The sequence below is a fragment of the Streptomyces sp. Ncost-T10-10d genome, assembly GCF_900091955.1.
GTDB lineage: Bacteria > Actinomycetota > Actinomycetes > Streptomycetales > Streptomycetaceae > Streptomyces.
This window is the reverse complement of the sequence record NZ_FMDF01000207.1, coordinates 57,107-169,525: the sequence shown is the minus strand read 5'-3', so window position 1 is coordinate 169,525 and position 112,419 is coordinate 57,107. Positions and strand designations below refer to the sequence as shown.

Here is a 112,419-nt window from a genome sequence, read left to right as displayed (position 1 = left end):
GTGCCTCCTCGACGGGCCCGGGTGCATGCGTGCTGCACCCCTCACGTTATGCCCGTACGTGAGGGGCGACGGCACGGCCCTGACGCGCACGTGACGCGAGACCCCGCACCCGTGACGCGATGCTGATGCGTGCTGCGGGGAGCGGGGTCTCGGAAGGGAGTGGCCGGAGGTGTGCATCGGGGGAGTAGCACGCCCCCGGCCCGCCGGGCACGGGCCGGTGGTCGGTCGGCCCGCGGTTGATCCGGCGCCTTGGGGACGGGACCGGGCGGATCCGGTCCGTCGGGCAGGGGGAGGCTCAGAGGTCGAACTCGTGCGGCGGGAGGTCGAGCGCGAAGCACGCCTCCCGGACGACGGCCTGCTCCGACTTGTCGAAGTCGCCGTCGGCGCCGCCGATGACGATGCCGATCTGGATGACGGCACGAGCCTCGGCAGGCTTCTTCTTCGCCTTGCCGATCTCCTGGAGCACGCTGACCTTGCCGAAGGCGAAGTCGGCGGTGAGCTTGTTCACGTAGTCGTTGAAGCGGCGCTGCAGATCGTCCGCCGGGAAGTTCTGCAGAACTTCGTTGGAGGCGATCAGCGAGGCGACACGCTGGCGTTCCGATGGATCGATGGAACCGTCGGCCGCCGCGACCAGGGCACACATGGCCATGCTCGCGTCACGGAACGCGCCGCTCTTCAGGTCGTTCTTCTTCGCTTCCAGCTGCGACTGCATCGACGAAGCGGATTCCTTGATCCGATCCCACAGTGCCATGACGTCTCCATACGTTGCGTTGCGTTGTGTTGCCGGAATGAATTCCAACTCTACAGACGTGTAGAAGTTAGCAGGACGGGCGCCCGCTGTGTCCCGGAAACATCGGTAAGTAGGATGCTGCGACGCCGCGGCTGACGCGGTATCGCAGAAGGGCGGACCCCAGATGGACTCGGCCAGGCCCGGCCACCACCCGGACAACGAGCCGCCCCACGAGGAAGTGCCCGACGCCGTGAACCCCGGTCCCGCACGCCCCGACAGCCGGCGGCTCCGCAGGCGCGGGCAGGGCGAACTGGAGGCCCAGGTTCTCGCCGTACTGCACTCGGCGAACGGCCCGGCGACGGCCGGCTGGGTGCAGGAACACCTCGACGGCGACCTGGCGTACACCACCGTCATCACGATCCTCTCCCGCCTCTACGCGAAGAACGCCGTGACCAGGTCCCGCGAGGGCCGCTCCTACACCTGGACGTCCGCCTCCGACGAGGCCGGTCTCGCGGCCCTTCGGATGCGCCGCGTACTGGACGGCGAACGGGACCGGGACGCCGTGCTCGCCCGCTTCATCTCGGCCCTGTCCCCCGGTGACGAGGAACGGCTGCGCGCGCTCCTGGCCCGCGCGGCTGCCCCGGACGACCACCCTGACACGGAAGGCCGATAGCGGTCCGATGGGTGTCTTCGTCTGCCTGCCGCTCGTGCTGCCGCTGATCGCCCTGCCGATCGCACGCCTCGCCGAACAGCATCTGCACCCCCGCAGCGCGACCCGGCTGCTCGCCGTCGTCGGGACGCTGCTCGCCCTGTGCAGCACGCTGTGCCTGGGCCTGCTGGTGGTGGTCGGTACGGCCCAGCTCCCGGGCAATCCACTGCCGGACAGCTGGTCGGACCCCCAGGTGCGGGACGCGGTGCCGTACGAGGTGAACGCGGGCATCGCCGCGATCGGCGTGCTGGCCGCGGTGATCGGGGCGTGTGGGTGGACGGTGTACCGCCATGTGCGGCTGCGCATCCGTGCCGGCCGCGCCCTGTCCGCCGCCCCTTCCGTCATCTCGGGCGATGTCGCCGTGCTCCCGGACCCGGAGCCGTATGCCTATGCACTGCCCGGCAATCCGGGCCGGGTCGTCGTCTCGACCGCGATGACCCGGTGTCTGGACGCCCGTGAGCGCGTGGCCCTGATCGCCCATGAGCGGGCCCATCTGGCCGCACGGCACCACCGTTATCTGCTGGCCGCCCAACTCGCGTCGCGTGCCCACCCGTTCCTGCTGCCGTTGCGCACGGCGGTTGCGTTCAGCACCGAACGATGGGCGGACGAGGAGGCCGCACGTGCGGTCGGCGACCGGCGTGTGGTGGCGGTCGCGGTCGGCAAGGCGGCGCTCTTCTCGCACCGGGCCCCGGACGCCTCGGTCGGCTTCGCCGCCTTCGCGAGCTCCGCTGCGGCGGCGGGCCCCGTACCGCGCCGGGTGGCGGCGCTGCTCGCCCCGGTTCCGCAGGCCCGGCTGTGGCCCCCGTCGTCCGCCCATGCCGCCCTGGCGGCTCTTGTCGCGACCGCGGGCACCGCGGTCTCGGCGCTCTCGTCGCTCAACGCGACGGTGACGCTGGTGCGGATTCTGCACGCGGCGACCCCGCTATGAGCCGTACGAAGGAGACCGGATCGCCTGGCGGGCGGGCCGGCAGCCGTCCGCGCTCCTGTCGGCGCCGGATTCCATGGCGGGCGGTGCGGCTCGGAGGGACCGGAAGGCTGATATATCACTATGCAAACGTTGCATAGTCCAAATGTTTGTGCCAGTGCCCGGCGCGCGGGGCGCGTACCGATTCGGGTACCACCGGCGGGCACGGTACAAAGAGGCATGGCCGCGCACGAACAACCACGTGAGGACCGAGCCCCGGACCGGGGCGCGGACGATGACGTCGACGAGGTGACGCGCGCGGTACTGACGGCTTCCAGGCTGCTCGTCGCCGTCTCCGCACGGTCACTGACGGCGGTGCAGGACAGAGTGACGCTGCCCCAGTTCCGGCTCCTTGTCGTGCTGTCCACGAACAGGAATGCCAAGCTGGTGACGCTCGCCGAGCGGCTCGGGGTGAACCCGTCGACCGCGATGCGCATGCTGGACCGGTTGATCGCCGCCGGTCTCGCGGAGCGGGAGGTGAACCCCGCCAACCGCCGTGAGACGGTGCTGCGGGTGACCCCCGAGGGCCGCCGGCTGGTCGAGGACGTCACGGCGGGCCGCCGCCGGGAGATCACCGCGATCGTCGAACGCCTCGCACCGGAGCAGCGCACCGCCCTGGTCGACGCGCTGACCGCGTTCACCGTGGCGGGCGGCGAACCGCCCGTGCCGGGGGACGGCTCGGACGGGTACCCGCTGGGCTGGACGTCCGACATCCCCGCCCACCACGACGTCTGACCTCAGTCGGCGGAGGAGACGAACTCCTCCTGCGCGGCGGGCGCCGGACGGGCCACGGGAATTTCGCCGGCCCCTGTCCCGTCCTTGCCGTTCCGGTCCCGCCACGCCTGGATCCGGGTCGCGACCGGCTGGGTCCAGCGGGCGGTGAGCGGTCCGACGATGACGAGGATGAGGACGTACGCGGTGGCGATGGGCCCGATACGGGGCTCGGTCGCCACGGCCAGGCCGGCGATGACGATGGAGAACTCGCCACGTGCGACGAGCGTTCCGCCGGCCCGCCACCGCCCGCGCGAACCGATCCCGGCCCGCCGGGCCGCGTACCACCCGGTGCCGATCTTGGTGAGGACGGTGACGACGGCCAGCAGTGCCGCCGGAAGCAGTACCGGCGGAATCTCGGCCGGATCGGTGGAAAGTCCGAAGAACACGAAGAAGACGGCGGCGAACAGATCCCGCAGCGGCGTCAGCAGCTTGCGCGCCCCCTCGGCGACCTCGCCCGAGAGCGCGATACCGACCAGGAACGCCCCGACGGCCGCGGAGACCTGCAGCTCCTGTGCCACGCCGGCCACCAGGACGGTCAGCCCGAGCACGACCAGGAGCAGCATCTCCGGATTGTCGGAGGACACGGCCCGGCTGATGAGCCGCCCGTGCCGCAGTGCCAGATAGAGCACGAACCCGACGGTGCCGAGTGCGATGAGCAGCGCGATGCTGCCCCCGGCGAATCCCACGCCCGCGAGCATCGCGGTGAGCAGCGGCAGATAGACGGCCATCGACAGGTCCTCGATGACCAGAACACCGAGGATGACGGGCGTCTCCCGGTTCCCCAGCCGCCCCAGATCGGTGAGCACCTTCGCGATGACCCCGGACGACGAGATCCAGGTGACACCGGCCAGTGCGACGGCTCCCACGGGCCCCCACCCGAGCAGCAGCGCCGCCACCGCGCCCGGGGTCGCGTTGAGTACGAAGTCCACGGCGCCGGAAGGATATTGCGTCTTGAGGCTGGTCACCAGCTCCGAGGCGCTGTACTCGAGACCGAGCAGGAGCAGCAGCAGAATGACGCCGATCTCGGCGCCGACGGCGGTGAATTCCTCACTGGCTCCGAGCGGCAGCAGCCCGCCCTCGCCGAAGGCGAGCCCCGCCAGCAGATAGAGCGGGATCGGTGAGAGCCCTATTCGTCCGGCGAGCCGCCCGATGATTCCGAGGCCCAGAATGACGGAGCCGAGCTCCACCAGCAGCGCGGTCGTGTCGTGCACGGTCAGCCCTCCGCAATGATCTCGGAGAGCGCGTCGACGCCCTCACGCGTACCCACGACAACGAGCGTGTCCCCGATGGCCAGCCGGAAGTCCGGTCCGGGCGACGGATGCGCACTGTGCGTCCGCAGCACGGCCACGATCGAGGCTCCCGTCCGCGTCCGCGCCCGGGTGTCCCCGAGCAGCCGCCCGCCGTACGGAGAGCGCGTCCCGAGCGGTATGTGCTCGGTGACGAGGTCGATGCCCTCGGTCCGTACCGCGTCGATCGGCGCGGCGTCGATGAGGTGCGCGAGACCGGTGGCCTCCTGCGGTGTCAGGGGTACCGAGAGCCGGCACGAATCAGGATCGTCCTGGTCGTAGAAGCCGATGAACCGCCGCCCGTCGTGGTGGACGACGACGGAAATGTGCTGTCCCGACTCGGTCGTGTAGTCGTACTGCACACCGACTCCGGGCAGCGTGGTGCGGTGGGTTCCCATGGCTTCCTCCCGAGAGGTACGGCGGCATATTGACGTACTTGGTGATCTCTTTAGCTACGCATTACCTTATCCGGAGGCTCCCGCCGTCTCCGGCGTACGGGCGTGGGGCGGGCCCATGACTAAACTCACCCGGACCGGTGTGTCGCCGAGGCCGCCTCCGGGCGACGACCGCAGCAACCGGCGGAAGGACCGAGAATGTCGCGCAGCCGAGAGCTCAAGTTCCGGGCGGTCACGTCGTTCCAGCGGCATGTCGTCAACCCGCTCGCCAGACAGTCGCGGTCGCAGGCCCTCCTGGAGACGACGGGCCGCACCTCCGGCCTCCCGCGCCGCACCCCGGTCGGCGGCAGCCGCGTCGGCCAGGAGTTCTGGCTGGTCTCGGAGTACGGCGAGAAGTCGCAGTACGTACGCAATATCCAGGCCGACCCCCGGGTCCGGGTCCGCATCAAGGGCCAGTGGCACACCGGCACCGCCCACCTCCTTCCCGAGGACGACGCCCGCGCCCGGCTCAGGAGGCTGCCGCGCTACAACAGCGCCGTGGTGCGGGCCCTGGGCACGAACCTGCTGACGGTGCGGGTGGATCTGGCGGACTGACGCCGGGCTCCACCGGTCCGGACGTGCGCGTGCCCGGCCGGTGCGGTGCCGGCCGGGCACGGGCGTGGTGCGGGCCGGATCAGTCGGTGATCTCGATCTTCCCGTTGGCGGATGCGGCGGGGGACGCGTCCGGTGCCCGGTCGGGCAGATCGGCGGAAGTCGCGGCAGCCGTACCGCCCTTGAGGTTCTTCAGCAGCGCCGCCAGGTCGACTCCCGTGGTGGAGCTGAGGAGTTCCATGCCCTGGGCGACGTTGTCCGTGACCGTACGCGACAGTTGGCTCGCGCCATCCGTCGAGATCACGGTCATCTTGTCGATGGCGCTCAGCGGCTCGGACGCCTTGGCGACGACGTGCGGCAGCACCTCGACCAGCATCTGGAGCACGGCCGCGTCGCCGTACCGGGCGAAGGCGTCCGCCTTCTTCTGCATGGCCTCGGCCTCGGCCGCGCCCTTTGCCGCGATGGCCGCGGCTTCCGCCTCGCCCTCGATGCGCACGGCGTCGGCGAGGGCCGAGCGGTGCAGCTTCTCGCCCTGACCGGTCAGCCGGGACCGCTCGGCGTCCGCCTCGGCCTCCTTGACCTGGGCGATCCGGCGAGCCTCGGCTTCCTGCTCGGCCTGGTAGCGGGCGGCGTCGGCGGGCTTGCGGACCTTGGTGTCGAGTTCGCGGTCGGTCAGTGCGGCCTGGCGCTGGGCGACCTTCTCCTGCTCTGCGAGGACTTCCTGCTGGCGGGCCGCCTCGGCGAGCGGGCCCGCCGCGTTGGCCTTGGCCGCGGCGGCTTCCGTCTCGGCCTTGATCTCGGCCTGCTTGAGGTAGAAGGTCCGTTCGGCGATCGCGATCTCCTCGGCGGCCTTGAGCCGGGCCTGCTCGGAGGCGCGCTTGGCGATCGCCTCCGCGATGTCCGCCTCCTGCTTGGCGCGGGCGGCCTCGGGGCGGCCGAGGTCTTCGAGGTAGGAGCCCTCGGTGGTGATGTCCTGGATCTGGAAGGCATCAAGGATCAGGCCCTGCCCGGAGAGGCTGGCCTCGGCCTCCTCCGCGACCTGGCCGGCGAACGCGGCACGGTCGCGGATGATGTCCTCGACCGACATCCGGCCCACGATGGCGCGCAGTGCGCCGGAGAGCACTTCCTGGGTGAAGCCGACGATGCCGTCCTGTTGCTGCAGGAATCGCTGGGCCGCGGCCCGGATCGCTTCCTCGTTGCCGCCGACCTTGACGATCGCGACGCCTTCGAGGTGGGACTTCACACCGCGCAGGGTGACCGCTCCGCGCACGGCCACCGGGATGTGCCGGCTGGACAGGTCCAGGGTGAACTTCTGCTGGACGAACGGGACGACGAAGACTCCGCCGCCGACGACGACCTTCTGGCCGCTGTTGTCGATGCTGGTACGGCCGGTCACCGGGTCGGTCGACTTCTTGCCGCGGCGTCCCGTGATGATGAACGCCTCGCTGGGCCCGGCGACCTTGTAGCGGGTGATGACGACGAGGGCGAGCAGTACCAGGAGTACGACGACTCCTATGACTGCGGTCACGACTGGGCTCATAAGGGTGTCCCCCCTGCCTCCCTGCGGGGACGGCAGCTTGATTTCGGGCGGTGTATCGGCTCGGGCGGTGGTCAGCGCTCGACGGGGCGGACCGCGACCGAGGTGGCCGACAGTGCGGACTCCACCCAGATCTCGGTGCCGCGTGCGACCGGCACCGGGCTCTTGGCCGCCAACTTCACTGTCTGGCCAGCGAGTTGCAGCAGGACCTCGCCGTAACCGTCGGCCGGGATGGCTGTGACGACCGACCCGGACGAGCCGACGAGATCGTCGCCGCGCGGTGTGACGCTGGTCTGGTCCCGCATCAGGGCCCGGCTGAACTTCCAGGTCAGCCAGGCCGCGACGACCCCGGCCAGCACTCCGGCGGCGGTTGCGGCGACCGTGCCGGCGCCGGTGGTGCCGAGCACGATCGCGCCGCCGAAGCCGAGCATCGAGAGGAATCCGGCGATGACGGGGAGGGACAGGAGGCCGTCGAAGAGGCCGTCCAGTACACCTCCGAAGAGACCTTCGAGGATGCCGTCGAAGATCAGGGACAGGGCGAGCAGAACGATTCCCGCAATGCCGAGACCGAGAAACAAGGTCACGTGATCACCTCCCCGATCTCCGAAATCCCCCGAACATGACTCCCCCGAACATTTCCGTCGAACTGGCTGGATGATCCCATACATACCCGGCAACGGATACTGCCGGGTTCCGGCAATCTTTTACGCGTTTTTGATGCCGGACAGGTGTTCGGCCAGCGTGTCCAGTGACTGGAACGTGGCTCCGAGCAGGGCGACATGCTTCCAGCGCAGTACGCCGTCCGGCCCGATGAGGAAGACCGCGCGGCGCACCCCGATCCCGGGCGCCGCGACACCGTACGCCCGGGCGATCTCCCGTCCGGTGTCCGCGAGCAGCGGCATCCGCAGCCCGTGGGCGCGGGCGAACGACTCATGGCTGTCCACACCCTGTGGACTGATTCCCCAGACCTCCGCGTCGAGCTCGCCGAAGGTCTCCATGCCCGAGGAGTACGAGCAGAGCTGCTTGGTGCACACGGTCGTGTTGTCGCCCGGATAGAACGCGAGGACCACGGCACGGCCGCGTGCGGCGGAGAGGGTGTAGTCGCGGCGCTCGAACGTCTCGCCGGTGAGCGCACCACCCGGCAGCGTGAAGTCCTGGACGGTACTGCCGATGTGTGGTGACGATCCCATGTCGTTTCCTCCGTGGTCCGGTGCTGCGGAAGTGTTCCGTACAGCATGCTCGTTACGGGTCCGGCTCCCGCGCCAGGAGGCACGCATGACAGAACCGCCGTCCGCCGTCCGCCCGTCCGCGGCCGTGTTACTGCTGCACGGCGGCGCGGAAACGGGCCTGGGCCCGCCCCCGCCCGGCCCGCTGAACCTCCCCGCCCTGCGGATGCGCCCGTTCGCGCGGGCCATCGCCGCGGCGACGGGCGACGGCGCAACGGACGTTCTCGTACGCACTGCCCGCTACACGCACCGCGGCTGGAACGGCCCCCGCGAGGACCCCTTCCACGACGTCGTGGCCGCCCTCGACGCCCTGCGCCGCGAGGCCGGCGAGATCCCGGTGGTCCTGGTCGGCCACTCGATGGGCGCCCGCGCCGCCCTCCGCGCTGCCGGTCATCCGCTGGTACGCGGGGTGGTCGGCCTCGCCCCGTGGTGTCCGGCCGACGATCCGGTCGCCCAACTCGGCGGCCGCGATGTCGTCCTGCTGCACAGCACCCGCGACCGCATCACGAGCCCCCGGGCATCCCAGGCCTTCACCGGCCGCGCCCGCCGCGCCGGTGCCCACACCTGTCTGGTCGCGATCCGGCGCAGCGACCACGCGATGCTCCGACGCGCCCGTACCTGGCACGCGCTGACGACATGGATCGCCACCGGCCTGCTGGACCCGGCCGCGCTCCCCGAGGCCGTTGCGACCGCACTCCGGCTCCCGTCGGACGCTCCGGCGACGCACGGAACCCTCGACCTCGACCGGCTGGACCTCGACCGGCCGGACTACGCCCGGACCGGGCGCGGCTCCGGGCCGTCCATCGGGTATCGGTAGACCGTCGACTCCCGCGCCCGGAAGCCCAGACGCTCGTACAGCCGGTTCGCGGCGGCGCGGTCCGGCCGGGAGGTGAGGTCGACGGTCCGCGCACCCGCCTCCCGGGCCAGCGTCAGCGCCTCCTGCGTCAGCAGGGCCGCGATCCCCTGCCCGCGCGCTTCGGTGTCGACCACGACGTCTTCGATGCGGGCCCGCAGCCCGGTCGGCACGGGAAGCAGAAGCAGCGTCAGCGTTCCGACGATGCTGCCCGCGGCGCGAGCGACGAGCACTGTATTCGTCTCGCACCGCACCAGCCGGTCGACCGCCTCGTGATCCAGCGGACGGGCGGTCGAGGACAGTTGGGGCAGCAGCCGGGCGAAGGCGGCCACGATCTCCCCAGTCGCTTCGTTGACGATCTCTACGTCGACGCTCATGACGCGGAGCCTATAGCGGGCGGCGGGGGAGGTGTCGTGGTGCAGGGGCGGGGTTACGGGCGCACCCTGGTAGGGAGGTGATCGTCATGACGAAGACAACTGTCGGGTGGCACGTGGACATGGAATTCGAGGAGGACTCCCACCGCACCCGTGCGGCCGCCCTGGTGCGGCTTCCGGACGGGAACGAGGTGCGGGCCCATGGATATGCGAGCCGTCACCCCTCCGACAAGGATCAGCCGAGGGTCGGCGAGGAGATCGCTGGAGCCAGAGCACTCAATGAGCTGGCGATGAAGATGCTGACGAAGGCGCACGACGAGATCGACGAGGCGTCCGGGCGGACATCGCACCCGCTCACCTGAGTCCCCGGGGGCGTAGTGGCCCGGGAACATGTCGACGCCGCTTGTGATCGGACGGTCGGTGGTGGCGTCGTCGGTGGCTGTTCCGTACGAGCCGAAGACCATGTGAGGGAGGACCCGTAGCGCGTACAGCTGAATGATCGCTGCTTCGAGGTCGAGGATGTCCGGTCGGCCGCGTTCCGCGAGGCTGCGGAGTGCGTCGGCCGCGGCCGGGTGGTGCCCTGCCCCGGGTGGACGGCCTCGGGGCCGGCCTCGGGGGCTCCTGATGCCCCGCGGGAAGCCGCGGAGGGGACCGGCGGGCCGCACGCGCACCGAGGGGGAAGGCGGGCCCCGTCCGGCGAAAGAGGACATGACGGGACCCGGTGCGGATGCGCGGAGGGCACGGGCGGCCGACGATTGAATGCCGGGCAGCGGGACGTCCGTGTCCGTCCCAGGAGGTTGACGTGCAGGCCGATGCGTACGCCGACAGCGTGGTGCCGTTCGACCCCACGGCCCTGGCGGCTGCCCTGGTCGACGGCACCATGGCCGGTGTGGGCGTGCTCGACACGGGGCTGCGCTACCTGTACGTCAACCCGGCCCTCGAACGGCTCAACGGCATTCCGGCCGCCGAACACCTCGGTCGCACCGTCTCCGAGGTCCTCCCGGGAGTCGACGCGGGCGAGGACATGATGCGGGCCGTGCTCGCCGACGGGAAGCCCCGCGAGATCACGTCCAGCGGAGTCACCGCCTCTGCGGCGGGCTCGGTCCGGCGGTACTGGCACGGGGCGTACCACCGGCTGGAGGTCGGCGGGCGGATCGTGGGCGTGGCGGGGATCGTGATGGAGGTCATGGCCTCGGACAAGGGGCGGCGCGAGCTGGAACAGGCCCGGCGGCATCTGACCATGCTCGACACCGCGGCGGCCCGGATCGGCACCACGCTCGACATGGACACCACCTGTGCGGAGCTCGTCGACCTCGTCGTGCCGGGGCTGGCGGACCTCGCCACGGTCGAGGTGTTCCCGCCCGACGTCGCCGCACCGGTGCGCCCCGCGCCCGCCGGTGTGCTGCGACTGCGCAGGGCCGCGCTGACGGCGGTGGCCCGGCTGCGCGACGAGCTGCCGGGGTTCGGACTGACCGGTGAGTACGTCGACTACCAGGAGGGTGCGGCCGTACAGCGCTGTCTGGCGGCCAACCAGCCGGTCGTGGAGAACCACACGACCGACGAAGAGCTCGCCCGCTCCGCCCCCGCCCCCGAGCGGGTCGCCGCCTACCGTGCCCTGGGGATGCATTCGGTGGTCATCGTGCCCGTCGCCGTACGCGGCCGTCCGCTCGGCGTCCTCGGCCTGATCCGGGCGGGGGACTCACCGGTCTTCACGGACGAGGACGTGGTGGTCGCCCGGGAACTCGCGGGCCGGGCCGCCGTCGATCTCGACCACGCCCGCCGGTACGGCCACGAGCACACCATCGCCCTGGAGCTGCAACGCTCCCTGTTGTCCGAGCCGCGCCCGCCACACCCGCACATCGAGATCGCCACCCGCTATCTGCCGGCCGACCGGAGCGTGATGGTCGGCGGTGACTGGTTCGACGTCATCCCGCTGCGGGACGGGCGGCATCTGAAGGCGATGGGCGATGTGATGGGCCACGGGGTGGAGGCGGCGGTCGCCATGAGCCACTACCGCTCGCTGCTGCGGATGTTCGCCGACGACGATCTGCCGCCGCACCGCATCCTGGAACAGCTGGACCGGATGGTCGAACGGTCCGGACTGGACCGGGCGGCGACCTGTCTGCTGGTTGTCGTCGACCGGTTCTGCGGGGTGTGCGATGTGGCGAGCGCCGGGCATCTGCCGCCGGTGCTGATCGATCCGGGGGAGGCGGGAACCCGGTTGTGCGACGAGGTACCGGTGGGGCCGCCGCTCGGCACCGGGTTCGGCGGGTACCGGACGGTATCGGTGGAGTTCGGGCCGGGCACGGTGCTGTTCATGTACACCGACGGCCTGGTGGAGCGGCGCGGCGAGGACATAGACGTCTCGGTCGGCCGCCTCAGGGAACTGACCCTGCCCGCGGGCGGGAGCCTGGAGGACCTGCTGGACGAGGTCCTCGAACGGTTCGGACCGGGTGCGGAGGACGACATAGCGGTACTGGCCTCACGCACCCGCCCCCGCGCCGCTTCCGAGAGGGCGACCCGCCGGTGAAGGCACCCCGTCAGCCCAGCTCCAGGCTGGTGATGCCGAACAGTCCGGTGTGGTCGACGTCCGGTGTCGGGCCCGTGTACATCCGGGCGGTCTCGAACGACGGGGTGAGGCCCAGCTGTTCCGCGAGGCGCACGGCGCCCGGGTTGATGTCGGGTACGTCGATCGCCACCGGGGTGCCGGGGTCGGTGGCCGCGAGTGCGCCGACCAGGACGCCCGCCACCTCGGGCGACTCCGCGTACACGGGACCGATGCGGGACGACGTGCGGCAGGGGCGGATCACGGCGAGGCCCCGCAGCTCCCCGTCGCGGACGGCGGCCAGCGAGGTGCGTGCGGGCCCGGCGATCCACGGTGCGAGGAAGCTGTCGCGGTCGGCGGGGAAGAAGCGGCGGTCGTACGAGGCCAGTTGACCGAAGGGGAGGGTGCGGGCATCGACGAGAGCGGTGCCGGGCGGGGCGGTCGGCGCGGCGGTCGGCAGGCCCTCGTAACGCATGTTCGTCCATGCGGAACGGAACCCGGATCTGCGGTAGTTGGGCTGCTGGGCCACCACTCCGTCCAGCCCGACGTTGCGCCCGTCCAGCCGTGCCATGCCGGCTCGCCACAGCTGGATGCCGTAGCCCCGGCCGCGCAGTTCGGGGCGGGTGAGGTAGAAGCCCAGGAACCCGAAGCCGGAGCCGTAGCGGACCACGGAGACGCAGGAGACCGGTTCGCCGTCGAGCCGGCCGATCAGGAAGCCGCGCGGGTCGGCGGCGAAGAAGGCGTGACGGTCGGTCAGGCCGGGGTTCCAGCCCTCCGCGTGGGCCCATTCGGTCAGCGTCGTGAGGTCGTCGGCGCTTGCGGTGGTGATCTCGAAGTTCGGCACGGGGCAGCTGTACCCCGCGGGCGATCGGTTCAACGGTGGTTTCTCCGTCACCACCCGGTCCACAGGAGGTGGTTGACGAGCAGGGCGACGACGGCCTGCGCGGTCAGCCAGCCGCGCCGGGTGCCGGTGGGCAGAAGGGCGGCGGCGGGCAGCAGCCAGAGGATGAAGGGCTGCCAGATGCGTTCGGTCTCCGCCTTGCTCATCCCGGACAGGTCGGCGGCCAGGAGTGCCAGGAGCGCCATCAGGGTGAGCAGAATCAGCCGTTGGGACGCACAGGTGGTGCCGGTGCGCAGGGCGCGTACGGCACCGGGGGCACCGGCCGCGGCGCGGCGGAGTCCGGCGACCGTGGCGAGGCCCGCGGCGATCGTGGTGCAGGCGAGATTCGCCCAGACCCAGTACGAGTACGGGCGGAAGCCGCCGGCCCCTTGGTAGTAGCGCTCGACCAGCAGCCGGTAGCCCTCCCACCAGTTGTAGCCCGCCAAGGTGAAGAGGACCGGGACGACCAGCGCTCCGGCGAGGAAGAGGGGGAGGGGGCGGGCGGTACGGGCGAGGACGAGGACGGCCAGGAGCAGGACCGCGATCAGTGTCAGACCGTAACTGAGGTAGCAGGTCAGCCCGAACAGCAGACCGGAGGCGAACGCGGCGGCGCGGGGGAGGCGGACCGAACGGGTCGCGGCCAGGGCGAGGAGCGCCACGGACCAGGCGGCGACGGCGGCGAAGTAGGCGTCCGCCGAGGTGCCGGTCCACACCGCGACCGGTGCGAGGACCAGGAACGGGGCGGCGCGGCGGGCGAGGCGCTCGTCAGCCAGAGCACGGAGCGCGACCAGGGCGGCCGGTACGGCGGAGCTGCCCACCACGATGCACCAGACCCCGGCCCAGGCGCCGCCGCCGAGCCCGATGCGGTCGAGCAGGACGAAGGTGAGCGTGGCGCCCGGCGGATGCCCGGCGACATGGGTGGGCCAGTTGTCCGGGGAGCCGAGCAGGATGTGGTCGTCGAAGCCGCGCAGGGCCGCACCGATGTTCTGGAAACGGTCGATGGCCTGCAGATATTCATGCTTGGTCGTGAGCCGTTCGGCGATGCCCCGGCCCCAGCCGTCGATCAGCGCCAGCGAGAGGACCCAGGCGAGCGACGCCGCCCAGGCGGCCGGGAGCAGCGCCCGTCGGCGGATACGGTCGGCCAGCGGTGGCCCGTATGCGACGACGGCCGCTGCCACGACGACGGCGGCCGGGGTGCCGGGGCCGGTGTGCGGGTACCAGGACGCCAGCAGAGGTGGCCAGTGGACGTAGAGGCTTCCGTCGGCGTCCTGGATCGACCTGCCGACGAGCACGGCGGCGGTGACGAGCAGAACGCCCGCGGCGGCGGCGATCAGGTCGCTTCGGCGGCCGGTGCGGCGACCTGTTCCGTCCATGGTGGGGCGTTCTGTGCGGTCCTCGGTCTTCACGCAGGCACGCTATGCACAGCAGGACGGCTACGCGTGATGCCACAGGATCGTGTCACCGGACCGTCAGATCTTGCTCCGGCTGCCCGCTCCGGGGTGTGACGTCAGAGATTCGTCAGGAGTCGTACGCCCTGCGGTCGGGCGTTCCGGACATAGCTTCGGAACATGGGTGACAGACGTTTCGGAAAAGGCTCCCCCCGCCCGGCCTTGCTGGAGCGGCTTCCCTCCTCGCCCGGGTTCTGGCGCAGCCCGGTGCGGGGTGTCCGGTTCACGGCGGTGCTCGGGCTGGTCCTGCTCGCCGGGCTCACCCTGCTGTTCGTGACCGGTCTGCTGTCGTACGCCGCGTACAACCCGGACCTTGCGCCGGTCAACGACAAGACGCCGGGCAAGGGCCTGCTGGGGTTCTATCTCTTCGCCTGGCCGACCGGTCCGCACTGGCTGTACCGGCTGACGCAGGGGCTGCATGTCACGGTGGGCATCGCCCTCGTTCCGGTGCTGCTGGCGAAGCTCTGGTCGGTGATCCCGAAGCTCTTCGCGCTGCCGCCGGCCCGGTCGGTGGGGCATGCGCTGGAGCGGGTGTCGCTGCTGCTGCTCGTCGGCGGGGCATTGTTCGAGTTCATCACCGGGCTGCTCAACATCCAGCTGGAGTACCTGTTTCCGGGGTCGTTCTACCCGCTGCACTTCTACGGGGCGTGGGTGTTCTTCGCCGCGTTCCTCGCCCACACCGGGCTGAAGCTGCCGCGGGCCGTACGGGTGTTGCGGGGCGGCCGGCTGGAGGGCTCCGCGCCGGGCGAGGTGGATGAACTGGCCTCGCCCGCCCCCGCCGCGCCGACCGTCTCCCGGCGCGGCGCGCTCGCCATGGTGGGCGGTGGGTCGCTGTTGCTGCTGATCACGTCGGCGGGCCGGAGTTTCGACGGGCCGGCGCGGCAGATGGCCCTCCTCACTCCGCGCGGCGTGGCCGAACCCGGCCCGGGGCCGAACGGCTTCCAGATCAACAAGACGGCCGCGGCCGTCGGAGTGACGGCGGCCGATACGGGGAAGGGCTGGCGGCTCACCGTCGGCGGGCCCGCCGGGGAGATCCGGCTCAGCCGGGAACAGCTGCTGGCCATGGACCAGTACAGTGCGGCGCTGCCGATCGCGTGCGTGGAGGGCTGGGCGACGTCGGACCAGTGGTGGCGCGGAGTGCGGCTGAGCGATCTGGCGGTACTCGCGGGGTATCGGGACCGGCCGCCTGGGGTGCTGGTGGAGTCCGTCCAGCGCCGTGGGGCGTTCCGGAAGGTGGCGCTCCGTGACAACCAGGTGCGCGACCCGCGCTCGCTGCTGGCGTTGCAGGTCAACGGCGAGGAACTGTCGCTCGATCACGGATACCCGGCGCGGATCATCGTCCCGGCGGCCCCCGGTGTGCTCAACACCAAATGGGTGGCCCGGCTGACGTTCGGAGAGCTGTGAACAGGGTGAGTCCTCGGGACTTTCTGCGGCGTTGGTACGGGGAAGGGCCGCTGCATCTCCTCCTGCTGGCCGCGACGTTCGCCCTCGCGGGCTATGCGGGCGTGCGGCTGCTGGCGGGCGACACGTTCGCGATCGTGGTGTGGTTCATCGGCTCCGCGCTCCTGCACGATCTGGTGCTGCTGCCGTTGTACGCGTCGGCCGACCTGGTCGTACGGCGTTCGCTCGGACCCCGTACCGGGCTGGTCAACCACATCCGCGTACCGGCCTTCCTCTCCGGCCTGCTCCTGCTGATGTGGTGGCCACTGATCACCCGGCACGCGGTGCGGTACGAGCCCTACAGCGGGCTGTCCCCCGACGTGTTCCTCGGCAACTGGCTGCTGATCACGGCGGTGCTGTGCGCGGGCTCGGCGCTCCTGCTCGTGGTCAGGACCGTGCGGTCGCGGCGCGGGCAGGGCAGGGGTGGGCGGCCGACGGCGGTCCGGGGCGGCCGCCCACGGGGGTGAGGGTTCCGTCCTCAAGCGCCGGACGGGCCCGTCCGGCGGACCGGCGCGGGTCAGACGAACAGGAACGCGCCCGCCGTCGTGGCCCCCAGTGACGCCCCGGCGACGGTCTGCGCCACCGAGTGGTACCCGAGCGCGACACGCGACCAGCACACGGCGACCGTCATCGCGTACGCGAGCAGCCACCACGGCGAGTGGACCGGGGCGAGCAGTGCGACGACGGCCGAGGCGACCGCGGCGTCCACCGAGATCTTCCAGACCGTGTTGACGGCCAGGAGGATTACGGTCATCGCCCAGAGGGCGAGCATCGCCGCGAGGATGCCGGTGGGGGCGTGGCCGAGGACCATCACCACCGAACCGGTGCCTATGGAACCGAGGATGACGAAGAAGATCGGGGCCCGCTTGGTGCGGTCGACGACATGACGGTCGCCCCAGGTGCCGCGCCCGCGCTCCCATTCGATGTACCCGGCAGGAACGATCCCGGCACACAGGGCACCGAGGAGCCCCCAGAGCAGACCGGTCCAGTGACCGGCGGCGGCCAGGCCGATGCCGAGCATGCCGGCCAGCAGGATGTTGCGGGGCTGGAAGATGTCGGTGACGGTACGCGCGGCGCCGGTGCTCGGCGACGCAGGGGCGTCGGGGGTGTCGGTGGTGTCGGTGGCGGTCATGCTGTCTCCTCCAGGGAGGCTGTGCGGGCCGGCTCGGTGGCGTCGGCGGATGCTGCGGACATGGCGTGGTCCAGCACCCGCTGCGCCCGCTCCTCCGTGACCGTGCGGTACGCGGCGGCCACCCGGACCAGCCATGCCACCTCGCCGTCCTGGTCGGTGGCGTGCTGGGCCTCGACCGTCGCGGCGGTCGAGGCGGGTGCTCCGGTGCTCCTGGCCCGCAGTGCCGCCTTGATCCAGTACGCGTCGGCGAGCGGTCCGGCCTTCTCCCGGTCCGGGGTGCCGTCCGCGGCGGCGGCCTTGGCGGCCTGCAGCAGGGTGTCGGGGACGTAGTGGCGCAGCTTCTCGACGGCGTCCGCGATATCGGCGGCCCAGCGGTCGATGCGCAGGTCCGCGGGGGTGTCGAAGCGGGTCAGCTCGCGGGCCAGCGAGGCCGGGGGGTCGAAGGGCTGGTCGGGGAAGGCCGTCATCAACTCGCGCCAGAGGCCGTGCAGTCCGACCTGGGCCCGCCACAGTTTCGCGCGCCGCTGCCCCTTGCTGAGCGCGGGGATGGAGGCACCCACCGCGAAGAGGGCGAACAGCACCACCTGGGCGGCCTCGGTGACCTCGTCGAACCGCAGGGCGAAGGCCGCGCTCGGCCGGTCGACGACGCTGACCCACAGGAACAGGGTCCGGCTGACGGTGTATCCGACCCCGATGAACATGGCGGTGGTCATCATTCCGAGGCCCACGCGCAGATGGCGGAGCCCGGCACCGGCGGTGGCCAGCGCCCACTGGTAGGCGCAGACGGCGGACGCGGCACCCAGGTAGAGGTAGAACACGCTCATGTACAGCGTGGCGCCCCACTGTCCCGCGTGGTCGGCGACGAAGCGGTCCGAGGGCACGGAACGGTCGACGACGGTGAAGAACAGCACCGTCAGCAGGACCAGCGTGGCGATCGACGCCTTGGCCGCCACCTGCTGGATGGCGCGGGCGAACCGTACGTGGCGCGGGACGTCTCCGGCGTCGGGGTACTGGCCGTAGATCGCGACGATGTAGCTGAGGATCGCCAGGATCGCGATCGTCGCCGTGTAGTGCTTGATCAGGACGGCGAGGTCGGTGACGGCGCTGTCGTTGAGCGCGATGCGCACGGCCCGGGTCTTGGTCCACAGGGCGGCGGCGAAGCCCGCGTAGCAGCCCCACAGGGCCCGGCGACGCTTGTCTTCTTCGTCGCCCCACAGGGCGGCCGGCATGCGCCAGAGAGCGACGGCCGTCATCAGGGCGGCTATGAGATAACCGGCGAGGTCGAGCGGGGTCACGGCGGAATCCTCTGGAGGGGGGAGGGGGAGGGGAGGCGGGGGACGGTCCGGTGTCAGGTGCGGCGGAACAGGCCGCGACGGCGGGTGGCGACGGGGCGGGAGAGGGAGTTCGCCAGGCGCCCCACCATGTCGTCGCTCGTCACGTCCCGGGCCATGCGGGGAATGAGTGACGCGCCGAACTCGGCCATGCGTTCGTCGTGGGTGTCGTACTGCGCCCGGGCCTGCACGGTGCCGTCCCCCGAGCGGAGCGCGTCGGCGATCGTGGCGGCCACCGGTGGGGGAACGGCGGTGGCGGACGGTTGCGGCGGGGGTCCGGTTCCGAGGACCCGGGTGATCAGCGAGGTGTCGAAGACCGGCAGCAGCCGACCGAGCTGCTCCGGGTCGAGGGAGGTGCCGTGGTCGAACCACTCGTGGCACAGCTCGTGCAGGATGACGTGCTGGGTCTGGTACGCGGTCGGGCGGCGCCGGTAGAGCACAAAGCTGGTCCCGCCGGTCTTCAGCCGCAGACCGCAGGCGGCGTTGACGCGGGCCAGCCGGTCGGGCATCTCGTGCAGCACGAGGGTGCGTCCACGGGCCGCCTCCATGTTCGCCACCAGTGCGTCGATGGAGAAGGGGGCGGGGATGGGCAGGTCCGCCAGCCCGGCCTCGCACTCCTTCCGCAGTTCGCGCAGGGACACGGAGATCTACTTCTCCGGCTCGCCATGGGCGGTGGCGCCGTCGCCGCCGGCCGTGCTCCGCCGGCCCCTGGCGTCCTCCAGCAGGGAGAGCGCGAACTGCAGCAGCTCCGGCGGGAGACCGTCCTCGTCGAGGCCACGCCCGGCCAGTCCGCTTATCTCCCCCGTACGCCGCTTCGCGAGAAACTGCAGACCGGCGACGACGTCATCGACGACCTCGGACTCCTCCTTGAAGAACCGCCAGTCCACGCCGAAGCCCAGACCGAGCGCCTTGAGGATGTCCTCGGACGGCTGGGTGACCTTTCCGGCAAGGATGTTGGAGAAGTAGCTGTGCGAGAGGGATCCGCCGCGCTCCTTGACCAGGTCGGCGAAGACCCGCCCCGAGATCTTCTGACCGGGGAACGTCTTCTCGACCATGTACTCGACCTTCTGCTGCAACGTCCGCAGCTCCGGCGCGCGTTCCTCGCCGCTGTTCACCCGGCCCCCATGTATCCGCCCCCGTCCGACCGGTGCCGCACGGTCTTCGATTTCGGTCAACGGGCTCGTACTGTAACGAACCCTGACGCGGCGTCCTCAACGCGGGAGGCGGTTCGGGGCGCTGCACGGGAGCGGGCTTGCGCAAACACTCTACGTCACTGTTAACTCGAAAAAACACGGGTAGGGGACCACGAGGGGAGTCCCCTGCCCGTGAAGTCGTCGGCGGACAAAAGGGGTGTGGTCCGCATATGGGTGTAGCCCTTCACGACGGGGGATGCGCGAAGGGCTACCCGTACATTATGACTGCTGGTCAGGTCGTCATCAACTGACCGACCGGTCAGTGGGCGTTGGGGGTGCGGGGCAGTCGCGTCGGACCTGCTCCGCGCCGGAGCTGCGTCGTACCGATCAACCGGACGGTGCGGGGTGTGCCCGAGGGGTGAGTCTGCGGGGTGCCGCGGCGGGGAGCCGGCCGGTTGCGCGGCTTCGGGGCAGCTAATTTGCCCGCCCGGACCAGGGAAATCTGTCGCGGCTATGATAGAAGCGATGGCTCGCACAATGAGATTTTCTCTTTCGGTCAACGAAGTCAGCGATACGCGGCAGGTGCAAATGCCCACAGGAACCCCTCCGCACGCCACCGACCGGCTCGATGACGACGACTACCCCGCCTACACCATGGGCCGTGCCGCGGAGATGATCGGCGCAACGCCCGCTTTCCTCCGGGCGATCGGCGAGGCCCGTCTGATCACCCCTCTGCGGTCCGAGGGCGGCCACCGCCGCTACTCCCGCTACCAGCTGCGCATCGCGGCCAGGGCCCGTGAGCTCGTCGACGGCGGCACGTCGATCGAGGCGGCCTGCCGCATCGTGATCCTGGAGGACCAGCTCGAAGAGGCCCTGCGGCTCAACGCGGAACTGCGCCGGCCCGCGACGGAGTCCGGCGGGGCGGCGGGCACCTGAGGGGTCGGACCCGGGTGCGCCCCGGCTTCCGTGGCAGCGGGGACAAGCGGATGTGGCGCCGGGGAGGGGTGAACGCGGCGCCCGGGACGGGCGAATATCTATTGCCGTCGACGCAGAATTCCATGCAATGTGCGACAAGGGTTTATGGCGTATCCGGTGGAGTGTAATTACTCGCCGCGCCCGTACGCTTCCATCGTGCTACTGTGGATGCAGTTGCAGTTGTGGTTCCCAAAGACTCCAAGTGTTCTCCTCGGCTTAATGTGTCGATGGGCGTGCTTTTGTATTTTCCGGTGCTTTGTTTCCGGATGGGGTAATCATCGCGGCGACGTGGGATTCGCACAGTGCGAATCCCCGGGAACTGCCCCCAGAGGGAGATAAAAACATGGCTACTGGCACCGTCAAGTGGTTCAACGCGGAAAAGGGCTTCGGCTTCATCGAGCAGGACGGCGGCGGCCCTGACGTCTTCGCCCACTACTCGAACATCGCCTCCAGCGGCTTCCGCGAGCTGCAGGAAGGCCAGAGGGTGAACTTCGACGTCACGCAGGGCCAGAAGGGCCCGCAGGCGGAGAACATCACCCCCGCCTGATCCCGCTGCTCCGGCGCCTACGCGCTGTGACGCATCAGCTGGGGCCCGCACCTTCGGGTGCGGGCCCCAGCTCGTTGTTTTTCCCGCGTCCGGTGCGGCTCATTCTTCGCGGCCGGGCTCGGTACACGTATGTCAACGGCCCGTTCTTGCGATTCCTGCGCCGCTCGTCGCTCAGTGAATTCCTCGATACGCGCCATATCGAGGAAGGGTTCTGTATGAACCGCGATCGCACAGCTCGCCCGAACGACCGGTACTCCCGCACCCGCTCCGGTGGCTCCACCGCTTCCGGCGGCGGGTTCCGTTCGCAGTCCCCGGGCCGCCGGGGCGGACAGGGCGCCGGCCGTCACGGCGCGCCCGACCGGCGCTCCGGTGGCGCCGGACGCAGGCCCGCCGCCAAGCAGGGCGAGTTCGCGCTGCCGAAGACCATCACCCCGGCGCTGCCCGCCGCGGAGGCCTTCGCGGACCTGGACATGCCCGCGCCCCTCCTGGCGGCGCTCGCCGCCGAGGGCGTCACCACGCCGTTCCCGATCCAGGGGGCCACCCTGCCGAACTCCCTCGCGGGGCGCGATGTGCTGGGCCGCGGCCGGACCGGCTCCGGCAAGACGCTCGCCTTCGGCCTGGCCCTGCTGGCCCGCACCGCGGGCAACCGGGCCGACGCCCGTCGTCCGCTGGCCCTCGTGCTCGTCCCCACCCGGGAGCTGGCCCAGCAGGTCACCGACGCGCTCACCCCGTACGCCCGCTCGCTCAAGCTGCGCATGGCCACCGTCGTCGGCGGCATGTCGATCGGCCGGCAGGCCAGTGCACTGCGCGGCGGGGCCGAGGTCGTCGTCGCCACGCCCGGCCGGCTCAAGGACCTCATCGAGCGTGGCGACTGCCGGCTGGACCGGGTCGCCATCACCGTCCTCGACGAGGCCGACCAGATGGCCGACATGGGCTTCATGCCGCAGGTCACCGAACTGCTCGACCAGGTGCTGCCGGAGGGCCAGCGGATGCTGTTCTCGGCGACCCTGGACCGCAACGTCGATCTGCTGGTCCGCCGCTATCTGCACGACCCGGTGGTCCACTCGGTCGACCCGGCGGCCGGCGCGGTGACGACGATGGAGCACCACGTGCTCTATGTGCAGGGTGCCGACAAGTACGCCACCACGACCGAGATCGCGGCCCGCGACGGCCGGGTGATCATGTTCCTGGACACCAAGCACGCAGTGGACAAGCTCACCGACCATCTGCTCAACAGCGGGGTCCGGGCCGCCGCGTTGCACGGTGGCAAGTCCCAGCCGCAGCGCACCCGCACCCTGGCCCGGTTCAAGACCGGGCATGTCACGGTGCTGGTCGCCACGAACGTCGCGGCGCGCGGCATCCACATCGACAACCTCGACCTGGTCGTCAACGTCGACCCGCCGAGCGACCACAAGGACTACCTGCACCGCGGCGGACGTACTGCCCGCGCCGGTGAGTCCGGCAGCGTCGTCACGCTGGTGCTGCCGGGCCAGCGCCGTGAGATGACCCGTCTGATGGCCGACGCCGGGATCACCCCGAAGATCGCGCAGGTGCGCTCCGGCGAGGCCGAGTTGAGCCGCATCACCGGTGCGCAGACGCCCTCGGGGGTGCCCGTCACCGTCACCGCACCGCTGACCGAGCGGCCCAGGAGCGGTGGCGCGTCGTCCCGGGGCCGGCGCAGCCGTCCCGTCCGGTCCGGGCAGTCGCGTCGCTCGGACCTGCCCACGCCGGAGGCGCGCGCCGCCGCCAAGCAGCGCCGTACCAACCGGGCGGCGTGACCCCGGGGGGCCATGCCCCTCAGGCGATCATGAAGTCCCGAACGGGCAGGGCGCGTTCGACGATCCTGATGTCGCCGAGCCAGCCGTGCATCAACTGGTCGAGCCTGCCTCCGTACTCGTAGGCGCCGAGCAGCCAGGGCAGGCCCAGGGTGGCGAGACCGGTGGTGCGGGTGGCGGGGTTGCGGGCGACCATGCAGCCTTCGACGTACATCGTCGTGTGCTTCTCGTCGTTGACGACCGCCACGTGCCACCACCGCTCACGCAGCAGCTCATGGCTCCAGTTGGTGACGGCTCCCGGCTGGTTCAGCGGCGCCGCCGCCCACTGGAGCCCGGGACCGTCCGATACGGAGAGGGTGGCGACGGGCTCCTCCGGGTCGCCGGAGGTCTTGCCGGCGGCCCCGAGCGTGCCGCGGCGGCCGAGCACGGCACCCCAGGCGTTGCGTCCGGCGTCCCAGTCGGCGGGGAGGCGGAGGAAGGCCTCGATGGTGTAACCGGACCTGAACGTCGCGGTGTTGAGCGGTGCGTTGTTCTCCGTACGCAGATACGCGCCCCGCAGCGGCGGCTTCGAGCCGTCGAAGTAGAGGCTGCCGTGGCCGGGCTGGTCGGGGTGGTGGGCGGTGGACCAGCGCAGCGCGTCGGGCGCACTGCCGGGGACGGCTTCGCGCACCAGGTCGTTGCGGTGCCCGGACAGGTCGGGGACGCGCAGGCCGGCGTCGGCGGCGGAACCGTCCTGGTGCGAAGGGGAGTCGAAGCGCCAGTAGGCGACGGTGCCGGGTATCAGCAGCTGCTTCGCCGGGCGGGGGCCGCGCACGGGCACGGGCGCGAAGCCCGCGAAGCGCTTCTCGAAGTCGATGGGTACGGCGAAGCGGTCCTGCGGACCGGTCAGTTCGATCTCGCCCCGCTCCAGGTCGTTGAGCCTCTCGCCCGCGCGGCCGAGGATCCACGGGGAGATCGTCTCCACGTCGATGGTGTTCCTGGCCAGGTCGAAGCGGTAGAGGCGGATCATGGCGCTGCCGCCGTAGTACCGGTTCTGGTAGTTGGCGATGTGCAGATGGACGTCGTTGCCCGCGGTGTTCTTACGGGTGGTGCGCCCGGCGGGCCAGTAGTGACCGTTGAGGGTGAGGAAGATCTGGTCGTGCCCGGCTATCAGCTCGTCCCACAGATGCTTTCCGTGGTCGGAGAGTTCGGCCTCGTCGCCGTCCGCGTCCGCGTACACCAGCTCGTGGGTGGTGAGGATGACCGGCGTGTCCGGGTGCTGGGCGATGACGTCCTTCGCCCAGGCGAGCCCGGCCGCCGACGGCCGCCAGTCGAGCGCCAGCACCAGCCACTCGCGTCCTGCGGCACGGAACAGGTGGTACGTGTTGTAGCCGTCCGGGGTCGCTCCGCCGAACGTCGGCAGGCGCCGCATCCGCTGCGGGCCGAAGGTGTCCAGGTAAGGGGTGCGGCCCCGCCGGTCGTCGGTGGACGACTTGATGTCGTGGTTGCCCGCGACGACGCTGTAGCCGACCCGCCGCCGGTCGAGCAAGCCGAACGCCTCGCCGATCGCCGCGAATTCGCCTGCCTGGCCGCTCTCGGTGAGGTCGCCCAGATGGGACAGGAAGACGATGTTCTCGTCGCGCCCGTGATCGAGTACGTAACGCAACGACGCCTCGACCGGCGCCTTGTCGATGCTTGCCCCGTCGAAGAGGTACTGGGTGTCCGGCATGACGACGAGCGTGAACCTGGGACTCTCCGGATCGGGTCGCCAACCGGCCGTGACGGCACCGGTGTTCTGCCGGGCAAGAGCCGCGGCGGGCGTGGCGGACACGAGCCCCGTGGCTGCGGTGGCGGCACCGGTGAGCGCGGTTGCCCGCAGGAACGTACGACGGCTCGCGCCGGGCAGAAGCGGTCCGTCGGGCTGGTGGAGGGGGCTGCACATGGATGTCTCCGCGGAGGACGAACGTCGGGGTGATCGTCTGCAAGCTAGCCGCGGGATGGGGGAGGAACCGGCTCGCAAGGGCGACAGCCGGGCGAAGACTCCATGAATTGCGCAGCGCCGGGCGCGCGGGGTCGTGGTGGGGTGTGCGGACGCGGGATGGCGAGGGCCGGGTCATGGCCCCTGACCCGCCACGCCCCGCTACCGTCCGCCGGCGACCCGCAGCACCGCCCCGGTCACGTACGACGCCTCGCCCGACAGCAGCCACGCGATGGCGGACGCGATCTCCGGGGCCGCTCCCGGGCGGCCGAGCGGGATGCCGGATGCGGCCGCGGCCGCGCGGTCGGGGTCGCCTGCGGTGGCGTGCATCTCGGTGTCGATCATGCCGGGGGCGACCGCGTTGACCCGGATTCCGGCGGGCCCGAGTTCCTTGGACAGCCCGATCGTCAGGGCGTCCGTCGCCGCCTTCGTGGCGGCGTAGTGGACGAAGTCCCCGGGGCTGCCGAGGGTGGCAGCGGCCGAGGAGACATTGACGATCGTGCCGGCCCCGGTGGCCGCCATGTCCTTCGCGGCCCGGCGGCAGCAGAGCAGAAAGCCGAGGAGATTCACGTCCAGGACCCGGCGCAGCGTCTCGGTGGAGGTGTCGACGAGACGGCCGAGAGGACCTGTCACTCCCGCGTTGTTGACCAGTCCGGTGACGGGACCGAGCTGCGCGGCAGCCGTGTCGAAGAGCCGCTCCACATCGGCCTCCACGGCGGTGTCCACCCGCACCGTGACACAGCGCGCCCCCGCGGCCCGCACAGCCGCCGCGCTCCGCTCGGCGGCCTCGGCGTTGCTCACGAAGCCCAGGGCGAGGTCATGGCCTTCGGACGCCAGACGGACACAGGTCGCGGCACCGATCCCGCGACTGCCGCCGGTGACGACGGTGACGGGGCGCGACGACCGGGTGGTGCTGCTGACTGCCACTGGAGAAACCTCGCGCTCTCTGGTCATGCCGGTCACGTCGTGCTCGGATTGTACGGAGAACACCTCCCCCGGACTCCCTCTGGATCAAGGCCACGGGTGGATCAAGGCCCCGGCCGGGTGATGCCCAAGCCCCCGTGCGCATCCCGGGCGCCTGCTGTTGGAGTGGCGCCGGGCCGGCCGTTGGCGTGGTGTGCGGTCCGGGAGGGGCCGGGTGCCTAGGGTCGACGGCTGACGGGCCGCTGTCGGCGTGGAACGGGTTGAATCGCCCGTCGCCGGTGACGGCTCCTCCTCAACGGCGTTCCCCTGCCATCGCCTCGCATTGCGGTGGCAGGGGACGCCGACCGTCTCTACGACGATCTGCGCCGGAACGGCTGCCTCGCGACCTCCGCCGATACCTACGACCACAGCGCCTCGGCGGCCGAGACACCGGCGAACGCGGCGCCCAGTCCCGCCACCACGCTCGCCACCACGTTGGCCGCCGCGTAGAACTTCGCCCCGTCCTCGGCCAGTCGCAGCGTCTCGTAACTGAATGTCGAGTACGTGGTGAGCGCCCCGCACAGTCCCGTACCGAGCAGCAGTTGCAGGTGGGAGGAGGCGGCGCCGGCCGCGACCGCGCCGGTCAGCAGGCCCAGGACCAGCGATCCGGTCACGTTCACCGCGAAGGTGCCCCACGGGAAGACGGTGTCGTGCCGGGACTGCACCGCCCGGTCGGTCAGATACCGCAGGGGTGCCCCGACCGCCGCACCGACGATCACCAGCAGCCAGTTCACCGGTGCCGCTCCCGGTCGTCGCCGAAGCGGACGATCTCGCAGCTGTCCAGGACGACCAGACCGCCGTCCGCGACCAGCTCTTCGACGATCGGCAGGAACGCACGGATCCGCTCCTGCGCGTCCACGATCACGACCGCCACCGGCAGGTCCTCGCTCAGTGAGAGCAGCCGCTGGGTGTGGATCATCGACGAGGCGCCGAACCCCTCGATCCCGCGGAACACACTCGCTCCCGACAGCCCCGCCTTGTGCGCCCGGTGCACGATCTCCGTGTACACCGGTCTGTGGTGCCACCCGTCGGACTCACCGACGAAGACCGTCAGGCGCAGTGCCCGTTCCGTGTTCGGCGTCGTCATGACTGCCTCCACGCCAGCAGGCGGCGGGTTGCCCACACCGCACTCCACACCGCCGCGAGGGCCGCGCACAGTGTCAGTCCCAGATACGCCAGGCCGGTACGGGCCCGGCCGGCGTCGACGAGGCGCTCGATGTCCACCGCGTACGTGGAGAACGTGGTGAACCCGCCCAGCACCCCCGTACCGAAGAACGGCCGCACCAGCCGGTGCGCCGCCCACACCTCGCTGATCACCACCATGAACACGCCGATCACCGCGCAGCCGACGACATTCACGGTCAGTGTCGTCCAGGGGAAGCCGCCCGGGGCGGTGGGCCAGATCAGCGTGGCTCCGTAGCGGGCGCACGCTCCGAGTACACCGCCGAGCGCGACCACCGCGACGACGGAACCTTGGGGATTCCGGGCTCCCATGCGCACCTGTCTCCTGCCTGCTACACGCACCAGGCTATCGCCGCCACCCCCGGCGGGCCCACCGAACCCTCGGCGGGCCCGTCGGCCGCTTCAGCGGTGTGTGGCCTACCAGGTCTTGCCCGGGGGCTGCCTGGTGGTGACGTTGATGCGGTTGAAGAGGTTCGTCAGACCGATCGCGAGGACCAGCGCGGAGAGCTGCTTCTCGCTGAAGTGGCGGGCGGCCTCGTCCCAGATGGCGTCCGGCACCGGGTCGGAGCGGTCGCTGAGCCGGGTCGCGTGCTCCGCGAGCGCCAGTGCGGCACGCTCGGCGTCGGTGAAGTAGGGCGCGTCGCTCCAGGCCGACACGGCGAAGAGCCGCTCGTCGCTCTCACCGGCCTTCCGGGCGTTGCGTACGTGCCCGTCGACGCAGAAGGTGCAGCCGTTGATCTGGCTGACCCGCAGCCCGACCAGTTCCAGCGTGGTCTCCGGCAGTCCGCCCTTGCCGATGGCCTTGACCAGGCCCAGTACGGGCGGCAGGGCCTCGGGAAGGATCTCCGCCGGGTTCTCGATACGTGCCTGCATGATGTGGTCCCCTTCGATGTCCGTCGCGGTCGCGGCTGCGTTCTCGCCGCGCCCTCACTGCACTGACGGACGCCGGAGGGGAAGTGTGACGAGCGCGGTGGGCCGGCGCCCTCACCGCGTCCGCCGGAGGGAGCTGCGCAGCCCGTTCTCCTCGGTGACCCGGGCCCGGAGCTGCCGTATCCACGTGGAGTCCGCAGCTTCGTCGTCCCCGCCGGAGCGGCACCGCGCACATTCGCACGGGGGCCAGCGCAGCGGGTTGAACTCGGGGAACTCCGGCTCGGGAACAGGCTCTTGCTCCTTCATGCCGACCCCCGTTCCGTGCAGTCCGCCGTGCGCCGGTGGCGCTGGAGCAGCACCCGGCAGTCGGTCGCCCTGCTGTGGTCGCGCTGATCATTGGCGAGGGCCTCGGCCAGCCGGAGCTTCTGGCACTCGGGACAACAGCCTTCTGTTTCACGCCTGTTCTCGGCGAGCACGGAAAACTCCTCTCCGTAGTCATTCCACTACTAAGGGAGTTCAGGTTGGCCTAGAGTCGGGAGTGCTTCAACTTGTTCGGCGCGAACGAAAAGTCAGGTGACAGCCGTTGAATCGCAAGGAGCTGGACCCCGAGAGCAGCCCGGAAGCCGCCTTCGGCGCACGCATCCGCAGCTTGAGAGAGGAGCACGGATGGAAACAGGAGGAGTTAGCCGAGCGGCTGGGATACTCCGGCACGCATGTGTCCGCCGTCGAAACTGGTCGCAAGATGCCGACTCTTCGGTTCTCGCGCAACGCGGACCAGGTTTTCGGCACCGGGGAAACAGCAGACACCTTCGAACGCCAGTACCGCGAGATCCGGCACGGCTCGCTGCTGGAGGGGTTCCCGCAGTACGTGGGGCACGAGGGGCGTGCGGTGGAGATCCGGCTGTACAACGTCGGGATCATTCCCGGTCTGTTGCAGACGCCGGAGTACGCGCGGGTGCTGGCGGACAGCGCGTTGCGGCGAGGGGCGATCGTCCCGGAGCAGGCGGCCGAGCGGGTCTCGTTCCTGGCGGAACGGCAGGCCGCACTGGTGCGTCCGCGCCCTCCCACGATGCTGGTGGTGATGGACGAGAGCTGCATTCGCAGGCGGGTCGGTGGGGACGAGGTCATGAATGCCCAGCTCGACCGGCTCCTGGAGTTCGCCGAGCTGCCGAACACCGTGCTCCAGATCGCTCCGTACGAGATGGGGGAGCGTCGCCCGTTCGACCTTCCGATGAACCTGCTGACGCTGTCGGACCTGTCCGTGATGGCGTACGCGGAATCCCAGATGCGGGGACATCTGGAACGCGACACGACCTCTGTGCTCCCCCTGCTGGCGGCCTACCATCAACTACAGGCCGAAGCGCTGTCCCAGGCGGCATCGGTGGCCATGATCAACGAGGCACGAAAGGGCACCCCGTGACAACCACGACCGAGTCCCCCCGCTGGTTCAAGTCTTCGTACAGCAACAACGGCGGCGACTGCGTGGAGGTCGCCGTCAACCTCGTCGCCCCGCGCGGCGTGGTCCCCGTCCGCGACTCCAAGAACCCCGGCGGCCCGGTGCTGAACGTTCCCGCTGTCTCGTTCGCCTCCTTCGTGGCGGGCGTCAAGGGCGGGGAGTTCGGCGCCGTCTGAGCCACCGGTCCCCACGCACGTGATCTGCGACCGCCCCGCCGTGCAGCGTATGGCGGGGCGGTCGAGTTCCGGCCGCAGGCGGCTGCCTCCGGTTTGCCAAGGCAGCACGGAGGGCACCTGGCGCGCGTGACGAACTCACAAGGGAGCCGCGTGACGACCACGACCGAGTCCCCCCGCTGGTTCAAGTCTTCGTACAGCAACAACGGTGGCAACTGCATCGAGGTCGCCGCCAACCTCGTCGCCCCGCGCGGCGTGGTCCCCGTCCGCGACTCCAAGAACCCCGGCGGCCCGGTGCTGGACGTTCCCGCTGCCTCGTTCGCTTCATTCGTGGCGGGCGTCAAGGCCGGAGAGTTCGGCGCCGTCTGACCGCTCCAACCGGCACATGCGAGCGCGAAGTCCCCATCCCGCAAAGTGTGATGGGGCTTCTCGTCTCCCGCATTGCGCGGCCGGGGGCTAACCCCACCGCATTCCGTCATGCCTCCCGGATGGGTTGCGGACGCGCGCTCAACAAGGCTTGCGGCATGAGGACTTACGGAAAATCCGCCGCGTTCGTCGCCCTGTCCGTCACCGCCGTCGCCACCGCGCTCACCGGGGCCGCGCCCTCGCAGGCCGCCGCGTCGGCCAACCCCGCAACCGCGCTCTCCTGGCGGCCGTGTGCACAGGACGGCGGGCCCGCCGGGCAGGAGTGCGCCGAACTTCCCGTACCGCTCGACTACCGCGACCCGGACGGCCCGCAGATCTCCCTCGCGGTGACCCGGGTCCGCAGCAACCGCCCGGCCGCCCGGCGCGGGACGCTGATCGTGATTCCAGGTGGTCCGGGCTCCTCCGGGGTGCAGCGGGTGACGCAGAAGGGGGAGCGGTTGCAGCGGGAGACGGAGGGGCGGTACGACATCGTGAGCCTCGACCCGCGCGGGGTCGGCGGCAGCCCGAAGGCGAGCTGCGGGCTCGACCCGGAGGACCGGGAGATCGTGAACCTGCGGGCCTGGCCCGGCGCCGACGGCTCGATCACCGAGAACGTGACACGCTCCCGGCGTACCGCCGAGGCCTGCGCCCGCAACGGCGGAGCGATGCTGAAGAGCCTCACCACGGCCAATGAAGTGCGGGACATCGACCGCTTCCGGCAGGCCCTCGGCGAGGAGAAGCTGTCGGCCTGGGGGAGCTCGTACGGCACGTACGTGGGAGCCGTGTACGCGCAGAAGTACCCGCAGCACACCGACCGTTGGGTGCTGGACAGCAGCGGCGACCCGAACCCGTCGCGCGTCGCCAAGGGCTGGCTGGCGAACATGGCGGTGGGAGCGGCCGACCGCTTCCCCGACTTCGCGCGCTGGGCCTCGGACCCGGCCAGGGACGCGGAGGGGCTGCGACTCGCGCAGCGGGCCGAGGACGTGCAGCCGCTGGTGCTGGACCTGGCGGCGCGACTGGACCGTGAACCGAGGGAGTCCACCACGCCGGGCGTCCCGCTGACCGGCAACCGGCTGCGCCAGGCGGTCCAGCTGGCCCTGTATGAGGACGACGCCTTTGCCGGGCTGGCGGGGCTCGTCCGGGCGGCCGGGGACCCCTCGGTGAAGCCGGTCCTGCCCGATGCGCTGAGCGGGCCGATCCCGGACGCGGACGCGGCCGTCACGGTCGGCGTGGTCTGCAACGACGTGCGCTGGCAGGGCACGGTCTCCTCGTATGCGCGGGCCGTCGCCGCCGACCGCGTGAAGTACCCGCTGACCGCCGGGATGACGGCGAACATCACCCCGTGCACCTTCTGGAAGGACGCCCCCGCCGAGCAGCCGACCAGGATCACGGACCAGGGACCGTCCAACGTCCTGATGATCCAGGGCCTGCGCGACCCGGCGACCCCGTACTCCGGCGCCCTGAAGATGCGCGCGGCCTTCGGCGACCGGGCCCGCCTGGTGGCCGTCGACCACGGTGGGCACGGCATGTACCTGGGCCACGGGAACGCCTGCGGCGACCGCGCGGTCACCGCGTTCCTGAACACGGGGACACGGCCGGAGCAGGACGCGTACTGCGCGGACTGACCGCGACGTGGCGGCGACCGGGCGGGGCCGTCCCCGCTCAGTCGCTGCCGGGCGGCACCTGTCCGGTGTACCGGGCCTGTGCCAGCAGGGAGATGACCTCTTCGTCGGAGGTCTGCGAAAAGTCCCGGTACCACTCGCCGACGGCGTAGAACAGGTGCGGCGTGGACAGACACACCACCTCGTCCGCGCACTGTCGCAGCCGGGCGACCGCGTCCGGTGGCGCCACAGGTACCGCCGCCAGCAGACGTGCCGGGTTCTGCGCCCGTACCACCCGGCAGGCGGCCTCGGCCGTGGCGCCGGTCGCGACGCCGTCGTCCACGACGATGACGGTCCGGCCTTCGAGCGGCGTCCGCGGCCTGCCCGCGCGGTACGTCTGCGCCCGGCGTACGAGCTCCGCCGCCTCGACCCGCTCGACCGCCGCGAGATCCTGCTTCCCGGCCCAGAGGTGGCTGACGACGTCCTCGTTGATGACCCGCACCCCGCCCTCGCCGATGGCGCCGAACGCCACTTCCTCGTGGTGCGGCACGCCGAGTTTGCGGACCACGATCACATCGAGCTGCGCGCCGAGCATCCGCGCCACCTGGAAGGCCACCGGGACTCCGCCACGGGGCAGGCCCAGCACGACCGGGTTCTCCCGCTCCAGATGGCGGAGCGCCTCGGCCAGCTGCTGTCCCGCGTCCTCGCGATCGGCGAACAACACGGTTGTTCACCCCCAACCAGGGGAGAGTCAGGGACCACGTGGGTACGCACCCCACCTGGTTCCCTACTTCGAAACAACTCCATGTGCGGCGGCCGCGCAACTCGGGCAGGGTCGGCTGCATGGAACGAATCGGAGCGGTCCTGATCGACATCGACGGTGTGCTCACGGTGTCCTGGAAGCCGCTGCCCGGCACCGTGGCGGCCATGGAACGGCTGCGCGAGGCGGGCATCCCGCTGGCGCTGGTCACCAACACCACCTCCCGCACCCGCGCCTCGATCGCCGGGAAGCTGGTGGGCGAGGGCTTCCCCGTTTCCGCCGACGACATTCTCACCGCCCCCGCCGTCACCGCCGCTCACCTGCGGGAACACCATCCCGGGGCCCGCTGTCTACTGATCAACACCGGCGATGTCCGGGACGATCTGACGGGCGTGACACTCGTCGACCAGGACGAGGAGGAATCCGGTTCGGCCGATGGCGGGGCGCCGGATGTCGTCGTCCTCGGCGGGGCCGGGGACGACTTCACCTACGCGGCGCTCAACCGCGCCTTCCGTCATGTGCAGCGCGGTGCCCGGCTCGTCGCCATGCACCGGAACATGTACTGGCGCACGGCCGCCGGACTCGACCTCGACACCGGGGCCTTCCTCCTGGGACTGGAGCGGGCCGCCCGCGTCGAGGCGGTGATCACCGGCAAACCCGCCGGGTCGTTCTTCGCCACGGCCCTGGCACATCTCGGCGCCGCCGCGCCCCACGCCCTGATGGTCGGCGACGACATCGAGTCCGACGTCCTGGCGGCCCAGCGCGCCGGGCTCACCGGTGTACTCGTCAGGACCGGCAAGTACCTCCCCGAGACACACCGGGCGGCCGACGGCACCCCGGACCATGTGATCGACTCCTTCGCCGATCTCCCCGCCCTGCTGGAGCGGCTGGGGGCGTGAGGAAGCCGGGGCACCCGCCCCTCACGCGTCCCGCAGCCGGAACATCGCCGCCCCCGCCAGCAGCGCCGCTCCCGCCCAGGCAGCGAGGACGCCGAGGCCCGGCCAAGGGGCGATCGGCAGGCTGTCCAGGTTCTGGGTTGCCTGGACCGCCAGGCCCGCCGACGAGGGGGCGAGCTCCTGCAGCCGCTCCCGCCAGGTCTCGTCGGCGACCATCAGAGCCACCACGGGAAAGGCGTACAGCAGGCCGAGCACCGCCGTGATCGCGCCGGCCGTGTCCCGTACAACTGTCGCCGTCCCCAGGGAGAGCAGGGCGATCAGGGCCAGGTAGAGCACCGAGCCCGCCGCTGCGCGCAGGGTCGGGAGCCCGGTGAGGGAGAGTGCGGCCGTGCCGAAGCCGTTGGCGGGGAGGAGGAGACGGCCGGCCAGCAGTGAGCCGAGGACCGCGAGTGTGCCCGCCGCCATGACGGCCCCGGTGACGACCGTCGCCTTCGCGGCGAGGACCCGGGCGCGGCCGGGCAGCGCCGCCAGCGTGACGCGGATGGTGCCCGTGCCGTACTCACTGCTCATGGCCAGCACTGCGAGAACGGCGACTGCCGCCTGGCCGAGCCAGACACCGGTCAGGCAGAGCTTGACCGTGTCCTCGTGGCACTTGTCCGGGGACGGGCACTGGTCGGTCGAGACGGAGCCGGTGGCCGCCGCGCCGAGCGCCGTCGTGAGTGCGGCGACGGCGAGCAGCAGCCACCAGGTGCTGGGCAGAGTACGGAGCTTCGTCCACTCCGCGTGCAGGGCGCCCCTCATGCGTCCCGCCTGCGCAGCCGCCACATGGCAAGGCCCAGGGCGACAGCCGCGTACGCGCACAGCACCGCGAGTCCGGTCCACGGGCCCTGCGGGTAGCAGCTGTCCTCGGGCAGGCAGACGGTGCTCACGAAGTCGTATCGCGGTGTCGTCTGCTGCACGGCGAACCCGGCGATCGGAGTCACCTTCATCACCCAGTGCGCCGTGTCGACGGGCAGCCCGGCAAGCAGGACCATCGGCAGTACGAACACCACCACGATCAGCGTCACCGCGGCGGCCGTGTTCCGGAGCAGCGCGCCGACGGCCAGGGCCAGCACGGCGACGGCGGCCAGCAGCAGGGCGGTGCCGAGTACGGCACGCAGCACCGGGCCGTCGGTGAGCGCGGCTTCGGGGTACGACGCGGGGTTGGGTCTGTTGTTCCGTAGTGCCGGTTCGGCGAGCAGGAAGGAGAGCACGGCGGCGAACAGCCCGGTCAGGAAGGCGATTCCGGCGAGTACGAGGGCCTTGGCGGCGAGCATCCGGCCCCGGCGCGGGCCCGCCGTCAGCGTCGTGCGGATCATGCCCCGCCGGTATTCGGCGGTGATGAACAGCACCCCCAGCGCTGCCAGCGGGATCAGCCCGATCTGGGCCCCGCTGAGGGACCGTTGGGTAAGATCGGCGTCCGGGACCAGGGGGCCGATGTCGCCGGAGCCGGTCAGGGTCCAGGCGCCGGACGTCTGCGTCGAGCGGTCCGGGCTCCCGGCGGCCCTGGTGGGATCGGCACCGACCCGGTCCTGGCGCCAGGTGCCGTTGTCCTGGTCGCCGTCGGCCACCACGTCCTGGTTGCCGTCGTCGGCCGTGCCCCGGTTGCCTTCGACCGTGATCCGGTCGAAGGAGGCGGTGACCTCGGACGGACCGCCGCCGACGGATGTGGAGCCGAAGTGCCTCTGCACCGTGACGAGTTCGGGCGTGGCCGCGAACAGGCCCGCCCGGACGGTCCTCGGCAGTCCGGCCGGGGTGGCCCTGCCGACCTCGGTCCACTTCTTGCCGTCGGCCGACTCGGACGCGGTGAGTACGCTGCCGGAGCGGGTGAGCCGCAGCCAGCGCGGCTCGGTGCCGGAGGCACTGCTGCCTGCCGTGTCGTGGGTGAAGTCCGACTGGAGCCGGACCCCGTGCGCCGGCGTGAGCATGACGGCCGCGTACGGCGATCCCGCGTCGGTGCTCGCCTTGATGATGACCCCGGCCTTGGCCCAGGGCGCGATGTGCCCTTCGCGGCCGGTGAGCGGTGACACCCGGGCCGTGATGCTGCCGTCGCCGGTCAGCTGCTGGTGGACGAAGGGGAAGCTGTCGGTGACGGGGGCGCCGTCCGGGCCCTTCGTCGGTGGCGGCGGACTGCCGTCGACGTCGAAGCTGCCGCTGAGGGCGGAGAGCAGTGCGACGAAGACGGTGATCACGACGGCGGCGAGCAGGGTGACGCTCCACCGGCGCACGCTGCGGGCCTTGGTCCACTCGGAGTGCAGCAACTGCGGGAATCCGTCGCGGGCGGGTGGCAGTGGGGATCGGTAAGGGGTGACGGCGGGTGCGGTCATGAGGTCGACTCCTCGCCGTCGCGGGCGGTGCCGGCCACGAACCCCTCCACGGCCCGGGACTCATCCGTGGCGGGGAAGCCCTCCGTGGCCCGGAACTCCGCTGCGTCCCGGGTCAGTTCCATGTACGCCTCCTCCAGCGTCGCCCGGTCCGAGCCGACTTCGGAGAACGGCACCCCGGCCGCGCCGAGCAGCGCGGTGATCCGTTCCGCGGCCAGGCCGGTGACGGTCAGCGAGTCCGGCCCGTTGGCGGCGACGGTCCCGCCCTCCCGGGCCAGCAGCGACATGGCGTCCGTACGCGCGGAGGTGCGCAGCGCGACCCGGTCGCCGGAGGCGGCGGCCAGGAGTTCGGCCACGGAGGTGTCGGCGATGAGCCGGCCGCGGCCGATGACCACCAGGTGGTCGGCGGAGTCCTGGAGCTCGCTCATCAGATGACTGGAGACCAGCACCGCACGGCCCTCGCGGGCCAGAGCCCGCAGAAAGCCGCGGATCCACCGGATGCCTTCCGGGTCGAGCCCGTTGACCGGTTCGTCGAGCAGCAGCACCGGCGGATCGCCGAGCAGCGCCGCCGCGATCCCCAGCCGCTGCCGCATGCCCAGCGAGTAGGTGCCTGCCCGCCGCCGTGCGGCCGTCGCGAGACCGACCTGTTCCAGCACCTGATCCACCCGTCGGCCCGGCAGCCCGTGCGTGTGCGCCAGCCACAGCAGATGGTCGCGGCCGCGGCGGCTCGGGTGCACGGCCGCCGCGTCCAGCAGGGCCCCGACCTCGGTCAGCGGCCGGCGCAGCGACGCGTAGGGCCGCCCGCCGATCAGGGCGCTGCCCGCGTCGGGCGCGTCCAGACCGAGGAGCATGCGCATGGTGGTGGACTTGCCCGCGCCGTTGGGTCCGACGAAGCCGGTGACCTGGCCGGGGCGCACGGTGAAGGACAGGTCGTCGACGGCGACGGTCTGCCCGAACTGTTTGCGCAGTCCCCGGACTTGGATGGTTGCTGCCACGGTTGCTTCCATGGTGCAGAAGGCTAGGGAGACGGCAGGCCCGCGGTCGTCACGCGAGGGAGCGCTCTTCGACGCCCCTTGCGCGGGGGACGGCGGCTTGTCGCCATCCCCCGCGTGGGGGACGGCGAGGACGGCTGGGCAGGGGGACGCCAAAGGGCGCCGACGCCATGACAATGGCGTGCATGAGCGAAGGAATCGTGCGGAGGGCGCGGAGGATCGCCGCCTCGCCCGACGGCCCGGCGGTGGCCGCGGCGGCGCTCGGGCTGCTCGCGGCCGTGGAGAGCGCCGGCCGCGCCGCGGCCGGGCCGTCGGACCTTCCGCTCACGCTGCCGCTCGCCATACTGCTCGGCCTGTGCACCACGGTGCCGCTGGCGCTTCTGCGCGTCCACCCGGCCGCCGCGGCCACCGCCGTCACCGCGGCGAGTCTCCTGGCACTCGTGGGCTACCGGGACCTGACCGTCGCCGGGCTCGTCGCCCAGCTGCTCGTACTGCATCACCTCGGCAGCCGCGGCTCCCGCCGCCTGGCCGTGCTGCTCGTGCTGCCGTACGTCGCGGTGGCGCTCACCGACCCCGACGACACGGGACTGCGCGTGTACGCCGTGTCGGCCGCCGTGCTCGCGGCGGCGGCGGTCGCGGACGGCAACGGCCGTCGTACCCGGGCCGAGGCGGTGGCTCGCGATGCCACCGAACGGGCCATCGCGAACACGCTCCTCGAACACGCGGCACGCGGCGAACGGGCCCGCATCGCCCGCGAACTCCACGACGTCGTCGCCCATCACATCTCGATGATCTCCGTCCAGGCGGAGACCGCCCGCCTCACCACCCCGGACATGCCGGAGGCCGGGGCGAAACGGCTGCTGGACATCGGCGACACGGCACGCGCCGCGCTGACGGAGATGCGCCGACTGCTCGGCGTACTGCGCGAGGACGCGGGCGCACCACCGGTCACCCGCAAGCCCCAGCCAGGCCTGACCCAGCTCAACGAGCTGCTGGACGAGGCCCGCGCGGCCGGCGGCGCGAGCACCCGGCTGATCGTCAGCGGCCCCGTGGCCCCGCTCGACCCGGGTATCGAACTCACCTCGTACCGGATCGTCCAGGAAGCTCTCACCAACGCACGCAGACACGCTCCCGGCGCGGCCGTGGACGTCGAGCTGCGGTACGCCCCGCAGACCCTCGACCTGCGCATCAGGGACAACGGCCCGGGACCGGACCGGTCCGGCACCCGGGTCTCCGGCCACGGCCTGCTCGGCATGCGCGAGCGTGTCGCGGCGGTGGGCGGCGAACTGCGTGCGGGCCCGGCGCCGGGCGGCGGCTTCCTCGTCGAAGTACGGCTCCCCGCCGATGCGAAGGAGGCTCTGCGATGACCGCGACGGCCACACGGATCGTCGTCGTGGACGACCACGAGGTGGTACGGGCCGGTTTCGCCGGACTCCTGGACACCCAGCCGGACTTCACGGTGGTCGGTACCGCCTCCGACGGTGCGGAGGCGGTACGCGTCTGCGCCGAACAGCGCCCCGACGTCGTGCTGATGGACGTCCGGATGCCGGGTACGGACGGCATCGAGGCCACCGCGCAGATCCGGGCCGCCGCCCCGGACGGCGGCGGCCCGCGCATCCTCGTCCTCACCACGTTCGACCTCGACGAGCATGTCTACGACGCGCTGGCCGCCGGCGCGGGCGGCTTCCTGCTGAAGGATGTCACCGCGGAGCGCCTGTTCGACGCGGTACGCGTGGTCGCCGCGGGCGAGGCCCTGCTCGCGCCCACCGTCACCCGCCGCCTCATCGGCGAATTCGCCCGTCTGCGCCGCAGGCCCCCCGCCGTGCCCACCGCCCCGCTCACCGCGCTCACGCCGCGTGAGACGGAGGTACTGCGCCTGATCGCCGAGGGCCTGTCCAATCCGGAGATCGCCGCCCGGCTGAGCGTCGGCGAGGAGACGGTCAAGACCCATGTCAGCCGCATCCTGAACAAGCTCGGTCTGCGCGACCGCACCCAGGCGGTGGTCGCGGCGTACGAATCCGGTCTGGTGGTGCCGGGCACCGGGGGGTGAGCGGGTACGGGGACGCATGGTCCCGGACCGGTCAGGACACCGGGGACGTCTTGGGCACCTCGCCCTCGGTCGTGTTGACGTCGATCACGGAGAAGGCCGCGCCCTGCGGGTCCGTCAGCGCGGCGAAGCGGCCGAAGGGCATGGTCATCGGGCCGAACCGAAGGATCGCGCCGCGCTCGGTCGCCTTCGCCACGGCCGCGTCGCAGTCCGCGACGGTGAAGTACACATTCATGTGGGGCGGCACCTCGGGCGGGAATTCGTCGCCCATCTTCATTCGCCCCATGACCGTCTTGTCGCCGAGGTTGAACATCCTGAAGTCGACGGCGTCGTCCTCCATCTTCACCATGCGGTACGGGAAGACGGCGGAGAAGAAGGCGTCCGACTTCTCGGGCTCCCGGGTGAAGACCTCGGCCCAGCAGAACGCACCGGGCACGCCCTGGGACTCGAAGCCCTCATGGCTGCCCGCCTGCCACACGCCGAAGACCACACCGCTGGGGTCGCGGGCCAGCAGCATCGTGCCGAACTCGCCCACCTCCATGGGGTCCATCAGCGTCTCGCCGCCGTTCTCGCGGATCTTCGTGGCGGTGGCGGCGGCGTCCGGTGAGGCGAGGTACAGACACCAGGCCGAGTGTCCCTCCTGGCCGGGCATCGGGGGCACGACGGCGGCGACCGCCTTGCCGTCGGCGTACGCCTGCGTGTAGTCGCCGAACTCGGACGAGGACTCGCCGAACGTCCAGCCCAGCACATCACCGTAGAAGCTCTTCGCTCCGTCGAGGTCGGGGAACATCGCGTCGGCCCAGCACGGCGTGCCCTCCGGGTGTACAGCCATGACTTCGACTCCTTCGTGCTCGGTGGGGTTGTCCGGCTGTTCACGCTAGCCAGCCGACCGCCTGCCCGCGCGCTGGAAACGGGCCCGCCGACCCTGGTGGCGTACACCGTACGTACACGTGCGTCTGCCGGTCGGGGCCATGACCGTGATGTCAGCGGTCCAGGACCGGACCCGCGGTGTCGAGCGCCGCACCGGCGTGATCGGCGAGGGTCACCGCCACGAGACGCGCCTGCAACGACGGGACGGTTCCGGGAAGGGGCCGGAGCATGAACCGGCCGGAGTAGTGGCCGCTCGCCGAGGCGCGGAGCTCGGTCTCGCCCTCCGGCCAGCCGTCGCGGTCGACGTCCCAGCGGCGGTGCCCCACGACGACACTGCCGTCCTGCTCCAGTCGCGGCGGCTGCCCCAGCAGGCTTCCGTACTCGAAGCGGCATCCCTGCAATCGCAGTACGTCCACGAGCTGCCGACGGACCTGCTCCACCACCAGGTCGGGGGAGGTCGCGGACTGGACGAGCAGGGCGGTGTCGTGGATCCGGGCGAGATGGTCGGCGTCGGTCACGGTGATCACCCGCAGGCGACGGGCCCGGGCGGCCAGCTGCGACACCACGAGGCCCACGGCCAGGAGCAGGACCGCCGTCTCCACGTTGTCGGTGCTCGCGATGCTGAACCGCTGGTACGGCGGGGTGAGGAAGAAGTCGAACCACGCGGCGGACGACAGCGCCGCGACGGCTCCGGCCCAGCGGTTCCCGATGGCCGAGACCGCCACCACGACGACGACCAGGACCAGGGCCGGATCGGTGCCCGACACACTCGTACGGAAGAGCGACAGCATCAGTGCGGCCAGGAAGGGCCCGATCAGGGCGGCGGCCGGCGCGATGCGGTCACGAAGCGGGAATCCCATGATCCACCTCGCTGTGGTTCACAGCTTCTCCGGTACGCCGACCACTGCGGCCGGCCACTCCAGCGTGCGTCCGGCCCGCCCCGCCCGGCTGTCCGGACCGGATGCCTTGACGCGTTCCTGGCGCGGACCGGACGGGTATTGACGCGGGCTTGACGGAGGGCGGGGGCCAGGACGTCCAGGGACTCCGGCGTGGTGGCACGGGCCCGCGCCACCGCCTCCCGGCCGTCCGCCGCGACGCCGACGACCTCCATGTCGTCATGGGAGCCGATCAGCAGCCGGAAGGTTCCGGCCGACAGCGCCTGGTCATCGGCCGGCAATACCCGGATGGTCACCGCGCGCCGGCGTCGGACTCCGGCGTTCGCGGGAAACCACGCGTCGGCTCGGCTGCGACCGAGAGGGGTGTCTGCTGAGCGGGGCGCCTACCCGGCCGATTGCCTGTCGGGCTGTCCGAAGTCCTGGGTCCAGTAGTTGCCGGGCTGTGCGAGGCCCACGCCGATCTCCTTGAACGAGCAGTCGAGGATGTTGCGCCGGTGGCCGGGGCTGTTCATCCAGCCCGCCATGACGCTCTCGGGGGTGGTGTAGCCGTAGGCGACGTTCTCGCCGTACGCGCTCCGGTCGTATCCGGCGTGCGTGATCCGGTCGCCCGGGTCCGAGCCGTCGGAGCCGGTGTGGGACATGTTCCGGTGGGAAGCCATGTCCGCGCTGTGCTTCCGGGCGGCCTTCGTCAGCTTCGGGTTCAACGTCAGCGGTGAGCAACCGACCGCGCTGCGCGCACTGTTGACGAGCTTCAGCAGGCGGGCCGCTTCCTTCGCATGAGCGCCGAAGACGGCCGAGGCGGCGGCGGAGGACACACCCGCGGCTTCTGCGGTCTCCGCGATGCCCAGGGTTCCCACGACTCCCAGGGCGACGACAGCAAGGGCCGTCCGTCGGCGGGACCTCTTCGCGTGGTGCTTCCTCATGTGTGTGACCTCACTCGATACTCGGTGTTCGCGTGGGAACGGCTTCAAGAGGGTGCTGCGGGAAGCGTCTTACCCGTGAACGACCTGCATGTAGCCCGGCCTCCGGTGCCCTTGTCGCCTCCGGCGGTCCGCACCTGGTCCACGCTGCGACGAGCAAACCCGCATCGGAACGTTCCCTGTTGTCAGTGACGGGTGTCAGACATTTCACTATAAGTGAAGACTTTTGATCGCTTGGTGCATTGCAGACTCGCAGGAGTGAGGTCGGGAATTCCGCACGCGTCTGGGCCCGCTTCACCGCGGTGGCGGTGAAGCGGGCTGATTATCGGACCCTTTTCGACGTTCTATCGGGCCGTTCCGAAGTCCTGGGTCCAGTAGTTGCCGGGCTGTGCGAGGCCCACGCCGATCTCCTTGAACGAGCAGTCGAGGATGTTGCGCCGGTGGCCGGGGCTGTCCATCCAGCCCGCCATGACGCTCTCGGCGGTGGTGTAGCCGTAGGCGACGTTCTCGCCGTACGCACTCCACCGGTATCCGGCGCGCGTGATCCGGTCGCCCGGGGCCGAGCCGTCGGAGCCGGTGTGGGACATGTTCCGGTGCGAAGCCATGTCCGCGCTGTGGTCCTGGGCGGCCTTCGTCAGCTTCGCGTTCATGGTCAGCGGTGAGCAACCGGCCTTGGAGCGCTCGCTGTTGACGAGCGTCAATATGCGGGCGGCGGCACCGGATGCCGGAGCGGCGGGCTTCGGTGTGCTGGTTGATGCGGCGGGCTTCGGTGCGCTCGCGGGTGTGGCGGGCTTCGGTGCGGCCCCATGTGCGGTGCGGTGTGCGGTGTGGGTCCGCCACGCCTCCGCAGCCGGCTTCTCGTGGGGGGCGAAGCAGGCCATGGCGGCAGAGGGCACACCCACGGCTCCCACGGCGACGACAGCGATGGTGATCTTCCGGTAGGAAGTCTTCCTGCGGTGCTTCCTCATGCGTGTGACCTCGCTCGATAGTCGCGGAGCAGCTCCGGCCGGCTCCGCGCGCTCCCGCGCCCTGGCTCGCAGGCGCCTTGCGGTCGTCATTCTTGGAAGGGCACTCGGGGCGGGGCAACAAGCGGAAGTACTACCTCCGCCCGTAGGTCCGGACGGCACTTGAAACGGACGCACGAGCGTGCCGGCGACGGCCGTCACGCTTCGCAGGGCGCTGTTGCACCATCAGAAGTCCTTCCTCGCACGTCGAGCGGGCCGGAGCGGCGACCGGACCGCATGCCGACGGAACGCGCACGCGCATATCTGCGCCAAGACGGACAAACGGCACCATGCCGTCGAGGCGGCATCTACTAACCAGTGCCCTGAGTCACGAAAAGCTGTGTGTCCGATGTCACTGACAGGCTGTGCAACCATTCGCCCCGGCCCACTCCCGCGGTCATGAATGACGGCGCGCCAGAACGAGCCGCCCTCGGGGTCGATCCTGTCGCGCAGCCGCCAGGCCTCCATGAACGTCGGGGCCATCACGTCCTGCGCCGTCGCCCAGTCGGCGGTCAGCCGGAAAGCATGGTTGTGGACGGTGCGGGCGCAGCTGTCGAAAAGCTCCGCGAACGCGCTCGGCTCCCCGGCCCGTACCCGGGTACGCATATCCGTGCTCACCCCCTCGGTTGTCCGGCACGCCGGGGAGGGTTCTCGTGACCCGCGTGGCAGAGGGGGTGCGGTCGGGGCCCGTGAGCAACGGGCCTAGCGCACCGGTACGGTCCCTCCGGCGTCGCGGGTCCGGCGGGTCGCGGCCGCGACGGTGGCCATCAGCTCCGCGTCCAGGACGGACGGATCGGCCAGCCGTGTCGGGGCGGCGTACGAGTTGAGCAGTGCCTTCGTGACACGCAGGGCGGCCTCGGGGCGGCGCACGATGGGCTTGGTCCACGCGGTGACCGCCTCGTCGAGGGAGTCCTCGGGCACGATGCGCTGGAGAACCGACAGCTCGTACGCCTCGGCGGCGTCGAAGGCGCGTCCGGTCAGGATGAGTTCGCGCGCACGGGCGGCGCCGACCTCATGGATCAGTCGGGGCAGCACGCCGCCCCAGGCGGTGGGCAGCCCCAGTGCCAGCTCCGGCAGCCTGAAGCCGGCGGTGTCGGCGCCGACGCGCAGATCGCACGCGAGGGCCAGCGCCAGTCCCGCGCCGATGGCCTTGCCCTGGATCCTGGCGACGGTGACCGCCTGGCTGGTGGAGATCGCCTCGCAGACGCGGCGGGCCTTGTCGCCCGCGATCCGGATGCCCCGCCCGGTGGGGTCCTGGTCGAGCCAGTCGGCGAACTCGTTCCGGTCCCCGCCCAGGCAGAAGTCGTCCCCGGCACCGCTGAGCACCAGCACCCGGACATCGGGGTCCGGCACGGCCAGGACCGTCAGCAGATCGTCCAGCATCGCCTCGGTGACCGCGTTGCCGGTGTCGGGGCAGTTCAGCTCCACACGCAGGACGGGGCCCTCGCGCACGGTACGTACCGTGCCCGGCCGCCGGTAGGGGGAAAGGTAGTCGGGGAGCGAGAGCTTCATATCGCCACGCCCATCGAGGTCACACGCCTGAAGACCAGACGGGACGCGTAACTGGGCCCCGTGACGGCACGCAGAGTGGGGAAACGTTTCAGGAGCTGGGTCAGGAGCGTACGTGCCTCAAGGCGGGCGAGGGCCGCGCCCAGGCAGTAGTGCACACCGCCCCCGAAGGTGAGGTGGGTGCCGGTGCGCTCGATGTCGAAGGTGTCCGGTTCCTCGTTGCGCCGGGGGTCGTGGTTGGCGGCCCCGTACATGACGTGAACCATGCTGTCCTTCGCGATCGGCACGCCCGCCAGGACCGTGTCGTCGGCGGCGATCCGGGTGTTGATGTGGATGGGCGGGTCGTACCGGAGGGCCTCGTCGACGGCGGCGTCGATGTATCCGGGGTGCTCCGCGAGCCAGGCCCACCGGCCGGGCTCCCTCAGCAGCAGCCCCACCATGGTCGACAGCAGCGTCGCAGTGGTCTCCAGCGAGGCGATGGTGACGAACATGGTGAGACGGTAGAGGATCTCGTCCGCCGCCTCGCGGTCGGGTTCCATGGCGTCCCAGGTGTGTATCCAGCCGGTCAGGACATCGTTGCCGGGGTTCGCACGGCGCTGTTTCACCAGTTCGGTGAAGTACGCGCGTAGATGAACGGTCGCGTCGGCGGACACGGCGAGCTCGCTGCTGGTGGGCAGCAGCTCCTGGGCGTGCACCTGGTTGTGGGTGATCTCCAGGATGTGGGAGTAGTCCTCGGGCGGGATCCCCAGCCAGGAGCCGATGGTGCTGATCGGGAGCTGCTCGCTGACCGTACTGACGAAGTCGGTCTCGCCCCGGCGCAGTTTGTCGGCCAGTTCGTCGAGAAGGCGAGTGACATGCTCCTCGACCTGCGGGGTCAGCCGCTGGATGGTGGAGCGGTCGAAGAGGTTGCCCAGGCTGCGGCGCTGGCAGGTGTGCTCGGGCGCGTTGAGGCGCGAGAGCGTCTTGGTCATCTCCTGCGTGGCGACCGCGTCCCAGCGCTCGGTGTCCGCCTGGCGTTCCTGCCAGGCGAAGTCCGGTGCCAGCCAGTTGCGGCCGCGCAGCACCTCGCTGCAGGTGTCGAAGCCGGTGACGAAGTACGCGTTCCAGGGAGCGCGTACGACGTCACCCATGGATCTCAGCTCGCCCAGGAGGGCGTAGGGATCAGCCTGCCCCTCCGGTGATTTGAGACGTCGCAGGAGGGAAATGAGGGCACGGCGGTCAACGGTGGTGGGCCTGTCTGTGCCACATATTGCGCTCACGCAGAGTTCCTTGTCCTGGGCTCATGGTTACGGCCAGAACCTACCCCTCCGCATATATGTGCCATGCGTCGTTCTCTGTTGCCCGTGTCACAGGAAAATGGCTTGTTGACCCCTTGTCATATGACGAACAGGCCCTGCCACGGGCCTGTATGACGCCCCGCCATGCAAACAAGTCGTCCGAAGCCGGGTGCCGGACTTCCGTCACACGCGGAAGACGTCCAGGAAGGAGCTCCACCAGCCCTTCGTCTTCTTCTGCGGCTCCACGTGGTCGTAGCGCGCGGCGGGAGCCTCCTCGGGGGTGGCGATCCGGGACGAAACGGGCGACTGTGCGGCCGTCGCCGCATGGCGCGCGGCACTCGGGCTGAACCGGACCGGCAGGGACACCAGCGCCCGGTGGAACGGACCCGGCCGCCATTCGACCGCCGAGGCCGGCACGGCGAGGGTGAGGTCGGGCACCGTGTTGAGGATCTTCTCGATCGCGGTGAGGGCGATGAGCTGGGCGGGGGACTTCGCCGGGCAGACGTGGGGGCCCGCACCCCAGGCCAGATGGGCGCCCTTGCTCAGGGTCTGGCGGGCATCGGTGAGCGCGGGATCGCTGTTCGCGGCGGCGAAACTGATCAGTACGGGGGTGTCCGCCTTCAGCGTCACGCCGCCCAGGTCGACGTCCTGGACCGGGTAGTGCGTCGCGTAGTTGGCGATCGGCGGGTTGTTCCACAGCACGTCGTCGAGGGCGTCCTCGACCAGCATTCCCGTACCTCGTCGCTGCGGATGCCCGGCGCCGTCGGACAGCAGGAGAAGCAGTGCGTTGGCGATGAGATTGCGTTCCGGCTCGATGCCCGCGCCCATCAGCATGACGAGCTGGTCCTTGAGCTCCTCGTCCCGCAGACCCGCCGGGTGCTGGATGAGCCAGGACGTGATGTCGTCGCCGGGCTGCCGCCGCTTGAGGGCGACGAGTTCCATCAGGCACTCCGTCAGCTCGGCGTTGGCCCGCAGTACGTCCTCGCCGTCGAAGATCGCGGACATGCCACGGGTCAGCCGGTCGCCGATGTCACCGGGGCAGCCGAAGAGCTGGTTGAACAGCAGCAGCGGCAGAAGCTTGGCGTAGTCGCCCAGCAGGTCGGCGCTGCCGCGTTCGATGAACTGGTCGATGAGGTAGTCGGCTATGCGCTCGACATCCCGGCTGAGCCGGGTGGTGTTGAGGCGGCCGAGGCTCTCGGTGACCGCCTTGCGCAGGCGAAGATGCTCGGTGCCGTCCGTGAACAGGCAGTTGGGCCGGTACGCCATCATGGGCAGCACCGGACTGTCGAGCGGTACGCGGCCCTCCCGCAGCGCCGCCCACCGCCGCGAGTCACGGGCGAAGAAGGAGGGGTTCTGCAGGACCCGGAGCGCGGCCTCGTGCTGCACGACCAGGGTGGCCTCCACCCCGGGAGCCAGCTCGATCGGAGCGGCGAGCCCGTGCGCCCGGAACTTGTCGTACACACGCTGTGGATCGGACGCGAACTCCGGCCCGTACAGCGACGTCTGCCGCTCACCGTGCATCGGGCACCCGGTGGGGGCGCTGTACGGGGTGGCTCCCGGCTGAGAGTCCATGTGTGATTCCTCGGTGTGATCGCGGGCCTCGCAGGGCCCGGACGGTGGACGGAAAACGGGGCTCGGGCCCCCGTGCCGGCGTACGGCGGACGGAGCAGGGGTCAGGCCACCCGTACGAGAAGGTGTTGGACCAGAGTGATCAGGGCCTGCGCGGACGACTTCTCGTCCCGGGCGTCGCAGTAGACGATCGGGGTGTCCGGCAGCAGGTCGAGAGCCTCGCGCAACTCCTCCTCGGCATGCCGGGAGTACGGGTCGAAGCTGTTGACCGCGACCGCGTACTCCAGCCCGTACGTCTCGACGAGGTCGATCACCGGGAAGGTGTCGGCGAGACGGGCCGGGTCGACGAGGAGCAGCGCGCCGAGCGAGCCTCGCGCCATGTCCTCCCACAGCTCGACGAAGCGCTGCTGGCCCGGTGTACCGAACAGGTACAGCACCAGCTCGTCGCTGAGCGTCAGACGGCCGAAGTCCAGCGCGACCGTTGTCGTCACCTTGTCGGGCGCGCCCCGCAGATCGTCGATGTGGGCACTGGCCTGCGTCATCCTCTCCTCGGTGCGCAGCGGAGTGATCTCGGAGAGGGTGCCGATGAGCGTCGTCTTGCCCACGGCGAAGTGTCCGACGACGAGGATCTTCGCCGCACGCTGTACCGCGTCCGGCACATAGATGTTCTCAGCCGAACCGGACGTGTAGTCCATGCAACACCTCTTCGAGGATCTTCCTGTCAACGAGCTGAGCCGGCGGTGGCGCCTTGCGGCGCATCAGATGACCCTGATCCGCTAAGTCGTTCAGCAGCAGCCGTGCCACTCCGACGGGCAGCTCCAGATGGCCCGCGACCTCGGCCACCGACAGATAGCCGCCGGAGCACAGCTCCCAGATCGCCCGGACCTCGGGGCTCGGGTTCGGGGGCTGCTGCCGGTCGGGTGCGATGGTGACGAGTGTGACGAGGGAGAGGCCCTCCGCATCGGGCAGGCCGCGCCCGCCGGTGATGACGTAGGACCGGACGAACCCGCTGCTGACCGCCTGCTCCTCGCCCGGCGCAGTCATGCGTCGCTTCCGGCGTTCTGGCGGGGAGGCGTGGTCATCGCCTTCCCCAGCGCGGCGACCTGTTGCTGCATACGGAAGGACATGGCCTCCATGTCCACGTCGGCCGCGGCGGCTGCCGCCAGATAGGCGCCGGTACCGGCAGCGATCAGGAAGATCCAGCCGTGCTCGTACTCGAGGAGCGTCTGGTGCCAGCGGCCGGGGGTCTGGGCCCCGATGAAGGGCGCGACGGCCCGGCTCAGCGACTGCATGGAACTCATGGCCGCCGCCACGGTTTCCGCGTCGTCCCGGCCGATCTCACTGGAGTTGGCCAGCAGCAGACCGTCGGCGGAGACGAGGATCGCGTGCCGTGCGCCGGGTACCTGGAGCACATCGTTGAGTACCCAGGACAGATCGGGGTTCACTGGAACTCGGGTCCTTCCATCGTCGTCGTGTCACGCCCGGACCGTGTTCCGCGCTGGAACGCGCCCAGGCGGGAAGCGGTCTCCTCGTTGCTGCGCGCCGGCCCGGGCTCGGCCGACGGCACCACTGACACCGGGCTCTTGCGACGACGCTTGGGCAGGCCACCGGCGGTGGTGAAAGACCCCGTCGGTTGCGGGGCGGGGGCCGGCTGTGCGGCCGGAGGGAACAGGGGGGTCGGAGGCGGCGTGGGCACCTGGCGGCGGGGGAGCGCCGACACTTCCGCATCGTGGCCACCGGTGGCCACACGGGCCGCAAGGGGTGCCGGGGGTGCCGGCGCATCGTCGGTGAGCAGCTCGTCGGGCAGGAGAACCACCGCTCGTACGCCTCCATAGGGGGATACGGAGTCCACCGAGACCTTGAACCCGTAGCGGGCGGCCAGCACGCCGGAGACGGCGAACCCGAACTGCGGGGGAATGCCCAGACTGGAGACGCTGATCGCCGCCTGAGGGGCGAGGAGAGCCGCCGCGCGGTCCTTCTCCTCCTGGCCCATGCCGAGACCGGCGTCGTCGACGATGAGGCAGACGCCCTTCGGGACGGCCTGGATGTTGATCTCCACCGGTGTGCCGGGCGCGGAGTAGTTGGTGGCGTTGGCCAGCAGCTCGGCGAGGACCACCGCCACCGGTTCCACGGCCTTGCTGACGACGGAGAAGTTGACCTGCCCGTTGACCCGGACCCGGTCGAACTGCCGGATACGGCCCTGGGCGCTGCGGGCCACGTCGAAGACGGAGGCGACCGTCTCCCTGCGTCCGAGCCAGCCGCCGCACAGCACCGCGATGCCCTGCGCGCGGCGCCCGAACTGGCTGTTGGCGTGGTCGACGGCCATCAGGTCGGCGAGCATGCCGGGGTCGTCGCCGTACTTCTTCTGGGCGTTCTCGATGACCACCTGCTGCTCGTCCGCGAGCCCCTGAAGGGTGCGCACGGCCGCCTTGAGGACGGCCTTGGTCTCCTCCTCGGCGTCCTTGCGGACCTCGGCCATTTCGGCGGCCTGACGGTGCAGCAGACCGTTGTGGGTTACGTGGAGGTCGTCCCGCTGCCGTTGCAGCGCGTCGCGCTCCCCCCGGAGTTCGGTGTTCTGTCTGCGAAGTCCGATGTTGGTCTTGCGAGCCCGCAGGACGGCACCCACAGCGACCAGTGCTACGGCAACCAGTGCCCAGAAAAGAGGGCCCTGTGCAAATGTCATGAGACTCACTTCAAGTGCCATGGCTACGGAAACGGCTTGACGCTCCCTCATGTGCGGTACAGCCCCGGACTCTTTGAGCCACGGATTGTGCCGCGCAGGGAAGGCCCCTCCGAAAGTGGGGCCGAGGAATTCATCCCTCCCGGAATGCCCCCATATGCCGTCAGCCCACTGGAAGTAAGATGATCTTAGCATCGGCCTCTTGGGTAAATGTCAAGACCGACACGCCAGTTGCACTCTTGACGCTGAATGTTCACATCCGCGGGCGGAGTGGCCGCACCCACCCGCCACCGTCACCCGGGCCTCCGGCCGCTTCATATGACGGATATGCAGGGCGGTACAGGGGCTTTACGGAGCTGAGAGAGGGCTGCGGCAGCTCGTTCGCGGAGTCCGGAGCGCGCGTACGGGGCGGCGACCGGGGCCGCTCGTAAGGCGCGAGCAGTACGAGCCTGCTGCTGCGGCGGGGGCGATCGGTACGAGAACGAGATCTTCCGGGATCGGCGGCCGCGAGACCTCCGACGCGGACCGACCCCCGTCGCCGCTGATGAGAGTGCACAGGCCGCGTACGTGATGGAGGGGGACGGGAGGCGGGCCCGGCCGGCCCTCGGCCGAGTCCGGCAGCCTTGCCGATGTCCGAATATTGCAGAGATCTGTCATTGCGGACATTACGGCCGTGAGTGAGGGTTGAAGCATGAGTAATTCCCCTCCGGTCCCGCATCTGGTCGTGATCCCGGTGTTCCCGGGAGTCAACGCGCTCGATGTGACCGGACCGGCCGAGATCCTTGCGCTGGCCGGCCGGATGCTGCCCGAGGGGCGGGCACCGTACGACGTACGGGTGGTCGGCGAGCGGCGCGGTGACGTGGTGACCTTCTCCGGCGTACGGCTCTGCGTCGACGGGACGTTTGCCGGCGAGCGCGAGAGGCCGGACACCGTACTGGTGCCCGGCCGGGTGGACATCGGCCCGCAGGGCCCGGTTCCGCAGGTCGACGAGGCCGTGGTCGCGTGGCTCCGTGAGGTCGGGCCGGAGGCCGGCCGGGTCGCTTCGGTGTGCGCGGGGGCGCATGTGACGGCGGCCGCCGGCCTGCTCGGCGGTCATCGCGTCACGACGCACTGGGCGACCGCCGCACGCCTCGCCGCGGAGTATCCGGAGATCGAGGTCGAGGCCGACCCCATCTTCGTGCGCTCGGGGCGGATGTGGACCAGCGCCGGGCTCACCTCGTCGATGGATCTCGCGCTCGCCCTGGTCGCCGACGACCACGGGGACCAGGTCGCACTGGAAGTGGCCCGGATCATGGTCATGTATCTGCAACGCCCCGGCGGCCAGAGCCAGTTCAGTGTGCCGCTCGCTCAGCAGGCGGGAGGCCGGGACGATGTGCGGAGCCTGCGTCTGTGGATCGGTGCGCATCTGGACGCCGATCTGTCGGTGCCCGCGCTCGCCTCCCGGCTGGCGATGAGCGAGCGCCACTTCGCGCGGACCTTCCACGCGGAGACCGGCAGCACGCCCGGTGCGTTCGTCGAGGAGATGCGACTGGAGGCCGCGCGCAGGCTTCTGGAACGTACGGGCCGGGTGCTGGACGACGTGGCGCGAGCCTGCGGTTTCGGTTCCGTGGAGACCCTGCACCGGGTCTTCCGCGATCGCCTCGGCACCACACCGGCCGCGTACCGGCGCCGTTTCCGGACCGCCGCGCACTGACCGTCACGGCCCGACCGCCCCACGTCATCGACGCCGCGACCCCGACGTCGAGCACTCCCGCATGCCGCGACACGCGGCGGCACCCACCCCACCCCGAAGGATCCGTCATGAAGATCACCGTCACCCACATAGGCACCGCGACCGTCCTGCTGGAGATCGGCGGCCTGCACCTGCTGACCGACCCGGCGTTCGACCCCGCACCCGCCGTGTACCGGCACGACCCGGTCATTCTGCGCAGCACCGGCGGCCCCGCGATCCGCGCGTCCGAGCTGCGCCGGGTGGACGCCGTGCTGCTCAGCCACGACGAGCACCCCGACAACCTGGACGCCACCGGCCGGGGGCTCCTGGCCGGCCGCCCCGTGCTCACCACCGTCAGCGGCGCAGCGCGCCTCGGCGGTGGCGCCCGTGGCCTGGCGCCGTGGGAGACCCGGACGCTGACCGTCGGCGACGGGACGCTGCGGATCACGGGCACGCCCGGTCTGCACGGTCCCGTCGGGGACGTCACCGGATTCGTCGTCGAGGCGCCGGGCGAGGAAGAGGCCGTCTACATCTCCGGCGACACCGTCCACATTCCCGAACTCGACGAAATCGGGCGACGGTTCACGATCGGCACCGCCCTGCTGCACCTGGGGGCGGCGCGCATCGAAGCCTTCGGCGGCGGCGAACTGATCACCATGGACGGCGCACAGGCCGCATCACTCACCCGCTCGCTCGGTGCCCGCAGGGTGATCCCGGTCCACTACGACTTCTGGGACCACTTCACCGAAGGGCGCGAACAGATTGCCGCGCGTTTCACCGAGGCAGGCCTCGCGGACCGCCTCCACTGGCTCACTCCGGGAATCGCCGAACCTCTCGACTGACACGGCGTCACCACCGTCGTTGTCCGGCCGTCGGTCACCGTGCGGCGTGCGCGGCCTCCGGCCGTTGAGGGACTCGCACGCGAAGTGCCACCGGTGGCCGGTGAGGACGTGCTCCGGCGCACCCCCGCGGGCACCCGGGGTCGCCCCCTCCACCGCGACGACGCCGACGTCCTCGCGATCCAGATCAGCGGGGAGAAGCGCTGGCGGGTCCACGCCGGACCGGCCGACGGGAACTGGGAACCGGCCAGGGAGGACGGCGATCCGGGCGAGGTGCTGCTGGAGACCGTCCTGCGACCCGGCGAAGTCCTGTACGTACCACGGGGGTTCGCGCACCATGCGGACGCCGTGGGCGACGCTCCGTCCGTCCACCTCTCGCTGACCGTACGCGAGGCGGGCACCGCGAACCTGTACGCCCTGCTGCAGGCTCTCCTCGCGGACGGAGCCGCGATCCCCGGCCGGCCGCTCGACGACGAGGCGCTCACCGATGCCGCCGAGGCCCTGATCGGCCACACCCGCCGCACACCACACTGCGACACCCGCGAACCCGCTCGCGAGGGGCCGGACACCTCATCAACCTGCCTGACAGCAAGGCGAGGTGGCGACAAAGAGGGACGAAGCGCGCTGCGTCGTCGCGGGTACGGGCGCAGGGCCGACGCCGGACCGACGCGGGGCGTCGCGGGCGGGCCCACCCGCGACGCCCCGCGCCGGAAGGGTCAGGACCTGACCAGAGTGATCTGGGAGATGTTGTCACCGGCGTCGACGGTCACCGGGTAGTCGCGGTCGTCCGACTTGCCGAAGCCGCGCAACGTGGCCGTGCCGGGCCGGAAATCCGTGCCGGGCTCCATGGCGGTGACGGGAATGGTGACCTTCCACGGGACCGGGTCGCCGGGAGTGCAGGCGACGATCTCGTCCTCGTACCGGCCGACCGCCTCCCCGCTCTTCTGGGACTGATATACGAGGCCCGAGAGCGAAATACGGGCCGGCTTGTTGCAGGTCGCCGAGCCGCCGACGGTGATCTGACCGGACTTGGTGTCGATCGTGCCCTTGGGGTCGAGGTTCAGGGCGATGGCCAGTTCGGCCGGAGGTTCGGCGGTGCGGGCGTGCACCTCGCCGCGCAGCGGCACCGCGGAACCGTTGCAGTACTGCTCGAAGGTGGCGTCGAGCTCGCGTATGTAGCCGTAGGGGCCGTAGGAGATGTGGGAGATGGTGAACGAGCCGGTGCTGTTGTTGCACCACCGGTCGTCCGCACCGAACTCCAGCTTCGGGTCCTCCGGTTGGGCGTAGGGCCAGCGCGAGGCCCCGGTGTACGTGGCGCCGTCGGCCAGTTTCTGGCCTTCGGGTGCCTGGAGAAGGAGGGACCAGCGCTTGCCCTCGGGCGTGACGATCGTGACGCCCGCGGCATTCTCGTTGGTGGGCCCGGAGACGTCGAACATCTCGACCGATCCGGCCGTGAACTCCTGGGACTGCCCGTCGGAGACGAACTCCCCCGGCTCACCGCTGAAGCCGAGCGATCCCGAAACCGCCTCGTTGGCCTGTGCGGTCCCCGTCAGCGGGGCCACCGTCACCGCCATGGACACGGCCGTCGTGAGCACGGCCGCCGCCCGGGCCAGGTTGCGTACCGACACGCTGTTGAACATCAAGCTTCTTCCTCCAAAGGGAGCGATTCCCGTCCTGGTGGGCCGGGATGGGTCACACATGGGTCACGTGGCAGGTACCGGTCAAAATGGACCCAAGGGGGGTGGCCGTAAAGCTCCTCGGTGACGCACAGGAAGCTAACAGCCGTCACTGACATCGCCGGATCCCGGCCGCCGATCCGGCCCGGGGGGCGTCGCTGTGCGGCAGTCGTCACCGGCCGCTGTGCCGCCGGGCTCGGCGCCCGTGGCGACACCGGAACTGTCAAAAGGACCCCGCTCCGGGCGGAGCCGTGAAGTGTTACATCGGGCAAAACGTGTCAAATGGAGTTAGATTTCCTCTCACTGAACCAGGCGATGCGGCAGCCCTGCCCGCCCTTGAGCGTCCTCTGTGAAGTCCCGGGCTTCGAGATCGGGAAAGCGGACCCGGTCGAGGCCGGTCCCTGGACACCGGCCCACCAGCAGCCCCCGGGTCCACGACACCGGGGCGCGTCGACGAGGAAAGACATGACTGACACGGGCAGCAGCGCCAGGACGGACGCCGTCGAACCGCCGGCGTCCGTCAAGCTCACCCTGCTGACGCTGACGGCGATGGTCGTCGGCTCGATGGTGGGCGCCGGAGTGTTCTCCCTGCCGCGGCGTTTCGCCGAGGAGACCGGCGTGGCCGGCGCACTGATCGCCTGGGCGATCGCGGGCGTCGGCATGCTCATGCTCGCCTTCGTCTTCCAGACCCTCGCCGTCCGCAGGCCGGACCTGGACGCCGGTGTCTACGCGTACGCGAAGGCCGGTTTCGGCGAGTACCTCGGCTTCTTCTCCGCCTTCGGATACTGGGCCAGCGCCTGCGTCGGCAACGTCACCTACTGGGTGCTGATCATGTCGACCATCGGCGCCGTCTGGCCGAGCCTCGGAGACGGGGACACCCTTCTCGCAGTGGCCCTGTCGACGCTGGGCCTGTGGGCGTTCTTCTTCCTGATCCGACGCGGCGTCAAGGAAGCGACGGCCATCAACAAGATCGTCACCGTGGCCAAGGTCGTACCGATCCTGGTCTTCGTCATCCTCGCGCTGTTCTACTTCCAACCGTCCGTCTTCGCCGACAACTTCGGCGGCGCCGACTACGCGGGATCGCTGTTCAATCAGGTCCGCGGCACGATGCTCGCCACGGTGTTCGTCTTCCTCGGGGTGGAGGGCGCCAGCGTGTACTCCCGGCACGCCAAGCGCCGCGAGGACGTCGGCCGGGCCACGGTCCTCGGGTTCCTGAGCGTTTTCGCCATCTTCGCCTCCGTCACCATCGTGTCGTACGGACTGATGCCGATGGGCGAGATCGCCGAGCTGCGCCAGCCGTCCATGGCGGGGGTCCTGGAGCACGCGGTCGGCACCTGGGGAAAGGCCTTCGTCAGCGTCGGGCTCATCGTCTCCGTCCTCGGCGCCTATCTGGCCTGGACCCTGATGGCCGCCGAGGTCCTCTTCGTCGCGGCCGAGGACAACGACATGCCCCGGTTCCTCAGCCGTTCCAACACCGCCGACGTACCCGTCCCGGCACTGCTGATGACCACGTTGCTGAGTCAGATCGTCCTCGTCGTCACGATGTTCTCCGACGACGCCTTCAACTTCGCGCTCGATCTGACCAGCGCGCTGAGTCTGATCCCGTTCTTCCTCGCCGCCGCGTTCGCGGTGAAGATCGCGTTCCGGCCGGGCCGTGAAGGCACGGTGGGCGACAGCACCCGGCGTGAACTCGTGACCGCCGCGATCGCCACGCTCTACACCGCGTTCCTTCTCTACGCGGCGGGGCTGAAGTTCGTCCTGATCTCCTTCATCCTCTACGCCCCCGCGACCCTCCTGTTCATCAAGGCCCGGCGCGAGCAGAACCGTCGACTGTTCTCGCCCGCGGAAGCCGTGATCTGCGCCGTCTCGGTCGTCGGCGCCATCGTGGGCGTGACCGCCCTGGCGACCGGCTGGATCGAACTCTGACCACTACGCACCCTCCCTCGACAACGCACCCCGTCCGACCGAAAGGCACACCGTGACGAGCACCGACACCACCGAGCCGGTCCTCGGCGTCCACTCCGAGGTCGGAAAGCTGCGCAAGGTGCTGGTCTGCGCTCCCGGCCTCGCACATCGCCGGCTCACCCCCACCAACTCCGACGACCTGCTCTTCGACGACGTGATGTGGGTGGAGAACGCCCAGCGCGACCACGCCGACTTCGTCGACAAACTCCGCCGACGCGATGTCGAGGTCGTCGAACTGCACGACCTGCTCGCCGAGACGATGGCCGTCACGGAAGCCAGGACGTGGCTCCTAGACCGCAAGATCACCGCGAACGAGGTCGGCATCGGGCTCCTGGACGACACGAGAGCCTTCCTGGACACGCTCCGGCCCGGCCCGCTCGCCGAGTTCCTGATCGGTGGCCTGGCCGTCGCCGACCTGCCCGACGACTTCCGCTCCCCATACGTGGCCCTGGCCCGCGAGTCCACCGGCGCCCGCGAGTATCTGATGCCCCCGCTGCCCAACACCCTCTACACCCGTGACACCACCTGCTGGCTCTACGGCGGACTGACGATGAACCCCCTGTACTGGCCCGCCCGTCACGACGAAACCCTGCTGATGAAGGCGATCTACACCTTCCACCCCGATTTCAAGGACTCCACGGTGTGGTGGGGAGATCCGGAACGGGACTGGGGCCGGGCCACCTTCGAAGGCGGCGACATCATGCCTGTCGGCAAGGGCGTGGTGCTCATGGGCATGAGCGAACGCACCTCACGCCAGGCCATCACCCAGGTCACGGACGCCTTGTTCAAGAACGGCGCCGCCGAGCACGTGATCGTGGCGGGCATGCCCAAACTGCGCGCCGCCATGCACCTCGACACCGTCTTCACCTTCGCCGACCGAGACCTCGTCACCCTCTACCCGAAGATCATGGACGAGGTCCATGCCTTCTCCCTGCGGCCCAGCGACAAGGCCCCGGGGGTCGAGATCACCGACGAGGGCACGACCCCGTTCGTCGACGTGGTCGCCAAGGGGCTCGGCCTGTCCGGGCTCAGGGTGATCGAGACCGGCGGTGATGTGTACGCCTCGGAGCGCCAGCAATGGGACAGCGGCAACAACGCCGTGGCCCTGGAACCCGGCGTCGTCTTCACCTACGACCGCAACACCCAGACCAACACCCTCCTGCGCAAGGCCGGCGTCGAGGTCATCACCATCGTCGGCGCCGAACTCGGACGCGGCCGAGGCGGCGGCCACTGCATGACCTGCCCCCTGGCCCGGGACGCAGTCGCCTTCTGACACCCCACCGCCCGCGACCGTTCCTCGCTCTTCCGGCACGGCGTCCAGGTGATGGTCCGGTCGGACCGCGGTCGGCGGAGCCGGCTGCTGCCACTGCCGTACACGTGATCGCCCGCTTCGAGGCGTTGCTCGGCGTCGGCCCCGATCCGGTGGCACGGTCCACTGCCGGGCCGGGTGGGCATGGGACGGGGCTGGGGCTGCACGACTGCCGCGCGGCGCGGCTCGGGCCGGACGGCGCGGGCCTGCCGGGCGCGCCCGCGCTACGCCTCAGGGGCCTTCTGGCGCGGTCCGGACAACAGACGAGCCCCGGGCCACCGGCCCGGGGCTCGTCTGCGCGACCCCGCAGTGTCAGACCTCGCCGCGCAACCGCTCCGCCTCCTCGGTGAGCCAGGCCGGACGGACCATCTCGACATTGCGTCCGACGCCGTCGGCTGCCCGGGCCAGCGCGTCGGCGGCCGCCTGCGGGTCGGGCACCGTCCGGGCGTGGGCGGCCTCGGCGAGCGCCTGTGCCGCCGCGGTCTCCGCCGCCCCGGCGAGCTGCAGCGACGTGGCCGCCCGCTCGGCCGTCTCGGCCGCCTGCCCGTACCGGCCGTCGGTCCAGTACGCCCACGCCATGTTGTAGAGGCAGACTCCTTCGGTGCGCGGATTCTCCATCGCCGACGCCGCTCGGAGCGCCGCCTCCAGCGATGTCAGAGCTTCCGCGACCCGCCCCAGCGCGAGCATGGCCACGCCCTTGGCGTTGTACGCGTAGTCCGTCGCTTCCTGGATGCCCGCCTCCCGGTAGGCACGCACGGCCCTGTCGCCCGCTGCGATGGTCTCCTCCCAGCGGCCCATGGCCAGCAGGGCCGTGAAGCGGGCGTTCCATGAACGGGCCTCGGTGAACAGGTCCCCCGACGCAACGGCGAGTTCGCTCAGCCGGTCGGCACCGGCAAGGGCCGCCGCCCCGTCGCCCAGAGTGCTGTGGGCGAGGCTGAGATCCAGAACGGCATGCACCTCGGCTTCGGCGTCGCCGTTCTCATGTGCCAGGTCACCGGCCCGGGCGAGCGGTCCCATGGCGGCGTCGAGGCGGCCCAGCTGACGGTAGGCGTCGCCCAGGCCGAACATGGCGTTCTGCAGCGCACGGCGGTCATCGAGGCGCTCGGCCATGTCGGCCGCCTCGGCGAACAGGTCCGCCGCGTGTGCCAACGGGCCCGCGCTCAACCGGGCGTGCCCGAAGCTGATGAGATGGGCAAGACGCGCCTGGTCGTCGGTCAACTGTTCCTCCAGTGTCAGGTGCATCGAGACGGCCGCAAGCACCGAGCCGTGCCAGACCATCCATTCGCTGATCGCGCCGAGGACCAGTGCGGCGCCGTCCATGTCCCCGGCGCGCACCCGGTGGTCGAATTCACGCCGGTACGGCTGGATGTCGTCCAGAGTGCGCCAGTTTGCGCGGGGCGGTTCGATACGCGCGTACCAGTCGGCCGCCCGCCGCTCCACGGAGCGCCGCCCCAGCGCGCCGTCCCGTGGCATGGCGCCGTATGCGAGGTCGGCGTCCATCGGATGCAGCGCGAAGGTGCGGCTGGCCCGGTCCACCGACAGCATGCGCATCTGCAGCAGGCGGGACAGGATCGGCGCGACGACGAGCCCGGGATCGAGACCGGCCACGATCCATTCGATCGCCTCCCGTGGCACGGGCGTGCGCAGCACCGCGAGGACGTTCAGCACGGTGCGGCCGTCGGGGCCGAGCCGCTGGTAACGGTCCTGGGCGAGGCCGGCGACCACGTCGCCCCGCAGAGTGAAGTCCTCCAGTACGTCCTGCAGCGTCGGCAGAGTCAGCATGTCGTCGGCCATGGCGCCCACCAACAGCTCCAGTGCGCGCGGAACCCCGTGGACGTGGACCGACGCCTGCAGCAGCTGATCGTCGGACAGCTGCGCCACTCCGAGACTGCCGTCCTGGTCGAGTTCGCGCAGCAGAGCCACGGACTCGGTGGGCGGCAGCCCGTCGGACAGCTCGACCTCCGCGGTGAAACGTCGCAACTCGGGCGCGAGCCGCAACGGTATCTGCGAGGTGACCAGCAGCCGTGGCGTGGATCTGGCCCGGAAGAGGCAGTCGAGGAAGACCGCCAGTTCGTCCTCGTCGTCGAGCCGGCCGTCGTCCTGGAGCCGGTCCTCCAGATTGTCCATCAGGATGATGAAGAGCTCGTCGCCCATCGCGGCGAACAGTTCACCGAGCTTGTCCTGCACGGGGCGGTTCGTGGCCCAGATGTCCAGCAGACGGGTCTCGCGATCGGAGCCGAGCACGCGGGCGCAGTCGAAGTAGAGGCGTTCCAGGGAGATCCCCGACGTACGGGTGCTCAGATTGACCAGCCCCGACGGAACCGGAGCCCGGGCGTGGCCCGGCCACTCACCCCGTTCCAGCATCTCCATGACCTTGGCCGCGACCGCGCTCTTGCCCATGCCCCGTCGACCGGTGACGGTCACCATGCGCATGGCGGGATCGGAGAGGTGGCGGCCGATCAGCTCGCGTTCTTCGGCACGGTCCTTGAACAGTTCGAGCCCATGCGTGACCGGCAGCCCGATGACCTTGGAACCTGCCCGCGGAGGCGCGGAATCCGCACGGGCCGCTCCGGGGCCCACGTCGGGCAGCGACTGGGGGTCGGCGATCGCCAACAGCCCGGCCAGCTCTCCCCGGCGCGGCTTGTCGGCCCGGCTCAGGGTGTGGTCGATGCGGGCCGCTGTCAGCCGGCCCAGCCCTTCCCATCGGTGGTGCTCGGCGACCACCCCGACTATGTGGGACCCGGCCCATACGGCGGAGCCCGACATCCCCGACCACGGCGACACCTCGGGGTCGGGGTCGGCAGCCGCCACCGGCACGGTGATCTCCAGGGTGCCGGTCCTCAGGTTGGACAGAGCGGCCACGGTCCCGTCCGCCTGGTGCAGTTCCCGGAACTGCCTCCCATCGGCGCTGCGGCGGCGCTTCCACAGCGGGAATCCCGCCGCATGCACATCGATGACGGCATGACGGTCGTCGCCGATACGCCCGAACGTTGCGGGCACGACGGTGGCGGCACCCGACGGAGGCGCGAAGGTCAGTACAGCCACATCGGTGCCACTGTCCGACCAGGCCACCTCCGCGGCCGCGACCCACTGCCCCGGCCGGTCGGCATCGAATCGCACCTGCACGCCCGCGGCCTCGGACACCACATGGAACGCGGTCAGCACCACCGTGTCGCCGACCCGGTAACCCGACCCGCGCCGCCCGCCACCGGCGGTGGTGGTGACGATGACCTCGGCAATGCGGTGCGGGTCCAGCCCGCCGCTCACGGCCGCCCTGTCAGTCCTCACCGAGCAGCTCGTCCCCGGAGATCAACGCCATCTGGTCCGGCGCGTCCGCGCGCACCGGCTGCAAGGTCAACGTGAGCTTCTGAGTGACCGTGGCCGACCGCTTCGTCGTCGCACTGGCATCGAATACCCAGAACCTCACCTTCACGCCCGGCTCGTTGGTCCGCTCCACCCCCACGGTCAGCTCCAGCTCCACCCGCTCAGCCTTGAAACGCAGGTCGGCGTCCTCACCGGCCGACATCGCCCGGCTCAGCTCCTGGCGCAGCTGCGCGATCATGTCCGCCAACTCCACCGCATCGTTCACAAGCAGGGCCCCCAACCGGCTCTTTCGGCCAACTACCCGCTGACCAGAGCCACATCATCACGCATCAGCCCCCCGGCACGTCCACCCCGGCAGCCCCGGCTCCCCGCTCACTCGTATGCAACTCCCGCACCAGTGTGCGCAGTCTCCCCATCGCCCACCGCCCGGGTCCGCATGGGCCGGCCTCCAGCGCAGTGCACCCAGCGGCCGCCGGGCGCGCAGCCGCGACCGCCGTCGGCACCGACCGTGCTCGCGGGCTTCGGTGCGGAAGGTGTGGTCTTCCACTGTGGAGTGCCGCCGAGTTCAGCACGCGGGCCATCCGGTTGATGTCGCGACCGATGTGGGCGGCCTGCGGCGGTGCCGCCCGTTCCCGGCCGTCGTGGTGAGGCTTCTTGCTGGGGAGGTCGCCCCTGCCTGTGAACCGTCAGGCTGATGACCCGCTGTCGACGACCAGGTCGGTGCCGACCACCGCGCCGGCCATGGGCGAGGCGAGGTAGAGCACCGCGGCCGCCACCTCTTCGGCCTCCGCGACCCGGCCGAGCGGGTTCTCCGACTTCACCCGCTCGGTACGGTCGGCCTCCGTCTCGCCGGGCCGGAGCGACATGGGGGCGGCGGAGGCGCCCGGGCTGACCGCGTTGATGCGAATGCCCTGGTGGATGTGGTCGAGAGCAGCGGCGCGGGTCAGCGCGGAGACCGCTGCCTTCGAGGTGATGTACGCGGCGGCGTTCGGGATACGCAGGTGTGCGCCCAGGTTGGAGGAGACATTGACGATGACCCCACCGCCGTTCTCCTTCATGTGCGCGATCTCGTGCTTCATGGCCAGCCAGACGCCGGTGACATTGGTCCGCAGCACCGCGTCCCAGTCCTCCTCGCTCACCTCTCCGACAGGTACCGTGCCGCGGAGTATCCCGGCGTTGTTGACCGCGATGTCGAGCCCGCCGAAGCGGGTGATGCTCTCGCGTACGAGGTTTTGGAGCTGGCCGGAGTCGGTGACATCGGCGGTGACGGCGGCAGCCGTGCCGCCGGCCGCCTCGATGAGGCCGACCGTCTCGTCCAGGGAGGCCACGGTGCGCCCCGCGGCGACCACGGATGCGCCCTCGGCGGCGAAGGCGAGCGCGATCGCGCGGCCGAGACCGGAGCCTGCGCCCGTGACGAGCACGGTTGTGCCAGTGAAGCGGTTCATTTCGGTAACTCCTTTGAGCGATGGATTACGCGGTGCGGTGGTTCGGGAGGGCGACGACGGCAAGGGCGATCCCCGTCGCAGCCAGGGACCAGGCGTCGTTGCCGAGCGTGAGCAGGGCGGCGAACAGGGCGGTCGGGCCGAGTTCCATCACGCTGTTCAGCACACCGCCCGCGAGTCCGGTCTGCTGTTGCGGTACGCCCTCGGTGGCGAGCACGGCAGCTCCCCCGAAGGAGGCCGCGGTGCCGGCCGGCAGCAGCACGAGGCCCGGCAGCAGTCCATATGCGTACGAGGTGTGCGCATCGAGCCCGGTTCGGAGCGGTGCGCGGCAGCAACCGTGACGTGAGGGCGAGGGCTGCGACCGCGACCACGAGCGGTACGACGAAGGTCCAACGCCATGAAAGCAGCGACAAGATGACGTCGGAGAGCAGATTGCCGGCCGTCGCGCCGAGTACGGAGAGTCCGCCCCAGGTGGCCATCGCCCTGCTGTACGCGGCTGGGGAGGGGAAGACGACGCGCAGCACCGTCATGGCGGCGGGCGCGACGAGGGCCGCGCCGACGCCCTGTGCGAAGCGGGCCGCGACCAGTGCCCCGATGCCGGGAGCGAGCGGGGCGGCGGCCGAGGCGGCGGCGAAGAGGACAAGACCCGCGGCGAGGGTACGCCGCCCGCCGTAGCGGTCGGCGAGGCGGCCACCGAAGAGCAACAGCCCTGCGAAGGCCAGTCCGTATGCAGCACTGAGCAGAATCAAGTCGGGTCGCTGTAAGCCGAATTCCCGCCCGATGCGAGGCAGCGGTACGGCGATCGCGGCGAGCGTGAAGATCAGCGTGGTCTGGATGCTGCCGAGAAGGACGAAGGCGCATCGGTGCTGCACGTCAACGACGTGGGTGGCTCCCCCGGCGGTCATGCCCCTCCCTTATATTTGATCGATCGGTCCAGTATTCGGGCGTGCGGCAGAGAGCTCGGTGGCTCCGGCGGGTGGGATTCAGTCCAGCAGGGCCAGCGCCTGTTCAGTCGCATCCCGCACCCGGGAGGGATCGCTGGACGCCTTGCCGACGATCCGTACGCCCTGCAGCAGGACGAGCAGCATGCGGGCCAGCGCGCGCGGATCGCGATCCTCGGACAGCTCGCCCTGGGCCTGGGCTCGTACGAGCGCGGAGTGCAGCGGGGTTTCGACGTGCTCCCAGCTGATCTCGACCCGACGGGCCGCCGCGGGGTCGTGCGGTGCCAGCTCGGCTGCGGTGTTGGTGATGAGGCAGCCGTTCAGCCGGTCCTCGGGGGAGGCGGCTTCCGAGGCGAAGCGGCGTACCACCGCCCGCACCGCCGGCAGTGCGGGTCCCGGCTGGGACAGCTCGGCGAGGAGGAGTGGATCGCGCCCCTCGGAGTACCGGTCCATGGCCTTCAGGTACAGCTCGTGCTTGTTGCCGAAGGTGGCGTAGATGCTGGCGCGGCCGATGCCGAGGTGCTCGACGAGGTCGGCCATCGACGTCGCTTCGTAGCCGCGTCGCCAGAACAGCTCAAGGGCCGACTGCAGCGCGGCGTCCGGATCGAATTCCTTGGTCCTGGCCACACCGGAGACCATAATTCCATGTAGAACGATCGGTCAATAAATGCCCACCGCGGCGAAGCCGGTGAGGGCTCCTCGCTTCTCGCGCGTTCCAGGCGCGCACGTGCATGCCGCCGGCCCTGCGAGTCGGCGAAGGCGGCAGGGTCGCGTACGCGGAGGTGCGGGCGCTCGGCCGGGTGGGGCGGCGCCGGAGAGGCGTAGAGCGACGCATCCAGGGCCGTGTGGCATTCCTCACAGCGAAAGCATGGGAAGTGAAAGCAACTGCACCCTTTCGTCTTTTCTGTCTGTCCCGGTGCTGTGGTAATGGCCGGAGCAGGTGAAAAACTCGTGACGGTCGACCGTTGCCCCGGCCATACGATCACCTCAAGTCGCATCTGCGTGTCCCATTCCGCTGCGACCCCTTCTTCTCTTTTCGGACTCCGAAGGGCTCTTGTGAAGATTCGCCGGATTCTTGCCACAGCTGTTGCCGCCGCAGTGACCACGCCTGCTCTCCTGCTGTCGGTCACCCCCGCGTTCGCCGATGACAAGCCGGCAGCGCAGACGCAGAAGAAGCCGTCCATCGCGGAGCTGGAAAAGGCCGCCGCCGCAGCGAAGGTGGTGTACGACGACGCCGTAGCGGCCGAGAGTGCCGCCCGCGCGGCTCTGGAAGCGCTCCTGTCCGACACCGCTCCCCTGGCCGTGGCAGCCAAGGCCGCCGAGGCCGCGGCCGCCGAGGCCGCCACCGCGAAGACCGAGGCCGACCAGGCGGTCGTCGACGCCAAGGCGGCGGTCGACGCCCTCCCGGAGACAGCCACCGAGGAGGAGAAGACCGCCGCGGCGACGACTCTCACCGAGGCAGAAGCCGCCGCCGCAACCGCCGGTGAGGTCAAGGCCGCCGCCGATGCCAAGGTCGTGGAAGCCCTGGACGCGCGTGACGACGAGCGGGTCGCCGCAGCCCGGACGCTGGACCAGGCGCAGAAGGCCACCAAGGCGGCGCTCGCTGACAAGACCGCCGCCGACGAGGCGCTGGCCAAGGCGAAGGAGGAGGCGGGTGAGGACGGCGAGGACTGCGTCCCCGAGGCCAAGCTCACCACGGTCGTCACGGGCCTGCCGTCCACAGTCGTCGCCGGCACGAAGGTCAACTTCAATCTCCGGGTGACCAACGGCACCGACAAGACGATGGACGAGGTACTTCCGTTCGCCTACGTCCACGCGACCGACAAGAGCGGGCTCAAGGACATCGACGACCTGGTGCACCTGCAGTGGTCGTCCGCCTCGTCCTCGACGTGGAAGACCGTCGACAACGAGCACTACATGGACGCCATCAGCCCGCTGAAGGCAGGCGCCCACGCCGACGTCAAGATGCGCCTCACGATCGACGCCTCGGCCCCCGCGGGCAACGGCGTCACCTTCGTCGCCGGTGACTACTTCAACGACAACGGCACCTGCGGCGGGAACCCGGACCTCGAGGGCTACGAGTTCCTGATCGCCGCCGCGGGAAGCAAGCCCGGCAAGGTCGACGACGCCAAGCCCAGCACGACCAAGCCGAACACCTCGGACATCAAGCCGCAGAGCGGCGCGTCGGCCCGTCCCGTGAGCGGCAGCCTCGCCGCCACGGGCTCGTCCTCCGCGACGTCACAGCTCGCCCTCGCGAGCGGCGCGGCCCTGGTGATCGGCGCGGGCGCGGTGTTCGTCGTACGCCGTCGCAAGGCCGGCTCCCAGGCCTGACGCATGAGGCGGGGTGCCGACCAGGCACCCCGGCCCACGCGCTCACCGCCCAGCGGGCCCGACACCGAGCGGTGTCGGGCCCGCTGCGGTGACACGGCCGCCCCGACGCGTAGCCACCTGCGGATCAACGCCTGCGGGCCCGGAAGTTCGGAGCGCGGCTGCAGGGCCCGCAGCCGGCAGTCCAGACCTTCTCGGCAGCCCGCCTGGCGTCTGCTGCACTCCCGCACCGATGCGCCGGCCGCCTGCGGCACACCGCCCTCGTGCCCGGGACGAGCTACGCTTCTCCACTTACTTCACGACTCACTCGCAAATAAAGCCATACGGGCCGAGGGCATATCACCGGCCGATATCGCCCGTGATCTCCAGCTGAGACCCGCTGATCTCAGCGGCCTCGTCTTCGGCCTGGTGGTCGCCATGCAGGAGGGTGGGCGCAGCGGCATCCGCTCCGAAGCCGCGCATCGATCGCAGTTGTCGGGGGGCCGATGACCCAGCACTTTGCGGACGAAACGAAACGCTTCCCCACAATGGAGTGACGGAGGCCATGCGAAAAGGATCTCAATATGCGAGGCTCGCCGCCGCCGCGCCACCGATGGGGTGCGGCGGCCGCTTAACTTGCGCATTTTTCGGAGTTGCGGTGCAAGGAGGGGACGGCGAGGTCCGATAGGTCCGGACAACGAAGAATCTCCCGGTCTCTGACCGGGTCCTTCTTTCAAGGGCGGGCGACGAGAATCGAACTCGCGCCTGAGCTCGGGAATCACCCGGCACTCGGGCTTGCGCGCAGCCTCTGAACTACAGAAACATCCCCGCTCGGCTTTGTTGTGGATGCCTCGGCGGCCCCTTTTTGCTGCTGTTTACCGCTCTTTACCGGCACGTTGTGGCACGCCCCCTCGTAGGAACTCGGGAAGAGGCGGTCTCTCTCATGCCTGGCTGTGGCGCGGTGGGGCCCAGCTTCAGCAACGAGGCCATCCCGGACTCCCGAAGGCGGCTTAGGGGAGAGGCGTGAAGTGCCAGATCGGAGAGGCGGCCGCCGTGGTTCGCTCGATCGAATCGGCGGGTTGCCATTCGACCATGGCCGCTCGCATTTCACTCGGCGGCTGACTTGGTTCAGAAAACCCTGCCGAAGCGGCGAGTCGCCTCTTGGGCCTCACTTTATTTCTCTACGGGGGCTGCGTTCCGTCGGTGATTCGAGAGGATTTGTCCGCTGTCCTGTCGGAAGAAATTACTCGGCGGGTTGACTGTACTGTCGTGAGCGCGAAGATGCGCGTAAAGGGACTGGCTGTTCGTTTTCGTGATATAGTCCTGATGAATTTACAGGACGCCACGAAAAAAGGGGAATGGCGTGAATACCGAGAAGGTTACGGCTCGACGTCTTACGGCCGGAGAGGTTTCAGAATTGGGCCTCCAGGACGACATCTTCGTCTCGGCGGAGATGGATGGCCTTCCTCTCGACTGCTACGCTCCGGCTTTCCTTACGAAGCCGGGTAAGAATTTCGAGGGAGGGTCCTTCAGCGCGAGGACGATCTTCGGTGAGGAAATTCATGTTCTCCCGGACAATGCCGAAGAGCGCGGGATCTGGATTGCCGACAAGACAGGGGAGGAAATCGAGGTTCTCCAGAGTGCCGGCGTCCTCCTGAATCTCGCCCTCTTTGTGCCCGACGGGAGCAAGGAATCCCTGGAGTCGCTCTACGTCGCCGCGCGGGACGCGTTCGGCGCGGGGATCGTTCAGCGCTGGAGCGAGGAAACCGTCGCGGTGCCGGACGTCAAGGTCGACCTGTACGAGGAGCCGGCCCGGGGGCGGAAGAACACGAACAGCCAGAACCGCGACCGCCGTGCCCTGGACATCTACCCGACCCGAGTGCGGTTCCTGGAGCCCAGCGACGGCTGGAGGTTCATTGTCGAACCGCACAAGGAGATCGTCGATGACACACCGACGATCTGACCTGATGGCAGGTTAGCCTCGGTCTTTCGCGGGAGCCCGTCAGCTTGCTGACGGGCTCTTCTTCGTTTGTCGGGGCGTGTGGGAAGGCCGTCGGCCCGATTGTCGCGTTGGGTGGGCGCCGGGGCCCATGCTTCCGGTGAGCCGCAGGCTGTCGGCGTCGGTGAAGCGCAATGGGGAGCCGAGATGCGGCTGTTCCTCGCGGACGGACAGCCGCATGCCCTTCGGTCAACCGGTCAGGCAGTCTCCGTCCAGCTTGGCGACCCGGGCGCCGGCACGGATCTCGCCGCCGGGTTCGATGGGGCATCCAGGCGGAGGGCGGCACTGCCGGCACGGACCGGTGAATCCGTTCGGTGATGGTCATACCGACCGAGTGGGACGGTCGTCGGCCCTGCTTCGCGAGCCATTCGACGCATCATGCGTGGGAGCCCCGCCGAAATCCGTGCGGATCAGCGTCTGCCGCCCTCGACGGCACCTTTTCGCGGCCGTTGCGCCCCCTCATCTGTCGCGGGGCTCCTGCGTTTGTTGCTGGTCCCCTGCGGATTCGTCTGCGATCGGTAACAGAGGGATCTTGTCGGGGCGTTCGTATGTCTTCATGGGGGCACGGGGCACGGCATCGGCGGAGACAGCAAAGGAGCGGGCGGATATGGCAAGGCACAAGGGAAGGGGATGGCACAGCCGGCGTTCGTCGGGCGGCGCTCGGGGTGACAGCGGTGGCCGCTGCCACCTCGGTGTGGACCGCGCAGGCCGACACCGCCGGAGGGCGGCAGCCGCAAGCGCGTGTCTCAGCGCCGGACGCCCGGCCCCAGGACCAGGTGGCCAAGGTGGCGGCGGACATCGCGCACGCCTCGGACCGCGGCGCACGGGGCGTCAACATCACCATCGACGACGGACCGGACCCGGTCTGGACGCCGCGGGTACTGCAACTGCTGAAGGACAACGGTGTGAAGGCTACGTTCTGCATGGTGGGCACGCAGGCCCAGGCACACCCGGACCTGGTCAAAGAGGTCGTGGCGGCCGGGCACCGGCTGTGCGACCACGCGGTCTCGCACGACACCGCGATGGACACCAAGTCCGAGGCATACCAGTCCCAGCAGATCCTGGATGCCGAACGCATGATCACCAAGGCGTCCGGAGGCGTCCGGCCGCAGTACTACCGGGCCCCGGGCGGTGCTTTCACCCCGTACAGCCGGCAGCTCGCCGCGTCCCGGGGGATGCGGCCGTTGGGCTGGAACGTCGACTCCAAAGACTTCGAGCGTCCCGGTGTGGACACCATGGTCGCCACCGTCAAGAGAGAGATCTCCGACGGGCCGACCGTCCTCTTCCACGACGCGGGAGGGGATCGCTCCCAGACCGTGGCCGCTCTGCGCGAGGTCCTGCCCTGGCTGAAGCAGCAGGGGTACTCCTTCGGCTTCCCCGTGCGGTGAGTGAGGCTCGCCCGCACTGACATCGGACCCGGACCCCCGGCACCGGCAGACAGACATGAACAAGTGGGTCGTCGGAACCTCCGACCAGTCGCAGGTGATCAAGAACGGCCGGACAGCCACGTTCTGCACACCGCAGGGGGGCGGCCTTGCTGCAGGCGCCCTCGACCGTCTCTCCCGAGGCCCCGGTTCGGAGTCAGATCAGCGAGCGACCGGTCGGTCCGAGCCGGAGTACCTGAGGTGCCGCTGTCTGTTCCCGCTCGACACCCGGCAGGATCTCGTCCCGTGCGAGGGGGTGGGCCTGCACCTCGGCGAGGTGCCGACAGTGCGCACTCTCGTCGGGGTACGAGGTGAAGATCGCGGCGACGTTCTCGCCGACGCGGACCGGCAGCCCGGGGAATGTGTTGTGCGCGTGCTCGGTGGTCAGGAAGGCGAGCGGTGCGGGTCCCGTCTCCTGGAGCGCGGGGAGGAGGCCGTCCCGGATCAGCGCGATGCCGTTCTGCCGTCCGGGAGGGAAGGACCACACGGTGGCGGACATGAACCGGTCAGGCGCCGTAGCGCTGACCGGGGGCCGCCCGGACAGGGAGCCGGTGAAGCCGCCCCCGGCCGACACGGGGCGCAGGAGGAGGACATCGTCGGAGTCGATCATGGTGTCGTTCGCCTGTGGACCGTGCTCGGCCCAGACGGGTCCGCCGTAGAAGTTCGTGAGCGCGCGATGGCGCGCCTCCATGTCCCGGAATCCGCGCAACCAGACGAAGCGGTCCGGATCGTCGAGGTCCCGGAACTGGCCGAGCACACTCATCCCCACGTCTTCCTGGGATTCGACGAACTCCCGGTCGAACAGCTCGATGAGTTCGTCGCGCCGGCCGGGACGCAGCGTGTACTGGCGAAGCTCGATCACGGCCGGTGGGCCGACGAGTTCGGTGGGTGGCACAGCAAGACTCCTGTTCGATGTTCTCCGTGCAGGGCTCCCGGCCTGTTCGGCCGTACCCGGGAAGTGGTTCGACGGTAGGGGAGCCGTGTGACAGGTGCTGTCAGGGTTTCCGGGGAGAATGCGCGCATGTCTGCCGGTCGACTGCTCTCGGTGCTGCTGTTGCTGCAATCGCGGGGCCGCATGTCCGCGCGGGGAATCGCCGACGAGCTGAATGTGTCCGTGCGCACCGCCTACCGTGACGTGGCGCGCCTGCAGTCCGCAGGGGTCCCGGTCTACGCGGAGCCGGGCCGCGGGGGCGGCTACCAGCTGCTCGACGGCTACCGCACCCGCCTCACCGGGATGAGCGAGGGCGAGGCGCGGACACTGTTCTTTGCCGGACTGCCCGGGCCCGCCGCCGACCTGGGATTCACGGCCGAGATGTCGGCGGCCCGGCTGAAGCTTCTCGCCGCGCTGCCGGCAGGGCTGCGCGAGGAGGCGGCACGGGCCGCGTCGGTGTTCCACCTGGACGCCCCCGGCTGGTACCGGGAACCCGAACAGGTACCGCATCTCACCCTTGTTCGTCGACGCGGTTCTCACCCGGCGTGCGGTGGATGTGCGCTACCGCCGCTGGCGGGCCCCGCAGGAGGTGAATCGCCACCTCCACCCCTATGGCCTGGTACTCAAGTCCGGTACCTGGTACCTCGTGGCCGCCACCGACAAGGGGACCGCGACCTACCGCGTCGCCCAAGTCCTCGACGCGGTGCTGTGCGACGAGCAGTTCGACCGGCCGCAGGACTTCGACCTGGGCGCGTACTGGGTCTCCTACCTCGATGACTTCCAGGCTCGCCGCTACACCGGCACAGCCACCGTCCGCCTGTCTCCCCGGGGACGCCGGCGCCTGCCCGACAACGTCCCCCCGGAGGTCGTGCGGGCAGTCGACTCCACCGCGACCGCCGTCGGCGACGACGGATGGGTCGAGGCGGTCATCCCGGTCGAGGGCACCGAGCACGCCTGCGGCGAACTGCTGAGGCTCGGTGGGGATGTCGAGGTCGTTGCACCGGCTGAACTCCGCCAGGCCATGGCCGCCACCGTAGGGATACTCGCTCGGACCTACGAGAACAAGCGGCCAGATGGTGCGCCGGTCCGCGACGCCTGGAGAAGTCTGGGCAATGACGAGGCCCCAGGTCGCTGACCTGGGGCCTCGTGGAAGAGCGGGCGACGAGAATCGAACTCGCGCTCCGAGCTTGGGAATCAACTGGTGTTCGGAGTTCGATGTCCGGTCTGACCTGCGAAGACACGACCATGCGTGGAATCCTCGGCCCCCCCACTGGGCGCCGTTGCTGACCGCTGACTACCGCTCCGACTGGCACCTAGTGGCACGGGCGGTCACAGATTCAGGACCAGGCGTCATGGAGGTCCTCGGGTGTGAGGGTGTGGACGCCGTCGGCGGTGCAGCCGCTGCGGGTGACGGCGAGCAAGGGGGTGGCGTCGTCGGCGCCGGGAAGCTGGGAGCGGTGGGTGATGAGACGGGCGAGGTCGCGGTTGTCGAAGGGCTTCTTCTCCAGCCACTTGATCGAACCCACGAGGGTGATCTTCTTGGCGATGGGGGAGCGATCGACGCCGACGATGTCGATCTCCGGGTCGTTGGTGCGGGTCCAGTAGCCGCCGATCGCGTGGGTGCCGGCGGGCAGCTGTTCTTCGTCGGAGCCCAGCCGCCACAAGGCTTCGCGGATGACGGGCTCGATGGCGGACTGCGTGTGGGCCGCCCGGTACCGGGGGCGGCAATGAGAGCCGCGTTGCACTGAGGTGATGGCGCAGCCCCGCTACCGGTCGTCACACGGTGGTCAGTTGTGTGGGGTCAGAAGGAGACTTGCCCCTGCTCGTCCGATGGTTCGTGCGCCACGACCTGCTGGACGAACCAGGACATGATTCTGACGATCTCCTCGGAACGGTTCGCCAACACCTCGAGAGGGAACGACGGGCGCAGTTCGAGCTTCGCCTCCGCCAGTTCGATTCCTGGGACGCCATTCAGACGGGACATGAATTCCTGACGCAGTCCGCTGTCGTCGAAAGGCGGCCTGGAGCGCATGTACTGGAAGACAACCTCGACTGTGCCGAATACGGGGTAGAGGGTGAATGGCCAGATGGCGGCGGCGCGGGACGCGGACTCCTTGCGCAGCATCAGGAAGCAGCTGGTCTCGGTCGCCTTGCCGTAGTCGAGATGGCAGCCGGGAGCGATCCCTTTCCATGACTGGAGGAAGGTGAGGATGGCGTCGGCGGCGTCCGGCCGATTCGCCCGCAGCAGTTCGGTGAAGCGCGCGGCACGAGCGTCGAACGTTCTGCCTGTGGTCACCTGATCGGAGGAGCCGCTCGACGTTCCGATCTCGGGCACCTCTTTGCCCAGGAGCGATGCGAGGTCCTCCGCGGTCAGGCGATGGGAACTGCGCGCCTTCCCGCTGGAGTCGAACGGCACCCCTTCTGCGTGCAGAAGCGTGAGAGGGTTGCCGCCGTATTCGTCGTTCGGCCAGCGGAATGACGCGGAGACCCGTCCGGCGGCGGTCAGGACCCGGTAGGCCCCGTGCACGCCGGCCTTCGTGGCGAGAAAGTTGCCGACCGGGACAGGATGGCTGCCGATCAGTTCGGCAATGTCCCCGTAAGTGGTCCAGGTGCCGGTGGGCATGGCGATCAGCGCGGCGCGCAGATCGGCCCATCCCGTCCACTCCTCGCTGTCTGCGCGTTGCTCCCCCTCCGGGCCGGGCCACAGGGAGACGGCACGCGTGGCCAGGTTGTCGGCACGGTCCAGGATCTCTTTGCGGCCCCACCGGCGCGTCCCGGCGATCTCCTGGTTCATCCGGAGCGAACTTGCTTCCAGAATCTGTTGCTTCCGCTGGAAGGGGTGGTTGGAGAGTTTTGTGTTCTCGGCCGAGAGCGTCAGGTTTCCCAAGGTGTGGACCAACAGGTCGTGCAGTTCTTGAGGGGTCTGGCCGTCATCTGAATCCTCGGCGAGGACGTCGATCCATGCCTGGGCCGGCCGCTGTGGCAGCACGTGCTCCACCGTGAGCTTGGCCCGCTTGAAGTCCACGGGCTCCGCCGATCCGTAACTCTCCTCCAGCCGCTCCAGGATGTACGCGCGTTGCGGTGCCTGCCCGTTCCAGTAGAACGGCTTGCTGCGGATCCCGTCGGCTACCTCAGCGTCAGTGGGCCAGCCGCGGCGTCGGCCCGAGAGGTAGCGTTGCACCGCCTCCGCGGCCGGCCGGTCGGTCTCCATGTCACCCGGCATCGACATGAAGAGCCGGTTCAGGCTCTGGGTGCTGGCCTGGCACAGCATGCGGCGGACGAGGAATCCTTCTACGTATCCGAGGGCCCTGGCCGCCTCGTCGGCCTGGGCGCGCCCGGCGTCCACGAGATCGAGCAGGTGGAGCGCGATCGGATAATGGATGCGTCCGCCCCAGCGGGCAAGGTGGCGAAGCTGCTGGCGCAGCTCGTCATGCGGCTCCAGGGCGGGATCGAGGATCCGCCGCAGCAGCTCGGCGCGCCGGGCGAGCTCGCCGATTTCCTTCTCCAGCGCCTCCTCGTTCCCTGCCAGCGGCTCGAGCCGCTGCTGCTGGACGCGGTAGATGTCGGTCTGCTTCGTCTTGCTCTCGCCGCGTACGACGAGGTCGAGCCAGACGAGGAGTTCCAGATTCTTGGGCCCCAATTGCTGCTGCATGGGCAGCCACAGCTGCTCGTACACACGCTCCCCCGGCCCGGGAGCAGCATGAACACGTAGTTCCGGAGCAGGTCGCTCTGGCTCAGGCCGACGCCGGTGTTGTTGATCGATTCGAAGATCCGGTACACGTTGTCACCGCGCTCGGCGGTGATCTCCACGATGGAGAGCAGATCCCGTAGGGCTATCTCCACCGCGGTCGTCCACTCCGCGCCGTGTTGCTCCTGTCCGCTCGCCAGCACGCCGCGGAAGAAACGGTAGGAGGCCCCGATGTTGTCGGCGCCGCCTGAACGAGGACTGTTGGAGACGCAGGCTCCGTAGGACGCCCGGTCGGCCTGGGTGGGGAGCAGCCGGAAGTGCTCATCGCTTTCCAGGAACTCGTTGACGAGGTACTGGCGGTGGATACGGTCGGCCGTTCGCGCGGAACTCTCAGCCACCGAATCCCTGATGTGGTCGCGCAACGCGGTGAACGCCAGCATGATCGTTGTGATCCGCTGCTGCCCGTCCACGACGAGCCAGCGTTGCACTCCTCCGGCCTGCAACTGGCCTGGGGCCAGAACGACGGAGCCGAGGAAGTGCGAGGGGGGACTGCCCCCTTCGAGCTGCTGCTCGACCAGATCGATCAGGTCGTCCCACAGCCGTTCCAACTGCTTCCGCGTCCAACTGTAGGTCCGTTGGTAGAGAGGTACCTGGAACTGCTTCTCCCCCTGAACGAGCTTCAAAAAGGTGATCTCTTGCGCACGCAAGGAGCGGCCCCCTCGATTGAACGTCTTGCTCGGCGGCCTCGCCACCTTTGACGTCTCCCCACCAAGAGCGTAGTGCGCGGATTCGCTGCCCGTAGTCCGGTCGGGGAAGGCGCATGGCACTGTGGAGTCACCATCCCCATGTTCCGAGCCACGATCGATGTCCGTGCCGTGCTTCTCCCTGCACGCCCGGCGATGTTCGACAGGGGGCCGTTATGGGGGCGCCGCGCTTGCTCGTCACGCTCACCGTGGGCTGTGCCTATGCGGCTCGCGTAGTTCTCAAGCAGCAGCAAGCGGGGAAGTCGAGGGGCTCGTCATAGCCGGGGTGGCGGTCCCGGGTGAGGGCGAGCCCGAGTTCCAGGCGCCCGCCGATGAGCTCGGGCTGATGCGGGAGGCCTGCATCAGCCGGATCGCTCCACTCGCCCGCTCCAGCAATTCGCGGACACGAAATCAGGCCCAGGTCATTGACCTGGGCCTTCGCCGTGGAGCGGGTGACGAGAGTCGAACTCGCGCTCTGAGTTTGGGAATCACCCGGCACTTGAGCCCACGTATGCACGCTGAACAGGGGAAACGTTAGTTTCCGGCGTCGCTCCCGCGCTCGTGACGTCCCCCTTGTTCACCGCTGTTGACCGCCCCTACTGGCACGTTGTGGCACGGCAGATCGCCGGAAGACCGCCGTCGGGTCCCGTCAGACGTCCGCGGCCGCCTCCAGTGGGCTCAGCGCCGCTGCCCGGCGGGCCGGGACGGCGGCGGCGAGGGTGCCGATGGCGAGGGAGAGCAGGCAGACGAGAAGGAGCGTTCCCCAGGGCAGGGCCAGGGAGTACTCGTCCATCGCGCCGTTGGCGAGGGAGCCGACCGCCCACGCGCCGAACAGGCCGCCCGCCAGGCCGAGGAGGGTGCCGAAGCCCGCCACCGTCAGCGCTTCCAGGCGGATCACGCGGCGGACGCCGGAGCGGTCCATGCCGAGTGCCCGCAGCGCGCCGATCTCCCGGGTGCGTTCGGCGACCGACATGGCGAGGGTGTTCACGATGCCGAGCGCGCTGATGACGACGCCGATGCCGAGCATCCCGTACATCACGTTCAGCAGGTCGCCCATGGTGCCCGCGGCCTCGCGGACGAGCTGGTCCCGGTCCTCCACCTTCAGCAGCGGGTTGTTGTCCACGGCGGTGCGCAGCCGGGTCTCCAGCGCCTTCGTCCCTGTGCCGTCGGTGCGCAGCAGGACACGCTGGACCGAGCCGGGCAGGAAGCTGCTCCGCGCGACCTCGGCGCGGGCGCCGAGCACATCGCGGGCGACCGGGTTGTCCTTGTAGACGCCCACGATCTCGTACTTCGTGAACTCGTCCTCGCGTCCGAGGCGGGCGTTGAGCAGTCCGCCGGTGGTCACTCCGTGCTCCCGTGCGAGGGTGCTGGAGAGGGCGATCCGGCCGGGTGCCAGGTCCTCGATGGAGCCGGAGACGAAGTCGAGCTTCATGGTGTCGCGCACGGTGGCGGGGTCGACGCCGGAGATCTCCCTTACGCCGGTGCCGGTGAACAGGGTGGAGTCGGTGATCGCCGTGGTGGTACGCACCCCGCTGGTGCCGGCCAGCCGTCGTACGGCGCCGGGGTCGATGCCCGTCATGGTGGAGCGGGTGCTGACGACGTAGTCCGCGCCGAGACCGGCCGCCGCCTGGCGGTCGAGGGCCTGGCCGGTGGAGTTCCCGATGACGGCGAGCCCGGTGACGAGGCCGGTGCTGAGAAGCAGGGTGGCGGCGGTGGCGGCGGTGCGGCGCGGGTCGCGCAGGGCGTTCTCGCGGGCGAGACGGCCGGTGACGCCGAGACGGCCGGTCAGCCGTCCGGTCAGCCGGATCACCGGCGACGCGAGCAGCGGGGCGAGCGCGATCAGGGCGGCGACGAGCAGACCGCAACCGATCATCGCGTTCCGCAGGTTCTCCTCGGAGGCGTCCTGTGCGTCGCTGAGCGAGACGAGCCAGGTGACGCCGAGCGCGAGAAGGCCGAGGCCGATCGCGCCGCGCAGCCGGAACCGCTGGGCGGCGGGCGGCTGTTCGGCCGTACGCATCGCCTCGACGGGCGCGGTCCGGGCGGCCCGGCGGGAGGGCAGCCAGGCGGCGAGGACGGTGACGCCGATGCCCACTGGCAATTGCGTGCCGCTGGCCGAGTGCGTTCCGGACCTCTACCTCGACCGCATCCGCCCCGGTGGTCGGCTGGACCGCTGGTACCTGCGCCGTGACCTGCCGCTCGCGCTACCCCAAACCGATACGACCCTCACCCTCCGGGAGTTGGCCGACTTCACCCTCACCGTCAACGGCAGGCAACTGACGGTGAACGTCGCCGAGACCATCGACAGCCTCCGCCACACCCTGGCTCCCGACCGCCGCCGACTCGCTGGCCTGACTCAGGGCGACCCCACGGAACCCAACATCGCCGACCCGCTGTGCTGGCTCGACTTCGAGTTCGCCGGGCGCAACACCGTCGCGGGCGAGGCCGCCAACCTGCTCTGGTACCTGATGGCTCTGGGCGGCTGGCTCGTCCCCCGCTACCAGCCCGACGTGTACGCCCGCACCCTCCGCCTCGCCCTGCCGCCACGGTCCCGCCCGCGCATCGAGCACCTGGAACTGCACCCGAGCAGTCGGCACATCGACGTCCGGTACTCCTGGAACACCGGCCCCGGCCGCACTGCGGCCATCTCCAGCGCCCTGGATGGCCTTCGCGGGGAGAACGGCAGCGGCCTGGAGGAGATCCGCGCGTTCCTTGCCCTGCGCATCCTCGGCGTCATCCCGCCCTCCCGGCTGACCGGACACGACTTCCTGCTCGTCCTGATCAAGCTCACCGAGAGTCAGGACCCGCTCACGACGCTCGACACCTTCTTCTCCACCGCACCGGCACCTCACCCCCATCCTGGTGAACGGAGCAGCAATGTCCCTGCCCCTGCTTGAGACCCCTCTCCAGACCCGGCCGCTCCAGGGCCGCAACGCCCTCGTCACTGGCGGGGCCACCGGAATCGGCGCGGAGATCGGGCGGGCGCTCGCCGCCGCCGGAGCGACCGTCGCGGTCAACCACCTCGGCCAGGACCACGACGCCCACGCCCTGCTCGCCGCCTTCGAGCGCGCAGGCAGCCCCGGAATCGCGGTGAACGCCGATCTGACCGATCCGGGCACCGTCCAGACCATGGCCGACCTCGTCCGCGGCGAGATCGGACCCGTCGACATCCTGGTGAACAACGCCGGCGCCTACCCCCGCGTCGCCTGGCAGGACACCGACGAGACCGCCTGGAACTACTCCCTCGACGTGAACCTCACCGCCCACTACCGCACCTGCCACGCGATCACCCCGGCATGGTCGAACGCCGCTGGGGCCGGATCGTGAACATCGGCAGCGTCAACGCCCGCGCCGGTCGGACGAACCTCGTCGCGTACAGCACCGCGAAGGCCGGACTGCTCGGTCTCACTCGCTCCCTCGCCCGCGAACTGGGCCCGTACGGGATCTGTGTCAACACCGTCATGCCCGGGGCCATCCAAGTCGAGGCCGAGAACACCCTCCCCGCCCAGCACCGTGCGCGGCCGGAGGACCAGATCAAGCGCCAGTGCGTCCCGCGCCGTGGCCGCCCCGAGGACGTCGCAGCTCTGGTGGCGTTCCTCGTGGGCCCCTCCGCCTCGTTCATCACGGGACAATCCGTCCACGTCGACGGCGGCTGGCTGCTGCACTGAGACCGTCAACAAGCAAGGAGAAAATCGAAATGAACGAACGAGTCCGTGCCGTCCTCGTCACCGCCGACGGCACGATGCTGGTCATCCGCCGCACCAGGCCCGGCATTCCCGAGTACTGGGTCCTGCCCGGCGGCGGCGTCGAACCCAGTGACGAGTCCAGGGAGGCCGCCCTCCACCGGGAGATCCACGAGGAGATCGCGGGTAAGGCCGACATCGTCCGCCTCCTCCACACGATGGAGTCCGACGACGAGCGTCAGCTCTTCTACCTCGCCCGCATCGCAACCTGGTCCTTCGACGACCGCACCGGCCCCGAGTTCAGCGCCGAAGGCCGCGGCGAATACGCACTGGAGGAGATTCCGCTGACCATGGAGGGGCTCGACGACATCGACCTCAAGCCCGAGGAGATCGCCCACGTCCTGCGGGGAGCCATCAGTGCCGGAAACCTCGGAGTCGAGGCATCGCTCTGAGCCTTCGAGTACGTCAACACGCCATCAGGGCCGACTCTGAGATGAGCAGGCCCTGATGGCGTCCCTACGTGCTACTGGTTGGCGCCGACTTGATGCCGGAAGCTCTTGGCGCAGTATCGGGAAACGAACCGTGCCCGCGGCTCCTCGGGTCGAGCGGCGCTGCTACTGGACCAGCCGGAGAACCGGCCTCTGTTCCTGAACGCCCAGCAGGTCCTGCACCCTCTTGCTTGTCCACGCCAACTCATGAGCCAGTTGGGAAACCGAAAGTGATCTCACGATGCGGGACCCGGTAGTGGAGCGCTCGCCCTCAGGGGTGAGGGATCCACTATTGATGCAGATGGGAAGGGTCGTTATGGCACGCGAATGGCACGAGCACTAAAAATGGTCTAGACAACAAACAAGGCCCTGGTCTCCGACCAGGGCCTTGTTCATGGAGCGGGTGACGAGAATCGAACTCGCGCTCTGAGCTTGGGAAGCTCATGTTCTACCATTAAACTACACCCGCGAAGTGAGCTGTTTGATCAGCTCCGCACCGGCCATACTGTACCCCATCCCAGGTCCCCGGCGTTTGAGCCGTGGGGCCTTTTCGGTTGTGGGGGGAGGGTGGATGCGGTTGCCGTGGGCGGGAGTTGGGGGCGTAGCGTGGGTGGTCGGAGTGCCGCCTGGAGTGGCGTCCTGTTCATCCCCTAATGTGGCTTTCTCGTCCAAGGCTTGTTGGGGAAGGGACTTGATGGACTCCATGGAGCGCACCGTCGTCCGCTGTGCCGAAGGGCACGTTTTCGCTACCGCTTCGTTCCCGATGCAGCAGCTCGGGTCCGGGCGGATCGGTCCCGGGCGGCTCATTCGCTGTCCTCGTTGTGCGCGGCTTCGGCATGCCGTGCCTGTGGTGTTCGAGCAGCGGTAGGAGCGGTGACAGGCGCGCGGGGCGGTCCCGGATTGGGGCGGGCCCGCGCGTTCTGCGTATCCTCGGGGCGTGCTTCTCTCAGATAAGGACATCCGGGCCGAGATCGACGCCGGACGTGTACGCATTGATCCGTTCGACGCGTCGATGGTGCAGCCCTCGAGCATCGATGTGCGGCTCGACCGCTACTTCCGGGTGTTCGAGAACCACCGCTATCCACATATTGATCCAGCCGTCGAGCAGGCCGATCTGACGCGCATGGTCGAGCCGGACGGGGACGAGGCGTTCATCCTGCACCCCGGTGAGTTCGTGCTCGCTTCGACGTACGAGGTCATCTCGCTGCCCGACGATCTTGCGTCGCGGCTGGAGGGCAAGAGTTCGCTGGGGCGGCTCGGTCTTGTGACGCATTCGACTGCCGGATTCATCGACCCCGGTTTCTCCGGGCATGTGACCCTGGAGCTGTCGAATCTCGCGACATTGCCGATAAAGCTGTGGCCGGGAATGAAGATCGGGCAGCTGTGCATGTTCCGGCTGAGTTCGCCCTCGGAGTTCCCGTACGGGTCCGAGCGGTACGGATCGCGGTATCAGGGCCAGCGCGGGCCGACCGCGTCGCGCTCGTTCATGAATTTCCACCGGACCCAGGTGTGATGCCGGATGAGCGATGATGTGCGGGAGAACCTGACGTACGAGGGGTTCGGTCAGGCCGTGCGTGAGCTGGCGCAGGCCGTGGCCGACGACGGATTCGAGCCCGATGTCGTGCTGAGCATCGCGCGGGGCGGGGTATTCGTCGCGGGTGGGCTCGCTTATGCGCTGGACTGCAAGAACATTCATCTGGTGAACGTGGAGTTCTATACCGGGGTGGGTACGACCCTGGAGATGCCGGTCATGCTGGCGCCCGTTCCGAATGTCATCGACTTCTCGGACAAGAAGGTTCTGATCGCCGACGACGTCGCCGATACCGGGAAGACGCTGAAGCTGGTGCGCGATTTCTGTATCGAGCATGTTGCCGACGTGCGCAGCGCGGTCATCTACGAGAAGTCGCATTCGCTCGTGAAATGCGAGTACGTGTGGAAGAAGACCGATCGCTGGATCAACTTCCCGTGGAGTGTGGAAAAGCCCGTCGTGCGGCGCAGCGGGCAGGTTCTCGACGCCTAGAGCCGACGGTACGCGGCCGGTGGTGTGTGGTCAGGGGCGAATGACGCGGTACTGGAAGCCCCATACCGTCGGGTTGTAGATGGCTCGGCCGCACGTAGTCGCACCCGCATGAGGAAGAGCCCCCGACGCGGCGCGTCGGGGGCTCTTCCTCAGATGGTCGGATTCCGTCAGATCGTGCCCAGCTTGATGATCGACAGCAGCGCGATCAGCTGGATCGCGGATGCGCCCAGCGCCTTCGGCCACGGCAGGTCGTGGGACTTGCTCACCATCGAGGTGAAGAGCGCGGCCGAGGCCAGCCAGGTGATCCAGCCGAGGATCTGGACCAGGGAGTTCTCGCCGCCGAGGAAGAGCGCGAATATCAGGCGGGGAGCGTCCGTGATCGACATGATCAGCATGGAGAGGCCCACGGTCGGCTGCCAGGAGCCGTCGCCGCCGAGCTGGCGGGCGAGCGTATGCGTGACCGCGCCCAGGACCAGGCCGCCGATGACGAAGCCGATGCCCGTGATGACGACGTAGGGGACCGCTGTGGAGATCGTCGCGTGGATCGCGTCGTCCCGGGCCTGGTCGAAGCCGAAGAGGGCGAGCAGGCCGTACAGGAACGTGACGATGAGCGCCGGGCCCCAGACCGGGTAGTCGCGCATCTGCCAGAACGTCGGTCCCGGGCGCAGCACGATGCCGGTGAGCAGGTCCTTCCACGGCAACCGCGGACCCGCGGGCTGGGCGGGGGCCTGGCCGGCGCGGTAGGTGTTGCCGTCGCCGTAGGGGTCCTCGCCGATGCTGAACGCCTGGGTGTGGCCGGGGGAGTTGGCGTACGGGTCGCCGTGCTGGGGGGACCCGTGGGGGTGGTGGGGCTGCTGGTACGGGTCGCCGAAATACTCCGGCTCGCCGTGGCCGCCACTGTTGTAGCCGTTGCCGTAGCCGCCGTTGTGCCCGCCGGGCCCATTGTTTCCACCGTGCCCGCCGTTGTTGTACGGGGGCGGGGCGCCGTTGCCTCCCGTCGGCGGCCATGGCTGCTGGGCGTACGGCGGTGGTGCCTGTGTGCCGTACGGCTGCTGCCGCGGTTGCTGTTGCGCTTGCTGCGGGGTGCGGTTGTCCCGGCCGCGTCCGATCCTGAATCCAGCCACGTCATCGAACGTACCTGGTCCGCTCGAGTGCGGTGAGAGGGCCTGGGGAACCTGCCCGCCATTGCGGCCGAGCTGTGACATCCCCTAGGGGAACCCTGGGGGGTCGGCCCCATGCGCAGCCGTGCGGGAACACAGAAGCGGCCGGTCCTGCCCCCGAGGCAGGTCCGGCCGCTTCTGTCGCACGACAGCCCTGGCTACTTCACCGGCTCGGGCTCCGGTGCGTCCGCCGGCTCCGTCTCGCCGGCCGGGTCGGCCGGGGTCTTCACGGAGTCCAGCAGCAGCTGCGACACGTCGACCACCTGGATCGACTCCTTCGCCTTGCCGTCGTTCTTCTTGCCGTTGACCGAGTCGGTCAGCATGACGAGGCAGAACGGGCAGGCGGTGGAGACGATGTCCGGGTTGAGGGAGAGTGCTTCGTCGACGCGCTCGTTGTTGATGCGCTTGCCGATCCGCTCCTCCATCCACATCCGGGCACCACCGGCACCGCAGCAGAAGCCGCGCTCCTTGTGGCGGTGCATCTCCTCGTTCCTGAGGCCAGGGACCTTCGCGATGATCTCGCGCGGCGGGGTGTAGATCTTGTTGTGACGGCCCAGGTAGCACGGGTCGTGGTACGTGATCAGGCCCTCGACCGGCGTCACCGGGATCAGCTTGCCCTCGTCGATGAGGTGCTGCAGCAGCTGCGTGTGGTGGATGACCTCGTACTCGCCGCCGAGTTGCGGGTACTCGTTCGCGATCGTGTTGAAGCAGTGCGGGCAGGTCGAGACGATCTTCTTCGCCGACTTCGGCTTCTTCGACTCCTCGGTCGCCCTGCCGTCGTCGTCGAGCTCCTCGCCGAACGCCATGTTCAGCGCCATGACGTTCTCCTGGCCGAGCTGCTGGAACAGCGGCTCGTTGCCCAGGCGGCGGGCCGAGTCACCGGTGCACTTCTCGTCGCCGCCCATGATCGCGAACTTGACGCCCGCGATGTGGAGGAGCTCGGCGAAGGCCTTCGTGGTCTTCTTCGCCCGGTCCTCCAGCGCGCCCGCACAGCCGACCCAGTACAGGTACTCGACCTCGGAGAGATCCTCGATGTCCTTGCCGACGACCGGCACCTCGAAGTCGACTTCCTTCGTCCACTCCAGGCGCTGCTTCTTGGCCAGGCCCCAGGGGTTGCCCTTCTTCTCCAGGTTCTTGAGCATCGTGCCCGCCTCGGACGGGAACGCGGACTCGATCATCACCTGGTAGCGGCGCATGTCGACGATGTGGTCGATGTGCTCGATGTCGACCGGGCACTGCTCCACACACGCACCGCAGGTGGTGCAGGACCAGAGCACGTCCGGGTCGATGACGCCGTTCTCCTCGGCCGTGCCGATCAGTGGGCGCTCGGCCTCCGCGAGAGCCGCGGCCGGGACGTCCTTCAGCTGCTCCTCGGACGCCTTCTCGTTGCCCTCCATGTCCTTGCCGCCACCGGCCAGCAGATACGGGGCCTTGGCGTGCGCGTGGTCGCGCAGGGACATGATCAGGAGCTTCGGGGAGAGCGGCTTGCCCGTGTTCCAGGCCGGGCACTGCGACTGGCAGCGACCGCACTCCGTACACGTGGAGAAGTCGAGGATGCCCTTCCAGGAGAACTGCTCGACCTGGGAGACACCGAAGACGTCGTCCTCGCCCGGGTCCTCGAAGTCGATCTCCTTGCCGCCCGACGTCATCGGCTGCAGCGCGCCGAGCGCGACCGCGCCGTCCGCGTTCCGCTTGAACCAGATGTTGGGGAAGGCGAGGAAGCGGTGCCAGGCGACACCCATGTTCGTGTTCAGCGAGACCGTGATCATCCAGATCAGCGAGATGCCGATCTTCATCATCGCGGTGAAGTAGATGAGGTTCTGCAGCGTGCTGAGCGCGAGCCCCTTGAACGCGAGGACCAAGGGGTACGAGATGAAGTACGCGGCGTCGTAGCCCTCGACGTGGTGGATCGCGCCCTCAAGGCCGCGCAGGGTCAGGATCGCCAGACCGATGCCGAGGATGACGTACTCGACGAAGTACGCCTGCCAGGCCTTGGAGCCCGCGAAACGGGACTTGCGGCCGGCCCAGGACGGCAGGTTCAGCAGCCGGATGACGATCAGTACGAGGATGCCGACCGTCGTCATCAGACCGATGAACTCGGTGTACATCTCGAACGGCAGCCAGTTGCCGATGATCGGCAGGACCCAGTCGGCCTTGAAGAGCTGCCCGTACGCCTGGAGCAGCGTCGGCGGCAGCGTCAGGAAGCCGATGGCGACGAACCAGTGCGCGAAGCCGACGATCCCCCACCGGTTCATCCGGGTATGGCCGAGGAACTCCTTGACCAGGGTGATCGTGCGCTGCTTGATGTTGTCGGTGCGGCTGCCTGCCGGGACCGGCTGTCCGAGCTTGACGAACCGGTAGATCTGCGCGACGGCTCGGGCGATGAGCGCAACGCCGACCACAGTCAGCACCAGCGACACGATGATCGCGGCGAGTTGCATTTGGGGGCTCCTCGGGCCTGCGAGGGTGGGATCCAGCGTCTACGAGCGAATACTGGCAAATACTAAGCAGTAACTTAATCAGTCTGTGCTGACACTATCCACTTATTCCGCCGCGCTGTAGCCGCACCGGCGGTGATCTGTGTCGCTCAGGTGTGCCTTGCCGTGCCGGGTGAGTCCGTGGACGGCCCTGCGCAGCGGAGCGTGTACGGCTCTCGCCAGGATGGCCAGGTCGAGTCCCACCCAGTGGTGCTCGGCGTAGTGCTGGTCGAGCAGGGCCGGCTCGTCCCACGGCATTCCGGAGCGGGAGCGTACCTGTGCCAGGCCGGTGAGGCCCGGTTTCAGTTCCTGCCGCCAGTGTCTCGCGGCGGTGGTGGCGGCGGTTTCGGGGGTGTCGGCATCGGCTCCGGGGGCCCGGGCACGCTCGTCGTCCGGCGCCAGGGGCTCCGGGCCGACCAGGGAGAGGTCTCCCCGTACGACGTGCGGCAACCGGGAGAGCAGATCCAGCCGCAGCCGCCGGGTGCGCAGCGAGTGCAGCATGAAGAGGTGGCCGCCCAGGCCGATCCGGGGTGAGCGGGTCAGTACGCCGCCGGGGAGCCGCTGTGCCGCGAGGGCGAGGGCGCCCGCAGCGAGCAGGGGGGCGGCCAGGGCGAGCAGGGCCGAGCCGAGGGTCAGGTCCAGTACGCGCTTGGCCGACGGCCACGCCTGCCTCCACTCCCGTAGCCACTCCCATGTCCACTCCCGCGGCTGTGCCTGCGTGCGGGCCCGCATGCGGATCGGCATGCGGATCGGTCTCTGGCCCTGTCTCTGTCTTTGTCTCTGCATCGTTCGCACCTGCCTGGGGTCGGGCGGATCGATTGCCGGTTTTGCCGTGACTCACGGCAGTTTGTGACAGAACGATCCCACGGCGCGATGATGGGGGCGGCCTGCATGGCATGCCGGGCGGGTGGGTGTCGTCCTTGATCTCCTTGTGCGCGCGAGGTGCGTGCACGATAGTTGAGCCCACACGACTCAACTCTGTTGACACTGGGGCGCCTGTTGTGCATCCTTGAGTCAGTTCCACTCAAGTAGTCAAGCTGGAGGAATTGAAATGGCACGTGCGGTCGGCATCGACCTGGGCACGACTAACTCCGTCGTCAGCGTTCTCGAAGGCGGCGAGCCCACCGTCATCACCAACGCAGAGGGCGCCAGGACCACGCCGTCCGTCGTCGCCTTCGCGAAGAACGGCGAGGTGCTGGTCGGCGAGGTCGCCAAGCGCCAGGCGGTGACCAACGTCGACAGGACCATCCGCTCCGTCAAGCGCCACATGGGCACTGACTGGAAGATCGACCTGGACGGCAAGAGCTTCAACCCGCAGCAGATGAGCGCCTTCATCCTGCAGAAGCTGAAGCGGGACGCCGAGTCGTACCTGGGTGAGAAGGTGACCGACGCGGTCATCACCGTCCCCGCGTACTTCAACGACTCCGAGCGTCAGGCGACGAAGGAGGCCGGCGAGATCGCGGGCCTGAACGTCCTGCGTATCGTCAACGAGCCGACGGCCGCCGCGCTGGCGTACGGGCTCGACAAGGACGACCAGACGATCCTCGTCTTCGACCTCGGTGGCGGCACCTTCGACGTATCGCTGCTGGAGATCGGCGACGGTGTCGTCGAGGTGAAGGCCACCAACGGTGACAACCACCTCGGTGGTGACGACTGGGACCAGCGCGTCGTCGACTACCTGGTGAAGCAGTTCGCCAACGGTCACGGCGTGGACCTGTCCAAGGACAAGATGGCTCTCCAGCGTCTGCGCGAGGCCGCGGAGAAGGCGAAGATCGAGCTCTCGTCCTCGACCGAGACCACGATCAACCTGCCCTACATCACGGCGTCCGCCGAGGGCCCGCTGCACCTGGACGAGAAGCTCACGCGCTCGCAGTTCCAGCAGCTCACCGCCGACCTCCTGGACCGCTGCAAGAGCCCGTTCCACAACGTCATCAAGGACGCGGGCATCCAGCTCTCCGAGATCGACCACGTCGTTCTCGTCGGTGGCTCCACCCGTATGCCGGCCGTCGCCGAGCTCGTCAAGGAGCTGACCGGTGGCCAGGAGGCCAACAAGGGTGTGAACCCGGACGAGGTCGTCGCCATCGGCGCCTCGCTCCAGGCCGGTGTCCTCAAGGGCGAGGTCAAGGACGTCCTGCTCCTCGACGTCACCCCGCTGTCCCTCGGTATCGAGACCAAGGGTGGCATCATGACGAAGCTCATCGAGCGCAACACCACGATCCCGACCAAGCGCTCCGAGATCTTCACGACGGCCGAGGACAACCAGCCGTCCGTGCAGATCCAGGTCTACCAGGGCGAGCGCGAGATCGCGGCGTACAACAAGAAGCTCGGAATGTTCGAGCTGACCGGCCTGCCGCCGGCCCCGCGTGGCGTCCCGCAGATCGAGGTCGCGTTCGACATCGACGCGAACGGCATCATGCACGTCGCCGCCAAGGACCTCGGCACCGGCAAGGAGCAGAAGATGACCGTCACCGGTGGCTCCTCGCTGCCGAAGGACGAGGTCAACCGGATGCGTGAGGAGGCCGAGCAGTACGCGGAGGAGGACCACCGCCGTCGCGAGGCCGCCGAGTCCCGCAACCAGGGCGAGCAGCTCGTCTACCAGACGGAGAAGTTCCTCAAGGACAACGAGGACAAGGTCCCCGGTGACGTGAGGACGGAGGTGGAGACCGCGCTCACCGAGCTGAAGGACAAGCTCAAGGGCGAGGACACCGCCGAGATCCGTACCGCCACCGAGAAGGTCGCGGCCGTCTCCCAGAAGCTGGGCCAGGCGATGTACGCCAACGCCCAGGCCGAGGGCGGTCCGCAGGGTGACCCGCAGCCGGGCGCCCAGCAGGCCAAGGCCGACGACGACGTCGTCGACGCCGAGATCGTGGACGACGAGAAGGACGCGAAGGGCGGTGCGGTGTGACCGAGGAGACTCCGGGTTTCGAGGAGAAGCCCGACGTCCCCTCCGGCGCCACCCCTGACGGAGCTGAGCCGAAGGACGTCCCTTCCTCTCCCGAGGAGGAGGCGTCCCCGGCCGGGGACGCAGTACAGACAGTCGGCCTGACGGCCCAGCTGGACCAGGTCCGCACCGCGCTCAACGAGCGCACGGGCGACCTCCAGCGGCTCCAGGCCGAATACCAGAACTACCGTCGCCGCGTCGAGCGGGACCGGGCCACGGTCAAGGAGATCGCAGTCGCGGGTCTCCTGTCCGAGCTCCTGCCCGTGCTCGACGACGTCGGCCGGGCCCGGGATCACGGCGAGCTCGTGGGCGGGTTCAAGTCGGTGGCCGAATCACTGGAGACGGTCGTCGCCAAGCTGGGCCTGCAGCAGTTCGGCAAGGAGGGCGAGCCCTTCGACCCGACGATCCACGAGGCCCTGATGCACTCGTACGCGCCGGATGTCACCGAGACGACCTGCGTGGCGATCCTGCAGCCGGGGTATCGGATCGGCGAGCGCACCATCCGCCCTGCGCGGGTGGCGGTGGCCGAACCCCAGCCGGGTGCGGCAGCCAAGGAAGAGAAGGCAACCGACGAGGAGAGCGGTGGCACCGAGGAGGTCTGACATCCCGTCTGACCACCTCGCGGCCCACCGCCCGGCCATGCGACCGGCCAACGGGCCGGCCGCATGGCCGATCGTCCGGAAGGAGGGACGTCGATGAGCACGAAGGACTTCGTCGAGAAGGACTACTACAAGGTCCTCGGCGTCCCCAAGGACGCCACCGACGCCGAGATCAAGAAGGCGTACCGGAAGCTCGCCCGCGAGTTCCACCCGGACGCCAACAAGGGCGATGACAAGGCGGAGGAGCGCTTCAAGGAGATCTCCGAGGCGAACGACATCCTCGGCGACAGCAAGAAGCGCAAGGAATACGACGAGGCGCGCGCCCTCTTCGGCAACGGCGGCTTCAGGGCCGGACCCGGAGGCGCCGGCGGCAACTTCAACTTCGACCTGGGCGACCTCTTCGGAGGCACCCAGGGCGGGGGCGCGGGCGGCGGAGCCGGCGGTTTCGGCGGCGGCGGCCTGGGTGATGTCTTCGGCGGCCTGTTCAACCGGGGCGGTACGGGGACACGGGTGCAGCCGCGCCGCGGCCAGGACATCGAGTCCGAGGTGACGCTCAGCTTCATCGAGGCGGTCGAAGGGGCCACGGTCCCGTTGCGGATGTCCAGCCAGGCGCCTTGCAAGGCGTGTTCCGGCACCGGTGACAAGAACGGCACCCCCAGGGTCTGCCCGACCTGTCTCGGCACCGGCCAGGTGTCGCGCGGCACCGGCGGCGGCTTCTCGCTCACCGACCCCTGCGTGGACTGCAAGGGCCGGGGCCTCATCGCCCAGGACCCCTGCGATGTCTGCAAGGGCAGCGGACGGGCGAAGTCCTCACGGACCATGCAGGTCAGGATTCCGGCGGGCGTCTCGGACAGCCAGCGGATCCGGCTGCGCGGCAAGGGCGGCCCGGGCGAGCGCGGTGGACCGGCCGGCGATCTCTACGTCGTGGTCCATGTCGACGCCCACCCGGTCTTCGGCCGCAAGGGCGACAACCTCACGGTCACCGTGCCCGTCGACTTCACGGAGGCGGCGCTCGGCGGCGAGGTGAAGGTGCCCACGCTCGGCGGTCCGCCGGTCACCCTGAAGCTGCCGGCCGGCACCCCCAACGGGCGTACGATGCGCGCCCGCGGCAAGGGCGCCGTACGCAAGGACGGCACCCGGGGCGACCTGCTGGTCACCGTCGAGGTGACAGTGCCCAAGGACCTCAGCACCGAGGCCCGGGACGCGCTGGAGGCCTACCGGAAGGCGACCGCGGGCCACGACCCGCGGGCGGAGCTGTTCCAGGCTGCGAAGGGAGCTTGAGGTGGACGGCCGACGACGCAATCCGTACGAACTGACCGATGAATCACCGGTGTACGTGATCTCGATCGCGGCCCAGCTCTCGGGCCTGCATCCGCAGACGCTGCGCCAGTACGACCGCCTCGGCCTGGTCTCCCCCGACCGCACGGCCGGGCGCGGCAGGCGCTACTCGGCCCGCGACATCGAGCTGCTGCGCACCGTGCAGCAGCTGTCGCAGGACGAGGGCATCAACCTCGCCGGCATCAAGCGCATCATCGAACTGGAGAACCAGGTCGCCGCCCTCCAGCAGCGCGTTGCCGAGCTCTCGGCGGCGGTGGACGGCGCGGCGGTGGCGATGCAACAGCGCGAGGCCCAGGTGCATGCCTCGTACCGGCGCGATCTGGTGCCGTATCAGGATGTGCAGCAGACCAGCGCGCTGGTGGTCTGGCGGCCGAAGCGGCCGAAGGACTGAGCGGGTCCGGCCGTCGGGCCGGACGATTCGCTCACGATTCGTTTCGTTCAGGGCCGGGAGTCGACCTACGGGTCGGCCCCCGGCCCTTCGCGTGCGCCCGCCACCCTGTGAACGCTTCCGGGCTCCGGCCGAAACCCGACCCGTGTTCGATCACGCTCGCGACCATGGGGCGGGGGTGTGTCGCCGCCCCCGCTCGTTCACGAGAGCACCGGGCCGGGGCGATCCGCCCGGTGGCGCAGTCGGGAGTCACACATGTCCATGGTCGGCCTCTTCTGGATCACCGGCACAGCGGCCCACATAGGCGCCCCACCGAACGAACCCGGCCCCGGCGTGCTGCTCACCGAGGAGCTGCCGGCGGCGTGGGCGGGACGCCGCGACGGCCCGAGCGCTGATTTTCAGGCGGGCGCCCCCGCCTCACGGCGTATCAGGTGCCGGAAACCGTGAACTCGGCCGTGTTGTTGGCCAGTCGCGGATCGAACGCCGAGATCCGCAGCTCCGGGTCGTCGTTGAGCGTGGCGACCGATCCCTTCGCTCCGCCTTCGACGAGGCGGTCGACGCGCAGGGTGAAGTCGAACGTGGAGCGGGCCTTCTCCCAGAGGAGGATCGGGGTTCGGCAGGTGTAGCGGTTCGTGCCTGTCGCGTAGCAGGTGCCGGGCTTGCCGGTGACGGTGGTGCCCTGCGGGATACGGACGTCGAGGGTTGCGACGGAGGCACCCGCGCCGAGGGAGGCGACCCAGGCCGGGCCGCGGTTCTTCACGCCGATCCGGGCGGTGACGGTGTCACCGGGCGCGGCGGAGGTGATGTCGCTCGCGAGGGCGATCAGGTCGGCCTTGTTGGTTGCCGTGATCTGCGTGGAGCGGTAGTTGTCGTCGAGGTTCAGGTCGGGCACGGCGGACACCGCGCTCCGGGTGGCGGCCGCGGGGACGGGTGTGGCCCTGAGGTCGGCGCCGGTGCCCCGGACGAACGGCCTTCCCGCGAGGGCCTGCTCGTACGCCTCGTCGGAGAACTGGTCGACCGAGTGGTCGAACCGCTCGTACAGCGCGGCACTCGTCGCACGGACGGCACCCGCCGCCGCCAGGTCGTACACCTGCCCCGGGACGACGGGCTCGTCGAGGACGCAGACGGCTGTGGTGCCGCTCTGGTTGGTGACGGGGTCCGCGTCCAGGTATGTGCAGTTGCCGAAGCGCTGCGAGAACGCCAGGCCGTGCGAGGCGAAGAGGGTCAGCAGGGTGCGGTCGGCCGTGCGGTTGCCGTGGTTGGTCAGGCGGACCGGCTGGGTGAGGTCGGTGCCGGGCTTGACGCCGGTACGGTACGGAAGCTGGTTCACGCCGAGGTCGGGGCCGTCGCCGAGGCGGATCCGGGTGTCCGCCGGATACCCGGTGAGGGGGCCGAAGGAACTGTCCGCCGCCGCGGTGAAGTGCAGGGCGCCGGCGGCGTCGGCGGGCGCGCCGGCCGCGGCGCGCAGCCCGATCTCGGCGACGGAGATGTACGGGGCGCCGTCCAGGGACCCGAAGTCGCAGGTCGCGGTGAGGGCGTCGGCGGCCGGCGCGCAGGTCGAGGGCCAACTGACCTCGGCCACACCCGCGAGTTCGGACGCGTCGACCGTGAGGCGGCCTCCGGTCACGGAGTTGTTCGTGTTGTCGTGCCCGAGCTTTACGTCGACGGTGTTGGTCGTCGCTGAGCCGTCGGCGTCCGCGGTCGGCAGGACGAGGTCGTACGGCGCCGAGATCCAGAGCTGATCCGTCTCCGGCTCGTCGGCACCGGCAGGTGCTGCGGAGCCGAGTGCGAGCACCGCACCGACTGCGAACGCGACCGGGATGGCGCGCCGACGCCCCGGACGTATGCGGGTGGGGGATGAGGATGGGGGCCGGTGGTCGTGAGCTGCATGCATGGTGTCGGTCTCCCTGCGGTGCGGTGCGCTATGCGTACGGGAGTTGGACGAGCCGGCGCGGGGGTTGGTTGTACCTCGGCGCCGGCTGCCGACGGTGGTCGGCGAGGCACTTCCTCGACCACCCCGACTGGACGATCAGGGCGCCGAGTTGAGTCCGGCCGGGGCGTCGAGCGTCCGCATGAGCCGGGAGATATGTGCGCGGCAGGTGCGGACACTGATGCCGAGTCCGCGGGCCACGATCTCGTCGACGTGGCACTCGACGATGAGGCGGGCGATGCTGAGCTGGACGGCGGTGACGGAGGCGTCGGCCGGAGCGGGCCGTATCGCGGTTGCGGCCCCTTCAGCCGGGATCCTGCTCCAGGATCCCCGACCGGGCTATCAGGTAGCCGAGTTGGGCCCGGCTGTTGCTGCCGAGGACGGCGGACAGCTTGGCGACATGCGCGCGGCAGGTGCGGACGTTCATGCCGAGACGTCGGGCGATCGAGTCGTCGACATGTCCCTCTACGAGAAGTTGGGCGATGGAGCGCTGGACGCCACTGATTCCCTTGGGGGTCGGGTCGTACTTGACCTCTTCCAGGAGTGGAGCCGCACGGGTCCAGAGCTGCTCGAAAACCTTGACGAGGTACTCGACCAGCCCGGGGTGGCGCAGTTCCAGGGCGACTTGGCGGTCGTCCTGGGCGGGTATGAACGCGACCGTGCGGTCGAAGACGATGAGTCGCTCTATGAGCTCCTCAAGCGTCCGGATCTCCACGTTGTCGTCGGCCATCCGCTCGGCGTAGGCCAGGGTGCCGGGGCTGTGACGCACAGTGTGCTGATAGAGAGTGCGAATGCTGACACCGCGGTCCACCACGGAGAGGCCCCTTTCCAGGGCTTCGCTGAGGCGGTCTTCGCTACGGCCGCCGCCGGGCTGGACGGTGAGGACTTCGGAGCGGCACTCCGCCGTGGCAAGATCGAGTGCCGCGTTGATCCGGTTGACCCCCTCCAGCACGGTGATCGCGTGGGTGGTCGGCGGGTCCTGTGCGCTGATGTCCATGAACGGCTCGAAGGACTCGGTAAGCAGGACCGAATGCCGTCGGCGCTCCTGGATCTCGCGTTCTATGGGGTGCAGTCGCTTTGCCAGAGCGGCGGACGGCGGGACGGGCCGCAGCCAGTCGGGGTCGTCGGGGTCGGGGTGCACCAGGGCGAAGTCCATGAGGCAGGGCGCCGGTTCCACCTCGCTCCGGGCGATACGTCCCGAGCGCAAAGCGCTGGCGTAGAGGCGGACTCCCGCTTCGCATAGTTCGGTGATCCCATGAGAATGTGTCGGCTTTGTATCGCTTGTCACCATATTCTCCACCCCCCAGGTTCCTGAACATGCAGGAACATGATGCATCGACTCAGTGGTGTTCGTGTGCCCAGGTGAGACATCGTCTTAGGTGCGGGGGAGAAGAATCCACAAGTGAGGACGAAGCCGACTATGTATAAGCGAATGCTTCGCTCGGCGCTTGCCGCCTCGTTCGTCGCGGCCCTGGGACTCGGGGTACTGAGCGGCAGCGACATCGCCTGGAGCAGCGGGGCAGCATCCTCGCCGGGTGATATCGCGTGGTCCACCCAGGCGGCGGCGCCGGGTGATATCGCGTGGTCCACCCAGGCGGCGGCGCCGGGTGATATCGCGTGGTCCACCCAGGCGGCGGCGCCGGGTGATATCGCGTGGTCCACCCAGGCGGCGGCGCCGGGTGATATCGCGTGGTCCACCCAGGCGGCGGCGCCGGGTGACATCGCGTGGTCCATCCAGGCATCGGCACCGGCCGGCGGTGACATCGCATGGCTCACCCGGACCGCTGTGCCGGGCGATATCGCATGGAGCGTCGACGGGGCAGTCGAGCCCGGCGACATCGCCTGGTCCGAACCAACACATCAGAGCGCATGACCATCCCGCCGGACGACCGGACCTTCCGGCGGGAAATGGCCACGGCCTACCGATCAGGCTGGCATTTCATCGATCTCGTCACTGCCATCCCCCGCTGTGGCGACTCGCTGATGGTCACTCTGTTCGGCGACCCCATCGTTGTCGCACGTGAAGAAGACGACGAAGTACGTGCCTACCGGTGCCTCCGCAAACCGCGTGGAGCCCCGCAGCCCGTTCGCTGCGCGATTCGGTACGACATGATTTTCGTCAACCTCGACCGGCGGGACCACCAGCTGTTCGAGCCAGAGACTATTTCCGCCACCCCCCGCAGTGCCTGAGCGATCCCCCGTCGTTACATGTCGCTCGGCACTCCCCCACACAACGGCGCCATCGTGACCTGAACACGATGGCGCCGTTGTGCTGCCCGGGGTCCTGCGCCGCCCGGGGTTCCGGCGGTTCCCCTCACGTCCTGCCGAGCGCCCGGTCCAGGGCGATCTCGATGACGATGCGGTCCGGCTTGGGCGCCGGCGTGCGCTTGTAGCGTTCCGCGTAGCGGCGTACCGCGTCGGCGACCACGTCCGCCTCCGAGCGCACCGTCGCCCGGCCCTCCAGCGTCGCCCAGCGGCGCCTGTCGACCTGGCAGACCGCGACTCTGGCGCCGTCCGGGCCCGCGGCCAGGATGTTGGCGACCTTGTTGCTGTTCTTGTCGGCGATGATCCGGGCGAGCCCCGCGTCGGGGTCGTACGTCACGCCCACCGGCACCACGTGCGGTGTGCCGTCGGGGCGGGGAGTGGTCAGGGTGCACAGATGGTGCTCGCGCCAGAACGCGAGGTACTCGGGATCGGGGTTCGTCACGTCTACTGCCATGGGGGCAGCGTAGGCAGCGCGCCGGCCCCTGCGGTGGCGAGGGTCCGGTCGGGCCGGTTGGCTCGGGGCGGAAGCGGGCCGCGGAGGACCGAGAACCGAAGGCACGGGGCCCGGGGCGGGGCAGGGGCAGCCGGGAACAGGGGGCGGGACGGGTGTGAAGTGAGGTTGAGTGGAATAGACTCAACTTTGTGCACGTTGACCTAGTCAGTGTTGTGGAGAGACCGGTCATCGCAAGGAGGAGAGAGCGCACGTGGACGCCGAGCTGACCAACAAGAGCCGTGACGCCATCAACGCGGCCACCAACAGGGCCGTGAAGGACGGGCACCCCGACCTGACCCCCGGGCATCTGCTCCTCGCGCTGCTTGAGGGTGAAGGACGACAAGTGAGCGCGAACATCGTCGACCTGCTCGCCGCCGTCGAGGCCGACCAGATCGCCGTACGCACCGAGACGGAGCGGCTCCTGGGCGCGCAGCCCAGCGTCACCGGGTCGACGGTCGCCCCGCCGCAGCCCAACCGCGAGCTGCTCGCCGTGATCGCGGACGCCGCGCAGCGCGCGAAGGAGCTCGGCGACGACTACATCTCCACCGAGCACCTGCTGATCGGGATCGCCGCCGAGGGCGGCCGCGCCGGTGAGATCCTGAGTGCTCAGGGGGCCAGTGCGAAGAGGCTGCTGGACGCGTTCGAGAAGAGCAGGGGAGGGCGCCGGGTGACCACACCCGACCCGGAGGGTCAGTACAAGGCCCTGGAGAAGTTCGGTACGGACTTCACGGCCGCCGCGCGCGAGGGCAAGCTCGACCCGGTCATCGGACGTGACCAGGAGATCCGGCGTGTCGTCCAGGTCCTGTCCCGGCGCACGAAGAACAACCCTGTACTCATCGGCGAGCCCGGCGTCGGCAAGACCGCCGTCGTCGAGGGGCTCGCCCAGCGCATCGTCAAGGGTGACGTCCCCGAGTCCCTGCGGAACAAGCGGCTCGTCTCGCTCGACCTCGGCGCGATGGTCGCGGGCGCGAAGTACCGCGGTGAGTTCGAGGAACGGCTGAAGGCCGTCCTTTCCGAGATCAAGGAGAGCGACGGGCAGATCATCACCTTCATCGACGAGCTGCACACCGTCGTCGGCGCGGGCGCCGGTGGCGACTCCGCCATGGACGCGGGCAACATGCTCAAGCCGATGCTGGCCCGCGGTGAGCTCCGCATGGTCGGCGCGACGACGCTCGACGAGTACCGCGAGCGGATCGAGAAGGATCCCGCCCTGGAACGCCGCTTCCAGCAGGTGCTGGTGGCGGAGCCGAGCGTCGAGGACACCATCGCGATCCTGCGCGGCCTCAAGGGCCGTTACGAGGCCCACCACAAGGTCTCCATCGCGGACTCCGCGCTGGTGGCCGCCGCGACCCTGTCCGACCGCTACATCACCTCCCGCTTCCTCCCCGACAAGGCCATCGACCTGGTCGACGAGTCGGCGTCCCGGCTGCGCATGGAGATCGACTCCTCGCCCGTCGAGATCGACGAACTCCAGCGCGCCGTCGACCGTCTCCACATGGAGGAGCTGGCCCTCAAGAACGAGACCGACCCCGGCTCCAGGCAGCGCCTGGAGAAGCTCCGCCGCGATCTCGCCGACAAGGAGGAGGAGCTGCGCGGCCTCAATGCCCGCTGGGAGAAGGAGAAGCAGGGCCTCAACCGCGTCGGTGAACTGAAGGAACGCCTCGACGAACTGCACGGCCAGGCCGAACGCGCCCAGCGCGACGGCGACTTCGACACCGCCTCCAAGTTGCTGTACGGGGAGATCCCCGGCCTGGAGCGGGAGCTTGCGGAGGCGTCCGAGGCCGAGCAGGAGGCCGCGAAGGACACCATGGTCAAGGACGAGGTGGGCCCGGACGACATCGCCGACGTCGTCGGCTCCTGGACCGGCATCCCGGCCGGACGCCTGCTGGAGGGCGAGACCCAGAAGCTGCTGCGCATGGAGGAGGAGATCGGCAAGCGCCTCATCGGGCAGACCCAGGCCGTGCAGGCGGTGTCGGACGCGGTACGCCGTACCCGCGCCGGAATCGCCGACCCCGACCGGCCCACCGGCTCGTTCCTCTTCCTCGGTCCGACCGGGGTGGGCAAGACGGAGCTCGCCAAGGCGCTCGCCGACTTCCTGTTCGACGACGAGCGGGCCATGGTCCGCATCGACATGAGCGAGTACGGCGAGAAGCACAGCGTGGCGCGTCTCGTCGGCGCCCCGCCCGGCTACGTCGGCTACGAGGAGGGCGGCCAGCTCACGGAGGCGGTCCGCCGTCGCCCGTACAGCGTCGTCCTGCTGGACGAGGTCGAGAAGGCCCACCCCGAGGTCTTCGACATCCTGCTCCAGGTCCTCGACGACGGCCGGCTCACCGACGGACAGGGCCGGACGGTGGACTTCCGCAACACCATCCTGATCCTGACCTCCAACCTCGGCAGCCAGTTCCTGATGGACCCGCTGACCGAGCCCGAGGTGAAGAAGGAACAGGTCCTGGAGGTCGTACGGGCCTCGTTCAAGCCGGAGTTCCTCAACCGGCTCGACGACCTGGTGGTCTTCTCCGCCCTGTCCGGCGACGAGCTCTCGCACATCGCGAAGCTCCAGATCGACCGGCTCGCGGGGCGTCTGGCCGAGCGCAGGCTCACCCTGGACGTCACGCCGGAGGCCCTGGCCTGGCTGGCCGAGGAGGGCAACGACCCGGCCTACGGAGCACGGCCGCTGCGCCGCCTCATCCAGACGGCGATCGGCGACCGGCTCGCGAAGGAGATCCTCGCGGGCGAGGTCAAGGACGGGGACACCGTCCGGGTGGACCGGGTCGGGGACGGCCTGCTCGTCGGCCCCGCGACCTCGGGGAAGACCTTGTAGGCCCCGTAGACGGCGCACGACCTGTTCGACGTCCTTGTCCCCAGCCGGAAGACCGCGCGTCCCGGCTGGGGACTCGTCGTCTGCGCCGCAGTGCAATCGACGAAGAATTGCGGTGATTTCGGGAGAACGGAGAATCGGTCGCCGTCATCGGTGATCCATCGTTCAACATCGATATTGAGCCAAACGTTTCGCTCCGTGTCCAGGGTGGGATCGCGTTACCCGGCTCCGCCCCGCGCTGGACCGCCCGCCCCTGACAAGGGACACCTGCTCGGGCACCCGCGACGCCCGCCCGGGGGCATGCGAACAATCAGGACACCTCGGGTTGCCCATCATGACCTGCTCACAAGGAGGATTAGAGGCCGAATTCGGCAGCCGGTAGCGTGCCCGCATGAACGAGCAGATAGGCGATGAGATAAATCCGGGGACTGAAAAGCCCCGATCTGGCAATCTCTTTCACCTTGGCGAATTCCGTACCCTTTGGGCCGCTTATGCTCAGTCGATCCTGGGTGATCAGTTGGCACGCGTGGCCCTGTCGTTGCTGGTGTTCGAACGCACCGACTCGCCCGGATGGACCGCGGCGACGTATGCGCTGACCACCTTGCCCGCTCTGCTGTCCGGGGTGCTCCTGTCCGGTCTGGCGGACCGTTTCCCCCGGCGGACGGTCATGATCGGATGCGACCTGGTGCGGACGGTTCTGGTCGGGCTGATGGCCCTGCCCTGGATGCCGTTGCCGCTGCTGGCCGGGCTGCTGGTGCTGGCGCAGCTGGCCGAGGCGCCCTTCGGTGCTGCGCAGGGCGCACTGCTGCCGACCGTGCTCGGAGAGCAGAGATACGAGCGGGGCCAGCGAGTCATGCTGATCACTCACCAGGCCGGACAGCTGGTCGGTTTCGCCGGTGGGGGTGTGCTGGTCGCTTGGCTGGGCAGTCACGTCTCCCTGGGTGTGAACGCGGTGACCTTCCTTCTCTCGGCGACCCTGGTCAGGTTCGGCGTAAAGGCCCGTCCCGCGGCGGGTGCCGACGCGCGGAAGACGCGGCTCGGCGCTCAGGTCGGGAGTGCGGCCGCACTGATCTGGTCGGATCGCAGGCTGCGGTCGCTGGTCGCGCTGGGGTGGCTCGCGGGGTTCGTCGTCCTGCCGGAGGGGCTGGCCGCCCCCTTCGCGGACGAGGCCGGCGGGGACGCCGCCTCGGTGGGACTCCTGCTCGCCGCGCATCCGGCGGGAATGGTGCTGGGTGCAGCCCTTCTGGGGCGGGCTCAGGTCGGGGACGAGTGGCGGCGCCGCCTGCTCGGGCCGTTGGCGGTCGGCGCGAATCTGCCGCTGCTCATCTACTGGCTCGGTCCCGGCATAGGTGGGGCCGTGCTCGTGTTGATGGCGTCGGGGGTGTGCTCCGCCTATCAGATAACCGCCGGAGCCACTTTCGTACTCCTGACCCCGGCCGACCAGCGTGGCCAGGCGCTGGGGCTCGCCAGGTCGGGGCTGATCGCCATGCAGGGGATCGGCGTCGCCACGGGTGGCCTGGCAGCGGAGCTGTCCGGGTCGTCGGCGGACACCATCGGTGCGTCCGGACTCCTCGGAGTGTTGTGTGCGATCCCCGTCGCCGTTGCCTGGTCGCGGGCGCGGGAAGCCGATGCGGGGACGATTCCCCGGAGGGCGTAGAACTACTGGCCGTCAAACGCGGCTAGGGTCGACGGAAGGAAACCACGTGCGATCCACAGGAGTACCCAGCGATGTCTATCGATCCTTCCTCGATTCCTAACTTCGGGGGCCAGCCCGAACCGCAGGCGGCAGGACCCGAGGGCCCCGTTGTCCCGGACCAGGACCTCGTCAAGCAGCTCCTGGAACAGATGGAGCTGAAGTACGTCGTCGACGACGAGGGCGACCTCGCGGCGCCGTGGGAGGACTTCCGCACGTACTTCATGTTCCGCGGCGAGGACGAGCAGCAGGTCTTCTCGGTCCGTACGTTCTACGACCGCCCGCACGCCGCGGACCAGCGTCCGGTCCTCCTCGACGCCATCGACGACTGGAACCGCCGCACCCTGTGGCCCAAGGTCTACACGCACACCCACGAGCCCGAGGAGGGCTCCGAGGAGACCGAGGCCTCGGTCCGTCTGATCGGTGAGGCGCAGATGCTCATCGGCACGGGCGTCAGCCTGGAGCACTTCGTCTCGTCGACGGTCAGCTGGGTGCGCGCCTCGATCGAGTTCGACAAGTGGCTGCAGGAGCGTCTCGGCCTGACGCCGGCCGAGGAGAAGACGGACGGCACGGAGCAGGCCGCTCCGGACGCCTGAGTCCCGCACGGCAGTGACAGCCCGGCCCGGGGCGGCGGTCTCCATGACCGCCGCCCCGGGCCGGTTCTTTTCACGACGGGGCGGCCTTTGGGCTACAGCCGCTTGAGCCGGGACACCGCCTCGGCCGGCACTGCCGAGGGGCCGGGCCGGTGTACCAGTGCAACCGCCGTGGCCGCACCTCCCCGTGTCGCGCTGCTGCCCGGTTCGGTGAGGGGCCGTCACCCCGGTTACGGTGGTGCGCTGTTGCGGGCCATGGGGGACCGGTCGCAGGCCTGATCAGGGCGTTGGACCGCCACTTTCGTCACCGTTCAGCAACAGGCATGAACCGCCCCGCCGGGCGCCCCGTACAGCCCGGTGTGCGCGGCTCAGCGACCGCGGCGACCCGAGACGAGAGAAGGAACCGACATGGCCGGCGGCAACATCAAGATCAGCCCGGAAGAGATGCGGGAGGCGTCGACCTGGCTGCAGCACCAGAAGGAACTGATGCAGCAGAGCCTCCACGAGGCCAACACCAAGATGGACGAGATGGTCGAGGCGGCCTACTCGACGCCGGGCTCCGAGACCAAGTTCCGTCCGTTCTGGGAGGAGTACAAGAACGGCACCGAAAAGGCGATCGAGGGCCTGCAGGGCGTCAGCGAGTTCATCAAGCAGGTCGCCGACGCGTTCGTCGACACCGACGACCAGACGTCCGGCTCCATCGGCTGACGTGCCCTCGTGCCCGGTCCCGCCCTTCTGCGGCGGGACCGGGCGGCGGCGGCCGGAGAGAGGAGGAACCGATGACCCGCATCGACGTCCCCCTTGAGGACCTGAACGAGACGGTCAAGTCACTTGAGGACATCGGGCAGCGGATCAACAACACCGCGCGGCTCAGCGATGTCGGATCGAAGAGCGATGTGGGCGATTCGAGGCTCGCCGACTCCCTCGCCGACTTCGACGACGCATGGGGCAAGGGCCACGAGAAGGTGCAGGACAACGTGAAGGTCTTCTCCGAGAACACGAAGAAGATCTCCGATGCCTTCACGCAGACGGACGACGAGACCGTCAAGACGCTGGACGACTCCAAGAAGACCTGACGAAAGCCTGCTGGCAGAAGGGACATGCGTCATGACGCATCCGGTCACGGACCGGGCCACGGGGGCGCCCGCGCACTACAAGCTGCGCTACCCCGGCTCCTGGTGGTATCTGGACCTCGACCCGAGCACCCGGGACGCGTCCATCCGCCGCCGTATCGAGCACCAGGCGAAGGGGGTTCCGCAGCTCTCCCGCGAGCGGCTCGACGGCCTGATCCGCGACACCCGCCGGACCGCCCGCGAGGCCTACGCCCGGGGGGCGCTCCAGGCGGCGGGGATGGTCAGGTTCCCCGGCGGGGACGCGATGCTCAGCGCCACGTCCGTCGTGCTGCGGATGCCCGTGCCGGAGGACCAGTCGGCGGATCTGGCCGAGGTGCTGTTCGGGGCGAGCATGCAGGCCGGGGCCCCGCAGAGCAGCGGGTACCCGCCGCGCGAGGTGGATCTGCTGGAGCTTCCGGGCGTCGGACCGGTCGGGCGGATCGCCTCGATCGAGGACATCGACTACAGGGGAACGCCGATCCGTACGGCGCTGCTGCACACGCTGTTCCCGATCCCGAACCGCCGGGAATACCTGCTGGTCTCCAGCTCCACACCCAATGTGGACCTCAAGGACCAGTTCTTCGAGGTGTTCGACGCCATCGCGGGGACGCTGCGCTTCGTGGAAGTCGAGAGCAAGGGCACGGCTGTGCCGGCCGCACAGAGCCCACAGGGCACGGACGAGAACGGAAAGTGAGGGCGCGGCAATGGCGCGGCCAGCGGTGTCCGACTGGGAGACGGTCTTCGGGTTCTCGGACGACCCGACGCCCGGCAATGCGGAGATGCTCGCGAAGCTCGCGGGCCAGTACCGGTCCGTCGCCGACGACGCGGACCAGGCGCTCCCCATCGTCAGGCGCCTGAAGAACAGCCAGCTCGGCGAGGGCAAGGCCATGGACAAACTCCGGAACAAGCTCGGGGACCTGGCCGATCAGGTGGAGAAGCTGCACAGTTCGTACGACAAGGCGGCCCGCGCGCTGGACACGTACTCCGACCAGCTGGGGGACCATCAGCGCAAGGCCGACAACGCCCTGGTCGAAGGGCGGGACGCCAAGGAGCGGCTGCAGCGGGCCACCGATGCCGCTTCCGCGGCGGGGTCCGTGATCAGCGGTCTGGACGCGGCGGACCCGCCCCCGCCGGACGACGAGGCGGCCCGGCGCAGTGCGCGGCAGGCCATGGAGAATGCCCGGCACGACCAGTCCGTGGCACAGGGGGATGTCGACACCGCCCAGCGGGATCTCGACGCCGCTCGCATGCTCGCCGAGGACGCGCGGGAGTTGCGCGAGACGGACGCCTCGACGGCGGCCCGCGCCCTGGACGACGCGACGAGCGAGGCGGTCCCGGGCAAGAGCCTGTGGGAGAAGATCAAGGACATCTTCAAGAAGGTGCTCGGCTTCATCAGCGCCGCCCTGGGCATCATCGCCATGCTCATCCCCGGATTGCAGGGCCTGGGGCTCATCCTGACGATCGCCAGTCTGGTCACCGCTGCCATCCCCTTCATCATGAATATCGTCGACAGTATTCAGTCGGGCGAGTGGGATGTGCTCGACATGGTCCTCAGCGGCCTGGGGCTGGTGCTCGGCGGTGTCGGCCTGATCAAGATCGCCAATCTGGGCGGGATCGCGAACACCCTCAAGACCGTCACGAGCGATCTCAAGGCGATCCAGATCAACATCAAGAGCGTGATCCCCACCATCAAGGGGTTCACCGGGTTCAAGAACCCGGGCGACCTGGTCGCGAACCTGCTGAAGAACATCCCCGGTGGTGTGCTGAAGACACCGGACATCCTGAAGCAGTTGCCGGGCCTCACCAACATCTGGACGAAGACGGCGGGGTGGATCGACCAGAGCTCGAACCTCATCGGAGTGGCCGGCTTCGGCTGGGCGATCAACGGTGCCGTCCCCCACGGGACGCAGGGCACGATCGTGCACGACCCCAGTTATGTGGAGGGATCGACCTGATCCGGGCCGCGTCCCGTCATGCGTGAGGGCTCCCGCCCCGGCCGTTGCCGGGGCGGGAGCCCTCTGCCGTGGGACCTCAGAGCCGGTGTGGGAACCCCCGCACAGGCGCTCAGCCCCCGGCCGGCGGAAGCACCGTCTCCGGGACCTGGACGGTGCGCAGCACGCCGTCGCCCAGGTGCAGGATCGCCCGCCCCGGGCGGGTCGCGCCCAGTCGGCTGCGGGGCACCTTGACGCCGATCAGTTCGCCGTCGCTCATGTTCTGCGGCTTCAGCAGCAGACCGCACCGGTTGCGGCGGGCCTCGGTGTGCCAGCCGGAGAAGCCGGAGGAGAGCCGGTCGGTCTGCCCGGAGATCACCAGGCCCCGGCCGTTCTCGGCACCGGACTTGGCGATCTGGGTGAGGACGGGCTCGGCCTTCGTCTTCAGCAGCAGGTCGGCGTCGTCCAGGATCACCACGGCCCCCTGCGGCGAGGACGCCAGCGCCTCCTCCAGCGCGGTGGGGTCGATGTCGGACTCGTCGAAGACCGCGAGGACCCCGGCCCGTCCGGCGAGTTGGCGCAACGGCGACCTGGCGGGCGCGCCGACGACGACGGGCGTCCCGTTCGACAGCAGCGACTGAGCCAGCGTCGCCAGGACGGTGCTGCGGCCGGAGCGGGCAGGTCCGGCCACGAGGAAGGTCGGCGTGATGGCGAAGTCCGGGCCGAAAGCGCTGAGTTCGTCGCCGCCGACACCGGACAGGGCCCACCGCGCGGACGGCAGCGGCTGCGGCGCGTACCGGGCCGCCTCCTCCCAGGTGAGCCGGTCCGGCAGGGTGTCGACGCGGAACGGCCGGGTGGAGTCCGGCAGCTGGGCCGCCCGCTCGCGGCAGTACTCGGCGATCTGCTGGAGCGCCGCGGCCTGCGCCTGGCCCTCCGGGTTGTTCGTGAGGAGCGCGATCTGCACCTCCGCCTTGTCGGCGGCACGGAACGCGCGGCCCGGCGGGATCTCGTCGGGCACGTTGCGCTGGGTGATGCCGATCATCCCGTACTCGGACTTCTCGTTCAGCTTCAGCACGAGCTTGTCCTCGGTGGAGCCGTTGACCCGGCTGGAGAACAGCGCCCGGTCACCGGTCATCACCAGGTGGATGCCGACGCTCGCGCCGTCCCGGAGCAGGTTCAGCACGGAGTTCAGCAGGTTCCCGGAGTCGTACTCGCCGAGCTGCTTGTCGAAGACCTCCCACCGGTCGATGAACAGCAGGATGTGCGGCGGCCGTTCGGCCTCCGGCAGGGCGCGGCGGAGCTCCGGGAGGTCGGCGCTGCCGCGGGCGGCGAGCATCTCCTGGCGCCGGCTCAGCTCCCCGGTCAGCCGGGCGAGCAGCCGGGCCACCCGGTCGGGCTGGGTGCGCTGGGTGATGGCCCCGCAGTGCGGCAGCCCCTCGATGGGCAGCAGCGCGCCGTTGCCGCAGTCGATGCCGTACATGTGCAGCCGGTCCGGGGAATGGGCGAAGGCCAGGGTGCCGGCGATGGTGCGCAGCGTCTGCGACCTGCCCTGCCGGGGCGAGCCGATGATGTGCAGGTGTCCGAGCGTCGCCGGGTCGATCACCAGGGGCAGCCGGGCCTGTTGTGCGGGCAGGTCCACCACGCCGTACGCGACGGGCGCGAGGTCGTAGTCCGAGGGCGGGGGCGCCGGCAGTTCGCCGGTGACCAGGACCTCGGGCAGCGGCGGGAGCCAGGGGCTGTGCTGCGCGGGGATGCCCATCTCCCGGTCCGCTTCGCGGATCGCCGCGACGAGCCCGGTGAGGTCGGTCTCCACCTCGGCGGGTGCGGCCGCGCCTCGGGGCCGCGCCGGGAGCGGCTCGCCGAGCCGTTCCCAGCCGACCGGCACCACCCAGGGGGCCGGCAGCGAGGTCGCCGCGGCACCGGGCCGACGGCCGCCGACCCGTCCGGACTGGAACGGCACGAGGGAGTTCTGGCCCAGACGCACATAGGCGCGACCGGGGGTGCCCTGCGAGATCCCGGCGGCCTCGGGGGAGTTGAGGACGTCCTGGCTCTCGCCGGCGTCCGTCACCCGGAGCGCGATGCGCAGGTTGGTGTTGGCGCGGATCTCCGAGGAGACGACGCCGCTGGGGCGCTGCGTCGCCAGGATCAGGTGGATGCCGAGGCTGCGGCCCCGCTGGGCGATGTTGACCAGACCCTTCACGAAGTCCGGCAGGTCGCGCACCATCGAGGCGAACTCGTCGATGACGATGAGCAGCCGGGGCATCGGCTCGCGGCCCGCCGGGTTGCGCTCCAGCAGCTCGACGTAGTCCTCGATGTCCTTGGCGCCGGCCGCGGCGAGGATGTGCTCGCGCCGGGTGAGTTCCGCCGTCAGCGACACCAGGGCCCGCTCGACGAGGTGGGCGTCGAGGTCGGTGACCATGCCGACGGTGTGCGGCAGGTCCACGCAGTCCTTGAACGCGGAGCCGCCCTTGTAGTCGACCAGGACGAACGTCATCGCGTCCGGACGGTTCGCCACCGCCAGCGAGGCGACCAGTGTCTGGAGGAGTTCGGACTTGCCGGAGCCGGTGGTGCCGGCGACCAGCCCGTGCGGGCCGTCGCGCCGCAGGTCCAGGTGGAACGGGCCGTCCAGGGAGACGCCGACGGCCGCCCGGGTCGAGCGGCCGCCGGCCGTCCAGCGCGCCCGGATGTCGGCGGCCCGCGGCGGGTCGAGCGCGAGGACGTCGAGCAGCCGCGCGGAGCCGGGAAGCACCGCGGCCTCCTCGTCGGCCCCGCCCGGGTCCCGCAGCGGGCCCATCGCGCGGGCCAGCGAACGGCACCAGTCCAGGGACACCGCGTCGGGCCGGATGCCCCCGACGGTGCCCCTCCCGGAGCGCCCCACCCGTACGGTTCCGCCGGGCTCCTCGGCGACGACGGCGTGGCACTCCTCGGGCAGCAGCCGCTCCTCGGAGTCCAGGCAGACCGCGCGGACGCCGACGGCCGGTCCGTCGCGCAGGATCTGCGCCACACCGGGCAGCGAACGCAGCCTGCGGGCTCCGTCGAGGATGACGAGCACATCGGGCCCGGCGGGCCGGCTCCGCCGGTCCGCCCGTCCGGCGCGCTCGACGATCAGTGCGGTGAGTTCGGCGACCCGCCGGGCGCAGGTCTCCGTGCCGTAGCCGATGTTGGCCGGGGTGTCGCCGGACTTCTTGCGCACATGCGGCAGCCAGCGCAGCCAGGACCAGCCGTCCCGGCCCCGTTCACCGGTCGTCAGCAGATGGATCTGGAGGTCACGGGGGCTGTGCAGGACGGCGGCCTGGGCGACCGCCCAGCGCGCCACAGCGCGCGCGGCCGGGCCCTCGCCGGCGATGCCCAGGACGTCGTGCTCCCGCAACGGAACGGTCACCGGGACGTCGTACGCGGTCCGCGGGTCCTCGCGGCGGTGTTCGTCCTTCGTCGGGTCCTGGAGCACCACGTCGGACGCCACATCGGCAGTTCCGATGCGCAGTTCGAGGAAGTCGGCGTCGGAGGTACGGCGTTCCCACAGGCGGCGCCGGGGGCCGACGGCGGTCAGGACGACCTCGGCCGGGTCCGGGAAACCGCGGCGCCGGGCGGTGCGTTCGTCCGCCAGGGCCTTCGCCGCGTCGCCCTCGATGCGTGCCTTCTTCTCCTCGTAGGCGGCGACGCTGTCGGAGTGGGACTGGCGCCCGGTGCGCCGGCTCATCAGGTAGTTGCCGAGGATCGCGACCGGGGAGAGCAGCCCGAACAGCAGCATCGACATGCGGCCGAAGATCAGCGCCCCGGCCCCCGCCATCACCAGCGGGGCCGCCGCGGTGATCCACGGGAGCGGCCGGGGAGCGGGCGGGGCGGGCGGGGAGGGCAGGGTGAAGCGGGTGGCGGTCTCGGCCGGCCGCAGCCGCGGCGGCCGGTTGTAGTCCCAGCCGGTGCCGTCCTCCGAGGGCTGCACGGCCGCGTCCGGCTTCTGCGGGAGGGCGAGTTCGAGCAGGCTGTCTCCGACGAGGAGCTGTGCGCCGGCCGGCCAGGCGGTCGCCTCGGCGAGGTCCTCGCGGTCCAGTTGCAGGGTGCCGTCGCCCGGCGCGGAGGCGTCCGGCGTGATACGGCAGCGTCCTTGGGGGCCCACCGCCAGGACGGCGAACGGACGGTCCGGTACGGCGCGCAGCACCTGGGCGGACCCGTCGTGGGCCAGTCCGATCCGGTACTCGCCCATGTCGAGCCGGTGCACGGCGCCCGCGCCGGTCCCGCCGACCGCACGAACCTCCACCAGCCCGTGCGGTTCGGCCGACGCGGTGCCCGCCGGGCGGCCCAGGCCCACGATGGCCGCGTGGTGCAACGGCGCGTCCCGCAGCCGCATATCGGCGGGCAGCAGCCGGTCGCCGGCGTACAGGCCGAGGCCCTCCGGGGGCTGTTCGACGCCTCCCGCCCCGGCCAGCGCCTCCGCGACAGCGCGCACGGGCGTGTCGGGGTCGGCGTCGAGGTGGACGTCGAATGCGTCACCGCCCTCCTCGACCACGGTCAACATCAACGACACGAGAACGTCCTCCAGCCGGCGTGAATGGGGGGCCTCGGCAGCCGCACTCGGCGGCTCCCGTGCCACTGACGGGACCTACGGAGCGCGTCGGCGGATGGTTCACCCGGCGCACCGGTGAACCATCCGCCGACGGGCTCCGTAGTGGCCATGGGGTGCACGGCGCAGCAACTGTGCCGCCCACGTTCTCGACCGTCCCGGCTCCGCCGCCGGGGCGTCCCGACAAGGAGTCAGAAGATGATCTGGTACGTCCTGGCCGTGGTGCTGGGGCTGGCGCTGATCGGGGCGGTGGCCGCGCTGATCGTCACCGAGCGACGTCGGCCCCGTCGGCCCCGCCCGCCGAAGCCCGTCGCCGCCTCGGCGGCCGTCGTGGGCCGGGAGTCGCTGGACGTGGTCAACGCGGGCCTGCGCCGGCTGACGGGCGAGTGCCTGCGCTCCGGCCGGTCGCTGCCCGACCTGTACGCCGTCGTCTACTCCGAGGAGCGGCTCGCACTGCTGCTGGCCGGGGCAGAGGAGACGGCCCCTGCGCCCTGGACCGTCGAGGCGGACGGCGAACGCTGGACGATCTCGCCCGACGATCTGCACCGCCCCGGCCCGGAGGGCGAACCGGCCCTGCCGTACGCGCTGACGGTGACGGTGGGCGTGGATGGACCCGACCGCGTGCTGGTCGACCTCTCCCGGGCTTCGGGGCCCGTCTCGGTGACGGGTCCGGACAAGGAGGTGCGCAGCCTGGTGCGGGCCGTCGTCACCGAGGCGCTCGCCGGCCCGGTGGGGGCGCTCGCCGAGGTCACCCTGGTGGGATCCCTGGCCGACGGCCGACTCCTTTCCGGCGACGAGCCGCGGACCTCGCGTCTGCACAGCGCGGCCAGCCTGGAGGAGGCGTTCGCCACGGTGGCAGCGTCGGCGGGTACGGGAGCGCCGGAGCCCGGCTCGCCCGATGTCACCCAGATCTTCCGGCTGATCGAGGGCAGCAGCCGGATCGCCGTCCAGGGCGAGGCGCCGCATCTGTTCGTCGTGGAAGCCTCGCAGCTCCCGCGGCGGGAGGGGGCACTGGCCGGTCTGCGGCGCGGGGACGCGCTGCTGGTGGTCGGCGAGGCACCCACGGGGTGGCGCTGGAGTGCCGGTGCGGGCGGATCACTCGACACCGGGCCGCTCGGCCTGAAGATCAACCGGCACGCGGGACGTCTGGCATAAGTGTCATCCGGCCTCGCGATCCAGGCCGCCCGCGTACAGCCCGCGGCTGTTCAGCGCCTCGCGCAGGGCGCGGGTGGCGTAGTACGTCCGCGACTTGACCGTGCCCGGCGGCACGCCGAGGACCTCGGCCGTCTGGTTGACGCTGCGTCCCAGGTAGTGCACGTGCAGCAGGACCTCACGCTGTGCCGGCCGCAGGTCCCGCAACGCGTCGATGAGTACCTCGGAGGTGAGCAGGTGGTCCACGCCGTCGGAGATCGGCAGGTGGGCGAGTTCGGGGTCACCGGTCTCCAGTGGTCTGGCCTGGCGGGCCCGGTGGCCGTCGATGACGAGATTGCGCAGCACGGTGAACAGCCAGGGCCGCACCGAATCCGCGGTCGGGTCGAGTTCCCCGGCGTGCCGCCAGGCGCGTATCGCGACTTCCTGGAGGACGTCCTCGGCGCGGTGCCAGTCGCCTTCCAGCCGCCGTGCGGCGAACTGCAGCAAGGCGCTGCCGTGGAAGTGGTAGAGCGCTCTGAGGAACTCGTCGGGGCTGGGTTCCGTGGTGCGGGGGAAGGGTGTTCGGTCTTCGGTCGAAGCGCTGGCCGACAAGGGCCTTTTCCTCTCCGGTCGTCTGCGGGGAAGGCGGGTTCGGCCGGCTGCGGGACAACCGGCAGGCGCCGCCGCGAGCCGCCGTGCGCCCGTGCGGCGCCCGTCAGCCTGCGGCGGCGGTGAACTTGCCCCCGTCAACGCCGGTCAGCCCGGTTCGTGAGAGGAAAGCGAGGCCACCTCACGGGACGTCAACTCCCGGTTATAGAGATGCACGTCGGCGATGTCACCGTTCCAGTAGTCGGCCGCCTTCCCATCGAACTTGGCGCGTCCGATCACCACAGTGCCAGTGGGCTTCACGCCGTTGGAGGCCACCCTGGTTCCCGCGAGCCGACCGTCCACGTAGAGCTGCATCCGGTGGTCCTTCTGACTGTACGTGCCGGTCAGGTGGTACCAGCGGCCGGGCTGCGGCTTCTCGGGCGTCTCCGCGACCGTACGGTTACCGAAGAAACTGAATGCGAAGTTCCCGTCCTGGTCGGAGTGTTGGAGGAAGAACGTGCTGACCCCGTCGCCGTCCTGGGACACAGCGGTGCGCATGCCGGTCATGCCCTGCGGGGTGAGGCGCACCCGCGCGGCGACCGAGTAGTCCTTGCCCACGGTGTCGAGCCGGGTGTTGGAGTCCGCGTATCCGCTGGTGCCGTCCAGATGCAAGGCGCCGCCCTCGGGGCCGTCGGTCCACTGCGTGCCGCCGCTGACCATGGCGTCCTGCTCGCCGGCCTTCGCGGTGCCGGACCGGTGCAGGGGCCACCAGCCGAGGCCCTGCAGCGACTCGGCGTCGCCAACCGATTTCGGTGCGGGCGGGTTGGGTGCGGGCGGGTTGGGCGCGGCCGGTTTCGACGCGGATGGTTTCGACGCGGATGGTTTCGGCGTGGCCGGTTTCGACGCGGATGGTTTCGGCGTGGCCGGTTTCGGCGTGGATGGGCTCGACGCGGCCGGTTTCGCCTCGGTCTGTTCCTTCCCGGAGTCCTGGCCGCGCACCAGTTGGACGACGACGAAGGCCAGCGCGACGGTCAATGCGGTGATCGTGGTGATAAGCGCCCATCTGCGCGTCATGAATGTCCTCAGGAGGTGCGGCATAAATGTGTCACTGGTGATCACGAGTCGGATCCGGAAGTGGTTCGGTGTGCCGTTGAGTTGTGACAGGTCTGTGAGACAGCGGACCTGTTGGCCCCTGGATGTGCGCCCGTGCGCCGGGAGGTGCGGCGACGCCTTGTCCGGGGGCAGTGGAACATGGGGAGTTCTGAAGTTCCGGCGACGTGGGCGCATCGTCCGCCAACCGTTCTCGAGTGTTCACGACGCGATGGCCGACGTCCGCGTCCTTCCCCGGCCGGGAGCGCGGCCCGCAAGTCCTGGCCCGGTGAGGTGACCGTGCTGAACTCGTGTGCGGGCCGGATCAGTTACGTGCCGGTCCCGGACCTGACGGGCCGGACCTGGCGGCCGGCATGGCGCTTTCCGCCGACGGGGCCCGGCGGGTTCGTCCATGCTTTGTTGTTGCTGAGTGCGGTGTCCGTGTTGCTGGGTTGATCAGTTGGTCTTGGTGTATGTGAGCTTTTCGCCGGTTTCCGGCGTTTCCCGGCTCAGAGTGCCGTTCGGGAGCAAGGTCAGTGTGGTGGCTTTCCCTGCGGTGCAGGACGACATGGGTTCGCCGACGGTGACGGTGGAAGGCGCGATCTGGATGGGTCCGTTCGGGGTCGGTTCCGAGGCCAGGCCCGCTTCGAAGACGCAGTGGTAGGAGGCGCCGTTGTCGAGCGGGCCGTCCGCGGTGAGAGTGAGGACGGACTGGCCCACCGTGCCCTGCTTGATGACGAGTTCCCGGGTGGAGTGGCCCGAAGGGTTGTCGACGGAGCCCGACCAGGTGCCGAGGTAGCCGGCCGGGACGGGGCCGTCGCTGTTCTTCTTCTCGTCGGTCGGGCTCGACGCGGCCGGTTTCGCCTTGCCCGGATTCGCCTCGGTCTGTTCCTTCCCGGAGTCCTGGCCGCGCACCAGTTGGACGACGACGAAGGCCAGCGCGACGGTCAATGCGGCGATCGTGGTGATGAGCAGCCATCTGCGCGTCATGAATGTCCCCAGGAGGTGCGGCATAAGTGTGTCACTGGTGACCACGCGTCGGATCCGGAAGTGGTTCTGTGTACACGTAAGTTGTGACAGGCCTGTGAGACACGGATCTGTCCGCCCCTGGATGCGCTCCCGTGCGTCGGGAGATGCGGCGATGCCTCCGGGGCAGTGGAATGCGGTGAGTTGTGACGTTCCGGCGGCATGAGCGCATTGCCGCGTGGGTTCAGGACGCCAGGCGCCGCAGGCGGCCGACCGCCTCCTGAAGAACGTCGTCGCGCTTGCAGAAGGTGAAGCGGACCTGGCTGCGGCCCGCGTCGGGGGTGTCGTAGAAGACGGAATTGGGGACGGCGACGACGCCGCAGCGTTCGGGGAGGGCGCGGCAGAAGGCGTAGGCGTCCCTCTCGCCGAAGGGGGAGATGTCCGTGGTGATGAAGTACGTGCCCTGGGGTTCATAGACCTCGAACCCGGCCGCGCGCAGCCCGTCGCCGAGCAGCTCGCGCTTGCGTCGCAGGTCGGCGCGGAAGCCGTCGAAGTATGTGTCCGGCAGGCGCAGCGCTTCGGCGATCGCGTACTGGAAGGGGCCCGCGCTGACATAGGTCAGGTATTGCTTGGCCGTCCGGACGGCGGCGACGAGCGGGGCGTCCGCCGTGACCCAGCCGACCTTCCACCCGGTGTACGAGAACGTCTTGCCGGCGGACGAGATGGAGACGGTGCGCTCCCGCATGCCGGGCAGGGCCGCGATGGGGCGGTGCGCGCCCTCGTAGACCAGGTGCTCGTACACCTCGTCGGTGACGACGAGCAGGTCGTGTTCGACGGCGAGTGCGGCGATGGCGCTCTGCTCTTCGGCGGTGAGGACCGTGCCGGTCGGGTTGTGAGGTGTGTTGAGGAGCAGGAGGCGGGTCCGCGGCGTGATCCTGGACCGCAGTTCGTCCAGGTCCGGGCGGAAGGACGGGGCGCGCAGGGTCAGGGGTACTCGCTTCGCTCCGGCCATCGCGATGCAGGCGGCGTAGGAGTCGTAGAAGGGCTCGAAGGCGATCACCTCGTCGCCGGGCTCCAACAACGCGAGCATGGTCGCGGCGATCGCTTCCGTCGCCCCTGCGGTGACCAGGACGTCCGTGTCGGGGTCGAAGGGGAGGTCGTAGAAGCGCCGCTGGTGGTCGGCGACGGCGGATCGCAGTTCGGGGATGCCCGGGCCGGGCGGGTACTGGTTGCCCTTCCCGTTCCGCAGGGCCCGTACGGCGGCCTCGCGGATCTCTTCGGGGCCGTCGGTGTCGGGGAAGCCCTGGCCGAGGTTGATGGAGCCGGTCCGTACGGCAAGCGCCGACATCTCCGCGAAGATCGTCGTGCCGAACTCGGCGAGGCGGGGGTTGAGCAGCGGTCGTCCCTGGGTCATGGCCGCCATCCTGCGCGGAAGCTCTGGAGTTGCTCAAGTCTGCTTTGGCCGAACGGGGCCGGGGGCATCCCCCAGTCACGCGGGAAACGCATGGAAGCGGGGGGATCTCGCTTCGGGGGAACGGAAGGACATGAGGTCGTGAGGACTTTTGTCGGAGTGGTGATCGCGGTGGCCGTGATCGGACTGATCGTCTCGCTCATATCGAGGGCCGGGAACAAGAAGAAGGCGCGCGGACGGAGTGCGCGCCGGGGTGCGAGCGGCGGCAGCGCCGCGGGTGGCAGCTGGTGGGCCGGCGGCGGTGACGGCGGCGGTGGCGGCGGCGGCGGTGGCTCGTCCTGCGGAAGCGTCGGCGGTGACTCGGGCGGCCATTCCGGAAGTCCCTCCGGCGGTGGCTCGGGCGGTCACTCCGGCGGCCATTCGTGCGGCGGCGGTCACTCCTCGTGCGGTGGCGGCTCCTCGTGCGGCGGCGGGGGCGGATGCGGCGGAGGCAGCTGACACGGGGCAGCTGATCCGTGACCGGGCAGGGACACACGCCCGGTGCCGGGCCCGCGCGGTTCCGGTGTCCCACAGGTGCCCGGCGGATGAACTCCCGCCGGGCACCTTTTTGTTGGGGCTTTCCGCGAGATGCCGGTGAACAGATGAACCGAGAGGCCCCCGAGGGGATGGAAACCGCGTCAAGTTGGGCAAAAACGCTGTGGATGCGGCTTACTTCGTGATTCCCTCGGTGGAGAGAACATCCAGCCCTCGGACCCGAGTTGGACCTGATCGGGCGCTTCCCACCTCCCACGTGCATCACGTCGGAGGCGTCCCCTGTCCATGTGTCCACGCTTGTTTGCGGAGCCGACTCATGCTCACGACCCTCCAGACGGCCTATTCCGACACCCGCGCTGCCGACCTGGCCTGGGCGCTGGGGCGCGAACCGCTCCCCGCCCTGGCCGTGCTCGACCTCGATCTCGCCGGTGCCCGACTCCAACTGCGCCTGCTCGGCGCCTCCCACCAGGTGCTCCTGGAGGAGGACCGGGGCACCTGCTCCGAAACCGTCGCGTGCATCCCGGGCAGCAGCACACCGCTGCCGCTCGGTGTCTCCAAGCGGCTCGGGGAGTGGGAGTACGAATTCGCGGCGCGCGTCGAGACGCTCTCGGCGGGCTCGTTCGCGGGGCGTGCGCAGGAGCTCCTCGCGCTCGTGACCGACCACCCCCACGGTCTCGCCGGGACGTTCCCCGGCAGCCCGCACGCCTTCACCGCCATGCTCGCCCAGCGGACCGAGGGCCAGGTGCGGTGGCGCACCTGGCATGCGTACCCGCAGGAGGGGCAGCTGGTGGTGACGCGCACGCGGGTGGGAGTGCGGATGCCGGCGGCAGCGCTCTGACGCGGCCCAACTCCGTTGTGGGCGCGCCACTTGCACCCTTG

The 112,419-nt window shown here is 69.9% G+C and carries 101 protein-coding genes, 1 tRNA gene and 8 pseudogenes; 49 read left to right on the top strand and 61 right to left on the bottom strand.

What is annotated here, in order from left to right:
* Positions 1-295: 295 nt before the first annotated feature.
* A complete protein-coding gene (locus GA0115254_RS36045; RefSeq protein ID WP_093899464.1) occupies positions 296-751 on the bottom strand; it encodes a tellurite resistance TerB family protein in 456 nt (151 codons plus the stop codon).
* Positions 752-914: 163 nt separating this feature from the next.
* Between GA0115254_RS36045 and GA0115254_RS36040 the strand changes: the two genes are divergently transcribed.
* The 3 genes from GA0115254_RS36040 to GA0115254_RS36030 all read left to right on the top strand — a co-directional run bounded on the left by GA0115254_RS36040 (position 915) and on the right by GA0115254_RS36030 (position 3,138).
* A complete protein-coding gene (locus GA0115254_RS36040) occupies positions 915-1,403 on the top strand; it encodes a BlaI/MecI/CopY family transcriptional regulator (RefSeq protein ID WP_093899463.1) in 489 nt (162 codons plus the stop codon).
* A 7-nt stretch (positions 1,404-1,410) separates the two neighbouring features.
* The gene (locus tag GA0115254_RS36035) at positions 1,411-2,367 is read left to right on the top strand and encodes a M56 family metallopeptidase (RefSeq protein ID WP_093899462.1); all 957 of its coding nucleotides are present in this window, start codon (positions 1,411-1,413) and stop codon (positions 2,365-2,367) included.
* Positions 2,368-2,583: 216 nt separating this feature from the next.
* Positions 2,584-3,138, top strand: coding sequence for a MarR family winged helix-turn-helix transcriptional regulator (locus tag GA0115254_RS36030; protein ID WP_093899461.1), 555 nt, complete (start codon positions 2,584-2,586; stop codon positions 3,136-3,138).
* A 2-nt stretch (positions 3,139-3,140) separates the two neighbouring features.
* Here the strand turns inward: GA0115254_RS36030 and GA0115254_RS36025 are convergent, their stop codons facing one another.
* Both GA0115254_RS36025 and GA0115254_RS36020 read right to left on the bottom strand, forming a co-directional pair.
* On the bottom strand, positions 3,141-4,388 hold the full coding sequence (locus GA0115254_RS36025; RefSeq protein WP_093899460.1) for a cation:proton antiporter: 1,248 nt from the start codon (positions 4,386-4,388) through the stop codon (positions 3,141-3,143).
* A gap of 2 nt (positions 4,389-4,390) precedes the next feature.
* A complete protein-coding gene (locus tag GA0115254_RS36020) occupies positions 4,391-4,861 on the bottom strand; it encodes a cation:proton antiporter regulatory subunit (RefSeq protein WP_073789085.1) in 471 nt (156 codons plus the stop codon).
* 195 nt (positions 4,862-5,056) lie between these two features.
* Here GA0115254_RS36020 and GA0115254_RS36015 point away from each other — a divergent pair, with 195 nt between their 5' ends.
* Positions 5,057-5,452: a nitroreductase/quinone reductase family protein gene (locus tag GA0115254_RS36015; RefSeq protein ID WP_093899459.1), complete on the top strand. Its 396-nt coding sequence runs from the start codon at positions 5,057-5,059 to the stop codon at positions 5,450-5,452.
* Positions 5,453-5,531: 79 nt separating this feature from the next.
* On the opposite strand, the gene GA0115254_RS36010 is transcribed toward GA0115254_RS36015, so the two are convergent.
* The 3 genes from GA0115254_RS36010 to GA0115254_RS36000 all read right to left on the bottom strand — a co-directional run bounded on the left by GA0115254_RS36010 (position 5,532) and on the right by GA0115254_RS36000 (position 8,176).
* The gene (locus tag GA0115254_RS36010; protein WP_093899458.1) at positions 5,532-6,989 is read right to left on the bottom strand and encodes a flotillin family protein; all 1,458 of its coding nucleotides are present in this window, start codon (positions 6,987-6,989) and stop codon (positions 5,532-5,534) included.
* A gap of 71 nt (positions 6,990-7,060) precedes the next feature.
* The gene (locus GA0115254_RS36005; protein ID WP_093899457.1) at positions 7,061-7,570 is read right to left on the bottom strand and encodes a hypothetical protein; all 510 of its coding nucleotides are present in this window, start codon (positions 7,568-7,570) and stop codon (positions 7,061-7,063) included.
* A 120-nt stretch (positions 7,571-7,690) separates the two neighbouring features.
* Positions 7,691-8,176 (bottom strand): peroxiredoxin family protein, encoded by a 486-nt coding sequence (locus GA0115254_RS36000; RefSeq protein WP_093899456.1) that lies wholly within the window; start codon positions 8,174-8,176, stop codon positions 7,691-7,693.
* A gap of 85 nt (positions 8,177-8,261) precedes the next feature.
* Here GA0115254_RS36000 and GA0115254_RS35995 point away from each other — a divergent pair, with 85 nt between their 5' ends.
* Positions 8,262-9,029: an alpha/beta hydrolase gene (locus GA0115254_RS35995; RefSeq protein ID WP_093899455.1), complete on the top strand. Its 768-nt coding sequence runs from the start codon at positions 8,262-8,264 to the stop codon at positions 9,027-9,029.
* Here GA0115254_RS35995 and GA0115254_RS35990 read toward each other — a convergent pair.
* Positions 8,981-9,442 (bottom strand): GNAT family N-acetyltransferase, encoded by a 462-nt coding sequence (locus tag GA0115254_RS35990; protein ID WP_093899454.1) that lies wholly within the window; start codon positions 9,440-9,442, stop codon positions 8,981-8,983. The genes GA0115254_RS35995 and GA0115254_RS35990 overlap by 49 nt on opposite strands.
* Positions 9,443-9,528: 86 nt before the next feature.
* Here GA0115254_RS35990 and GA0115254_RS35985 point away from each other — a divergent pair, with 86 nt between their 5' ends.
* Positions 9,529-9,801 carry a DUF1876 domain-containing protein gene (locus GA0115254_RS35985; RefSeq protein ID WP_093899496.1) on the top strand — a complete coding sequence of 91 codons (273 nt, stop codon included), beginning with the start codon at positions 9,529-9,531 and terminating at the stop codon, positions 9,799-9,801.
* A gap of 440 nt (positions 9,802-10,241) precedes the next feature.
* Positions 10,242-11,969: a SpoIIE family protein phosphatase gene (locus GA0115254_RS35975; protein WP_256102956.1), complete on the top strand. Its 1,728-nt coding sequence runs from the start codon at positions 10,242-10,244 to the stop codon at positions 11,967-11,969.
* A 10-nt stretch (positions 11,970-11,979) separates the two neighbouring features.
* On the opposite strand, the gene GA0115254_RS35970 is transcribed toward GA0115254_RS35975, so the two are convergent.
* Entirely contained in the window at positions 11,980-12,828 is an 849-nt protein-coding gene (locus tag GA0115254_RS35970; protein WP_093899452.1) for a GNAT family N-acetyltransferase, read from the bottom strand.
* A gap of 47 nt (positions 12,829-12,875) precedes the next feature.
* The gene (locus tag GA0115254_RS35965) at positions 12,876-14,270 is read right to left on the bottom strand and encodes a hypothetical protein (RefSeq protein WP_093899451.1); all 1,395 of its coding nucleotides are present in this window, start codon (positions 14,268-14,270) and stop codon (positions 12,876-12,878) included.
* 162 nt (positions 14,271-14,432) lie between these two features.
* On the opposite strand from GA0115254_RS35965, the gene GA0115254_RS35960 reads away from it, so the two are divergent.
* Both GA0115254_RS35960 and GA0115254_RS44935 read left to right on the top strand, forming a co-directional pair.
* Positions 14,433-15,716 carry a molybdopterin-dependent oxidoreductase gene (locus GA0115254_RS35960; RefSeq protein WP_093899450.1) on the top strand — a complete coding sequence of 428 codons (1,284 nt, stop codon included), beginning with the start codon at positions 14,433-14,435 and terminating at the stop codon, positions 15,714-15,716.
* A complete protein-coding gene (locus tag GA0115254_RS44935) occupies positions 15,683-16,219 on the top strand; it encodes a hypothetical protein (protein ID WP_256102955.1) in 537 nt (178 codons plus the stop codon). Before GA0115254_RS35960 ends, GA0115254_RS44935 begins: the two co-directional genes overlap by 34 nt.
* Positions 16,220-16,269: 50 nt before the next feature.
* Here GA0115254_RS44935 and GA0115254_RS35945 read toward each other — a convergent pair whose 3' ends face one another.
* From GA0115254_RS35945 to GA0115254_RS35930, 4 genes are read right to left on the bottom strand one after another with little or no spacing between them, the layout of a single operon-like run.
* Positions 16,270-16,884: a phosphatase PAP2 family protein gene (locus tag GA0115254_RS35945; RefSeq protein WP_093899447.1), complete on the bottom strand. Its 615-nt coding sequence runs from the start codon at positions 16,882-16,884 to the stop codon at positions 16,270-16,272.
* Entirely contained in the window at positions 16,881-18,179 is a 1,299-nt protein-coding gene (locus GA0115254_RS35940) for an MAB_1171c family putative transporter (protein WP_093899446.1), read from the bottom strand. Before GA0115254_RS35940 ends, GA0115254_RS35945 begins: the two co-directional genes overlap by 4 nt.
* Positions 18,180-18,232: 53 nt before the next feature.
* Positions 18,233-18,856 carry a toxin gene (locus tag GA0115254_RS35935; RefSeq protein ID WP_093899445.1) on the bottom strand — a complete coding sequence of 208 codons (624 nt, stop codon included), beginning with the start codon at positions 18,854-18,856 and terminating at the stop codon, positions 18,233-18,235.
* A 6-nt stretch (positions 18,857-18,862) separates the two neighbouring features.
* The gene (locus GA0115254_RS35930; protein ID WP_370741002.1) at positions 18,863-19,330 is read right to left on the bottom strand and encodes a hypothetical protein; all 468 of its coding nucleotides are present in this window, start codon (positions 19,328-19,330) and stop codon (positions 18,863-18,865) included.
* A 606-nt stretch (positions 19,331-19,936) separates the two neighbouring features.
* Between GA0115254_RS35930 and GA0115254_RS35925 the strand changes: the two genes are divergently transcribed.
* The 3 genes from GA0115254_RS35925 to GA0115254_RS35915 all read left to right on the top strand — a co-directional run bounded on the left by GA0115254_RS35925 (position 19,937) and on the right by GA0115254_RS35915 (position 22,648).
* Entirely contained in the window at positions 19,937-20,284 is a 348-nt protein-coding gene (locus GA0115254_RS35925; RefSeq protein ID WP_093899444.1) for a MerR family transcriptional regulator, read from the top strand.
* Positions 20,285-20,666: 382 nt separating this feature from the next.
* Entirely contained in the window at positions 20,667-20,870 is a 204-nt protein-coding gene (locus GA0115254_RS35920) for a cold-shock protein (RefSeq protein ID WP_093899443.1), read from the top strand.
* A 215-nt stretch (positions 20,871-21,085) separates the two neighbouring features.
* Positions 21,086-22,648 (top strand): DEAD/DEAH box helicase, encoded by a 1,563-nt coding sequence (locus tag GA0115254_RS35915; RefSeq protein WP_093899442.1) that lies wholly within the window; start codon positions 21,086-21,088, stop codon positions 22,646-22,648.
* A gap of 19 nt (positions 22,649-22,667) precedes the next feature.
* Here the strand turns inward: GA0115254_RS35915 and GA0115254_RS35910 are convergent, their stop codons facing one another.
* The 8 genes from GA0115254_RS35910 to GA0115254_RS44930 all read right to left on the bottom strand — a co-directional run bounded on the left by GA0115254_RS35910 (position 22,668) and on the right by GA0115254_RS44930 (position 28,093).
* Positions 22,668-24,566 (bottom strand): LamG-like jellyroll fold domain-containing protein, encoded by a 1,899-nt coding sequence (locus GA0115254_RS35910; RefSeq protein ID WP_093899441.1) that lies wholly within the window; start codon positions 24,564-24,566, stop codon positions 22,668-22,670.
* A 198-nt stretch (positions 24,567-24,764) separates the two neighbouring features.
* Complete coding sequence (locus GA0115254_RS35905) at positions 24,765-25,529, bottom strand: SDR family oxidoreductase (RefSeq protein ID WP_256102954.1); 765 nt, start codon at positions 25,527-25,529, stop codon at positions 24,765-24,767.
* Between the two features lie 395 nt (positions 25,530-25,924).
* Positions 25,925-26,299, bottom strand: a complete 375-nt coding sequence (gene crcB / locus GA0115254_RS35900; protein WP_093899440.1) for a fluoride efflux transporter CrcB — start codon at positions 26,297-26,299, stop codon at positions 25,925-25,927.
* Positions 26,296-26,652, bottom strand: a complete 357-nt coding sequence (locus GA0115254_RS35895) for a DUF190 domain-containing protein (RefSeq protein WP_093899439.1) — start codon at positions 26,650-26,652, stop codon at positions 26,296-26,298. Before GA0115254_RS35895 ends, crcB (GA0115254_RS35900) begins: the two co-directional genes overlap by 4 nt.
* The gene (crcB, locus tag GA0115254_RS35890; protein WP_093899438.1) at positions 26,649-27,059 is read right to left on the bottom strand and encodes a fluoride efflux transporter CrcB; all 411 of its coding nucleotides are present in this window, start codon (positions 27,057-27,059) and stop codon (positions 26,649-26,651) included. The genes GA0115254_RS35895 and crcB (GA0115254_RS35890) overlap by 4 nt, the downstream gene beginning before the upstream one ends.
* 105 nt (positions 27,060-27,164) lie before the next feature.
* Positions 27,165-27,620 carry a carboxymuconolactone decarboxylase family protein gene (locus GA0115254_RS35885; protein ID WP_093899437.1) on the bottom strand — a complete coding sequence of 152 codons (456 nt, stop codon included), beginning with the start codon at positions 27,618-27,620 and terminating at the stop codon, positions 27,165-27,167.
* A gap of 111 nt (positions 27,621-27,731) precedes the next feature.
* Positions 27,732-27,923: a hypothetical protein gene (locus GA0115254_RS35880; RefSeq protein ID WP_093899436.1), complete on the bottom strand. Its 192-nt coding sequence runs from the start codon at positions 27,921-27,923 to the stop codon at positions 27,732-27,734.
* On the bottom strand, positions 27,920-28,093 hold the full coding sequence (locus tag GA0115254_RS44930; RefSeq protein ID WP_176740426.1) for a hypothetical protein: 174 nt from the start codon (positions 28,091-28,093) through the stop codon (positions 27,920-27,922). The genes GA0115254_RS35880 and GA0115254_RS44930 overlap by 4 nt, the downstream gene beginning before the upstream one ends.
* A 107-nt stretch (positions 28,094-28,200) precedes the next feature.
* Between GA0115254_RS44930 and GA0115254_RS35875 the strand changes: the two genes are divergently transcribed.
* From GA0115254_RS35875 to GA0115254_RS35860, 4 genes are all read left to right on the top strand, one after another.
* Positions 28,201-29,037 (top strand): helix-turn-helix domain-containing protein, encoded by an 837-nt coding sequence (locus GA0115254_RS35875; RefSeq protein ID WP_093899435.1) that lies wholly within the window; start codon positions 28,201-28,203, stop codon positions 29,035-29,037.
* Positions 29,034-29,249 (top strand): DUF397 domain-containing protein, encoded by a 216-nt coding sequence (locus tag GA0115254_RS35870; protein ID WP_093899434.1) that lies wholly within the window; start codon positions 29,034-29,036, stop codon positions 29,247-29,249. Before GA0115254_RS35875 ends, GA0115254_RS35870 begins: the two co-directional genes overlap by 4 nt.
* 150 nt (positions 29,250-29,399) lie before the next feature.
* On the top strand, positions 29,400-29,615 hold the full coding sequence (locus tag GA0115254_RS35865) for a DUF397 domain-containing protein (protein WP_093899433.1): 216 nt from the start codon (positions 29,400-29,402) through the stop codon (positions 29,613-29,615).
* Positions 29,616-29,770: 155 nt separating this feature from the next.
* Positions 29,771-31,276, top strand: a complete 1,506-nt coding sequence (locus GA0115254_RS35860; RefSeq protein WP_093899432.1) for an alpha/beta hydrolase — start codon at positions 29,771-29,773, stop codon at positions 31,274-31,276.
* Between the two features lie 73 nt (positions 31,277-31,349).
* On the opposite strand, the pseudogene GA0115254_RS35855 reads toward GA0115254_RS35860, so the two are convergent.
* Positions 31,350-31,976: pseudogene (locus tag GA0115254_RS35855) on the bottom strand (phosphoribosyltransferase); the annotation flags it as partial.
* A 119-nt stretch (positions 31,977-32,095) separates the two neighbouring features.
* On the opposite strand from GA0115254_RS35855, the gene GA0115254_RS35850 reads away from it, so the two are divergent.
* A complete protein-coding gene (locus GA0115254_RS35850) occupies positions 32,096-32,911 on the top strand; it encodes an HAD-IIA family hydrolase (RefSeq protein WP_093899430.1) in 816 nt (271 codons plus the stop codon).
* A 21-nt stretch (positions 32,912-32,932) separates the two neighbouring features.
* On the opposite strand, the gene GA0115254_RS35845 is transcribed toward GA0115254_RS35850, so the two are convergent.
* From GA0115254_RS35845 to GA0115254_RS35835, 3 genes are read right to left on the bottom strand one after another with little or no spacing between them, the layout of a single operon-like run.
* On the bottom strand, positions 32,933-33,709 hold the full coding sequence (locus GA0115254_RS35845; protein ID WP_093899429.1) for an ABC-2 transporter permease: 777 nt from the start codon (positions 33,707-33,709) through the stop codon (positions 32,933-32,935).
* Positions 33,706-35,274 (bottom strand): ABC transporter permease, encoded by a 1,569-nt coding sequence (locus tag GA0115254_RS35840; RefSeq protein WP_093899428.1) that lies wholly within the window; start codon positions 35,272-35,274, stop codon positions 33,706-33,708. The genes GA0115254_RS35845 and GA0115254_RS35840 overlap by 4 nt, the downstream gene beginning before the upstream one ends.
* Positions 35,271-36,278, bottom strand: a complete 1,008-nt coding sequence (locus GA0115254_RS35835) for an ABC transporter ATP-binding protein (RefSeq protein ID WP_093899427.1) — start codon at positions 36,276-36,278, stop codon at positions 35,271-35,273. Before GA0115254_RS35835 ends, GA0115254_RS35840 begins: the two co-directional genes overlap by 4 nt.
* A gap of 170 nt (positions 36,279-36,448) precedes the next feature.
* On the opposite strand from GA0115254_RS35835, the gene GA0115254_RS35830 reads away from it, so the two are divergent.
* Positions 36,449-37,630, top strand: coding sequence for a sensor histidine kinase (locus GA0115254_RS35830; protein ID WP_176740425.1), 1,182 nt, complete (start codon positions 36,449-36,451; stop codon positions 37,628-37,630).
* The gene (locus tag GA0115254_RS35825) at positions 37,627-38,313 is read left to right on the top strand and encodes a response regulator (RefSeq protein ID WP_093899425.1); all 687 of its coding nucleotides are present in this window, start codon (positions 37,627-37,629) and stop codon (positions 38,311-38,313) included. Before GA0115254_RS35830 ends, GA0115254_RS35825 begins: the two co-directional genes overlap by 4 nt.
* 31 nt (positions 38,314-38,344) lie before the next feature.
* On the opposite strand, the gene GA0115254_RS35820 is transcribed toward GA0115254_RS35825, so the two are convergent.
* The 12 genes and pseudogenes from GA0115254_RS35820 to GA0115254_RS35760 form a co-directional block, all read right to left on the bottom strand.
* Positions 38,345-39,142, bottom strand: coding sequence for a VOC family protein (locus tag GA0115254_RS35820; RefSeq protein ID WP_093899424.1), 798 nt, complete (start codon positions 39,140-39,142; stop codon positions 38,345-38,347).
* Positions 39,143-39,293: 151 nt separating this feature from the next.
* Positions 39,294-40,040: a DUF4118 domain-containing protein gene (locus GA0115254_RS35815; RefSeq protein WP_093899423.1), complete on the bottom strand. Its 747-nt coding sequence runs from the start codon at positions 40,038-40,040 to the stop codon at positions 39,294-39,296.
* A gap of 419 nt (positions 40,041-40,459) precedes the next feature.
* Positions 40,460-40,999, bottom strand: a complete 540-nt coding sequence (locus tag GA0115254_RS35805; protein WP_093899422.1) for a CAP domain-containing protein — start codon at positions 40,997-40,999, stop codon at positions 40,460-40,462.
* Positions 41,000-41,340: 341 nt separating this feature from the next.
* Complete coding sequence (locus GA0115254_RS35800) at positions 41,341-41,964, bottom strand: CAP domain-containing protein (protein WP_093899421.1); 624 nt, start codon at positions 41,962-41,964, stop codon at positions 41,341-41,343.
* A 456-nt stretch (positions 41,965-42,420) separates the two neighbouring features.
* Positions 42,421-42,606: pseudogene (locus tag GA0115254_RS35795) on the bottom strand (RNA polymerase sigma factor); the annotation flags it as partial.
* Positions 42,607-42,702: 96 nt separating this feature from the next.
* Positions 42,703-43,512 (bottom strand): enoyl-CoA hydratase/isomerase family protein, encoded by an 810-nt coding sequence (locus tag GA0115254_RS35790; RefSeq protein WP_093899420.1) that lies wholly within the window; start codon positions 43,510-43,512, stop codon positions 42,703-42,705.
* Positions 43,509-44,639 carry a cytochrome P450 gene (locus GA0115254_RS35785; protein ID WP_093899419.1) on the bottom strand — a complete coding sequence of 377 codons (1,131 nt, stop codon included), beginning with the start codon at positions 44,637-44,639 and terminating at the stop codon, positions 43,509-43,511. Before GA0115254_RS35785 ends, GA0115254_RS35790 begins: the two co-directional genes overlap by 4 nt.
* 330 nt (positions 44,640-44,969) lie before the next feature.
* Positions 44,970-46,358, bottom strand: coding sequence for a cytochrome P450 family protein (locus GA0115254_RS35780; protein ID WP_093899418.1), 1,389 nt, complete (start codon positions 46,356-46,358; stop codon positions 44,970-44,972).
* 101 nt (positions 46,359-46,459) lie between these two features.
* Complete coding sequence (locus GA0115254_RS35775) at positions 46,460-47,050, bottom strand: GTP-binding protein (RefSeq protein WP_093899417.1); 591 nt, start codon at positions 47,048-47,050, stop codon at positions 46,460-46,462.
* Positions 47,025-47,399, bottom strand: a complete 375-nt coding sequence (locus GA0115254_RS35770; RefSeq protein ID WP_093899416.1) for a DUF742 domain-containing protein — start codon at positions 47,397-47,399, stop codon at positions 47,025-47,027. The genes GA0115254_RS35775 and GA0115254_RS35770 overlap by 26 nt, the downstream gene beginning before the upstream one ends.
* A complete protein-coding gene (locus GA0115254_RS35765; RefSeq protein WP_093899415.1) occupies positions 47,396-47,800 on the bottom strand; it encodes a roadblock/LC7 domain-containing protein in 405 nt (134 codons plus the stop codon). The genes GA0115254_RS35770 and GA0115254_RS35765 overlap by 4 nt, the downstream gene beginning before the upstream one ends.
* The gene (locus GA0115254_RS35760; RefSeq protein ID WP_093899414.1) at positions 47,797-49,038 is read right to left on the bottom strand and encodes an ATP-binding protein; all 1,242 of its coding nucleotides are present in this window, start codon (positions 49,036-49,038) and stop codon (positions 47,797-47,799) included. The genes GA0115254_RS35765 and GA0115254_RS35760 overlap by 4 nt, the downstream gene beginning before the upstream one ends.
* 688 nt (positions 49,039-49,726) lie before the next feature.
* On the opposite strand from GA0115254_RS35760, the gene GA0115254_RS35755 reads away from it, so the two are divergent.
* From GA0115254_RS35755 to GA0115254_RS35745, 3 genes are all read left to right on the top strand, one after another.
* Complete coding sequence (locus tag GA0115254_RS35755) at positions 49,727-50,728, top strand: GlxA family transcriptional regulator (protein ID WP_093899413.1); 1,002 nt, start codon at positions 49,727-49,729, stop codon at positions 50,726-50,728.
* A 107-nt stretch (positions 50,729-50,835) separates the two neighbouring features.
* Positions 50,836-51,588, top strand: coding sequence for an MBL fold metallo-hydrolase (locus GA0115254_RS35750; RefSeq protein ID WP_093899412.1), 753 nt, complete (start codon positions 50,836-50,838; stop codon positions 51,586-51,588).
* 93 nt (positions 51,589-51,681) lie between these two features.
* Positions 51,682-52,362 (top strand): JmjC domain-containing protein, encoded by a 681-nt coding sequence (locus GA0115254_RS35745; protein WP_176740424.1) that lies wholly within the window; start codon positions 51,682-51,684, stop codon positions 52,360-52,362.
* On the opposite strand, the gene GA0115254_RS35740 is transcribed toward GA0115254_RS35745, so the two are convergent.
* A complete protein-coding gene (locus tag GA0115254_RS35740; RefSeq protein WP_256102950.1) occupies positions 52,302-53,225 on the bottom strand; it encodes a hypothetical protein in 924 nt (307 codons plus the stop codon). The two genes, GA0115254_RS35745 and GA0115254_RS35740, sit on opposite strands and share 61 nt — an antisense overlap.
* Before the next feature lie 501 nt (positions 53,226-53,726).
* Here GA0115254_RS35740 and GA0115254_RS35735 point away from each other — a divergent pair.
* Together GA0115254_RS35735 and GA0115254_RS35730 are read left to right on the top strand one after the other, a co-directional pair.
* Positions 53,727-55,187: a basic amino acid/polyamine antiporter gene (locus GA0115254_RS35735; RefSeq protein WP_093899409.1), complete on the top strand. Its 1,461-nt coding sequence runs from the start codon at positions 53,727-53,729 to the stop codon at positions 55,185-55,187.
* Positions 55,188-55,239: 52 nt separating this feature from the next.
* On the top strand, positions 55,240-56,499 hold the full coding sequence (locus GA0115254_RS35730) for an arginine deiminase (protein WP_093899408.1): 1,260 nt from the start codon (positions 55,240-55,242) through the stop codon (positions 56,497-56,499).
* A 348-nt stretch (positions 56,500-56,847) separates the two neighbouring features.
* Here the strand turns inward: GA0115254_RS35730 and GA0115254_RS35725 are convergent, their stop codons facing one another.
* The 5 genes and pseudogenes from GA0115254_RS35725 to GA0115254_RS35705 all read right to left on the bottom strand — a co-directional run bounded on the left by GA0115254_RS35725 (position 56,848) and on the right by GA0115254_RS35705 (position 62,869).
* Complete coding sequence (locus GA0115254_RS35725) at positions 56,848-59,823, bottom strand: trypsin-like peptidase domain-containing protein (RefSeq protein WP_093899407.1); 2,976 nt, start codon at positions 59,821-59,823, stop codon at positions 56,848-56,850.
* Positions 59,813-60,112 (bottom strand): trypco2 family protein, encoded by a 300-nt coding sequence (locus GA0115254_RS35720; protein WP_256102958.1) that lies wholly within the window; start codon positions 60,110-60,112, stop codon positions 59,813-59,815. The genes GA0115254_RS35725 and GA0115254_RS35720 overlap by 11 nt, the downstream gene beginning before the upstream one ends.
* 433 nt (positions 60,113-60,545) lie before the next feature.
* Positions 60,546-61,304, bottom strand: a complete 759-nt coding sequence (locus GA0115254_RS35715) for an SDR family NAD(P)-dependent oxidoreductase (protein ID WP_093899405.1) — start codon at positions 61,302-61,304, stop codon at positions 60,546-60,548.
* A gap of 25 nt (positions 61,305-61,329) precedes the next feature.
* Positions 61,330-62,206: pseudogene (locus tag GA0115254_RS35710) on the bottom strand (MFS transporter).
* A 78-nt stretch (positions 62,207-62,284) separates the two neighbouring features.
* Complete coding sequence (locus GA0115254_RS35705) at positions 62,285-62,869, bottom strand: TetR/AcrR family transcriptional regulator (protein ID WP_093899494.1); 585 nt, start codon at positions 62,867-62,869, stop codon at positions 62,285-62,287.
* A gap of 429 nt (positions 62,870-63,298) precedes the next feature.
* Between GA0115254_RS35705 and GA0115254_RS35700 the strand changes: the two genes are divergently transcribed.
* From GA0115254_RS35700 to GA0115254_RS35690, 3 genes and pseudogenes are all read left to right on the top strand, one after another.
* Positions 63,299-64,573, top strand: a complete 1,275-nt coding sequence (locus GA0115254_RS35700; RefSeq protein ID WP_093899404.1) for an LAETG motif-containing sortase-dependent surface protein — start codon at positions 63,299-63,301, stop codon at positions 64,571-64,573.
* A 1,339-nt stretch (positions 64,574-65,912) separates the two neighbouring features.
* Positions 65,913-66,512 carry a hypothetical protein gene (locus tag GA0115254_RS35695; protein WP_093899403.1) on the top strand — a complete coding sequence of 200 codons (600 nt, stop codon included), beginning with the start codon at positions 65,913-65,915 and terminating at the stop codon, positions 66,510-66,512.
* 643 nt (positions 66,513-67,155) lie between these two features.
* A pseudogene (locus GA0115254_RS35690) lies at positions 67,156-67,936 on the top strand (polysaccharide deacetylase family protein).
* Positions 67,937-68,129: 193 nt separating this feature from the next.
* Here the strand turns inward: GA0115254_RS35690 and GA0115254_RS35685 are convergent.
* A complete protein-coding gene (locus GA0115254_RS35685; RefSeq protein WP_093899402.1) occupies positions 68,130-68,867 on the bottom strand; it encodes an NIPSNAP family protein in 738 nt (245 codons plus the stop codon).
* A gap of 126 nt (positions 68,868-68,993) precedes the next feature.
* Between GA0115254_RS35685 and GA0115254_RS35680 the strand changes: the two are divergent.
* Positions 68,994-70,038, top strand: a pseudogene (locus tag GA0115254_RS35680) (helix-turn-helix transcriptional regulator).
* Positions 70,039-70,240: 202 nt separating this feature from the next.
* Here GA0115254_RS35680 and GA0115254_RS35675 read toward each other — a convergent pair.
* The 4 genes and pseudogenes from GA0115254_RS35675 to GA0115254_RS35665 form a co-directional block, all read right to left on the bottom strand.
* Positions 70,241-70,648, bottom strand: a complete 408-nt coding sequence (locus GA0115254_RS35675) for a DUF234 domain-containing protein (RefSeq protein WP_370741000.1) — start codon at positions 70,646-70,648, stop codon at positions 70,241-70,243.
* A 56-nt stretch (positions 70,649-70,704) separates the two neighbouring features.
* Entirely contained in the window at positions 70,705-72,579 is a 1,875-nt protein-coding gene (locus GA0115254_RS35670) for a GmrSD restriction endonuclease domain-containing protein (protein ID WP_256102949.1), read from the bottom strand.
* 86 nt (positions 72,580-72,665) lie between these two features.
* A pseudogene (locus GA0115254_RS46895) lies at positions 72,666-73,343 on the bottom strand (DUF262 domain-containing protein); the annotation flags it as partial.
* Between the two features lie 640 nt (positions 73,344-73,983).
* Positions 73,984-75,426, bottom strand: a complete 1,443-nt coding sequence (locus GA0115254_RS35665) for an ABC transporter permease (protein ID WP_256102948.1) — start codon at positions 75,424-75,426, stop codon at positions 73,984-73,986.
* On the opposite strand from GA0115254_RS35665, the gene GA0115254_RS35660 reads away from it, so the two are divergent.
* From GA0115254_RS35660 to GA0115254_RS35650, 3 genes and pseudogenes are all read left to right on the top strand, one after another.
* Positions 75,419-76,228, top strand: a complete 810-nt coding sequence (locus GA0115254_RS35660) for a hypothetical protein (RefSeq protein ID WP_141720975.1) — start codon at positions 75,419-75,421, stop codon at positions 76,226-76,228. The two genes, GA0115254_RS35665 and GA0115254_RS35660, sit on opposite strands and share 8 nt — an antisense overlap.
* Positions 76,209-76,999, top strand: a pseudogene (locus tag GA0115254_RS48005) (SDR family NAD(P)-dependent oxidoreductase). The gene GA0115254_RS35660 and the pseudogene GA0115254_RS48005 overlap by 20 nt, the downstream one beginning before the upstream one ends.
* A 29-nt stretch (positions 77,000-77,028) precedes the next feature.
* Positions 77,029-77,466, top strand: coding sequence for an NUDIX hydrolase (locus GA0115254_RS35650; protein ID WP_093899400.1), 438 nt, complete (start codon positions 77,029-77,031; stop codon positions 77,464-77,466).
* A 431-nt stretch (positions 77,467-77,897) separates the two neighbouring features.
* Here GA0115254_RS35650 and GA0115254_RS35645 read toward each other — a convergent pair.
* Positions 77,898-77,971 (bottom strand) — tRNA-Gly (locus GA0115254_RS35645).
* Between the two features lie 468 nt (positions 77,972-78,439).
* Between GA0115254_RS35645 and dcd the strand changes: the two genes are divergently transcribed.
* Positions 78,440-79,015 carry a dCTP deaminase gene (gene dcd / locus GA0115254_RS35640; protein WP_072487843.1) on the top strand — a complete coding sequence of 192 codons (576 nt, stop codon included), beginning with the start codon at positions 78,440-78,442 and terminating at the stop codon, positions 79,013-79,015.
* Positions 79,016-79,021: 6 nt separating this feature from the next.
* Entirely contained in the window at positions 79,022-79,522 is a 501-nt protein-coding gene (locus GA0115254_RS35635) for a phosphoribosyltransferase (protein ID WP_093899399.1), read from the top strand.
* A 167-nt stretch (positions 79,523-79,689) separates the two neighbouring features.
* Here the strand turns inward: GA0115254_RS35635 and GA0115254_RS35630 are convergent, their stop codons facing one another.
* The 3 genes from GA0115254_RS35630 to GA0115254_RS35620 all read right to left on the bottom strand — a co-directional run bounded on the left by GA0115254_RS35630 (position 79,690) and on the right by GA0115254_RS35620 (position 83,903).
* Entirely contained in the window at positions 79,690-80,646 is a 957-nt protein-coding gene (locus GA0115254_RS35630) for a Yip1 family protein (protein ID WP_093899398.1), read from the bottom strand.
* 194 nt (positions 80,647-80,840) lie between these two features.
* Positions 80,841-83,123, bottom strand: a complete 2,283-nt coding sequence (locus GA0115254_RS35625; protein ID WP_093899397.1) for a (Fe-S)-binding protein — start codon at positions 83,121-83,123, stop codon at positions 80,841-80,843.
* A gap of 102 nt (positions 83,124-83,225) precedes the next feature.
* Positions 83,226-83,903, bottom strand: a complete 678-nt coding sequence (locus GA0115254_RS35620; RefSeq protein WP_176740423.1) for a sugar transferase — start codon at positions 83,901-83,903, stop codon at positions 83,226-83,228.
* 307 nt (positions 83,904-84,210) lie between these two features.
* On the opposite strand from GA0115254_RS35620, the gene dnaK reads away from it, so the two are divergent.
* The 4 genes from dnaK to GA0115254_RS35600 all read left to right on the top strand — a co-directional run bounded on the left by dnaK (position 84,211) and on the right by GA0115254_RS35600 (position 88,428).
* Entirely contained in the window at positions 84,211-86,064 is a 1,854-nt protein-coding gene (gene dnaK / locus GA0115254_RS35615) for a molecular chaperone DnaK (protein ID WP_093899396.1), read from the top strand.
* The gene (grpE, locus tag GA0115254_RS35610; protein ID WP_093899395.1) at positions 86,061-86,702 is read left to right on the top strand and encodes a nucleotide exchange factor GrpE; all 642 of its coding nucleotides are present in this window, start codon (positions 86,061-86,063) and stop codon (positions 86,700-86,702) included. Before dnaK ends, grpE begins: the two co-directional genes overlap by 4 nt.
* 93 nt (positions 86,703-86,795) lie before the next feature.
* Positions 86,796-87,980 (top strand): molecular chaperone DnaJ, encoded by a 1,185-nt coding sequence (gene dnaJ / locus GA0115254_RS35605; RefSeq protein WP_093899394.1) that lies wholly within the window; start codon positions 86,796-86,798, stop codon positions 87,978-87,980.
* Position 87,981: 1 nt separating this feature from the next.
* The gene (locus GA0115254_RS35600) at positions 87,982-88,428 is read left to right on the top strand and encodes a heat shock protein transcriptional repressor HspR (protein ID WP_093899393.1); all 447 of its coding nucleotides are present in this window, start codon (positions 87,982-87,984) and stop codon (positions 88,426-88,428) included.
* A 424-nt stretch (positions 88,429-88,852) separates the two neighbouring features.
* On the opposite strand, the gene GA0115254_RS35595 is transcribed toward GA0115254_RS35600, so the two are convergent.
* Together GA0115254_RS35595 and GA0115254_RS35585 are read right to left on the bottom strand one after the other, a co-directional pair.
* Complete coding sequence (locus GA0115254_RS35595; RefSeq protein WP_141720974.1) at positions 88,853-90,319, bottom strand: hypothetical protein; 1,467 nt, start codon at positions 90,317-90,319, stop codon at positions 88,853-88,855.
* A gap of 340 nt (positions 90,320-90,659) precedes the next feature.
* On the bottom strand, positions 90,660-91,646 hold the full coding sequence (locus GA0115254_RS35585; RefSeq protein WP_176740422.1) for a helix-turn-helix transcriptional regulator: 987 nt from the start codon (positions 91,644-91,646) through the stop codon (positions 90,660-90,662).
* A 141-nt stretch (positions 91,647-91,787) separates the two neighbouring features.
* On the opposite strand from GA0115254_RS35585, the gene GA0115254_RS35580 reads away from it, so the two are divergent.
* Both GA0115254_RS35580 and GA0115254_RS35575 read left to right on the top strand, forming a co-directional pair.
* Positions 91,788-92,228 carry a hypothetical protein gene (locus tag GA0115254_RS35580; RefSeq protein WP_176740421.1) on the top strand — a complete coding sequence of 147 codons (441 nt, stop codon included), beginning with the start codon at positions 91,788-91,790 and terminating at the stop codon, positions 92,226-92,228.
* The gene (locus tag GA0115254_RS35575) at positions 92,225-92,545 is read left to right on the top strand and encodes a Rieske (2Fe-2S) protein (protein WP_093899390.1); all 321 of its coding nucleotides are present in this window, start codon (positions 92,225-92,227) and stop codon (positions 92,543-92,545) included. Before GA0115254_RS35580 ends, GA0115254_RS35575 begins: the two co-directional genes overlap by 4 nt.
* A 124-nt stretch (positions 92,546-92,669) precedes the next feature.
* On the opposite strand, the gene GA0115254_RS35570 is transcribed toward GA0115254_RS35575, so the two are convergent.
* Positions 92,670-93,074 carry a pyridoxamine 5'-phosphate oxidase family protein gene (locus GA0115254_RS35570; protein WP_093899389.1) on the bottom strand — a complete coding sequence of 135 codons (405 nt, stop codon included), beginning with the start codon at positions 93,072-93,074 and terminating at the stop codon, positions 92,670-92,672.
* A gap of 250 nt (positions 93,075-93,324) precedes the next feature.
* Here GA0115254_RS35570 and clpB point away from each other — a divergent pair, with 250 nt between their 5' ends.
* The 7 genes from clpB (at position 93,325) to GA0115254_RS35535 (ending at position 101,284) form a co-directional block, all read left to right on the top strand.
* Positions 93,325-95,934 (top strand): ATP-dependent chaperone ClpB, encoded by a 2,610-nt coding sequence (gene clpB, locus GA0115254_RS35565; RefSeq protein WP_093899388.1) that lies wholly within the window; start codon positions 93,325-93,327, stop codon positions 95,932-95,934.
* 388 nt (positions 95,935-96,322) lie between these two features.
* Entirely contained in the window at positions 96,323-97,588 is a 1,266-nt protein-coding gene (locus tag GA0115254_RS35560; protein WP_093899387.1) for an MFS transporter, read from the top strand.
* A 71-nt stretch (positions 97,589-97,659) separates the two neighbouring features.
* Positions 97,660-98,220 (top strand): type III secretion system chaperone family protein, encoded by a 561-nt coding sequence (locus GA0115254_RS35555; RefSeq protein ID WP_093899386.1) that lies wholly within the window; start codon positions 97,660-97,662, stop codon positions 98,218-98,220.
* A 405-nt stretch (positions 98,221-98,625) separates the two neighbouring features.
* A complete protein-coding gene (locus GA0115254_RS35550; protein ID WP_093899385.1) occupies positions 98,626-98,925 on the top strand; it encodes a WXG100 family type VII secretion target in 300 nt (99 codons plus the stop codon).
* A 71-nt stretch (positions 98,926-98,996) separates the two neighbouring features.
* Entirely contained in the window at positions 98,997-99,293 is a 297-nt protein-coding gene (locus GA0115254_RS35545) for a hypothetical protein (protein WP_093899384.1), read from the top strand.
* A 31-nt stretch (positions 99,294-99,324) separates the two neighbouring features.
* Positions 99,325-100,023, top strand: a complete 699-nt coding sequence (locus GA0115254_RS35540; RefSeq protein WP_093899383.1) for a hypothetical protein — start codon at positions 99,325-99,327, stop codon at positions 100,021-100,023.
* A 10-nt stretch (positions 100,024-100,033) separates the two neighbouring features.
* On the top strand, positions 100,034-101,284 hold the full coding sequence (locus GA0115254_RS35535; protein WP_141720973.1) for a hypothetical protein: 1,251 nt from the start codon (positions 100,034-100,036) through the stop codon (positions 101,282-101,284).
* Positions 101,285-101,393: 109 nt separating this feature from the next.
* On the opposite strand, the gene GA0115254_RS48000 is transcribed toward GA0115254_RS35535, so the two are convergent.
* Both GA0115254_RS48000 and GA0115254_RS47995 read right to left on the bottom strand, forming a co-directional pair.
* Positions 101,394-103,403: an FtsK/SpoIIIE domain-containing protein gene (locus GA0115254_RS48000; RefSeq protein ID WP_370741001.1), complete on the bottom strand. Its 2,010-nt coding sequence runs from the start codon at positions 103,401-103,403 to the stop codon at positions 101,394-101,396.
* Positions 103,395-104,054 (bottom strand): annotated as a pseudogene (locus GA0115254_RS47995) (FtsK/SpoIIIE domain-containing protein); the annotation flags it as partial. The gene GA0115254_RS48000 and the pseudogene GA0115254_RS47995, both read right to left, overlap by 9 nt.
* 1,965 nt (positions 104,055-106,019) lie before the next feature.
* Here GA0115254_RS47995 and GA0115254_RS35525 point away from each other — a divergent pair.
* On the top strand, positions 106,020-106,976 hold the full coding sequence (locus GA0115254_RS35525) for a hypothetical protein (protein WP_093899381.1): 957 nt from the start codon (positions 106,020-106,022) through the stop codon (positions 106,974-106,976).
* A gap of 3 nt (positions 106,977-106,979) precedes the next feature.
* Here the strand turns inward: GA0115254_RS35525 and GA0115254_RS35520 are convergent, their stop codons facing one another.
* The 4 genes from GA0115254_RS35520 to GA0115254_RS35505 form a co-directional block, all read right to left on the bottom strand.
* Positions 106,980-107,564, bottom strand: coding sequence for a sigma-70 family RNA polymerase sigma factor (locus tag GA0115254_RS35520; protein ID WP_093899380.1), 585 nt, complete (start codon positions 107,562-107,564; stop codon positions 106,980-106,982).
* 144 nt (positions 107,565-107,708) lie between these two features.
* Positions 107,709-108,614 carry a LamG domain-containing protein gene (locus GA0115254_RS46875; RefSeq protein WP_093899379.1) on the bottom strand — a complete coding sequence of 302 codons (906 nt, stop codon included), beginning with the start codon at positions 108,612-108,614 and terminating at the stop codon, positions 107,709-107,711.
* Between the two features lie 471 nt (positions 108,615-109,085).
* Positions 109,086-109,619, bottom strand: a complete 534-nt coding sequence (locus GA0115254_RS35510) for a hypothetical protein (protein ID WP_141720972.1) — start codon at positions 109,617-109,619, stop codon at positions 109,086-109,088.
* Positions 109,620-109,839: 220 nt separating this feature from the next.
* Entirely contained in the window at positions 109,840-111,009 is a 1,170-nt protein-coding gene (locus GA0115254_RS35505; RefSeq protein ID WP_093899377.1) for a pyridoxal phosphate-dependent aminotransferase, read from the bottom strand.
* 138 nt (positions 111,010-111,147) lie between these two features.
* Here GA0115254_RS35505 and GA0115254_RS43540 point away from each other — a divergent pair, with 138 nt between their 5' ends.
* Together GA0115254_RS43540 and GA0115254_RS35500 are read left to right on the top strand one after the other, a co-directional pair.
* Entirely contained in the window at positions 111,148-111,504 is a 357-nt protein-coding gene (locus GA0115254_RS43540) for a hypothetical protein (RefSeq protein ID WP_176740420.1), read from the top strand.
* Positions 111,505-111,856: 352 nt separating this feature from the next.
* Positions 111,857-112,378, top strand: a complete 522-nt coding sequence (locus GA0115254_RS35500; RefSeq protein WP_093899376.1) for a DUF2617 family protein — start codon at positions 111,857-111,859, stop codon at positions 112,376-112,378.
* Positions 112,379-112,419: the final 41 nt, after the last annotated feature.

Excerpts from the sequence above, each read along its gene's own strand:
- GA0115254_RS36015 (WP_093899459.1), top strand. The coding sequence starts at position 5,057 with ATGTCGCGCAGCCGAGAGCTCAAGTTCCGGGCGGTCACGTCGTTCCAG.
- GA0115254_RS35910 (WP_093899441.1), bottom strand. The coding sequence starts at position 24,566 with ATGTGCAGCCCCCTCCACCAGCCCGACGGACCGCTTCTGCCCGGCGCG.
- GA0115254_RS35755 (WP_093899413.1), top strand. The coding sequence starts at position 49,727 with ATGAGTAATTCCCCTCCGGTCCCGCATCTGGTCGTGATCCCGGTGTTC.
- GA0115254_RS35500 (WP_093899376.1), top strand. The coding sequence starts at position 111,857 with ATGCTCACGACCCTCCAGACGGCCTATTCCGACACCCGCGCTGCCGAC.
- GA0115254_RS35635 (WP_093899399.1), top strand. The coding sequence starts at position 79,022 with ATGAGCGATGATGTGCGGGAGAACCTGACGTACGAGGGGTTCGGTCAG.
- GA0115254_RS35820 (WP_093899424.1), bottom strand. The coding sequence starts at position 39,142 with ATGGCTGTACACCCGGAGGGCACGCCGTGCTGGGCCGACGCGATGTTC.
- GA0115254_RS35505 (WP_093899377.1), bottom strand. The coding sequence starts at position 111,009 with ATGACCCAGGGACGACCGCTGCTCAACCCCCGCCTCGCCGAGTTCGGC.
- GA0115254_RS35945 (WP_093899447.1), bottom strand. The coding sequence starts at position 16,884 with ATGACCGCCACCGACACCACCGACACCCCCGACGCCCCTGCGTCGCCG.
- GA0115254_RS35595 (WP_141720974.1), bottom strand. The coding sequence starts at position 90,319 with ATGCATGCAGCTCACGACCACCGGCCCCCATCCTCATCCCCCACCCGC.
- GA0115254_RS35835 (WP_093899427.1), bottom strand. The coding sequence starts at position 36,278 with ATGGAAGCAACCGTGGCAGCAACCATCCAAGTCCGGGGACTGCGCAAA.
- GA0115254_RS35570 (WP_093899389.1), bottom strand. The coding sequence starts at position 93,074 with ATGGCAGTAGACGTGACGAACCCCGATCCCGAGTACCTCGCGTTCTGG.
- GA0115254_RS35895 (WP_093899439.1), bottom strand. The coding sequence starts at position 26,652 with ATGACGACGCCGAACACGGAACGGGCACTGCGCCTGACGGTCTTCGTC.
- GA0115254_RS35580 (WP_176740421.1), top strand. The coding sequence starts at position 91,788 with ATGCTTCGCTCGGCGCTTGCCGCCTCGTTCGTCGCGGCCCTGGGACTC.
- GA0115254_RS35840 (WP_093899428.1), bottom strand. The coding sequence starts at position 35,274 with ATGACCGCACCCGCCGTCACCCCTTACCGATCCCCACTGCCACCCGCC.
- GA0115254_RS35775 (WP_093899417.1), bottom strand. The coding sequence starts at position 47,050 with ATGGACTACACGTCCGGTTCGGCTGAGAACATCTATGTGCCGGACGCG.
- GA0115254_RS35560 (WP_093899387.1), top strand. The coding sequence starts at position 96,323 with ATGAACGAGCAGATAGGCGATGAGATAAATCCGGGGACTGAAAAGCCC.
- GA0115254_RS35860 (WP_093899432.1), top strand. The coding sequence starts at position 29,771 with ATGAGGACTTACGGAAAATCCGCCGCGTTCGTCGCCCTGTCCGTCACC.
- GA0115254_RS35880 (WP_093899436.1), bottom strand. The coding sequence starts at position 27,923 with ATGAAGGAGCAAGAGCCTGTTCCCGAGCCGGAGTTCCCCGAGTTCAAC.
- GA0115254_RS35650 (WP_093899400.1), top strand. The coding sequence starts at position 77,029 with ATGAACGAACGAGTCCGTGCCGTCCTCGTCACCGCCGACGGCACGATG.
- GA0115254_RS35845 (WP_093899429.1), bottom strand. The coding sequence starts at position 33,709 with ATGAGGGGCGCCCTGCACGCGGAGTGGACGAAGCTCCGTACTCTGCCC.
- GA0115254_RS35750 (WP_093899412.1), top strand. The coding sequence starts at position 50,836 with ATGAAGATCACCGTCACCCACATAGGCACCGCGACCGTCCTGCTGGAG.
- GA0115254_RS35825 (WP_093899425.1), top strand. The coding sequence starts at position 37,627 with ATGACCGCGACGGCCACACGGATCGTCGTCGTGGACGACCACGAGGTG.
- GA0115254_RS35715 (WP_093899405.1), bottom strand. The coding sequence starts at position 61,304 with ATGAACCGCTTCACTGGCACAACCGTGCTCGTCACGGGCGCAGGCTCC.
- GA0115254_RS36045 (WP_093899464.1), bottom strand. The coding sequence starts at position 751 with ATGGCACTGTGGGATCGGATCAAGGAATCCGCTTCGTCGATGCAGTCG.
- GA0115254_RS35735 (WP_093899409.1), top strand. The coding sequence starts at position 53,727 with ATGACTGACACGGGCAGCAGCGCCAGGACGGACGCCGTCGAACCGCCG.
- GA0115254_RS35760 (WP_093899414.1), bottom strand. The coding sequence starts at position 49,038 with ATGACATTTGCACAGGGCCCTCTTTTCTGGGCACTGGTTGCCGTAGCA.
- GA0115254_RS35620 (WP_176740423.1), bottom strand. The coding sequence starts at position 83,903 with ATGCCGATCCGCATGCGGGCCCGCACGCAGGCACAGCCGCGGGAGTGG.
- GA0115254_RS46875 (WP_093899379.1), bottom strand. The coding sequence starts at position 108,614 with ATGACGCGCAGATGGGCGCTTATCACCACGATCACCGCATTGACCGTC.
- GA0115254_RS36035 (WP_093899462.1), top strand. The coding sequence starts at position 1,411 with ATGGGTGTCTTCGTCTGCCTGCCGCTCGTGCTGCCGCTGATCGCCCTG.
- GA0115254_RS35625 (WP_093899397.1), bottom strand. The coding sequence starts at position 83,123 with ATGCAACTCGCCGCGATCATCGTGTCGCTGGTGCTGACTGTGGTCGGC.
- GA0115254_RS35985 (WP_093899496.1), top strand. The coding sequence starts at position 9,529 with ATGACGAAGACAACTGTCGGGTGGCACGTGGACATGGAATTCGAGGAG.
- GA0115254_RS36030 (WP_093899461.1), top strand. The coding sequence starts at position 2,584 with ATGGCCGCGCACGAACAACCACGTGAGGACCGAGCCCCGGACCGGGGC.
- GA0115254_RS35545 (WP_093899384.1), top strand. The coding sequence starts at position 98,997 with ATGACCCGCATCGACGTCCCCCTTGAGGACCTGAACGAGACGGTCAAG.
- GA0115254_RS36010 (WP_093899458.1), bottom strand. The coding sequence starts at position 6,989 with ATGAGCCCAGTCGTGACCGCAGTCATAGGAGTCGTCGTACTCCTGGTA.
- GA0115254_RS35790 (WP_093899420.1), bottom strand. The coding sequence starts at position 43,512 with ATGAAGCTCTCGCTCCCCGACTACCTTTCCCCCTACCGGCGGCCGGGC.
- GA0115254_RS35805 (WP_093899422.1), bottom strand. The coding sequence starts at position 40,999 with ATGAGGAAGCACCACGCGAAGAGGTCCCGCCGACGGACGGCCCTTGCT.
- GA0115254_RS35920 (WP_093899443.1), top strand. The coding sequence starts at position 20,667 with ATGGCTACTGGCACCGTCAAGTGGTTCAACGCGGAAAAGGGCTTCGGC.
- GA0115254_RS35525 (WP_093899381.1), top strand. The coding sequence starts at position 106,020 with ATGATCTGGTACGTCCTGGCCGTGGTGCTGGGGCTGGCGCTGATCGGG.
- GA0115254_RS44935 (WP_256102955.1), top strand. The coding sequence starts at position 15,683 with ATGGGTGGCCCGGCTGACGTTCGGAGAGCTGTGAACAGGGTGAGTCCT.
- GA0115254_RS36040 (WP_093899463.1), top strand. The coding sequence starts at position 915 with ATGGACTCGGCCAGGCCCGGCCACCACCCGGACAACGAGCCGCCCCAC.
- GA0115254_RS35770 (WP_093899416.1), bottom strand. The coding sequence starts at position 47,399 with ATGACTGCGCCGGGCGAGGAGCAGGCGGTCAGCAGCGGGTTCGTCCGG.
- GA0115254_RS35550 (WP_093899385.1), top strand. The coding sequence starts at position 98,626 with ATGGCCGGCGGCAACATCAAGATCAGCCCGGAAGAGATGCGGGAGGCG.
- dnaK (WP_093899396.1), top strand. The coding sequence starts at position 84,211 with ATGGCACGTGCGGTCGGCATCGACCTGGGCACGACTAACTCCGTCGTC.
- GA0115254_RS36000 (WP_093899456.1), bottom strand. The coding sequence starts at position 8,176 with ATGGGATCGTCACCACACATCGGCAGTACCGTCCAGGACTTCACGCTG.
- GA0115254_RS35960 (WP_093899450.1), top strand. The coding sequence starts at position 14,433 with ATGGGTGACAGACGTTTCGGAAAAGGCTCCCCCCGCCCGGCCTTGCTG.
- GA0115254_RS35990 (WP_093899454.1), bottom strand. The coding sequence starts at position 9,442 with ATGAGCGTCGACGTAGAGATCGTCAACGAAGCGACTGGGGAGATCGTG.
- GA0115254_RS35740 (WP_256102950.1), bottom strand. The coding sequence starts at position 53,225 with ATGTTCAACAGCGTGTCGGTACGCAACCTGGCCCGGGCGGCGGCCGTG.
- GA0115254_RS35540 (WP_093899383.1), top strand. The coding sequence starts at position 99,325 with ATGACGCATCCGGTCACGGACCGGGCCACGGGGGCGCCCGCGCACTAC.
- GA0115254_RS35925 (WP_093899444.1), top strand. The coding sequence starts at position 19,937 with ATGCCCACAGGAACCCCTCCGCACGCCACCGACCGGCTCGATGACGAC.
- GA0115254_RS35815 (WP_093899423.1), bottom strand. The coding sequence starts at position 40,040 with ATGGGATTCCCGCTTCGTGACCGCATCGCGCCGGCCGCCGCCCTGATC.
- GA0115254_RS35785 (WP_093899419.1), bottom strand. The coding sequence starts at position 44,639 with ATGGGTGACGTCGTACGCGCTCCCTGGAACGCGTACTTCGTCACCGGC.
- GA0115254_RS35995 (WP_093899455.1), top strand. The coding sequence starts at position 8,262 with ATGACAGAACCGCCGTCCGCCGTCCGCCCGTCCGCGGCCGTGTTACTG.
- GA0115254_RS35850 (WP_093899430.1), top strand. The coding sequence starts at position 32,096 with ATGGAACGAATCGGAGCGGTCCTGATCGACATCGACGGTGTGCTCACG.
- GA0115254_RS35780 (WP_093899418.1), bottom strand. The coding sequence starts at position 46,358 with ATGGACTCTCAGCCGGGAGCCACCCCGTACAGCGCCCCCACCGGGTGC.
- GA0115254_RS35535 (WP_141720973.1), top strand. The coding sequence starts at position 100,034 with ATGGCGCGGCCAGCGGTGTCCGACTGGGAGACGGTCTTCGGGTTCTCG.
- GA0115254_RS35510 (WP_141720972.1), bottom strand. The coding sequence starts at position 109,619 with ATGACGCGCAGATGGCTGCTCATCACCACGATCGCCGCATTGACCGTC.
- GA0115254_RS35830 (WP_176740425.1), top strand. The coding sequence starts at position 36,449 with ATGAGCGAAGGAATCGTGCGGAGGGCGCGGAGGATCGCCGCCTCGCCC.
- GA0115254_RS35915 (WP_093899442.1), top strand. The coding sequence starts at position 21,086 with ATGAACCGCGATCGCACAGCTCGCCCGAACGACCGGTACTCCCGCACC.
- GA0115254_RS35660 (WP_141720975.1), top strand. The coding sequence starts at position 75,419 with ATGCCCACTGGCAATTGCGTGCCGCTGGCCGAGTGCGTTCCGGACCTC.
- GA0115254_RS35585 (WP_176740422.1), bottom strand. The coding sequence starts at position 91,646 with ATGGTGACAAGCGATACAAAGCCGACACATTCTCATGGGATCACCGAA.
- GA0115254_RS36020 (WP_073789085.1), bottom strand. The coding sequence starts at position 4,861 with ATGGGAACCCACCGCACCACGCTGCCCGGAGTCGGTGTGCAGTACGAC.
- GA0115254_RS35800 (WP_093899421.1), bottom strand. The coding sequence starts at position 41,964 with ATGAGGAAGCACCGCAGGAAGACTTCCTACCGGAAGATCACCATCGCT.
- crcB (WP_093899438.1), bottom strand. The coding sequence starts at position 27,059 with ATGGGAGCCCGGAATCCCCAAGGTTCCGTCGTCGCGGTGGTCGCGCTC.
- GA0115254_RS35885 (WP_093899437.1), bottom strand. The coding sequence starts at position 27,620 with ATGCAGGCACGTATCGAGAACCCGGCGGAGATCCTTCCCGAGGCCCTG.
- GA0115254_RS35575 (WP_093899390.1), top strand. The coding sequence starts at position 92,225 with ATGACCATCCCGCCGGACGACCGGACCTTCCGGCGGGAAATGGCCACG.
- GA0115254_RS35555 (WP_093899386.1), top strand. The coding sequence starts at position 97,660 with ATGTCTATCGATCCTTCCTCGATTCCTAACTTCGGGGGCCAGCCCGAA.
- dnaJ (WP_093899394.1), top strand. The coding sequence starts at position 86,796 with ATGAGCACGAAGGACTTCGTCGAGAAGGACTACTACAAGGTCCTCGGC.